Here is a 115,343-nt window from a genome sequence, read left to right as displayed (position 1 = left end):
TGCGACTGGCATCAAGGATGCCGACTTGGCTAAACAATTTCAATTAGCGGCGGCCACGATTCGACATCAAAAATTTACATTTCGTGAAAAAGCCAAACAAGCTAAATTGTACCTGGCCATCTATCAATCCGTCTTTGAGAGTGGTCAGACGCCCAATGATTTGATTGTCCTGCCAGAACAACCTGGAATTATTGATGACCGCTTTGCGATTACTGAAGACGAAGCGGTCCAAACATTGAAGCAGTACTTCAACTTTGATCATGACCCACTACAATTGAAGCGGTGGCCCAAAAAGCAAAAGACGATCGTCACCATTCTAACGCGGATTATTGATGAAATTCCGATGAACCGGCCAATCAATGAAGACGAGCTCAACCACTATTTACAACCGATTTATTTTGATTACACCACGCTGCGCCGTTACCTGATCGACTACGGCTTCTTAAAGCGTACCGTCGATGGCCGGCAATACTGGCGCACAACTACTAAGGAGGACTGAACCATGCAACCAGTCGAAAAACATCGCTTACAACAAAAATACAAACTTGCCCCAACTTATTACGGCGTCATTCAAATTACCAACGAACGCAATCATAAAATTTGGATTGACACAGTGCCCAATTTACACAACCGCTGGGCCTTTTATCAACTAAATCTTAATAAAAACTTTTACCGGTCCAACCCGTTACAGGCTGATTGGAATCAACAAACTGCCGCTGACTTTTCCTATCAAATTCTGTGGCAAAAGGAAACGACCGATGTTACTAATATGCGTGCCACGCTCAAAGCACTCAAAACCAAATGGCTGCACGATTTACAACCATTCGATGACCATGGCTATAATCGGCGCCCTAAAGATTGGAAGGAAAACTAAATGACCACCACTAAACCAAACATGCACGCCGTTGCTATTAATCCTGAAGCCTGGCCGCGCCAAACTTATTTTTACTATTTCACCAAGATAGCCCCCAGCGGTTTTAGTCTCACGGTAAATATGGATATTACCGCCACCCTAGCTTGGACTAAAGCCCACCACGTTAAATTCAACGCGGTATATCTATACCTAGTGAGTCGCTTGTTGACCACACATCCCGAAATGCGCATCGGCTATTTGAACGATCAACTGGTGACCTTTGACGTGTTACATCCGTCTTATACGATCTTACACGCTGACCGGACAATGGCTAATTTATGGACGACTTACGACACCGATTTTGAAACGTTCTATCAACACTATTTAGCAGACCAAGCTGAATTTAGTGCACTTCCAGGGCCCATGCCGAAAACACCACAAACACCTAATCTGGTTAATATCGGCTGTCTTCCAGGAGTCCACTTTAGTAGCTACACGCCCCTCCCATTCAAACCACTAGATAGTTTCTTTCCAATTTTTCAGGCTGGCCAGTTTAAGAAGGACGCTGACAAAACAATCATGCCGCTAAGCATTACGGTCAATCATGCCACCATTGATGGCGATCATCTCAGTCGTTTTTTTAATGAACTCCAGTCATGTTGGGAACAACCAACACAATACTTAGCCTAACCATATAGTCAAGGCCCGTTATGTGCATTTGTTATCCAGCTTAAACACCGCTCGTCAGGTCTTTTTTTGAAGCGAATGAGTCACTAGCTTAATCAGTGTTATTTACCGGTGTTTGTTCGCTCATCAGATTGCGCCTTTCTTCAAGCAACCACACCGTAACCGCTGTCCAAGTAGTGCCGGCCCTCGCCAGTACAATTCTAAGAAATTCTTATGTTAGCCTTATGAAAACGCAGTAGTTGAGTCTGCTTCAAATGGGTAAACTAAAGACATTAATTAAGAAAGGAACTGATGTCTATGCGTCATTCACAAGTCTTAACGATCACGGTGAAACAACCGCGGCCTCGGAGTGCTGATCCAGCTGTCATTTATAGAGTCGATCGCCATCCTTACTGGCATTGGAACCTAATGAACTAATAAAAACGAACCGTGCACTGAATCGTAGTGGGCTCAAATGCGCGGTATTAAAAATAATCCCGTTCGATCAGCCGTGTGGGCCACCTGATTGAACGGGATTATTTTTGGTTGCAAGCTCTGCGGGTATCCGGTACACTGAAGCCATCAATGAATGGAGGAAATGCCAATGGCTGAGCACCTTGACGCTGACCTAGCTGTTTTGACACCATATCTGGAAAAGCTGGGTGCAACACCCCATCGCGCCCAACTGATTACCTTGCTCAACTGGGTACACACGACTTTTCCACAACTCAAGGCACGGGTCGCCTGGAATCAACCGATGTTTACTGACCACGACACATTTATCATTGGGTTCAGTACCGCCAAGGATCATCTGAACATTGCACTTGAATCACATACTTTGGATAGCTATCGGAACGCGATCACGGCTGCTGGTGATAAAACAACCAAGATGTTATGGCAAGTTGCTTTCGATGCGCCAATCAATCACAAGCTACTTGCAGAAATCATTCAATATAATATGACTACTAAACAAACCATGACGACCTTTTGGCGCCCTTGATGCGTCAGCGTTCACGACCCCGCTTTCATGCCTGAATCCGAGTCGTGAGCGCTTTTTAATGCTTAAACTCAGACTGAGTGTCAACGCACTTAAATCTAGTTGACATAATTTTAATTTTTATCAGTTGCAGCCAAATTAATGATTTTTTCAAATGTGAAGCGGCCCGCGTCATACTGGTACTTGATGACTGCACAGTTATGTAACACGATGCCTTGCCGCTCAATTTCGTCCATTGAAAGCCATTGCCGCAAAAACATGAAGCTAGCCCCACCGTGACTGACCGCCAACACCTGATGATGATCCGGACGTGCCATCACCGCCGTCAACGTTTTGACAACGCGGTCTTGTACCTGCAAATCACTTTCGCCACCGTACTGACAGAAAAAGTCACCATGACTGCGGCGCACGGGGTCCGGTTTTGGATTTAACACTTCCGACTCACCTTCGAAAACGCCAAAATTCCACTCTTTGATACCCTTTAAACGCTCATAAGGTTGCTTGGTCACTAATTCTAACGTGTCACTAGCTCGTTCCTGCGTTGAGCTGTACGCATGATCAAACGTAATCCCTTGCGCCTGAAAATACGCACCCACGCGTTGGGCATCCGCAATTCCTTTGGGGGTTAGCGGCGAGTCACACGCCCCCTGAATCTTCTTCAGCCGATTAAAAAGTGTTTCACCATGCCGCATCATATATAGTGTCTTTGCCAATTTAACTAACCTGCCTTTAATTTGTCTTTAGATAAGCATACCATAAATGAAAGCGCTATTTAAATCCGAGCAACTAGGTTTCGTTACGATCTCAACAGCCAAAAAACACGGCCAGATTGGTATCCGGCCGTGCTTTAAACAAATATATTGATTAAGCCACTAAAAATCGACGTGCACGTTTGACAAGCAGTGGCCCAGCCACTAATACACCAACCCATGCGATCAAAGCAAGCTTCGTTCCTAATGTTGTGACGCGACTAGCTTCATATCTTACCGTTAGCACATTCTTACCACGTCGCTGTTTTAGACTCAAGTTACCTATCCAATGATGCTTAATTTGTTCAGAGGTAACCCGGTGACCGTTCAAAGTTAGCACCGTACGTCGATAAGCAACTACAGGCAAGGCACGCATTTTAGTGTGCTTCGCATTCCAAGTCAACTGAATGCCATTATGAATGACTTGATGTTTGAACTTGGACTGTTGCACTGAAAAGTTACGCCGGTATGCACGATAGACATTGCTATGGGTTTCAATTTTCTGCGTCACCGGAATGTAATCCGGCGTCGTGCGATCAACTTGCTCAATTAGCTGATTAATATGTCGTGTATGAAAGGCCGGTTGTAATTGCTTAATATACTTCAAATTAGAATGGACATTATCGTCTGCCGTCTGCAATCCTGCTGCTAACGGAGTTGTATCAATAATCGTATAATGGACATTCTGAGCAACCTTTTGCGTACATAAAAGTAACGACAAAAGGCTTAAAAAAGTTCCAGCAATCACAATTCCCTTATGCAGGGCTGCGCTTTTTTGACTAGCTGCAACATCCTGATAAATCATAACCGTTGCTAGCATCATGAATGGTGTCCCAACCAAAGAAATTCGTCGTGGCATTTGTAAAAACGATTGCAAGTAAGGCATCGACTTTTGAATCGAGTCCCACGGAAATAGCCCGGTTCCAATAAGAATATAAACTAGCGCGACACAAGAAAATAATTTGGTGAACGCACCTAACCGGGTCCAGAAAACAATCAATCCTGTGAGCATCGCATAAGCAATCATTGTTAAGACAATATCACTATTAGAAGCCACCCCATTGTAGATTGGCTGCAAAATCAAACTGGCATTCGGTACTAAATCCATCGCAACTGGTGAAATTAGCGTGTTGCCACGATAGACTTCCAGTAATGGCAACAGCGTATTAAGACTGAGCAACAAGGCTAATAAGACACCGGCAAAAAAGTTTAACAGCCCATTCAAATTAAACTTGGAATGCCATAAACCACGTATAAAAAATGGCACCAATAACGGTAATACTAACGCGACCGTTAAAATCTGAAATTGGGCCAGCAAACCAATGAATACACCCAATTTCAACATAGATAATAGTTGCCAATCACCGGCATATAAATCAAGAATTGGCCCCACCAATAAAGGTAGTAATCCAAAAGCAATTGAGCGCCATGTAACACCAAAAATGAATCCATAAACAACGTTAGAGCTCAAAAAGATGACGCCTAACGCGATTGACACCCGTTTTGAAAAACCTAACCGGCGACCAGCTGCATACATCACATAGCCACTGACAAAATAGACGATAAAAAGAGTTAAGATTTGAAATCTAAACCAGTTGCCGACCAGTAACAACAGCCCACCAGCTACATAGGTAATTAATGGACTATATAAACTATTCACAACTCGACCGGCCTGCTGGAATGAATAAAGATTAATAAAACTAAAATTATGATTTTTCAGTTGCAGGGCAGCTTCATAAATTCGGTTATATTGAAAGTACCCATCTACTCCCAGTAACGCATGATTATTTAATAACAATGGACTACACATTAACAACACGGCAAGTGCAATCACGATAATTGCCGCTTTGTTCTTACGCATAAACGCTTCCTCCCCAATGTCCCTTTTTCATCTCCGAGCAACTCTTATCAAGCGCTCTAAAATAACATTATATCCGTTTTGAAACACTGATACTAGTGACTATCAGTGTTAAAAGCTACTTTCACTTCACCAAGCCACTTGCTTATCAGCTTTAAATACCATATGCAATGGGCCACGTGACTAATAATTTAGCTTGACGACAAAATAAAAACTGGTTTTTCTTGAAATACTATCTCACACCAATCTCAAGAAAAAGCCAGCATCTTTATTATTAATGTTACTCATTATGATTCAACAAACATCAGAGTACGTACTGAATCACGCCTAAAAATCCGTATCTTCATTTCCCTGATTCAACGCTGTCAACGCCGCCTTTAACGTGTCGCCATGTGCAATCACCGTGCCGGTAGCGTGGCCCGGTTCACCGGTGGCTTCCACTTCATCATAAATTTGTAAATGATTGTAGGGAAATGTATTCGCCTGAACATAGACTGGCTTTAGCCGGTTAACATCCGGATAGTCGTACATCACCTTAGTCAGTGCTTCGCCTAATTTCACGTGAAGTAATAGTCGGGTCACGCTCGACCCACTGGCCTTACTGATTAACGCCATCGTAGCAATGCTCATCGGTTCAATCGTAGCAAGTTGCAAAGCTGTATCAGCAATCGCTAACCGAACTGTATAGAGCCCGGGCGCACCCATGGCGAGCACTCGTTGCTTGATTTCAGCGTGTAAAGCTGTAATTGCCTGATTTTCCGCCTTATCACGAATCGGAAATACTTGGACCGCACCACGGACATTGCCACGCAAATTATTTCCCGCAATAATTTCACTTACCCCGAAAATTGTCACATCGGTGCCGTCCGTAATCACCTCGACGGCGGGCGAATCGTTGGTCTTGATCTGCTCGCGCGGCAAGCTATTGTTGATTTGGATCACTTGGTAGCCATCCTGTACTAATTTCTGGCCCAGCCGGTAATCATGATAGGTGGTAAAAACAATCAACGGCTTTTCAATCGCTAAGACGTTTAAAATATCCGAATACTGTTTAGGTTCAACGTAACGTTTTTTGGCCAATCGTGGAGTCATCGCCACACTATTAGGGTTAGCGTTGATCAAAACAGGCTCATAATCAGCCTTTTTCAAGTAGAACAACAGTTGTGAGACCAAATAGTCGTTCCCATGGTTGGTTCCAATCCGGTTAGCACCCGTGCCAATGACAACGACTCGCCGACCAGTAGACGGTTGACTTTCGTTATCAAATTCGTACGTGGAGTAATAAGTACTCGTCTGCTCAGTAAATTCCCCGGCAGTCGGTTCGACCTCCTTAAAAGTCGGTTGAATTTCATTTTCCAACGCAAAGTTGCGAACCTTAGCCACATCCGTTTGCCAGGCAGCGGCCGCATCTTCATCGGTAAAGCCAAAATATTTGGCTCGGCCCAGCGCGTGGACGTCAAACGGCCGTTCACGCAAGGCTCGTTCAATTTCTAAAATATGACTCAGTTTATAAAAGTAAAAAGCATCAATCTTGGTTAGCTCGGCTAATTCATCGATTTGATAACCACGATTCAGGGCTTCAAGTAAAATCAGCATGCGCCCAGCTTGCGGATGAATCAACCGTTGGATCAGTTCACCCTCCGAATAGTTCTGGGGTCGATTAGCAATCACGTGATAGCGAGATTCGTCCGTAGACCGCAACCCCTTCAACAAGGCTTCTTCCGTTGAACGACCAATACCGATCACTGAGCCTGTCGATTCCGTCACGGTGTCTAGTTGATGACTAACTTTCTTCAACACATTAAACGGCCAAACTGGTATCCGGCAAACAATATGATCTAAAACGGGTTCAATTAAAGCTGTTTGTTTACGGTAGGCTCCGGGCAGTTTGACCTCTGCCAAACTTATCCCGACCATTAGATTACCAACAACTTGTGCTAACGGATACTCGGTTGCCCGCGCGGCTAACGCCATCGTCCGATCAAAGTACGGTGTCACTTTAATCACGTAATAGTTTTGCGTGGTCGGATCAAGTGCAAATTGAACGTGACAAGAGCCGGTCAAGTGTAACTTGCGCATGATCTTGAGTGTCGCCGAGCGAAACTGTTGGTATTCTTGATCCGTAATCGTTTGCGTTGGGGCAAAAACGATTGAATCAGCGGAGTGAATCCCAACTGGATCAAAATTTTCCATCCCACTGACTAGTAGCGCGGTGTCCTTCTGATCACGGACGGCTACAAATTCGAGTTCTTTATAGCCGACGATACTCTGTTCGACAATACATTGTTTGGTCCCTGAAACTTTGAATCCCATTGCTAGTGCCCGTTGCAGTTCGTCCTCATCTTCACATAGTTGGCGACTCGCTTCGATTCGGGGTGCGACCGACTTGACGATCACTGGAAAACCGACGTGGCGCACCACGGCCATCGCCTCAGTCGTGCTAGCCACAACTTGTGAGGCAATCACGGGTTCACCCATATCTTTCAACCGGTTGCTCATCAGCGCTGGGTTGACAATCATGTCGACCACGTCTTGATCCCACTGTAGCAACTTCACGTGATTATTTTTTAACACATTGTTGCGAATCAACCCTTGAATTAGGGTGACTGTTTGGACGCCACCAAGTGAAGGAATGAGGCCATCAGGCTGTTCAGTTTCAATAATTTTGGATAGTGCGGCGACGGTCAGTGGTTCTAAATAAACCTTGTCAGCAAACCGATTTTCAGCCGCCACGGAGTAAGCATTGTTATCGACGAGGACAACAGCAATGCCCAGACGCCGAATTGCCGCACCGATTTGGGTCACCGCCGCGTCGTGTTGTCCCTCTCGGCCAATGTCATTATGCCCAGCGCCGATAATCAACACTTTTTGTAAGGCTTGATTGTTCACCAGATTGGCCCCCTTGCTTGTTGCATCGACTCAACAAATTCATCAAAAATATCGCGCGTTTCAGTCGGACCAGGAGCGCCATCTGGGAAAAATTGCACTGAAAACGCTGGAAAGTCCCGTAGACGCAGTCCTTGAATCGTCCCATCGATCAAGTCAACAAATGTCGTGATTAACTTATTACGATCAACAGTATCCGCATCTACCGCGAACCCCTGGCCCTGAGCTGCATAAATAATTTGGTTCGTAATCACTTCGCGGATTGGGTGGTTAGCCCCATGATGTTCAGGTGATAATTTCATAATTTGGGCGCCATTGGCCATCGCAAATAGTTCGTGGCCCAGTCCGATGGCAAACAGTGGCACCCGATTTTGAATGTTCTTGATCATCTCAGTCACACTGGCTGGTAAGTCCTGCGGTTTGCCGGGCCCAGTCGATAGAATGACGCCGTCTGGATCTAAGTTTAAAATTTCCTCAGTCGTTGCCGTATAAGGTAAGACCGTGACGTTACAAGCACGCTTACTAAGTTCGCGCAAAATCCCGTGTTTGAGGCCAAAGTCGATGACCACGACATTGAGCCCCGTCCCCGGATTAGGAAATGGTTTCGGTGTTGCGACCGCTGCCACCTGTTGATTAGTCAGCACGGTCGCACCCAATTGATCAAAGGCATGGGCATCTGCAACGTCTACGATACTGGCTTTCATCGGGCCACTTGCTCGGAGTTGCTTCGCTAAGTGCCGTGTATCAATATGGCTGATGCCAGGAATATTTTGTTGCTTTAAATATTGATCCAGTGACCAGCGCCGCTGCCGGTTGGTCGAAATGCTAGCGACATCCCGAACAACGACCCCCTTAACGGTCGGTAAAATTGATTCGTAGCTATCATGGTTGATCCCATAGCTCCCAATGGTTGGCTGCGTAAAAGCAACGATTTGGTTATGATAAATTTGATTAGTAATAATTTCTTGATAGCCCGTCATACTCGTGTTGACGACGATTTCTCCGGTAGAAACCGCTGGCGAGCCAAAGCCTTCACCTAAATAGGCGCTGCCATCTTCAAGAATCAAATAGCGGTCTGCCATTGCGATCCCTTCTCATCTGTTTGACTTTGTCGTACTAGTTAATAATTTCAATACCATCGTGACCGTCGATTTCATTGACCGTCACTTTGATGCGTTCTTGACGCGCGGTGGGAATGTTGCGACCAATAAAATCAGCGCGAATCGGCAATTCGCGGTGACCACGATCGACTAGCACCGCCAAGGCAATGCTCTGGGGCCGACCGCCACCCATTAATGCGTCTAAAGCCGCGCGAATTGTTCGGCCGGTAAATAGAACATCATCGACTAAAATGACCCGCTTATCCGCCACCGAAAACGTTAACTGATAGTCCGTTGAAAGCCGTGCTTGATCCAGCGGCTGATCATCACGAAATGCCGTGATGTCTAACTCGCCAACTGGAATCGCAGTACCTTCAAGCTGTTGTAATTGGGCTGCAATCCGCTGCGCAATATAGACGCCGCGGGTTTTAACGCCCACTAAGACGACATTTTTAATGCCTTTGTTCTGTTCGATAATTTCATAGGTGATCCGGGTCAATGCCCGTTTCATCGCCATTGAATCAACAACTTCTTTTTGCATAATTGCCTCCCAATTTGTGGTTATCGCTTTTTTGAGCAACCCGTACGACAAAGAAAGACGGCCGGACAAGGTGTCACGGCCGTCGACGAAAAGTTATTGTTAACAGTTTGCCTTTCAGTCTCGCAGGGCCGGATTAAAGGACGCTCATTACTGTTAGATTAATGATTCCCATCGGTTTTGTCAAGCTTAGCCAAGGTTGTCGTAAAGATTGGTGGTAGTGGTGCTTCAAAGGTCAATAAGTCACCCGTTACGGGGTGCTTGAATCCCAATAATTTGGCGTGTAAAAATTGACCGTGCCCCTTAATCGTCTTTTTGGGGCCGTACAGGGGATCGCCCACCAGCGGATGTCCAATAGATTGTAAATGAACGCGGATTTGATGCGTACGGCCAGTCTCCAGCCGGCAACTAATCAAAGTATAGTGCTGATAACGTTTCAGTACTTTAAAATGGGTGACTGCTGGTCGCCCGGTCTTAACGATGGCTTGCTTTTTGCGATCCTTCGGTGACCGACCGAGTGGCGCATTAATTGTCCCCGTATCCTCTTTAATCACTCCGTGAACGAGTGCGACGTATTCTCGTAAGTTAGTTTTCGCCTTCAGCTGGGCCGCTAACGATTGGTGAGCCCGGTCATTCTTTGCGACCATCAATAATCCGGATGTATCTTTATCGATGCGATGAACGATTCCTGGCCGAAATTCACCGTTGATCGTCGACAACGGACTATGATACAGCAAGGCATTCACCAAGGTATGGTTAGGGTGCCCAGGGGCTGGATGCACGACCATCCCCTGAGGTTTATTGACAACCAAGACGTCATCGTCTTCATAAACAATGTCTAATGGAATGTTTTCTGGCTCAATCGTTGTTTGTTGAACCGTCTGTGCGGCAACGACAATTTCGTCACCTGGTTTGACGTGATACTTGCTCGCCTCGAGCTGACCATTGACCGTCACCTGATCCGTTTTGATCAGCTTATCAACTTGCGACCGCGTCCAGACCGACTGTAGTGCCGCTAACACTTTATCCAAGCGCCCTGTTTGGTCAGTAATCGTGAATTGTTGTTCCGTGGTCGCTCCTGCCACGTTATCAGCTCCCTGTAACTTATTTTTCAAAACTATCATCCCGCAGCACGCCGATCAAGATAAAAATGACGCCCACGGTTAAACATGAATCCGCAAAGTTAAAAATTGGAAAATTAATAAAATCAAGTTGGAACATATCGACGACGTACCCAATACGTAACCGGTCAATGAAATTCCCCAAAGTTCCCGCAATCATCAGTGAAATACCAACCTCATATAGCCATTTGCCACGTAAGCGCCACAGCAAGTAGCCCATCACGATCAAGGCAATCACTGAAATCAAGTAGAAGAACCACATCTTGCCTTCTAAGATACTCCAAGCAGCCCCGTTATTATGTAAATTTGTGAGTGATAATAACCCGGTAACAATACTCGTACTGGCACCCAACGCAATATGACTCACAATCGCTGCTTTGATAACTTGGTCAATAATGACCAGCGCTACCATTAAAATTAAATAGATCCACATATTCTGTCCTCACATTTCGCTAAGCTGTGTTTAATTATACCAAAAGACGTCGTCCTTGTACGAAACTCCGGCAGGAAAAGCGCGGTTTTTATTGCAGACTTAATAACTAAGCACCTTTCGAGTATTCCCCCAAAAGCATCGGCATCTGGTTAACCACCCCCCCAGTTGAAGCAACGAGCCTGATGATTGGGTGCACCGCTCAGCTGCTAAGCGAGTTAGTCATCATCGGTAGCTCACAAATTAAACGTGTGTGATTGATTCGCTGTCGCAGTCTTCCAAAAACAACGCAAATAAAAAGCCGACCCCCACTGGCATCGACTTATTGGTCAAGCTTTAGAACAAACCTGAGATTTTTCCATCATCACTAATGTCCATATCGAGTGCGGCCGGATGTTTTGGCAGTCCTGGCATCGTCAACACATTCCCGGTCAAAGCGACAATGAAACCCGCACCTAACTTCGGCACAAATTCACGAACATTAATTGTAAATCCGGTTGGTGCTCCGAGACGTTTGGGATCATCGCTCAATGAATATTGCGTCTTCGCCATGCAGACTGGCAAATGATCCCACCCTTGCTTAGCAAACGTTCTCAATTGGCGCTGAGCTTTCGCTGAATATTCGACATTGGCTCCACCATACGTCTTAGTGACAATATCGTTGATTTTCGTCTTAAGATCCGCATCCGCTGGTGATAACGGTTGAAAATGACTTGGCTGAGCACATAAATCAACCACTGCGGCAGCTAAGTCGGTTGCCCCGTCACCCCCACGACCCCAGACATCAGCCAAGACTGCATCGACTCCAAGATCGGCACAATAGTCTTTGACGGCATGGATTTCGGCGTCAGTATCGGCCGTAAATTCGTTGATGGCCACCACGACTGGCACCCCATAACGTTGCATGGCATGGATATGATGTCCTAAATTAGCCGCACCGGCTTTCAAGGCCGCTACATTTTCGGTTGCCAAATCTTGCAAAGCCACGCCACCATGTAACTTTAAAGCCCGAATCGTCGCCACGATTACCACGGCATTGGGCGCTTGTCCGACCGCTGGCACGTTAATATCCATGAATTTCTGACCACCCAAATCAGCACCGAAGCCCGCCTCGGTTACCGTATAGTCGGCTAGATTCAATCCAGCTTGCGTGGCAAGTACACTGTTACAACCATGCGCGATATTGGCGAACGGACCACCATGAACGAGTGCTGGGGTATGCGCCAGGGTTTGAACTAAATTTGGACGTAACGCGTCTTTCAAAAGTAACGTGATCGCGCCACCGACGTTCAAATCAGCAACTGTCACTGGTTGACGGTCATGTGTGTAGCCAATTACAATTCGATTAACACGTTGTTTCAAGTCCGCAATATTTTCTGAAAGACAGAGAATGGCCATCAGTTCACTCGCGACGGTAATGTCAAACCCATCTTCACGAGGTACACCCGACGTTGCACCACCAAGGCCAATCACCGTATGCCGGAGCGCCCGATCATTAATATCCAACGCGCGCTTCCATTGAATTCGACGCTGATCGATACCCAACTGGTTACCTTGTTGAATATGGTTGTCAATTAAGGCCGCGAGCGTGTTGTTCGCAGCCGTCAGGGCATGCATGTCGCCGGTGAAGTGCAAATTGATATCTTCCATTGGAATCACTTGTGAGTACCCGCCACCAGTGGCGCCACCCTTCATCCCCATAACTGGTCCTAATGAAGGTTCCCGCAATGCAATCATCGTTGACTTACCAATCTTAGTCAACGCGTCACCTAACCCAATAGTCACGGTTGACTTTCCCTCACCAGCAGGCGTCGGGTTAATCGACGTTACTAAAATAAGGTTGCGTTGAGTTTTCTTAACCGGTAACGGTAATTTGAGTTTAGCCTTCGTGCTCCCATATTGGTCGATCTGGTCAACCGTCAAGCCCGCTTTAGCCGCAATCGCCGTAATCGGTTCTGGTGTCACTTGCTGTGCAATTTCAATATCCTTCATCAATTCTCCGCCCTTCTGTTTTTACTTACTCCATTATAACAATCTTCCTGAAATTATGAACATTATTTGTATATTGATTGTTTTTATTCGTATCTATCGACTAGTTGCTAGGTCAATCAACTGATTGCGCGCCTTTTTCAACATCAAAAACCGATATTGATTACCATCGATTTGAACTTTCAACCCACCGCGTATCGGGACGATCAATTCGAGTTGATCACGGGGAATCACAAGCCAAGAATGGTTCAAGACCGTGCTAAAAATAATGAGGTTATGATTGATTGTTACGCGCCGCAAGCTGATTTGAATCGCGACCAAGGCAATAAAGAGCGCCGCAATGACGAGTAACCACCACTTAAACTTCAAGATTTCTAGCCACAAAATAATCCCCGCCATCAATACTAGTGCCGTCCACGACCAGACGATCACACTTGACGCTAGCATTGGTTGGTATTTAAAGGTATGCTTATCGTTATTCACAGTACAAAATTCCTTTCACATTGGAGTGAGTTTGATGCAATTATATACGGATGCCGCGACCACACCCGATAATCAGCGCAGTGCCGCGGGAATCTTAATTATTGATCAGGGCCAACAACACCAATTCAAACAGGTCTTGCCAGACAGTGATAATCATACCGCAGAATTTCTTGCCGCCATTGCTGGCTTTAAAACTTTATTAGATTCTTATGGTCCGCAAGTCAGCGTCTTTTTCTATACGGATAGTCAAATCGTCGCCGAAAGTGTCGCCAAGGGTTACAGCAAAACTTTCAGTGTCGAGCTGGCGACTTTGCTGCACCTGCAAGACCAGTGCCAATTAGTAATCACCCAGTGGATTGCCGAAAGTGATAACCATGGCGCCCATCAATTAGCACAACAAGGCTTACATCTTAGTGACTAATCAGCCGGGGCCAAATAAGTTTCAATTGGTCGTTGATACTGGTCCCAGTCATGAGCACCAGTTTGAACATAATCGGCTAACAACTTACCAATCATGGGTCCTGTTGTTAAACCAGATGAACCTAACCCGCTAGCTACCAAAATATGTGGGTTATCCGGAATTGGACCGAAGAACGGCGCAAAGTCACGCGTGTAGGCACGCGTACCCACTTTTACCTGCGTAATTTGATCCTTAGTCAGGTTGGCATCAAGTTTGAGCCCGCTAGCAAAGAGATCATCTTCAACCAGACTTGAAACCTGCAAATCGTAGCCCTGATCATTTTCGTGCGTCGCCCCGACGACCAATTTGCTGCGCGTAAAGGGAATAAAGTCTCGTTCACCTTCAGGCATGAGCACTGGAACATCGTCAGCCCAAGTCTCAGGCAGCTGCATTTCAATCAACTGCCCTTTTTGTGGCCGAACATCAGCAACAATCTTCATTGGCAACAATAACGGCTTTAGCCACGCCCCGACTGCTAAAATCAACGTGTCATAGCTTTGCTGACCATTAACCGTCAATAGTTGGCCCTGGTCACCTAAACGTACCTTACCTTTATGACGGACCAGGTTCCGCTTTTCAGCGTATTTCAGTAAATTATGTGCAAACTTATCGCCATCGACCCGCGCACCACCACTCACAAACACACCGGGTTGGGGCGCCGTTAGCAGTGGGATCCGTTCTTGAACTTCTTCAGCAGTTAATTTCTCAATCGTTCCCATCTGGGGTGCCGCTTGCCGGCGCTTTAGAGCTAAATCGTATAGCGCCTGCAGATCATCTGGATCGGCACGAGTCACAATCGTTCCTGCTTGTTGATAAACAGAATAGCCCATTTGCGTGTCCGCAACAATTTCCGGATACAAAGCAGCCCCGGCCTTAGCGAGTTGATACCAACGCTGATTACGACGTTTGGATAACCAAGGTGAAATAATCCCTGCTGAATTCTTAGTCGCTTGACCAATACCTTCATCATAAATCGTGACGTTCAGGTCAGGGTTCTGGCTTAAATAGTACGCCGTGACCGCCCCAACAATGCCACTACCAATAATCGTTACTTGTTTTTGCATTTTCCAACGCCTCCACAACCAATCTGCTTTCATTTTAGCATACTCGAATTTGTTGCGGGTGGCTGATTCAGTTGGATTAAAGTCAGACCATTGGTAGATGTTGCTGGTACTAGCTTTGCAGCGATTAATTTAATACCGTGGACTGGCTCTTTGCCCCCTATGACTGGGACAGAGCAATCAATAGTTGTTGCCGGACAAAATTTTCGTTCGTCCAGTGTAAATAATGCTGACCTGGTGCATGAACTAGGTGACCAAGCTGGCACCACGGTGATTGTTGGTACGCCGTCAAGCGTTGGTCAGTGACTAAAACTTGGATTGGCAGCGTCAGTACCCGCTTTTCAGCGGTTCGAAGCGTCGTTACTAATTGTGGTAAGCATTGCGCTTCAGTCAGAATACTCGGGTTCGCGTAAGCTGCTAAATCAATACGGGCATTGGCGACACGTTCTGCCAGTAGGTTTAAAGGATTAACTTCTGCTAAGAGTTGCTGAAGTGTCAAAGTTTGTCGCTGTTGTACTAGTTGCGGATAGTTTTCAATAAAAGATTGGGCGTTTGCAAGAAGTTGTGGTGCCATCGCGGCATAGGGTGGTTCAAGCAAAACTAAGCCACAAACATTATCTAAGTGCTGCTGGGCATATAAGAATGCGTAACTAGCGCCTAAACTGTGGCCCACCAATAATAAGTTGCTCACGTGTTCATGGTGAACCACATCCTCAAGATTGGCTAAAATATGCGGGACAGTGCGCACCATTTGACTATGAATGCTACGGCCCACGCCAATCGTGTCGATGGCAAGTAATCCCACCTGACTTGGCAATCGTGCCATTAAATGCTTAAAATTATAATCAGTGGCGTCCCAGCCAAACGCCGGTAAGCACATCAACGTCGGCTGTTGTGGTCCCGCCGGTCGGTACTGATAGTACACTTGTCCCAATTCCGTCATTAATTGATTCATGATTACTTGCCTCCCACAATGACAGACATCGTAAGTAGTTCCAAATGCTTTTTTATTACAGATAAAACACAGCTTTACAATCAGTCATGCATAGTCTAGTCCACAACTGATCAGTAGAAAATGGTTTTTAACCGCTTCGTTAAATCAACTGACCATTAAAAAAGTTACAAGATTTAAATAATCGTCACATTTTGACCATATTTTCGTTTTACACTTATTAATATGCACGACTATATTGTTTTAAAGGACTTTTGCCATGTTAGTTATTGTTTGGATTCTTTTAGTTTTATTGTTAGGACTCATGGGTTGGTTGGAATACCACAATCTTCAGCATCCGGTCATCCAGCCAGCTAAAACCCTGGCGCCGCGCGCACAGCTCCAATTGCAACATCAAGTGCGGCAACACGTGACCGATCAAGCACCACGATTGAAATGGTTATATTATGGAATGGCAGCTTGCTGGTGGCTCGGTGTTATCAGTTTACTAGTCAGTTGCTACTTGGTCAGCGCAAAATTAACCCTGTTGATTTTTCCGATTCGGAGTGTTGTCACAAGCATCGCCTTAATGATCGTTGGCATTATCTTGCTAATGATTCCCGCCTTAGTGTGGCCGACGCAAAGTTATGATTACTTGATTGGTCACTCAACTCAAGACCATCATTGGCAGCTAGCCGATACCGCCACGTTTGAACACTATCGTCGCTTTCAGATTTGGTTGGTTTTGGCATTAGACGTCTTCATCCTGATTGGTTGGATTAGTTGGGCCTACCGGGTCAGCACCGTTCCCATGGTCACTATTGAGTACCTACTAATGGTGGTGGCAATCGCCGTACCAGTTGTGGCATTGATCACGCTGTTAGCACAACTGCCATACTTACATCAAAACCGATACTTGATTCCGGTCAGCGGGCGCTTTGGCACCCAGCATTATCATGCGAATCAGGCACTCATGCAACAACAACCGGACTTAAAGTCACGGCTAATTATCGTTAATGTTGTTCGGATTATTGGTTACGCGTTGGGGTTGTATGCTTTATGGTTGTTATATGCCAACATTCTTGCACCGGCCTTTACGGTCGATACCAGTATCGTTTACCCCGCAGCGGCGTTTGCCATCATCGGACTGTTACTCGTGTTAACAGCGGGCGGTGTGTGGCTTCCCCGTTTCTATGATTACTTGCAATTATTAGATAACAAGACCTTGACGTTCAAATTGGCCGGTAGCGACCGCTTCCGTCGTTTTCGTTTTCATTTGTATTACTTCAAGTTGGCATTCAGTATTTTATGGATCGTTATCTGGGCATTGATCATCGGTTATATTTATTACTTTGGCTAGGTACGCTCACCAATAATACGCAAAACGGTACTCAAACTAATCTGAGTACCGTTTTTTAGTGTCATTTTATGAGACTTGCCAGCGAGGCCAACTTGAGCGCCAAAGGACTCAAAATAAGTGTCGCCATTGCGGCGCAAGAGCCATTACTGTTATATTACTGCGTTTTGAAGAGCGCAACAAAGTCAGCTTGCGCGCTCGCAGCTTCAAACGTTCGCTTGGACAGTGTCGTCACCTGCCGATCATTGAGCCACAGCACTTGGTAATCTGTAAAAGCATGAAGGTCGCGAACGTCATGTGTAATCATCAAGTAGGTTCGCTCAGGATGGGCTTGCATGACCTGAAACAACAACTGCACGTTTTCCCGATCGACCGCTGCTGTTGGTTCATCCAAAACAATCAATTCGCGATCAACTTGTAAGAACAGCAATAACTGAACTAATTTGCGTTGGCCCCCAGAAAGCTGACCATAATGCTGATCCCACAACGGGGCCAAGAATTGATAAGCTTGGGTATCAATAAGTTGTTGGAGCTGTTCAGTTGTCAATCGTAGTCGTCCGTGCTCGATGCCCAAAACCAGTTGGGCAACGTCCCGCACACGAATTGAAGACAGTAACGGGAGTTGTTGGTTCAAATAAATGGCTGCTTTAGGTAGGTCTAATTCACCTTGTGCTGGCCGCAAACCAGTGATGATATCAGCCAGCGTCGTTTTTCCAGCGCCATTTTGACCAATCAAAAAATTGACACCGGGACTTTTTAATTGAAAACTCACGTCCTTGAAGAACGGTTGCCCATTTCTTGAAAACTGATATGCTAAGTGCTCAACACGCATCATTATAAGCCCTCCGTTGGCAGAATCTTAATGTGCCGATAGCTAAATCCGCCGATAACCAATAATACAATCAGACTCAGAAGATAAGTCATCATAAAGTGGCTGACGTGGCCCACGCTGATCATCGCAAAAACATTGGTAACTAAGTAAATGGGACTAACCAGGTTGAGTAATGGGTTATTGGCAGACACTGCCAGCATGTTACTCAACATAAAGGTACCTACGACGACGATCAGCGCCAGTGCATTTCCAATCATATCGACAGTTTTACGTCGGAGTGCCAAGGCAATCAAGGGTAAGCCAAAACAAGTGACTGGTAGATACGTAAGCAACACAGTCAACCATAAGCGACCTAGCAACGATAAAAAGGCCAACTTGAAAGTAATCGCGCTCAACAGGGCCACCAACAATAAAGTCATCAAAATTATACCCAAGCTGACCAGCGCTTGACTGACAAGAAAAACTGCGGGGCTAACCACCAAGGTTCGATATTGTTTGAGATAACCCTGCTCGCGAAGAATGGCTACATTGCTGGCAGTCGTTAGACAATTGGAAAAAATCATCCAACCAATGTAGGGCACGACTTGAGCCGTATAAGTTGTCAGCGATAAAGGTTTAAAGAAAGCACTACTGACATTCATGATTAAAAAGACAAGTGGCAAACAGATTGTGTAAATTAACACCCCGGGAGTATCCCGAATGACCTTAAAAAAATACTGCGTGTAGACCCCCACTTGAACGCTATATTTGTGCATCACTATCACACCCCTTTTGTTAATCTAATTGTTTTATTATATGTTTATCATTTATCAAAAAGCAAGTATTCTTATACCAGGCATGTAAGTATGGCCGGTTTACAAAGTTTTTGAGCTTGCTAAACGTCTTTAATTGCAAAAGGTAGTCTAAAAATGACTAAACGTCACCGTTCGAGCCTGCGCATCAATCCGGACATCCGCCCCAAATGGCGTACTGAGCATGGGGACTGTATGGCAGCTATCGTAGTCGTAAATAATTGGTAATTGGCGATCCCCCAGCACCTCCTGTAAGATATCGATTGGCAACCGCCCGCTGCCTTGATCATCGTACAACGCGTGTTTTCCCAAAATAATGCCAGAGATTTGATCAAAAACACCAGCCAACGCTAACATTACGAAATTTTTTTCCAGCGTTGCTGCAGTTTTCTCGGCATCTTCAATAAATAAAAGCTCGTTACCAGTTAATTTTGGAAAATAAGGTGAGTTAAAGAACCCATACATGGTGTTCAAGTTCCCACCGATCAAACGGCCAGTCAAAATGGGGGTCGCCGTATAATGCCAAGTATTTGCGTGCATGTGTTTCGGATGTTCAAAGGTCTCCCAATTGACCGCTTCATCCGTCCACTGTGCCGGTGCCTGTTCGGTTACGGCCTGCCCCGGTGCTGCGCGGTAGACTGTCAGAAAATTCTGCCAAGTGGTTGTCACGATCTCTGACTCTAAGGCGCCAAGTGAGGCTACTAAGGCCGGTCCGTAAATCACACGACAATTAGGCGCGTGCGTTTGCACCGCCAATAACACGGCCGTCGCATCGGAGTAACCGACAATTGTTTTGGGATGCTGATTGAGATACTCGTAATCGAGCATTGCTAGCACCGAATTTGCGTTCGTCCCACCAATCGTTGCCATCAAGATGTCCAGCGAATCATCATGAATTAACGCGTTGATTTCGGCCGCCCGTTCTTTGATGGAACCAGCACGGTAACTATCCCGTCGTCCCGTCAAATTACCGGCAACTAAGGTCACTCCTTGGGTTGCCAAGAACCGTCGTGCGCGAGCATAACGGTTTGGCGATAATGCCGTAATCGGCGTTGATGCAGAAAATGTCCCAATTTTCATTGTATTCCCACCCCACAAGATTAAAATATAATTAAAATAAGTGTAGCAATTTTTAATCTTAACGTACTTCCAATCGACGTATTTCCTCAAAAAAACGACTTTCAGCTAATAACTTGCTGAAAGTCGTTTAGTAATCAACTGGCTATGCTCGTTTTGAGCGACTTAATTGACTTATTGTGTGACCACGTTTGAGCGGTTGGCTGAAACGTAATTCCCTTTATTCGTTAAATAATAGCGTGAGCCACCCGACCGTGAGTAAACCTTCGTTACTTTAATTCGATCACCAGCGGCGTGGTAAGCGTGTCGATTAGACTTAACAAAGTTTGAAGATTTATAGGTGTAGAGTCCCACTTTAGCCTTGATCCAGCCACTGGAAGGTACTGATTCATAGTACCAATGATCAGATTTGGAGACCTTCGCCGTGATATAACCACCACTCACCTTAATTCGATAGAAATTCCCACTTTTAACCAATTTACCACTGTAGATGCCACCCTTTTTCAAGGTTTTACCCGTTGAGGTTGTCAAATTAACATCTTTGAACAAAGTGCTCTTTTCACGAAGTTGATATAATCCGTGTTGGCCGACCCAATAGCCGGTGACGTCCTGTGATAAGACCCATTTATTTAGACCACTTAAGTAAACCAGCTGTTTGGAACGACTCTTAGTGACTGACTTGGTTGCTGTGACCTTGTAGTATTTTTTCTTAGCGCTACTGGGCACTTTTGTGCCGTCATAATAGCTCGACGCCCCATTATTGAGGTACACATGTTGCCCTTTCGTATAACTGCTGTAGGCATACGTCGTGCTAGTTGAACTGGTCGACGATGATGCCGAAGTCCCGGAAGTCCACCAGCTTAACGGGTGGTATGTCGTCACGGAAGCACTGTCATACAAACTGTTATCAACATATTGTCCTAGCGAAGATAAATAATAGCTACTGGAATATTGCCACAATGAGAACGAAATCGTCGGCTTCGAGGAGTAATTTGCAATCCACTGGGCATCAAAACTTTGCCGTGCCGTGTTGGCGTATGTGGTTGCAAATGACTGGTACGAATAAAAAATCAACTTCTTGCTCGTTAACGACCGCATCTCAGTATACCAAGCCTTGACAGCCGCGTTGGCCGCCGTGCTACTCATGGAAGTCGTTTCAAAATCCAAGACGTAGAACTTCGTGTTCTTATTTGCGCGTTGATAGAACTTATCTGCCTCGGCTTTGGCAGTCGCGGTACTCGTAAAGGTCGCATAGTCATAGGACCCGAACGGAACACCATATTTCACATAGAGACTCTCATTAGAGGTGTGGTAGAGATCCTCATAACTGCTCCCATATTGCACCCGGTTGATGACAAAATCAGCCTGACTCTTCAAACTTTGAACCTCGGTACTCGTTAACTGACCTTGCCACTCTGAGATATCCGGCACCGCCGCGTGTGCCTGAACGACTCCGATACCACCTAAAAAACAACCCACGAGCAGCAGTATCAACCGCCACTTTTTCTGCATGACCAAATTACTCGCCTTCCCATCATTAGTTTGATATGTACGTTTACTGCACACCTTATCCTACCGATAAAATGTGCAGATAAGTTCTCAAACTGATTGCAGTCACTTTACAATTTGTTTACATTATAAACCAATGCAGGAAAGTGTGATTTACTAGTGAAATGATTCATGTGGAAACTTTTCTAATCGATACAGGCCTTCATCATCCGGGTAGATTCCTCCAGGCTTAGGTCGATACCCGAAGTGTTGGTAAAATAAGTGCGCAGTCACGGACGCTGGAATTTCTACACGGTGGGCATGACTGAAATAGACATCCTGTTCAAGGGTATGCAGAATTTGACGCCCACCACCCATGCCTTGAACCTCCGGATCAACAAAAATCGTGAACAGACTGTACTCACCTGGGCGCCCCCAGTATGACCCAATCGCCCCGGTCGCAACGAGTTGCTGCTGAAAATAACCGACATAAAAGTGCGTCGCAGCAGCTTTTTGGCATAGCCAAGCCGGTGTCATCTGGGTAATGAGCCGATCCAAGTATGCTTTGGGATAGTCACCCTGATTACTCGTCAGTAATGTGCGCGCAATCAGTGCCGCCGCTGCTGGCGCATCCGTAGTTTTAAAACGTCGAATTTGTAATTGCATATGACAACTCCTCTCGTATTGCACTATTCTTTGCTCGTTGCAATGAACAACGAATACCTTTTTGATCGTCTGCCGATACCAATTTAACAATAACCACTTAAGCTTCCACAAACCAAGGTTCTAAAATTTTTAACGTAGCTTGCTCAAAATCGATACACACTTGCGCCCCATATGGAAGTGCCGTTCGCGGAAAAGCGTGACCAAAATTAATATTGTACAGAATTGGCAATTTCAAATCGGCTGTCTCATCGATCAAAATTTGGCGGTATTCCTGATAATAATGCTCATTCTGCGGCTTACCTACAATCACGGCAGCTACGTTTGTCAAAATCTCAGCTTGTCGCATTCGTTGCAGCATCCGCTTGAACAAATCTGGCTGCGGCTGCTCGTCACTCGTTTCGATAAACAGAATTTTTCCGCGCCATTCGGCTGCACATGGAATCAGTCTGAACTGTTCCGCAACTTGCCGTTCGTCTGGATAACGGGTCGTGGTCAATAAATCATAAAAGCTGTCCAGGCAACCACCAAGTAGCGTCCCACTGATTGTCCCGTGACCACGTAACACTTCGTAATGGTGCATTTCGGTGTGGGTCATGCGCCGTGTTCCCTGCGCCGATTCACTGAAATTTGTTCGTTCGTCATACCACACGGGACTGCTAATAATGCTTGTCTGCTGAGGATTTTCAAAGTAACGCTGCCAAGTCTTCGTGGTATACGGCAACATCGTCGGCCCTAATTCGGCCAAGTCGCTTAAAAAATTGGGGCCATAAAAAGTTTGCAGTCCAAGCTGATAAAACATCAAATGATTGATCGTCGTATCTGAAAAGCCTGTAAACAGTTTAGGCGACCGCCGAACCGCCGTCTTAAACTGCTCATCAGCCATCAAAAATGGCACGGTTCGATACGTATCATCACCGCCAATTGCCGCCACAACTCCACGGATACTTGGGTCTAAGAAAGCCGCCTTCAAATCGGCGGCTCTTAATTCAGGGCGTTGCTGTAAAATCAGTCGCCCTTTCAAAGCATTCGGCATCATGACTGGGACGAGCCCTAATTGGCGCATCCGTTTTAGCCCCCGATTCAATTGATGCTGCTGCGTGAGTTCTCCGAGCGTGCCGCTCGAAAGACTGACGACGGCCACGTGGTCACCAACGTGCAATGGTGCTGGTTTTAACATATTTTCACCCTTTCTTAATTTAATCTAAAATTAATTTTATCATCATTATATAATATTTTAAATTGCTATTTAGTTTTTATTCATTTTCAATGTAACCAATGACTAAATAGGTCACTGAGTCCGCTGCTCTGCATGACTCAGTGACCCGTCGCCCTATTGTAGCCAATCTTTTATGTCAACCAAGCGAATCTTATGCGTACCCGCTGACCATCGTTCTGGCTGTGCCTTAACCATTGTCAGCAACTCTGTTAGTGACTCGGAACCAACAATCAACTGTTGCAGTAATTCAGAAATCAGTGGAGAACGTGGTTGCGCACCAACTAATAAACAATGTTCACCTTCAAAGGCTAACACGTCACCTCCCGCCCGTAAACGCCCAAACGGTCGGTGCAACTTGACGGTACCCAAAATCAGCAAGCCACCTTGTTCAAATAACGTTTTCAACAACCAATAATCGAGTTTAAAGTGGTTAGACCGTTGTCGTAAATCGGCCGGCAATGCTTTAGCTACCGGTATAATCGTTTTGAAATTCCGACTATACTGATGCCACGATTGAGCCCAGTCCTCACGCTCACAGATAAATCGCCGGGGTAATGTCAATTGACCTGCATAATCACAAATTTTTTTAATAGCCGGATCACTCATTATTGACGGACTGGCTTCAAAAGTAGGACGCAATTGTCGTATCAGTTCAATAAACTCCGCTAGATAATCGGCAAAGCCTGGCGTTGCTAAATTAATCAAAATTCGCTTAGCGACGCAATAAGTCACCGCATCCTGATACGTCACCTTGGCGTGCTCAATGGCATCTTGATAGGCTGTCATAATATCAAACAGTCGTGGGTTGGTATAATCTAAAGTTGTCGAACCAGCATGTTTATAATAATTATAAAATGGTTGTTGCACATATGCGACTCGCTCACAGCAACTCAACATGTCCAGCAAAATATCTAAATCCTCGTAGACCATCCGCTGGTAACGATATTTCTGCCAACACGAACGTGCATATAATTTATTTCCGGAATAAGCATTATTTAGACCGTATTTAAGATAAGCCGCAATTGCCACGTGCTCAGTCGCATCTGGCAAGCTCAGCAGACTAGTTGTGCGGTGAGTCGCCGCGTAGATTTTACGAACATCACAAACGACGATTTGGGCATGACTACGCTCAGCCGTTGCTACTAAGGTCGCATACATCGTCGGTTCGACCCAATCATCAGCATCGACAAAACCTAAATAGCGACCATGCGCGGCGGTAATCCCCGCATTACGTGCAGGTCCCTGTCCTTGGTTACGTTGATGGATAACCCGAAATAGGTGCGGCCAGCGCTCACAATATTGGTCACAAATTGCAGCCGTGCCGTCCGTACTACCATCATCAACAATAATGACTTCTAAGGCCGCTAATGTCTGTTTTTTTTATGGGGTCAAACAACGCCTTAACCAGTGCTCCTCATTACATGCAGCCACAATAACAGAAACTTGAACTTGCATACTGATTCCCCCAACGCTCAAAATGATTTCGCTTACATTATGACACACATGCTTCGCATATCACAGCACGGATCCATGATAAGGATAATCATGCGCAGTCGTGGTCTGATACTCTCGTAAATCGTCGATACGTCCTGCTAAATTAAAATGAACTGCCGAAAGCCCATCAAACTGAGTCATCCGGTCAGTAACAGCGGTGAAGGACCACTGGGCAAAGATCATGTTGTCAGTTACTGACCACAACCGCTGAATCGACCACGCCGTTACCCGTTGAACTCTTAATTGATGTTCAATCCAGGCTTGAACTTCCGCTAATGATAGATATGCTGGTCCATAGCATTCTTGATAATAACAATCGACCGCAAATATTCTTGGTAACGCTTCAAAATCACGAGTGACCCACATCGCAAAATATTGCTGGACTTTTGCTTTTCGGTCCCGAAGTAGTGCCGTTTCGATTTCGGTCATTTATAACACCTTCCGTTTTAAGATTACTTTTTAGAGGCCGTAATTCTAGTTAATAAACAGGCGATTACCATTATTTTAACATCACTAACAATTAACAAGACCAAATATTGACTAAACAAGTCTATCAGTTGTATTCAGCAGTCATTTCTGGCACAGTTAACTTAATCATAATATTAATAAAGTGAGCCGATAAATATGATCAAAGTTACTAACCGACACTTTCAAGATGTGCCTGCGCTGGAAGTTGTTACTACAACCCATTTAGACCAACCGCTGCCACTAGTGATTTTTTACCACGGTTGGCAGTCCAATAAAGAACTCGTCTTGACCCAAGCACGTAAACTGGCTCGCAAGAATTTACGAGTCGTCTTGCCCGATGCCATGAATCACGGTGAACGACACCAAATCGTTAGCCAGATTCCTTCATTTACTTTTTGGAACAGTATCCAAGGTAATCTTGGCGAATTCGAGCTAATTGTGAATTACTACCGGGAGCGTAAACTCATTTTGAATGAGCAGATTGGTGTTGGCGGTTATTCAATGGGTGGCATGACGACCGGGGCTTTATTGACCCATCATCCTGAAATTAAAGCAGCCACAATCATTATGGGGACCCCTAACCTGAACGCGTACGTCCAACTAGTCCGCAAGCATGCGCAGGCCCATGCTTATTACATTCCCAGTGATTTAGCCCTATTGACGAGTTGGCTAGATCACTATGATCTTAACCTGCAACCGGAAACCATCAATCATTGGCCACTTTTATTTTGGCATGGTACTGAGGATGAACGGATTCCTTATTCACAGTCTCGTAATTTCTTTGACCGCGTGCATACCGCCCCGTATGCTGAACAAGTGGCATTTATCACGGGTTATCAAGCCAAACATCTGGTCAAAGTGCCCCTGATGAACAAAGTTGCTAATTTCTTCGATTATTATTTAAATTAATTATCAAAGGATCAACCATGGTTAACGTTAGCCTTAAAAGAGCGTGCTTAGTCGGTCACCCGATTAAACACGCTCTTTTAAGGCTACTCAAACTATCTGTCACACATTGTAATGATCGTTATTGTCAGCTACAAATTGTCTTTCTTTACCAACAAAGGTCGCTTGCTTATTCCGTCCGTGCTGGCCGAATTCGTTTACCCCAATATTGGAAATAATCTGTCCGTAACGCACCGTTATAGAGTTTCCGGCGTTTCGTGGCTTTTTGTCCATAGAAGTCTTCAAATTCTAAGTCACTGGTCAAGATATACTTGCTCCAACTTGGCAATTTACTGTAAACTTGGCCCATTTGCCGATAGAGAATCCGGACACTATCTCGATCGCTTAGCCGCTCCCCATATGGTGGGTTCGCAATTAGGACCCCGTTGATCTTGTCAGTCGTAAAGTCTTTGACAGCCAGTTGTTTGAAATGAATGTCATGCAACAGCCCGGCTTCCCGCGCATTCAGCTTGGCGATATCAATCATTTTACCGTCAATATCGTACCCACTAATATCCAGCTCAGTGTCGTAATCGGCTAAACTATCAGCTTCGTCTCTCAATTGTTGACTCAGGCCAGCGGGAACCCAGTCCCACTTTTCGCACGCAAATGCGCGGTTGAACCCCGGGGCAATGTTGCGCGCCAGTAAAGCGGCTTCGATTGGAATCGTCCCCGAACCACAAACTGGATCAACAAATGGATTATCCGGATACCACTTAGCTAACATCACTAAGGCAGCGGCCATGTTTTCTTTTAAGGGTGCGCCCCCCTTTTCGACTCGGTAACCCCGTTTGAATAAACTAGAGCCAGTTGTATCCAGCGTTAACAACACGTGATCCTTATTAATAGCCACTTCTAATGGGAACAAAGCGCCTGTCTCCGGAAGGTGCCCGCTCCGATGATAAGTATCGGCTAACTGATTAACGATCGCCTTTTTGACGATAGATTGCACGTCGGGAACACTGTGGAGTTTAGAGTTGCGCGATTTACCTTCAACTGGAAATTCAGCGTCCATCGGCAATAACTGGTCCCATGGCAATGCGAGGGTCTTTTCAAACAACTCATCGAACGTATAAGCATCAAATTCACCAACGATGATCTTGATTCGATCAGCCGTTCGTAACCACAAGTTGGTCCGCAAAATATCTTTGATCGTTCCGTTAAATCGAACCCGGCCATTTTCAGTTTGAACTTGATACCCTAAATCTCGTAATTCACGCCCCACTAATGCTTCAATTCCGCTAGCGGCGGTGGCAATTAATCTAAATTTTTGCATAGTTTCCTCCTGCGACGCCTGTTCTGTAGGCGCATCTTGTTGAGTAAATATTTCCACTAAATTGGTTTCCTCACCTAGTTTAGCATAAGTTGCTAGTTTGCTAACTGATCGAATAAAAAAACTGGGACAAAAGCGAACTTTTGTCCCAGTCTCCTGTCTAAATGTAAATTCCTGTAGGCCATGTTTTGTACCTAGTTAAAGTACAGGGTCTGTTAACTAGGCGGTAATCATCTATCTCGAGATTACTAATCTCCCCCCACATTTAGTTCAGTTCCTTATGTGAAGCGCCCCTACCGTAGTTTGGGTTGCCCGCTCGTGGGGTTTACCGCGTTCCAACTCAACCGTTTCCAATTGAGTATCGTCACTGTGGCACTTTTCAGGAATACTCGGGCATAGCCGAAGCCTTAGCCGTTTTTTCCGCCGTTACCGATAAATCGGTACCCCGGCTTATTTTTTCACCGAGCACGAACACTACAAGCATCGCAGCTTGTGCGAGCATGGACCTTCCTCAGCCGACATAAGCCGACCGCGATTACCCAGAATTTACATCGAATCACAATTATAGACGGTGTGATTCATTTTGATTATTATCTAATTGGGCACCAAAGACATGACGTTCCAAGTTAGACAAACGTTTCAGAATATCCATATTCGTCACCGTACTAGTCGGTTGAGAAGATGGACTGGTTGCACCGACAGCGACTTGCTTGGTAAGCTCGTCAACCTTGGCCCGTAACCGTTCATTTTCATCTGAAAGTTGTTGGTTATCTTTAGTAAATGACTCATAGTCCTTAATGACATTATCTAAGAAGCCGTCCACGTCGGCAGGATCATAACCCCGCATCTTTGGCTTAAACTCTTTTTGAAGGATGTCTTTGGGAGTAAAATTACGTTTAGCCATATTTAAAAACACCTCATTGTTATTCGCGCGATACCCATTCGGCATCCGCATTACTTAAAACATTGTAGCAGACTTTATTCAAAATTAAAACCATTATTCTGTTTTTCTGCATATTCATTGGCACTTTCCTGTAACCAGTCGAAGTCGATCAGGGTCAATGGGTACGGATGAGTGTCACTAAAGTTCCGAATCAAATCATAGTCATACGTGGGTTTCCCGGGGTTATCTGGATCATATACCAGAGTGGCCGCATCCGTATGGGTAACCATAAATTCTTGGTAATTTTTTAATTGTTGCGGATTTTCATACGGTTGTTTACTGACTGGTGCATGAAAATCGACTTGGGCCAGCAAAGTCTGTAATTTAGCTTGGTTATTTTCATTCCAGCGCCCACCAAATTCACCATATGGTAACATCATTGCCACTTTCAATTCTGGATATGTCTTTTTGAGCGTTAACCCTACTTCCGCTGTCCACTGTTCAATACCGAGCTGACCACCCGTTATCAGCCAATCCATACCATCCTCGATCTGCGTCGTTAAGTAATTAGTTAACGCAAACTTAATAACTTTTAGTTTATCATCCTGATCACCAAAGACATTCAACTCGTAACTCCGGTAACCACTAAGCCACAACCGGCTCATAAAAAAGTCTCCTTTCTGTCACTAAATCGGTCTAAATCAGTTAAAAACTCACAGATATTTCACATTCCCTATTAGTTAATGGTAAAATGTAACATTATTAGGAGGTTGATTAATGTGACGATTCGCTATCCAAACGGTCAAGTTTATCGCCAACCCGGCCCAACTAAATCGAAATCTTCCAAATTTGCCAACGTCAATTTTGGCGATCGTGGAATGAGCTTGGAACAAGAAATCAATGATAGTAACGCCTATTATCTTGAAAATAATATCGCAGTTATTCATAAAAAGCCAACGCCCATTCAAATCGTTAAAGTCGATTATCCCAAACGCAGCGCCGCTGTAATCCGCGAAGCTTATTTTAAACAAGCTTCTACTACTGATTATAACGGTGTCTATCGGGGGAAGTATTTAGATTTTGAGGCCAAGGAGACCAAGAACAAAACGGCTTTTCCGCTAAAAAACTTTCATGAGCATCAAATTAAGCACATGCGCCAGTGCTTAGCTCAAAGCGGAATCTGTTTTGTTATCATTCGGTTTGCGAGTTTGGGGCGCCTATTTTTGTTAACAGCCAGCGACTTATTTACTTATTGGGATCATCAAGGAGATGGTGGTCGCAAGTCAATTCCACTGACGGATATTGAACATTTAGCCGCGGAGCTACATTATCAAATCAATCCACGCATTCCCTATTTGGATGCGCTTGATCATATTATTGATGAGACCTCATCAATTCATTAAAGGAGAACATCATGGCAGGTAACAATGAACAGAACTCACGGGTTGCTCGCAGAAAAAGCCAACCTAAACCACCTAAGAAACACTGGTTTCGGCGGATTATTTTATCCTTAGCTGCACTGTTTGTCATCGGGGTACTCGCTGGTCTAGCACTTTTCTTCTACTATGCGCAGACGGCACCAACAGTCAAACAGAGTGACCTTGTCAATACGGGGACCGCTAAGATTTATGACCAGAACGACAAGTATTTGACCTCTTTGGGAACTAACGACCACGAATACGTTAAGTCTAGTAATATCCCATCCACACTTAAGAATGCCGTCGTCTCAATCGAAGATCGCCGTTTTTACAAGCATAAGGGGGTCGATTATTACCGGATTCTTGGGGCTGCAGTCGGCAACTTAAAAGGTAGCTCACTCGGGATGCAAGGTGGGAGTACCTTGACCATGCAACTCGTTAAACTTGCGGTCTTTTCCACCAGTACTTCGGATCGAAATTTGAAAGTCAAAGCGCAGGAAGCCTGGATTGCGCTTAATCTTGAAAAACATTACAGTAAATCTCAGATTCTGGAATTTTACATCAATAAGGTCTATATGGGTAACGGGATTTATGGTATGGGGACTGCCGCCAAGTATTATTACGGTAAGTCATTAAAAGATCTGAGCCTTAGTCAACTCGCACTGCTCGCAGGTATGCCGCAATCACCAACCTACTACGACCCGACGACTTATCCATCATACGCAACTAGCCGCCGTAATCTGGTGCTGGAAGCGATGTACGATAACAAGGTCATCTCCAAGAGTCAGGAAACTGCTGCTGAAAAAGTCAGTGTCAAGACGGGCTTAACTAGTTCGGGACGTTCAAGCCTAGCGAAGCATGAAAAGACAAATAAAATCTTGGATGCTTACCTGAACGAAGTCCGTCAAGACCTCCTCAAAAAAGGTTATAATTTAACCGATGGCGAGAAAGTTTATACGAACATTGACATGGATGCCCAGAAACGGCTTTATGACATTGCCAACACGTCTCAATACGTCAACTATCCTAATAATGGAAAACAGACTTTCCAATTAGGGGTATCGGTTGTTGACTCATACACTGGCAAGGTCTCAGCTATGATTGGTGGTCGGAAAACCGGTAATGTCACGTACGGAACCAACCGAGCTGTCTGGACATCACGCTCAAACGCTTCGACGATGAAACCGATTCTCGATTATGGACCAGCCATTGAATATTTGAATTGGCCAACTTACAAGTCGTTGTCTGATACGAAATACAAATATCCCGGGACTAACATTTCCGTGCATGACTTTGACAATAATTACTTGGGCAATATGACGATGCGTGAAGCACTGGTTCAATCACGGAACATCCCAGCAATTCGGGCCTTACAAGCCGTTGGTAAAAGCCGAGCCAAAACCTTTGCCAATAACCTTGGGATGAACCTCAAAACCGTTAACTATGCCAACGGGATCGGTGCTGGTGTTTCCACCTTACAAGTTGCCGGTGCCTACGCTGCGTTCGCCAACGGTGGTGTTTATCATAAGCCATACTACATCCGTAAAGTGACTACTTCTGATGGCGTTACGACATCGTATACTAGCACTGGTAAGCGCGCCATGAAGAAATCAACGGCATACATGATTACTGATATGCTGAAAGGGGTCATCAATAGTTCTACTGGGACGGCGACAACCGCTAAGATCAGCGGCGTTTACCAAGCTGGTAAGACTGGTACTGACAACTATGCTTCTCAGTATAAAAACAAAGTACCATCCGATGCCGTCGTTGACTCATGGATGGCCGGTTACACGAAGAATTATTCGGTCGCCGTTTGGACTGGCTATGATAAGTCCACCGAAGCTGGTGGTTATCTAGATACCTCCAACGAAAAGATTTCACAACAAATTTATCGCGCCATGATGAATTACCTTCAACAGTATTCACCAAACTCTGATTGGACCAAGCCAAGCTCAGTTGGCACGACTAAGAAGAACGGTATCGAAGAACTTTACGTTGTTGGTCACCTCTTCTCCAGTAGTGAAGCCTCGTCAGGAACCGCTAGTTCAGCTAGCTCTAGTTCAACAACAACGGGTAGTTCAAGCACCAGCACAGAAGCAAGTAGTCGTAGTTCGGAAAGTAGCAGTAGTAGTTCCGAAGCTGCTTCCTCCTCAAGTAGCGCCGAAAGTTCATCTTCTGAATCTAGTTCAGAAAGTAGCAGCAGTTCGGAAGCAAGTTCAAGCTCCGAAGCAAGTTCCGAAGCGACTTCATCGGAAACACCGACCGCTGATACCAATAACACGACTGAAGGACAATAAGAATCACCCAAGACCACTGAATTCGATTCAGTGGTCTTTTTTTATGTGCACTGTTTTACCGAAATAACACACAAAATTTACATAAACTAAACTCAAAATCAACGTTAACACGGCGAATTACCACTACAATACAAAGTAACTTAATAAACTGAGCAAACCAATTAAGACAAAGGAGTTGCATATCGTGGTTGCCATTAAGCTACACGAATTATCCAAAAGTTTTCAAGGTCCGGTAATCAATCAACTCAGTCTGACGATTCCTGATCAACAAATCACGGCATTAATTGGCCCGTCCGGTTCCGGCAAATCAACGCTGTTAAACATGATTGCGGGCCTCACGACACCTGACAGTGGTCAAATTTCATTTGATAATCAGCCCATTTTTGACGCCGCGACCCATTGGAATCAGCCCCCTGCCCAACGGCACTTGGCGATGGTTTTTCAAGACTTTGCCCTGTGGCCGCACATGACGGTCCAAAAAAATGTCGCTTTCGCTTTAGAAAAGCACCTGACCAAGCCAGAATTGACTGCTCAAGTCAACTGGGCCCTCGAACAAGTTAGTCTGATTGACTTCCGACATCGTTATCCACGTGAACTTTCGGGCGGGCAACAGCAACGGGTCGCCCTTGCACGGGCACTAGCGACCCAACCGGATTTGATTTTATTCGACGAAGCTTTAAGTGCGCTTGACCCCGAACTGCGCACACGGCTTCAATTAGAAATTCGCGCCCTGATTCACGACCAGCATCTGACGGCCATCTTTGTAACTCACGACCGTCCAGAAGCCTTGCAAGTTGCCGACCACCTCGTATTACTGAAAGGGGGCAACGTGGTGCAGACGGGCACACCAGCACAGCTGTACCAACAGCCAAAATCGCAATTTGTCGCCAATTTTATGGGCACCCTTAATCAGATCAACGCGTACCAGGCCATTCGCCCGGAATATGTCGCAGTCAGTCAAACGGGTACTCAGCAGCCCACTTACCAAGGCTTGGTGCAGCGTTCAACCTTTATGGGCGATCATTTTGATACTTGCGTTCAAGTCGGCGCCTATGATTGGCACGTCAAGACCCAGCTACCCTATACCACTGCACCGATCACATTAAGCATCGATCCACATCAAATACTAACTTTTTAGGAGTTGACTCACATGTCTAAAGCAGCAATTATCACATTATCCACGCTCGGCGTGCTCGCAATTGGCACGTCGCTTTATGTTAATCAACATCAGAAAAAAACGTTAACCGCCAACGCGCAAACCAGTCAACAAGTTTTAACAGTATACGTTGCTGGACCTAAACCCCTTTCTGATCAAATCATCCACGGTTTTGAAGCCAAAACTGGCATTAAAGTCAAAAGTTTTGACGGCACGACCGGGAAAATTTTAAGTAAGGTCAAGGCCGAGCAAGGCAATCCCCAAGCTGATGTGCTGATTTTAGCTTCAATGGCCGCTGGCGTCGATTTACAAAAGAATGGCCAGCTATTAACCTATCAGCCTTCTCAAGCTAAACACCTGAATAAACAATTTAAAGATACTAGCCACCAGTTGATCAATTACAGTGCTTCGGCAGTCGGCATCACCTACAATACGCGGCACATCAAATCGGCACCGACAGACTGGTCTGACTTGACAACCACTCCGTATCGCAATCAAGTGACCATTCCGGACCCCCGAACCTCTGGTTCTAGCTTGGACTTCATTAACGCTTATCAAATGAAACACGGTACGCAACTACTTAAAGTCCTTCAAGAAAACGGTGCCGATATCGGGGGTGCTAACAAGGAAGTACTCGATGCAGTCATCACTGGCCAAAAAATCGCCGTCTTTGGTGGGGTCGATTACATGAGTCTAACAGCTATTAAAAAAGGCGAAAAAATTGGTTTCGTTTATCCTAAGAGTGGGACTTTGGTCAATCCACGACCGGCGATGATTTTGAAGGCTAGTCGTCATCAAGCCGCTGCCAAACAATTTATTGACTATCTCTTATCAGCTAAAGTTCAAAGACAAATTCAAAAAAGTAACTTAATTCCAGGTACCACGAGCACTTTGACCGATCCACGCAATGGCGAAGCCATCAAAGCCTACACGGTCAATTGGACCAGTGCCAACGCGGCCCTGACTAAAAACGTTGTCGCATTCAATCAGGTCTTTAGCCAATGAGTAATCATCAAATCCGCTTGTCCTTATCAATCATCACCAGTTGCTTGTTGGCAACTCTGATTATCGGCCCGTTAGTCGCCCTGATTGGTCAAACACTAGTCGGGCAATCGCCAAGCCAGCTATGGTCACAACTGACGCAGCCAACCAACCGTGTGAGCATTCAACACAGTCTGTTCCTCAGTGGGGGCACGGTCGTCGGGACAACCCTGCTAGCCACCCCTTTGGCATGGATCATGACGCACACCCGTTTAACAAAGCTCGCCTGGTTGCATTGGCTCTTGTTAGTGCCATTCATGACACCACCATATATTAACGCGATGGGCTGGTTATATTTCTTTCAACCACACGGATTACTGGCTCAGCTTAATCCGAGTTGGCACCACCAATTTCAGTGGCTATTTTCACCGTTCGGGATGGTCATTATCATGAGTCTGCACTTGTATCCCGTGGCATACTTAGGCTTACGCGCAGCCCTCATGCAATTCAACCAGCGCTGGCTTCAAGCGGCCGAAGTTCATGGGGTCAACACCTGGCAACGACTAGTGCGAATCACATTACCAATCATGTTAGTCCCATACTTAGCTGTATGGATTTTAGTCTTCACCAAAACCTTGGCTGAATTTGGGACGCCAGCCACCTTTGGTCGGAGCATCCACTTCGAAGTTCTGACGACTACGATTCAAAAGGACCTCAGCCAGTGGCCCTTAGATTTCCAAAACGGGGTACTCACCGGCACCCTCCTACTGACCATTGCCCTGATTGCCTGGGGTATCCAGCAATGGTTGTTACGCCGGCCAGCTGTTAAGTTCACCGGACAACGGTCAGCGTCACAATATCGGCAGCTTGGAGTGACAACATTAGCAGGCACTTTCGTCACCCTAGTCATCAGTATTGCTATTGTCCTGCCATTCAGTGCCATCGTGCTCCAATCGCTACTCAAACAACGCAGTCTTGGTTGGAGTCCGTCCAATTTGACACTTGTACACTATATAGACCTCTTACGCTTTGATAGTCCTGCCTGGCAGGCCATTGTTACGACCGTCGGATTGGCATTACTGATTAGCAGTCTCAATGTGATCGTTGGTTTATTCTTGAGCGTTGGGAGTTTAACAAAACGTTTTCCCAAGTGGCTGCGACAGTTATGTCATACCTTGGGCGCATTGCCACTCGCAATTCCAAACGTCGTCTTAGCATTGAGCTTAATGATGCTCTTTTCACAGGTGCTGGCGTTCACCAAATTATACGGCACCCTAACCATCCTCCTGATCGCGGATGTCACCTTATTTCTACCAACAACGGTGCAATACTTGACGACCGCCCTCAAGGCCTTTGACTCGGAATTGCTGGCTAGCGCGCGCATCTTCGAACCTAGTTTCAGCCGCATTATCCTAAAAATTGCACTTCCGATTCTATGGCCCGCGCTACTCAACAGCTTTGTGATGGCTTTCATTGCCACGAGTCGTGAATTAGTCGTTGCCCTATTGTTACTGCCTTCCGGTATGACGACCGTTTCAACATTTATCTATCAATCGTTCGAACAAGGTGAAGCGGCCGCCGGTATGGCCCTAGCGGTATTGACGGTAGCATTGACATTCATTGGACTGATTGCAGCTAATCACCTGCAATCAGCTACCAAGCCAGTACGCCAACCAAACTAGCGCCCAAACGGCATCAGTTGGCACTCAAATCGGTAATCGTCAGTAGCGAAAGACGACTTTGTTTTTTCGTCATCGCCTGTCCCAAACTAAAAAGGCTGGTCGCACGAGCGTCAATGTTGACGTCGTGTGACCAGCTTTAATCATCACTGACAAGTTATTTAGAATCATCGGCCGAAACATCACCGGTTTGTTCAACCTCTTCAGCTTCATCATTCGGCATGTTAACAACGGTGACGTTAGCCTCCGTATTACGAACAACATACGCTGTCGTTGAACCTAAGAACAGGCGAGAAATCGCATTAGTTCCAGAGCGACCAATCACGATCAAATCAATATTTTGGGCCTTGGGAACATCGACCGCAATTGTCACTTTGGGTACCCCAGTTTGCCGAATTGTTTCGGCGTGCAACTGGTGGGCTGCAACTTGATCCTGGGCCCGCTCCAACAGTTTCTTACTCTGGGCTTGATCAAAACTCATCATATCTGGCGCCGCACTCGTAAAAACATCTGGGCTGTAGACGCCAAATCGATTAACATCGATGACATTCAATAAAAATAACTGGGAGTCAAAAACCTTCGCTAAGGCAATCGCATGTTCAAGTGCATAATAAGCATTATCGGAACCATCTAATGGGACTAGGATTCGTTTATACATGGTTGAGACCTCCTGATAAGTTCAATGAGTTACAACATTTATTATCATAATCATAACTTATCTATAATCATCCAGCACCCAATATGCTTATTAATTGTCAAAATAAGATAGCGGTTTATTAATGTTAATCTTAGTACCGTAATATTTTTGCTTGATATACTTTTGAATATCCGCCCGATGGTAAAGTTTAACTAGTTTAAGATAGCTAGCACGATGCTCGTTCTTAGCGGCCGTTGCTAAGATATTAACATTATCCCTAGTACTCTTATTCAGACTTTCGTGGAAAATCGAATCCCGTAAAACGTGTAAATGTCCTTCCAAAGCAACCGTATTCGAAATCAAAACTGCATCGACACTTTTAATGATCCGGGGACCAGTAGTATCATCGATCTGTTTGAATTTCAGATGACGGGGATTGCTTGTAATATCCTTCACTGAACCTAAGACACCAAAATTAGCTGCCAGTTTGATCAGGCCCGCTTTTTGGAGCAGTAACAAGCCTCGCGAAGCTTGTGAGGGATTGTCAGCAATTGCAATCGTAGCGCCATCCGGAATTTCATCAACGCTTTGATATTTTTTGGAGTAGATTCCCATTGGTTCCAAATAAGTCGTTCCTAACGCCGCCAACTTGGCCTTGGGATTCTGCTGATTATAAGTTTGGTAATATGACCAGGACTGAAAGGCGTTCACATCAACGTTACCGTCCGCCGTGGCCTTGTTCAGCTGAACACCATCCGTGATTTGTTTAACCTTAATCGTTAAGCCCATCTTTTTGGCATCTTGGCTTTTAGCAATGTGCTTCCAGACTTCATAGTCCGATCCCATTGATCCGACCGTAATCGTGGCACTCTGTTGTGCACGGGCCGAATAACTCGTTATTTCATGTAATCCCACACAAATACCAACAATTGCAGCAATACCAATCAACCACCATGCTAATCGTTTCATCGGCTAATTCCCCCTTTATTAATGATGTGTGACGCTCTTGACGAGCCAATCACCAAACAGCTGTACAGCAAAGACTAAAATCAAAATGATGATCATTGCGACAAACGTCACGTCGTTTTCAAAGCGAGCGTAACCAATACTGATTGCAATATCACCCAAGCCGCCCGCGCCGATCGCACCAGCCATCGTCGTCAGACCAATCAGGCTAATCACCGTCACGATTGAGACGCGAATCAAATCAGGTAGTCCCTCTTTCAAATAAACCCGAAAAATAATTGCAATGGGACTAGATCCCATGGACTGAGCAGCCTCAACGATTCCTTGGTCAACATCGAGTAACGCATTTTGCACTTGCCGGGCATAAAAAGGAAAAATACCAAAAACTAGTGGGACTAACGATGCCGTGGTCCCCACCGTTGTTCCGATTAAATAGCTGGTCAACGGCGAAATTACGGCCAACAGAATAATAAATGGCACCGAACGGAGTAAGTTGGTTAGCTTGTCTAACACTTGATACGAGGGGCCATCAGCTAAAATGCCATGGGGCTGTGTCACCACTAACAGTACCCCTAAACCCAACCCCAGTATTCCTGCAACCAGCGCGGAAACTGCGGTCATATAGAGGGTCTCTAACGTTGCTTGAATAAATTCAGCTTTCATTTGTAAGACATTCGGAATTAATGCTGTCATTAGTCCACCATTCCCTTCACAACTTCTTCATTGATAATGCGAGTGTGGACACCTTGAGCCGACATATTAGTGACCGCCACATTGAAGGCCGTTAAATCCCCCGTAATAATCGCAATCATGTCACCAACATTTTGACCATCGATCTGGTCGATATTGGCAAACAAAATGTTAACGTCGACCCTCAGCGTCTGCGATAACTGCGAGACAATTCCCTGCTTTGTTGATTGACCAACGAATTTGAACGCAATCAGCTCTTGGTCCGCTGCTAATTCACTCAATTTAATCGTTTTAGTGATTCGCTGAATGGCGGCCCGAACATTGGTAGATGTTTCCACAAAATCAACGGTCAGAGGTGCTTTGGGGGCTGTAAAAACCTCAGCAACGGGGCCCCGCTCAATAATCCGCCCATCAGCCATAACGGCGACATGATGACAAATACTCTTGATGACTTGCATTTCATGCGTAATGAGGACAATGGTAATCCCTAGCTCGCGATTGACCCGTTGTAGCAACTCAAGAATTGCCGTCGTGGTCTTTGGATCAAGCGCACTAGTCGCTTCATCAGAAATCAAGATTTGCGGGTCAGTCACTAGTGCCCGTGCGATTGCCACCCGTTGTTTCTGCCCACCGGATAATTTATCTGGGTAGGTCTGCGCATAGTCCGTTAACCCAACGAGCTTCAGTAGCCGTAATGCTTTGGCGCGTCGGTTCTGTTTACTAATTTTTTGACCCAATAATGGATAAATAACGTTGCCCATCACGGTCCGTGATTGCATCAAGTTGAAGTGTTGAAAAATCATCCCAACGTGTTTCCGGGCTTGACGTAATGCAGCTGGCGATAGCGTTTGTAAGGCCTGGCCATTGACGACTACCTGGCCCGTTGTCGGTGACTGCAATAAATTGATCACCCGCACCAAGGTACTTTTGCCAGCGCCGGAATATCCAATAATGCCATAAATATCACCCGTCTGGATCTGTAGATTGACATCTTGAACCGCGTGAACGACTTGGTGCCCGTCGTCAAACGTCACTGCGATGTCTTTTAAATCAATGATTGCCTCTGTCATAGTCTGCTTCCTCCCATTAAAAAACGTCCATCGTCTCTAATCTGATTATCAGATTAAGGACGAATGGACGTTTTTCCGTGTTACCACCTTACTTCAAATGACCCTCACAGGCCACCGCACTTCAAGTACCGCCACTGAAAATTCTTGGCGAGACTCTAACCGCATAACGGGCGTAACCGTCAACGCTTAACCCCGTCAGCTCAGCGTTGAAACTTGCATTATAAGACCATCTTCAACGTTGCGAAATGGCTACCTCGCACCAACCGGCAGTTCTCTAAGGCATTCCAACAACGGCTACTCATCTTAGACGTATTTATTAATATATTTACTTGGTTGTTTACAGTATTGCGCTATTTTAATGAGAAGTCAACATTTAATTATAACCATTTTCTAATTTATAGTGGTGCCCACTGATTTTGGTCCAATGATGTGCATCCCACCGGCTTACCAGGACAGGAAATCCTGGTGGTCCTGTTTTAACCTCAGTACGCTGCGCCAATGACGTGGGCAAACGCCATTGATATGAAACAACGACTAACCCATCCCGAAAAAAAGTGGTAGCGACGCCTCGCACAGGCAATCGCCACCACTTTATTTAAAATCAGTTTTCCCCGATAAGCTTTTCAGCACAGTGTTTAAGACTGGTCTTCACCTAATTTGAATAACGGAATCTTCGGACCAGCATTTGCGCCCGTCTGACGTTGTGGTTGCGGAGCGGAATTCAAGCGTTGCTCAATACTGCGTTGGCGCTCTGCTTCCACCTGGGCAGCCGTTTTTAAGTTACGCTTCTGCCAGTTCAACAGAATTCGGTCCATATACGTCAAGTTATAGACTTGACGCAGAACTGCTTCCCGCAATGCCAATTCGATAACTTCCGGTTCATAATGGTCTTCGTCGAACCACTTACTAATACTTTCCATTTCGATCGGTGATAAGTCACGGCCAAATTCCGTCTGAATTGCCCGAAAAACCTTTTGCCGACTGTTTTCACTCGTGGCTTGTTCCGAAGCTTGAGTGCTAACTGGCTGCTTTTTGAGCGCAACTGCTAACTTATCATACAGGCCGTCAAAATTATAACGGTCATGAATTTTTTGGTCATCAGCCGTGATCGATTCAATCGTCAGCAATTTTTTGGCTAACATTTCATGTAGCCGCTGAAAAACGGCATTTGTCGATTCACCTAAACTCTTGGCAATTACCGCAGCATCTGGGAATTGATTACCCTGATCAATTAACCGTTTGAACTGCAAATAAACCAATAATTCATCGTTTGTGACCCCAATTTCACGATAGTGGGCCAATAATGCGTTCGCAATGGTCGTTTGACCATCATTCACTAACGCGGCAGCTAAGGACTCCATCTCGTTATCATCCTTTCACTATTAAGAGCGTGAGACTAGGTCCCACGCTCTTAATAAAACTAACCTTCAATTAAAGTTTACGGGTAAATCCGGTTCAACAACCGTGGGAACGGAATTGTCTCCCGCACGTGATCTTCGGCCGTAATCCAAGTCAAGAATCGCTCGAGTCCCAAACCAAAACCAGCATGAGGAACACTACCATACTTACGTAAATCTAAGTACCAAGCATAGTCGTCTGGATTTAAGCCGGCTTGTTTGATCTGGTCAAGTAAGTAATTGTAATCAGTTGCTCGTTCTGACCCGCCAATAATCTCACCATAGCCTTCTGGGGCTAATAAATCCGCACAAATCACCACGTCGTCCCGGGTTGGATGCGGCTTCATATAAAATGGCTTGATGGCTTTCGGGTAATTCAAAACGAAGACGGGTTGATCGAAGTGATCAGCCAAGAAGGTTTCTTCTGGTGAACCAAAATCAACACCCCAATCCACGTCAAAGTCATTTTCTTTTAACAATTCAATGGCTTCATCGTAACTGATTCGTGGATAAGGTAACTTGGTGTACTTCTTCAACGTTTCAACATCACGACCTAAAATGTCGAGTGCGTATTGACAATGATCAATCACACCTTGAACGAGAAAGGCAATATAACGTTCTTGAACTTCCAAACTTTGTTCTTGATGCATGAAAGCCATTTCTGGTTCAATCATCCAGAACTCAATTAAATGCCGCCGAGTCTTGGACTTTTCAGCCCGGAATGTTGGGCCAAAAGTAAAGACCTTTCCGTAGGCCAAAGCTCCGGCTTCGGCGTATAACTGACCACTCTGTGATAAGTAGGCATCCCGATCAAAATATTCAGTATGGAACAATTCAGTTGTCCCTTCAGGTGCACTCCCAGTCAAAATTGGTGAGTCCATCTTAATGAAACCTTCTTGATTAAAAAATTCATACGTTCCGCGAATGACTTCATTACGAATGTTCATGATTGCCCATGGCCGCTTAGAACGTAACCATAGATGCCGGTGATCTAGTAAGAAGTCCACCCCATGTTCCTTAGGCGTAATTGGGTATTCTTCACTTTCACCAACGACTACAATGTCTTCAACTTCGATTTCATAACCGAACTTTGAACGACTGTCTTCATGAATCACACCCGTAATCCACATGCTGGCTTCTTGCTTAACTTCCTTAGCGAGTTCAAAAACTTCTTCGCTAACTTGGCTCTTAACAACGACACCTTGGAAAAAGGCGGAGCCATCACGTAATTGTAGGAAGGCAATCTTACCACTTGAACGTTTATTAGTGAGCCAAGCCCCAATCTTTACTTTTTCGTCGACATGGTCCTTAGCATCGATAATGTTGATCTGTTGCACCATTTACTTACATCCTCCAATTACTTTGCTTGTTCAGCAATTTTTTCCGTCATAAATTTTTGTAACCGTCGATGGGCCTCTCGCAAGGAATCGATATCAGTTGCATAGCTTAACCGTAAACAACCGGGCATGCCAAACGCCTCTCCAGGCACTAAACCGACATGGGCTTCTAATAACACTGCCGTCACAAAGGCCGGTGCATCTGCATAGCCTGTTAAACGCAATGCTTCCGTAATATCTGGGAACAAGTAAAAGGCTCCCGCTGGTTTGCCAGCAGGCATCTTAAACCCAGGTAAACGCTCGATCAGTGGGTATAGTTCGTTTAACCGCGCTTCAAAGCCCTGACGCATCGTTTCAACAGATGATTGGTCACCACTAAAAGCTTCAATCGCAGCATATTGTGATACGGCGGCTGGGTTGCTAGCAGCGTGACCTAACACGACCCCCATCTTAGCCATGATGGTTTGTGGCCCGGCAGCATATCCGATACGCCAACCAGTCATGGAATAGGCTTTTGAAACCCCATTGATCAAAACCACGTGATCCATATTAGCATCATCTAATTCTAACACGGATGTAAATTCATTACCGTTATATAATAACTTTTCATAAATTTCATCCGCAATTACCAAAACGTCGTGTTCAACGGCCCAATTCACGATCGCCGTCAATTCTGCACGGCTGAAAACCAGACCGGATGGATTCTGTGGCGAATTCAAGACTAAGGCCTTCGTCTTAGGCGTCCGCTGCGCTTCCAAATCAGCAGTGGTAAACCGCAACTGTTCATCGGTGCTAACTTCGACTGGCACACCACCAGCTAATTTAACTTGCTCCGAATAGCTGACCCAGTATGGGACTGGTAATAACACTTCATCGTCGGGATTCAGAATAACTTGGAATAACGTAAACAACGCCATTTTTGCGCCATCCGTTACGACAATCTGATTAGGATCAAAATGGTAGTGATGGTCAGCTTCAATTCGCTGACTGATGGCTTGTTTTAAAGCTGGTAATCCAGTTGCCGGTGTGTAGAAACTCGCTTGACCATTTTGAATACTATCAATGGCTGCTTGCTTAATGTTATCCGGGGTCTGAAAATCTGGTTCACCGATTCCTAAATTGATAACGTCAACGCCGTCCGCCATCATTTGCTTGGCAGTCGCACTGATCTTCAATGTCGCTGACGGTTGAACCTGCATTACTTTACGCGATAATTCCATGTACATCCGCACTCCTTTAACCTTAAATGTTAATAATTGATTTCAGCTGGTTTCCATTAGAATACTGCAAAATTTCATAACATAAATTCTTTTTCTGGTTCAAGTACGTAATTTCCCACACGACCGTCCCATCATACTTTCCAAGCGTCGCTTTGATAACCTTGCTAGGATTGCGTTTGGACCAGACCTTTTTCAAGGCTTTCGTACGTGAAATCCCAGCGGACTGTTTGATAACGGTCGTTTTATGATGTTTATTCGCGTTAATTAACGCGTATACCGGAACATTTTTACTCGACGTTCCCGTAACGACGTAATAACTACTGGTGCCATTGTACTGTGAAAAGGCCGTCGTGGTCTTTAGCTTGCCCTTGCTGACGGCCAGACTATACGCCGTCTTCTGGGCTTGGTGCATTGGCCGTTGTGCGGCCCATAACGTACCATAGACCGCCACGATAATAGCTAAAATGACGACCAGGATAATCATAATGAGTCGCTCAGGGCGCCTTCTACGTTGAACTCGCATATGCTCTTCCTTTCAAAAACAGATAAATTAATTATAGCAAATTTAACTGATTGCGGAATGGTTTCTTACTTAGTTTTGAAAAAACTTTGAAGTTCCTGCGTAATCATCGTCAATGAACCGGTTGCGGGCGGCAACGTTTTCGGTAAAGCTTTAAGAATCGTCTGCCCGTATCGTTTCGTCATCAAACGATCATCGAGGATCACCGCTGCCCCTCGGTCTTCATCCGTCCGAATCAACCGGCCGATTCCCTGACGTAACTTCAATGCCGCTTTCGGTAACGCTTCGTTATAAAACGGATTGAGTTGTGCTTGCCTTAGTTGTTGATAACGGGCCTTGGTTGTCGTCTGGTCGGGCGATTCAAACGGTAATTGCGTGACGATCAACAATTCCAACTGTTCCTGTGGCAAGTCGATCCCCTCCCAGAAACTACCGGCACCCAGGAGAATGGCATCGTCCCCCTGCATAAAGCGCCGAAGCAGCTTTTCACGACTACCATTGACGCCTTGAGCCAAAATTTCGCGATCACCAGGTAGATCCGTTTGATGCAAACTGTAAAAGACTGCTTCAATCATATTCAGTGAATTAAACAAGACCAACGTTTGCTTAGGCGCTGCCATCACGATGTCGTGAATCGCATGCGTCAAGTATGCCACGCGCTGCTTGCCACTGGGTGCTTCCGCTGCAGTAGCATCCGTAGCGACGAATAGCCGTGCCTGGTGTTCTAAATCAAACGGTGTTGATAATCGGTGATGCTTAGCCGTTGCTTGGTCAATATCCAATTGCGAATAAACATACTGAGATTTCCCAGTGGCAAATAGCGTGGCACCAGTTAATAGTGGCGCACTGAAGTAAGGATATAGTTGCGTCTTAAAATACCCTTGCGTATCGATCAAGCTACCCGCGAGCGTGAGGCTGCCGCGATCATGCCATTGATTAAGGCTCACCCAGAAGACCCGTTGTTCCCGTGAAGCTGGCACTAACCACGTTTGTAATAACTCATAGCCCTGACGGAGATGTTGAAGACGATTGTCAAAGTCGTCGAGGACGTATTGTTCACTAGGCAAGATTTGCGATTGATCATGTTGATACTGCTCATTTAATTGTTGAAACTGTAAAAAACAGTTTTCGATGGCCGTTTGTAATTGTTTGATCAGCGGATTGTGGGCCGCAAAGAAATCAGTCAACTGATCCGTGGTGATTCCTAATTCAGCAGGCTGATTGCCGCCCTTTTGTGCTGGTACAAACGTTCTGGCTAGCGCCGCCTGCAGTTGTTGCAGGTGTAGGTCAGTATCATTCAATGAATTATCTAATAATTTCAGACGATAATCGGCCTGTGGTTGTTCCGCGAACAGTGCCCGTAAATTTAGACTATGTTCCGTGTCAATGCGACTGATCAAGCTGTGGCAGGTCGCCATGTAGCCATTGAAATCAAACGTCTGCCGTGAGTCACGAACGACGCCATCTGCCAGATGCTGGGCCTCATCAAGAACCAGCAGTGGCCGCTCTTGACGGCTACCCAGTTGGGCCACGTGGCGCATCAGGTAGGCATGATTGGTAATGATAAAAGTCGCTTGCGCGGTCAATTGATCCCGAAAGCGTAAGAAATCTTCTTTAAAAAACGGGTCATCAGCTTTCAACGAGGCCACGCCATGATGGGCGATTTCGCTAAAGTATGGCGCTTGATACGTGCTCAAGTGCAATTCATCCAGATCACCAGTCGTTGTCATCGTCAACCACACTAGCACGCGCAACTTCAATAATTGCGTTTGCTTCGAATGTTCATGCAACGCCAAGCCACGGGCAAACCGGTTTAAATCAACGTAATGCTGATTACCCTTAATCACAACCGCCGTCACAGGATTAGGCAACAACTGATTCAACAACGCCACGCCCTGATCACGTAACTGCGTCTGTAAGACCGTCGTCGCCGTGCTAACGACCACCTGTTGACCATCCTGTGCCAAGTAGGCAAGTGGCAGCAAATACCCGAGTGTTTTACCCGTTCCGGTCGGTGCTTCAATCAACAATGGTACTTGTTCAGCAGACTGTTTTGAGTAGTGCCGATAAATCTGGTTCATCATCCGGGCCTGTTGTGGCCGATAAGTCAAGCGATCACCAAAGATATGCTGCTTTTGTGCTTTTGTCAACGGATAGCGTGCCGCTTTACGACCCGCGGCTTGCTGTGGCAATCGCTGTTTACGCAGAGCGAGCCCGTTTTTGATCACTAAGTCAGTTGGTAACTGCTGTGGATGTTGTTTGCCCTGTTGAAAGGCGTATGCAAACAAGTCAGCCGTTTCACGTGGTAACTCCGGTGCTAATTGCACCATTTGTTGTAACGTGATCAATGGTAAGTGTGCGAGCCGCTGTTGTAACGTGATAAACAAGTGGGCCGTAGCAATTGCATCACTATCCGCAGAATGCGGATGATTATGGTCAATCGCAAGCAAGTGACTCAAGTCCCGCAACCGAAAACTCGAAGCAGTCGGTAACAGAATTTGGCTAAGAGACACAGTGTCAACGGCCTGAATTGGTAGTTCTGGATAACCGACACGCTGCAATTCTGAATTGATAAATGGCAGGTCAAAGTTCACGTTGTGGGCGACAAAAACAGTCCCTTGTAATAAGCTGTATACCGTACCAGCCAGATCATCAAAGGGTGGTGCTTTGCGCACCCGTGCATTGCTGATCCCCGTTAAATTCTCGATAACGGCCGGAACCGTTGTTAACGGATTAACGTCCGTGGCAAATGTATTAATTATTTTATTATTCTTAACAAACGCGCAACCGATTTGAATAATCCGGTCGCCGTCCTTCACACTAGTTCCAGTAGTTTCAATATCAACTACCGCATAAGTTGTGTTTGGTTTCATGGTCATTTCCCCAAGTTATGGATTGTAAAGATGTTCATTAGATTGGTTACCGCTTGAATCCGTCATCAACACTAACGCTGATGTTCGACCAACTAATCGATCTTTATGGCATATCACGTGCGATGTGTTTGTAATCAGACTGAAGGCTGGTCCAAGTAGCGCTACACTTGGTCTCGACCACTAACTTTAACGGTTCGTCGGTCAGCCCAACTTAGCTGAGTTCAACCTACTAAACTGTGCCAGTGACACAAGTCGTCCTGATGACGCAAGCCGCTTGGCTCATCCTCCACACCGATCGTCACACATACGTCACGTCGATCATTGTAAATTATAGCATATTCGGCGTAGGGAACTCAGCCCGACCAACTCTTAAGCCAAATTCGTCAGTCTGAGGACAACGGGCAGAGACTGGTCAAGAGTATGATTGAGCAACGATAAAGTTCATGAAAGTGTCTCGGCGTACATCTGCCATAACACAGTCAGCTGAGTACGCGCGCTTGAATAGCCGGCACTGCTACCCAAAATTTACTTTCCTAATTAGTGAATTCTGGGCCACGTAGTCCGTCACAAGCAGCTCAACTTCTTTTTCATCATTATCGGACTGATTTCTAATCATTTACTAATTTTAACATAGTAATCGATCTTCGTCTGCCGTTGATAACCAGTCTGTCCATACGCCCCTCACGTGAATGATTTAATTTAATTAAATTGTTACTTTCCAAACCAGTTTAACTTACATTTCAACTGAATTCAGCGCGTTCGCCGGGGTTAGCATGGCAAAAGAAGTGCTAATAAGGTATTATGAAGCTATTATTAATCTACTTACAGAAAGGCAGCGACACGATTGAAAGATCTAGCTACCGGTACTAGTCATGCCAAAATTATTTTAATTGGCGAGCATGGTGTGGTTTACGGACAACCCGCCATTGCCTTACCGATTTCGACCATCCAAATGCAGGCCATTATTCACCGCCGTGATGCAGCGCAGACGGTCAAAAGCCGTTACTTCAACGGCGACTTTAAGATGATGTCTGCCAACTTAGGCGGTATTCAGACGCTCATTAGAACCTTGCTTGCACGTTTTGATGCCCCCGAGCAGGGCTTCGATATTCACATCACGAGCGATATTCCCTCTGAACGCGGAATGGGGTCCTCAGCCGCAGCGGCCGTGGCCGTAACGCGGGCTTTTTATGATTTCTTCGACCGACCACTCTCCCACCAAGAATTATTGGCCACTGCCAATGTGGCGGAAAGTTACACGCATGGTCAACCCAGCGGCCTAGACGTTGCGACGGCCAGTGCCAAAAGTCCCGTCTGGTTTGTCAAGGGTCGTGAGAACTTTCCGATTCCGGTAAAGCTTCCCGGCTATTTAGTCATCGCGGACACGGGTATTAAAAGTCAGACCAAAGTTGCAGTGGCGACCGTTCGCAACTTACTAATGGTTGAGGGCGCGACGATTCAAGCACGCATTGATGACTTGGGCCGATTGACTCGTCAGACCCGAACCGCGCTTGAAGATGGTGACATGGGGGCCCTGGCAACAGCCCTGAATGGTGCGCAAGATGACTTACGTTCCATGGGTGTCAGTCATCCTGCCCTTGAACAACTACTCGCAGTGGCTCGCCAAAATGGTGCACTCGCTGCCAAATTAACCGGTAGTGGTCAGGGCGGTTGCTTGATCGCGCTCGCTCCGGAAGCCAGCATCGCCAACCAATTATCACAAAAATTGGCCGCAGCCGGTGCGACTGCGACTTGGGTCGAACCACTTTTGTGCGATGACTAATTTTAATTTTGGAGGAAAAGACATAGTGAAAACCGTTACGGCAAAGGCCCATACTAACATTGCGTTAGTTAAATATTGGGGAAAAAAAGATGCGGCGCTGATGCTACCACAAAATGGGAGTATTTCGCTGACCCTTGATCACTTCTATACCCAGACCAGTGTGACCTTCGATGAGCATCTCGATACTGACCAAATTTACTTTAACCATCAACACTTACCCACGGGCAAATCAGCACGAATCAGCCAGTTCCTCGACCTTATTCGCCAGCGCAGTGGTCAAACCAACTATGCAACGGTCAAAACTGAAAATCATGTGCCGACCTCAGCTGGCTTAGCCTCTTCCGCCTCCGGATTCGCGGCCTTAGCAGGGGCTGCTAGTCGTGCGGCTGGCTTACAACTAGATGCGGCTGATCTATCACGACTAGCACGCCGTGGCTCAGGTTCTGCGACCCGCTCAATTTTTGGCGGTTTTGTCGAATGGCATGCCGGCCATGATGATCAGAGTTCTTACGCGGAAGTCTTACAAGACCCGGTCGATTGGGACATTCAAATGATCGCCGTTGTTTTGAAGGCCACCAAAAAGCCAATCAGCTCAACGGACGGCATGGCACGGGTCGTCGCGACATCCCCCTACTATCCAGCTTGGATCACCACGGCTGAGACGGACTTGAAGCGAATGCGCCAAGCCATTGCCGATCGTGATCTCACTACTGTTGGCCAAATTGCTGAAACGAACGCAATGCGAATGCACGCGCTTAATTTGAGCGCTGAACCCGCCTTTAACTACTTCACCGCGGATACACTGACGGCTATTCAAGCAGTCAACGACTTGCGTTCACACGGGATAAACTGTTATTATACTTTGGACGCTGGCCCAAACGTCAAAATCATTTGTGCGGGTCAAGATACCGACACCATTATGACCGGGTTACAACAACATTTTGACGCTGATCAATTAATCGTCGCTAAACCAGGTCCAGGTATCACGATAACGGAAAAATAATTCAGTTTAATTTAAAATGATCAGCGATGGTCATGAAAGGATATGATGGCATGATAACGGTGAAAGCCCCTGGAAAACTCTACATTGCCGGTGAATACGCCGTAGTGGAAAGTGGTTATCCAGCAATTATTGTTGCACTAGATCAATTTGTAACGGCAACGATTTCACCTAGCGAAACGATTGGGAGCATCGTTTCTGAGCAGTATCAAGAAAACTCAATCGTCTGGCGACGTCAGGGAGACGCGATGGTTTTTGATAATCGTGACAATCCCTTCCATTATATTTTAGCAGCGATCAATCTCACTGAAAGTTATGCCCATGAATTAGGGCGTGAACTTGGTGTTTATCATCTCGGTATCAATAGCGAACTCGATAGTGCTGATGGTAAAAAATACGGTCTCGGCTCTTCAGCAGCAGTGACCGTGGCAACCGTCAAAGCACTATGTCAGTTTTACCATTTACCGATGGATAAAAATAAACTGTTCAAATTAGCCGCGATTGCCCATCTATCCGTGCAAGGCAATGGTTCGCTTGGTGACATTGCTGCCAGCGTCTATGGTGGCTGGATCGCCTACCATTCATTCGATCGGCAATGGTTACACCTACAACAAGCTCAGTCAAGCTTAAGTGATTTGTTGACAATGCCGTGGCCCGACCTAAAAATCGAGTTACTGACCCCTCCAGCAGCCTTACGTTTGATGATTGGTTGGACGGGTTCACCGGCCTCCACATCACACTTAGTCGATAAAGTGGCTTTAGTCAAGGCGAAGCAACGCAGCGAATACCAGACCTTTCTAAAAGCCAGCAAAGCTTGTCTAAAACGTATGATCACTGGTTTTCATCACAGTGACTTGCACGTGATTCAAACCGAGTTGCGAACGAATCGTCAACTACTTCAGAAATTGGGCGATTTCAGTCACGTGACGATTGAAACACCCCTGCTGCAGCGTATGATTCAACTCGCCGAAAGTGCTGGCGCGGCCGCAAAGACTTCGGGCGCTGGTGGTGGTGACTGTGGGATCGTTTTGATTGATCAAACCATCGACCCACGACCATTATTAACTGCGTGGGCTCACGATGGTATCGAACAACTTAACTTAAACGTGCATACGGTTCAGGATACCGTTTTACCAAATTCTTAAGCAGTTTATTGACGAGCCTGGCAGCCTTGCCGGACTCGTTTTCAGATTCTAAATTAATTGGAGGTGGCACCGTGCCACAAAGTCAACAATCTCATCGGAAAGATGAACATGTTTCGTTAGCTGAAAAGTATTTTCATGGCGAACAAGCCAATGCCTTTGACCAGGTCCGGATTCGCCACGACGCGTTGCCGGAAACTGCCGTGGCCGACGTCGATTTAGCCACCACCGTTGGCCAGTGGCATTGGGACAGCCCCCTCTACATTGAAGCGATGACTGGGGGCTCACAGCGAACGGGCGAAATCAACGCTCGTTTAGGCCGCATCGCTGCAGCTTGTGGCTTACCGATTGCGACCGGCTCTCAAAGTGTCGCCATCAAACATCCCCAAGTAGCCCCCACTTTTGCCACGATGCGTGACCACAATCCGAACGGGCTGATCTTTGGCAATCTTGGTGCCGGCCACCCGTTATCTGCGGCCCAAACAGCGATTGCAATGCTCCAGGCCGATGCGCTCGAGCTCCATCTCAATGTCGTTCAAGAAATCGTCATGCCAGAAGGCGATCGTGACTTTCATTGGCTAACTAACATTTCGGACTTAGTCCAAGCCTTAACGGTACCAGTGATCGTCAAAGAAGTGGGCTTTGGTATTTCCCGCCCCACGATGCAACAGCTCTACGCTGCCGGCGTACGCTACCTAGATTTAGGCGGTCACGGTGGGACTAACTTTGTCGACATTGAGAATCGCCGACGTGCTAACCGCGATATGGCCTACCTTCACGACTTTGGCCTCACCACGGTTGAGTCCTTGCTAGGCGTTCAGAACCGACCGGATGATCTCACGGTCTTAGCTGCTGGTGGCGTTCGACAGCCACTCGACATCTTAAAAGCGTTGATGTTAGGCGCTGACGCGGTCGGCATGGCTGGCACCGTGCTACACGCTTTACTCCATCATACGGACGACGAAGTCATTGCGATGCTGACGGATTGGCAGTCGCAATTAAAACGCCTATTTGCACTCGTCGGCGTAACGCGTGTTGATCAATTCAAAAGTAGCCGTATTCAGGACAAGATTCTGTTATCACCTGAACTTGTTAACTACAAGCAATCGATTAAAGATTAAAACAAAGCGTGTCATCACAAACTACGGAATGTCATTCTATACTTGTGATGACGCGTTTTTGTTATAACCAAGTACACCAAAAAAGCAGTGTGCCCCTATGGCAAGCACTGCTTTTTGATCGTGGTAAAGAAAATAATTTCCATCATCTATTGATTGCTATTTTGACACGTATTGGTAGCGGTTCACGTACGTCCGTGGCTGACCAGCCCGTAGAACAACATCGCCAAAGCCATGATGATTAATAGCATCCGGCAAGGTTTGCAATTCCACGGCCAGCGCATGGTAGTCCCCTAAACGATACGACTGCGTTCGTTCGGGATTAGCGGTAAAGACAACTAAACCATTGCGATCCGTGTTGATGAGCAGTCGCCCGTGAGTCGTTGCCAACACGCCAGCGGGTTCATCCTGGTGGTCAAGCACATAGCAATCATCGTATTCCGTCCTGCCAGTTTCTTGGATCAATCGATCGAGCTGCGATTGAATCGTTGGCTGCTCACGAAAGTCATACGCTGGTGACAGGACGTAGAAGACGCCGGTCGGAACCTTCTCGTGATTCGTATGAACTAGCTTGGTCGAGTTGATACGTAATTGCTGGGGATTAATCAGTGCGGCCTGACCATCAAGATTAAAGTAAACGTGACAGGTCGGATTGAATAACGTATCAGCAGTGGTCACCCCGTGATAGCTGATTTGAACCTCATCATCGGCCGTTAACGTATAGCTTACAGTTACCGTCAAGTCGCCTGGAAAACCATCGTCAGCGCTCGCTAGCGTTGTCGTCAATGTGACAGTGTCGCCATCAGGATCAAAACGAGCTCGAAAATTATGCGTTTGTAAGCCATGATTGCCACCGTGTAGCAAATGCCGGCCGTTATTTGGTTGTAAGTGATACGTCTGCCCATTCAAGGAAAACGTCGCGTTACCGATTCGGCCAGCAACTCGACCCACTGTTTTGCCGACTTGATAAGGCGTCTCGATATAATCCGCCAAGTTATCAAAGTGAAGCACTAATGAGTGTGGCTGGCGGTCGACCTGCACTTCGAAGTCATACCACGTTGCCGCATAACTCAACACTTTTAGTTTGCTATGATGGATATTTTCAATCGTGTATAAATAGACTGACTCGCCTTGATACACACCAAATGGTACTGCAGAAATCGTACGCCTCATTCCCTTCGATCAGTGCGGATTGAACTAGTTCTGTGTCAATGTTTGCGTGGTACCATCCACTTGAACATCAATCGGTTCCCCAGCAATCAACTTCAAAGTCGTCCCATCGTGATCAACCGTGACTTCAATAATCCGATCACGGAAGACCTGACGGAAAGAATACTTCGTCCATTGTTTTGGTAAGAACGGCCGGTAACTCAGTTGTCCATCATGAACACGCATGCCAGCAAATCCTTGGACCATCGCAATCCAACCACCAGTCATTGAGGTGATGTGAAGACCGTCGACCGTATCATTATTGTAATTGTCAAGATCAAGCCGTGCCGTCCGGTTATAGAAAGCCACAGCCTTGTCTTCATAGTGTAAGTCAGCAGCTAACACGGCATGGATGGCTGGTGACAAGCTTGATTCGTGAACCGTCATCGGTTCGTAGAAATCAAAATTGTGTTTCAATTGTGTCTTTGAGAAATCATCAATAAAGTCATACATCACTTGTAACACATCACCTTGCTTGATATAAGGTGACCGTAAGATGTGGTCCCATGACCAATGCTGATTAATTGGTAACTGGTCAGCTGGAATTGCGGAAACGGGCGCTAAATCCTTATCCAGATAACCATCATGTTGAACAAAGATATCCAGATCCTTGTCATATGGTAAATACATCCGATCAACGATATCTTGCCAGTGGGCACGTTCTTCAGCAGTCACGTTTAAGGCCGCTGCTTGGTCGTCACTAACCTGATCTAAAATTTCAAGCGTGTACTTCAACGTCCATTGCGCCAAATAATTGGTATTAAAGTTATTATCAACGTTGTTTTCATATTCATCTGGGCCAGTGACCCCATGAATCATGTACTGCTGATTACGTTTGCTGAAGTGCACCCGGTCTGCCCAGAAACGAGAAATCTCCGTCAACACTTTACTGCCTTCATGTAAGACGTATGATGTATCACCGGTATAACGCGTGTAGTTATAAATAGCAAAGGCAATGTCGCCGTTACGATGGATTTCCTCGAAAGTGATTTCCCACTCGTTGTGGCATTCAATCCCATTGAAGGTCACCATTGGGAACAATGCCCCATCAAGCCCTTGTTGACGAGCATTATGATAGGCACCATCCAACTGCTTATAACGATACATCAGTAAGTTGCGGGTAACTTCTGGTTTGGTAATCCCCAGGTAAACTGGAACGGCAAATGCTTCCGTATCCCAATAAGTCGCACCACCATACTTTTCACCAGTAAAGCCCTTTGGTCCAATATTCAACCGTGGATCATCACCATAATAAGTACTAAAGAGTTCAAACAAATTGAAACGCATGCCTTGTTGGGCCTCGGTATCGCCTTCAATTTGAATATCTGATTGTTGCCACCGATCGGCCCAGCCCGCTTCATGGGCCGCCAATAAATCATCGAAAGATTGGGCGCTGACCGTATCTGTCAGACGTTGAAGTGCAGTCATAATGGCATCATCAGTCGGATAATCCCGCGACGTAACCACGACGACCCGCTTTTCAAAACTAACGCTGGCCCCAGCTTCTAACGTACCGAAGTAGCGATCAACCGTGGCTGTATCAGTCACTTCGGCCGCTTTATGGGTTAAACTCGTTACATAACTAACTTGCATCCCAGAGGTAAACTGTGGGGTCCCAAAATCATTTGGTACCGTCTGAGCAATTAACCGATCATCCGTAACTTCGTGGACGTTCCAGAAATGTTCATCGTAGTTCGCATCTTCGTTCTTAACGTCAGCATCCAGTGCGGAAGCAACTTTTAATTCCACCGCTTGATCGCTCAAGTTTTCAAACGTCACCTTCTGAACAGAAAGTTCTTTTTGCGCAACACTCAAGAAACGCTCAAAGGTCACGCGAACCCGTTGACCATCTTGATCAACGATAAATGATCGTGTCAAAGTCCCGTGTTGCATATCCAAATCAAGTTTAAAATCGCTGAAGTTGGCAGTTGCCAAGTCGATCTTAGTCCCATTGAGTTTGAAATTGATTTTGATGAAATTGACGGCGTTGATAACCTTGCCAAAGTATTCTGGATAGCCATTCTTCCACCAGCCAACCCGGGTCTTGTCTGGATACCAGACACCGCCAAGATAAATACCGGGAAGCGTATCCCCAGTATAATCTTCTTCAAAGAAGCCGCGCATGCCCATGTAACCATTTCCTAGACTAGTCATTGATTCTTGCAGCCGTTTGTTTTCTGGTTTGAAATCAGTCGTCAAGACATGCCATGGATTAACATCAAAAATTCGTTTCATAAGTTAATTCCTCCTAGTTTTTGTACGTTTCTTTGATCAAACCAACTGTGCCCGCACCTACTGCAAGGACGATCCCAGCAAAGATGAACATGTTGGCTTGTGAATTGCCAAATAATGGATATAATGCAAAGCTCAATAAGGACGCAACAATTTGTGGCAGGCAGATTGAGCCGTTAAAGAGACCCAAGTAAGTCCCCATGTGTTCGCCAGATAAGGCGTTGGTTACCATCGTCAATGGATACGTATTCATTGCGGCCCAGGCCATCCCAACCAGAATAAATGAGACGACAAGTGCTGATTGACTGTGAATGAAGAAAATTGAGAAGAAGCCAATTGCACCAAGTAATAAACTCAAAGCATAACCAAGTTTATGCCGATTATTCGGAACCTTGGCTAAAACATATGACCAAACAACCGCGGCAACGGACTGAACAGCAGATAAGATCCCGTACCAGTTACCAGCGGCTTGGTAGCCTGCAGAACTGGCATTAGTGGTGTGCCAAACGTTGGCAGCCATTGCACCGGTTGAGTATGTCCATAAGTATTGAAATGCCATCCAGCAGAAGAATTGAACTAAGGCTACTAACCAGAAAACCTTTGGTGCTTTCTTCAAGAGTGCCAACCAGTTACCACCAGATTTATTAGCGCTTTCATCAATGCCGTGATACTTCGCGTAAGTTACGGGATCATATTCCCGCACCCGGGCAATCGTGATAATCGTTGAAACCACTAAGATTGCTGCTCCAATATAAAATGACCAGATCACTGAATTGGGAATAACACCTTTACTAGCCGTATTGGCGACCCCGAACAAGGTCAACAGGAATGGGAAGATTGCCGCAATGACGGCACCAGTATTCAACAAGAAGCTTTGAATCCCATAGGCGTAACTCTTTTGGTCATCGTTGACCATATCCCCGACCATCATCTTGAATGGTTGCATTGCGACGTTAGACGATAAATCAAGAAATGCCACGGTAATCGCACCAAAAACTAAGGCCGCCATGGAAGCGTAACCAAATCCAAACGAGCCAGAATTGGGTAGTAGTAACATCACGATTGCCGCAACGACTGTTCCCAGAATCAAGTAAGGTAACCGTCGCCCGCCTAAACGTGGAGCCCATGTTCGGTCGGATAAACTCCCAATGATCGGTTGAACGATCAAACCAGCAAGGGGTGGCAAGATGAAAAACCAGCCAAGGTTATTTGGATCCGCGCCTAAAGTTTGGAAGATCCGGCTCATCTGTGAGCTCTGAAGTGTAAATGCCATTTGAACACCGAGAAAACCTAGACTCATCATCCAAATCTTATTGGATGACAGTTTCGGTAATCCGGCCGTTGTTTTAGATGTTTCTTTCACAATAAAGCCTCCCAAAAATAATATCAATCGCTTGAGTACAAGTTAGATTATAAAACCGCTTTCAAAATTATGCAAGCGTTTGCGTGAAATTGCATGAAGGCGTTTTACTTATTGACATCCGTTCCTATTTGGCATGAAATCGGCTAACATCAAGGGCTCAGATAGTATTAGCGGATACATTGATTCATATAAAGTTCACATATAATTCATAAAAAAGTCATTATATTGCATGCTGTTGCATAAACAAATAGATGCAGTCGCTGAAACGTTGCGTGCCGTTGCACTAATAAACCGCTTCAGCCGACGGATATCATTTTGTAAATAAATAATAATTTTCAATAATCGATTGTAAATCAGTATCGCTTTCCATTACCCGACACTAATTATTCAGTTTTAAAGCGCCAATACGCCATTTTCTGGTCGAATATTGGCGCAAAAAAATCGTGTGTTCAGGCCGACTTAGCATAAACACACGATTTCGAATAATTCAGTTATTAATCCGCATTGGCAATCTTTGCAAAGCCATCTTGTAAATCCGTATTTTGTGAACTAGTGAAGTTAAACGTTGTGGCAGTGGCACTGTCTTGCGAGACCAGAACGTCTGGCGAACCATTATGGAAAACATACAGATACGTAATCACGCCACTAGACGCGTTCGGATCAGTGGCCGCGGCAACGACCTGGTACTTCGCATCGGTATCAGCAGCCGTCGTCCACTTGAGCTTGACTGTGTCACCATTGACCGTAATCTTATCTTGGTACTGATTGTTTTTGATGTCTGAAGGTAAATTCAACTCACCAATAGTTACCGACTGACCATCATAAGTCCCCTCGTACGATTGGTTCATGGTATCTTGCCATGACGACATAAACGAGGCTAACTCGCTCGACTTGGTTGTCGACCACAATGCCGTCTGAGTTGCCGTACTAGCAGATGCCTTGGACGATGATGACGACTCGGCTTTTTCCGATGTAGCAGTGCGCGACGAAGATTTGGCCGTCGTTGTTGCCGTCGAATTACTCTGACGCTGATGTTCCAGCCAGTAATAGCCACCACCAAGTGCCACGGCTAATACCACGATCAAAATAACCCAAGACAGTTTTGACGTTGAACGTGGTTGCGCATTTTGACGCGCATGTTGCGCTGAACGGGTGCCAGGTTCAGGTGCAGTCGGTGCAGCCGAAATCGATGTACTGGCGCTCGGTGCTTCTGAAGCAGCCGTTGACGACGTGGATTGAGCAGCAGAACTTACAGCTGACGCCGGTGTTGGTTGCGCTGAACTGGCTGGGATAATCAGCCGCGCACCACAATTTTCACAAAATAACGCGTCAATATCATTCTTTTTCCCACAATTTGGGCAATACATAAACTCTTCCTCCAATATTACGATTGATTGGGTCCATTTGACCATCAACTTGCGTAGATCGTTCCCCCGATTTTACCACGGATCGAATGATTCATGACGGCCGCTGCTCATCACCTGTTCAGCGTCAATCGCACGCGGACGTTATGACTTAGTCAATATCATGTCAGGTTAGAGCGTCGCGTTTTCAGAGGTCGCCAAGAACCGTAAGCCCTTAGGAAAGAAATTTTTAACCGTCTTGGCGACGATTTTTCCAAACCCAACTGGCAACCCATCACAAGTTAAGACCCGAAAACCAGCTACAGGCGCACTTGTCAATTCAAATGTCTCACCATGGACATACAATGCCCACTGTTCACGCGTTATTTCAGTTTTGGGTAAGGACAAATCATCACTCGCTAAGGCTAACGCGTAACTTGGTTCAAACCGTTTCTTCTTAAACGTTCCCAATAAAATCCCGGGGCGAAAGACCTTGAGCTTTCGCGTAACGGGCATCATCGCTGGCACGCCGTATAACTGATCACCATGTGCCTGTAACACGAGCTGTGGTAAACCGGCCATTGCTTGTTTTTTTAAAAAGTCCGTCCATAGCTGCCGTTGCGTGGCGTTTAACTGTTCGCGAACCACTTTTTTGTCCTTGCCCACCGTCGTGCCATGATAGACCAATTTGGCAATAAAGTGACCCTCACCGCGCATCAAGTGCGGAAATAACCGGGCCGCTTTAGCCAGTTCAGGATTGCCATCCGCCCATTCCGGCTTTGCATCGACCATCCCAGCCGTCTTGGCCAGTGGCTCCAGCTCAAACTCAGGATAAGTTTTTAACAGCCAGGCCATCATCTGTTCGTCCTCTTCCGGTGCAAAGGTACAGGTCGAATAAATCAAATGTCCACCCGGACGCAACATCTTGACCGCTTCCGTCAAAATCTCCCGTTGGCGTTCAGCACACGCCGCTGGATAGTCGGGCGTCCAATACTGAACTGCGTCATGATCCTTACGAAACATCCCTTCACCCGAACACGGCGCATCCACCAAGATCCGGTCAAAAAAGCCTGGCAATTCCTTGGCAAGGGCGGCGGGTGTATCGTTGGTAATCACTGTATTGCGGGCGCCGTAGCGTTCCACATTATCGCCAAGGGCGGTCACCCGTTGCCGATTGATCTCATTTGTCACGAGTAGACCGGTCTGATGCAAGTAGCTTAACAGATGCGTCGTTTTGCCACCCGGTGCCGCACATAAGTCTAACACTCGTTCACCAGGTTCTGGTTTTGCAAACTCGCCAACGGTCATGGCACTTGGTTCTTGACTGTAGACGGCACCAGCCAAGTGTTCCAGCGCATTGCCGTTCACCTTGCCATAATACCCAATTGGGCTATACGGAACGGGTGCTGTCATCTTGGCGCGCATCGTGGCCGTCACAGTCTTGTTCGGATTAATCCGAAACCCTTTTTCAACAGGGCCATCGAAAGCTGCCAAAAAAGCGGGCGCTTGATCGCCTAGTAGTCGTTGATATTTTTGAATAAATTCTGCTGGTAATTGCACCCAAATTTCCTCCTCAATTAAAAAGCATCCTCAATTAGATTACCACATTTTGCCCCGACTGTAAGGTAGCAAAGATTCGCAATTAGGTGAGATTTATGCTAAATTAAATTAATTAACTGCCGGAAATATGGGAGATGTTTGTTGAATATGGAAAGAAAACTAATTGCGTTAGACTTAGACGGAACCACTTTGAATGCTGAATCCAAACTCAATTCAGCGACGATCCAAACGATGCAACGACTACAAGCAGCGGGTCACATTGTTAGCATTATTACTGGTCGCTCATATCAGGGTTCACAAGCGATCTATGACCAGCTGCGTCTCAAAAGCCCAATGATCAACTTTAACGGTTCTCTGGGCCATTTACCTCACCAAACATGGGCCTCAGAATATCAGTTCACGATCAACAAAGCGATTGTCTTAGCACTCGTTAAATATCGCGAACAATTGGGGATCAATGAAATTATTGCAGAAAATAAAAACAGTACCATGACAGCGGGTCAAGATTTGATTGCTGGTCAATTCTTCCCAGAGATTGCTGACAGCCCCCGACTTACACCAGATACGTTGACTCGTAATCCGAATTCCCTCGTCTTGCTAGTCCAGCTTGATCGGCGGGCTGCCATCATTGACTGGATCACTGAACGCTTTGGCGATCAAGTTGACGTTGGTGTTTGGGGCGGCCCGAATGCCATCCTCGAGATTACCTCCAAAGGCGTCCACAAAGCCAAGGGTGTCGCCTACTTAGCGGATTACTTTCAAATTTCACGGCGCAATATCATCGCCTTTGGTGACGAACATAACGACCTCGAGATGTTAGCATACGCGGGTCTCGGTGTGGCAATGGCCAATGGTACTGACAAGATCAAAGCAACGGCTGACGATGTAACGGCCTATAATAATGATCAAAACGGTGTTGCTCGTTACTTGAACGATTATTTTGCAATTGCGGAATAAGTTCGGATGCAAGTAGTCGTCAGTTGTATCTTAAGTTGCTGACTGCGCATCACTATTAATTTTCGGACTTTACACTAGCTCGTAATCACCACTCAAAAATGGCACTTCCAGATAAAATTCAATTCTGGAAGTGCCATTTTAGTTGTTGTTCAACTATCAAGGGCTTGCGTTAGCTAAGTTCAGTCACGCTCTTCAACGGTCGAATCAGCCACCTTCGAAGCTGATTTAGCCGCAGTATCAGTCTTAGACAGACGTTTTTCAGCCAAATATGAGTGACGCATACCATAGCTAAAGTAGATCACTAAGCCGACGATGAACCACACGCCCGCGTATAATTTTGCCTGGATATCTAAGCCCATAAAAACGAACAGTGCGCCTAGAAAGGCAATAGCTGGTAAAACTGGATAGAACGGCATCTTAAAGGCTGGTACCGCAATATCAACACCTTCACGACGCCGCAAAGCATAGATTCCCAGCGAGACAAACATGAAGGCAATCAGGGTTCCCGCTGAAATCAATTGGGCCAGAAAAGCAAACGGGCAAAACGCCCCAATGATAATAGCAACGATTGTTAACACAAGTAGCGCGTTATTAGGTTGATTATGATGTAACTTGCCAAGCCACTTAGGTAACATACCATCACGCCCAAAGGAATAAATTAGCCGTGACCCTGCTAAAGTCATCCCAATCAGCGCAGTAAACATTCCCAGCACGGCAATGGCCTGAATAACACTGGCAACAATCGGATGGCCAGCTTGTCGTAATGCCCAGCCGACTGGTTCGGCGTTATTAGCATATGATGAATATTTGAACATACCGACTAAGACCAAAGCAACAGCCACAAAGAGCACCACCGCAATGACGAGTGAACCAAGAATTCCTCGTGGCATTGTTTTGCCAGGATTCTTAGCTTCTGCTGAATTAGCGGCAATCGAATCAAACCCAATATAAGCTAAGAAAATCATCGATACCCCGGCATAAATTCCTTGCCAGCCCCCAAAAGCACTACCATCAGCGTTTAAATGGTACTTGGGGATAAACGGGACGTAGTTTTGCACGTGGATCGCCGTCGCACCCACGACGATAAACGTGAGTACGGCTAACACTTTCAACACCACTAACACGTTTTCGACCCGGGAGGCCTTACTGATTCCACGTGAGAGCAGTAACGAGACCAGCGCAATCACCAAGACGGCAATCAGGTCGACCACGCCACCATCAGTCCCAAACGTATTTGACAAAGCCTTCGGTAGAGTTAGTCCTAATGGTGACAAGAGCCCCCGCAGATTGGCGGACAGTCCTGAACCGACGAATGCCAACGCAATAAAGTACTCCGCAAGCAACGCCCAACCAGCGATCCAACCAAAGAATTCACCGAACATTACGTTGATCCACGAATAAGCGGAACCGGCAAACGGCATCGCCGCCGCCATTTCAGCATAAGCAAATGCAACCAGGCCGGCAACGATGGCTGCGACGATGAATGAGAAGACTACCGCAGGGCCCGCATGGTTCGCAGCCACCACTCCGGGTAATGTAAAAATTGACGTTGAAACAATCGTCCCCACCCCTAAAGCCAAGAAGTCCTTGACCGTCAATACTCGAGCTAGGTGAGAATCTTTGTCTTCATATATGCTTGGATCTTCCTTTAAAGTTAACCGTTTTAATAACCGTTGCATCAAAATCCTCCTTATTTTACCAACCAATCTTGCCTCGGGGCCGTTTAACCAGACCCTGTTCAGCAGCAGCCATTGCCTCATCTAATACGGTTAACGCAGTATCTAATTGCGTCTTCGTGATGACTAGTGGTGGTTGGAACCGCAAAATATTTCCTTTGAGCGTTATCATGACGACACCCCGTTCAAAAGCGGCATAAATGACGTCACTGGCAAAATCAGGATCAGGTTGCTGACTCTGCCGGTCTGTCACCAATTCAATGCCCCCGTTCAGCCCGTACATCCGTACCTGCCCAATTTTAGGATGGCGTTGTTGAAGCGCTAAAAACTGTTCCTTGGCATAGCGGCCATAATTGGCGGAACGGGCAACCAACTGTTCATCTGCTAGAACGTCGATTGTCGCCAGCGCCGCCGCACAACAAACCGGATTGGCCGCCGTCGTAAAGGTGTGCGCCGGCGCTGCTAGACTCTCCATCACTTCACGGCGACCGATCACTGCACTAAGTGGTAATCCCGAAGCCAGTGATTTGCCAACGGACATTAAGTCCGGTCGGATTCCCGGGAAGTTTTGAATGCTCCACATCTTCCCGGTTCGTCCCATCCCTTGATTGACCTCGTCGACGGCAAATAAGATACCGTGCTGGTGACAAAAGTCATAGACTAATTGGACATACTCTGCTGGTGCCTTGCGGATACCGCCATCACCTTGAATCGGTTCAATAATGACGCACGCGGTTTCCTCCGCTGGTAAGTATGAGTCAAATGGTGCCTTGAACGCTTCAAAATAGCGTAATGCAAGTTCATGTTCCGTCTCATGCGGCAACGTACGATAACAATCAGGATACGGGACGTGCACGATCCCAGGTAGCAACGGTCCCATCTTACGGACCATATTCAGGCTAACTCCTGAGAGTGACATTGAGCCATACGTTGAACCATGATAGGCATCCGTATAGGCGACTATGTATTGTCGGTTAGTATAGGCCCGTGCAAATTTAATAATGGCATCATTGGCATCCGAACCAGAGTTACCAAAAACCACCTCATTATCAGTGCCGGGAGCTGATTTTGCCAGTCGCTCAGCCAATCGTTGTTCCGGTTGATGATGAAAATATGCTGGCGTGTAATGAATCAACTTGGCTGCCTGTTCCTGAATGGCCTTAACAACGCGAGGGTGCGTATGGCCCACGTTAATGGCCGAAGCACTGGCTAACAAATCGATGTATTGGTTGCCATCAACATCGGTAAGCAGGGCCCCGTGAGCATGGTCAATAACTAAATCATAGTAATTGATTCGTGCCGCCGTCGCCATATAATGGTCTTCACGTTCAATAAGTTGCTGATCCAAACGATGGTTTTGACTAATCATTCGCAAGCCTCCATTAATTTAATAAGACTTATTTTAATCATATTTTAATTTCTATGCAAGTCCTTGCGCCCATATTTTTGTTTACAACTACCCGTCTTTACCAGCATAGCCCTAGCTTTAGCGCTAATCAATTTTTTAATTAATAAGATGTAAATTAAAAAAATCACCGGTTCATTCAACCAATTGCTAACAGCGAATCAACAAGCTGGGATCATTTTAAATTGTGAACGCGACCACCAAACTTGCCTTGCTGGTCGCCATCATTTTCCTCAGCTCACCTGCTGCGCGCGAGGTCCGTGGCGTGCTAGTGCACGTTGGGAATGGATACGCGCTCCCACATTGAACGACACCGCTCAGTGCCACATAAGTGGTACGAAAAAAAGATTATCATCCGCCCCCTATCAAGGGTCAGACAACAATCGTTTGTTTACTCAGTCTCACTGGCCTTAGGTTTTAAGTAAGCGGCTAGGCCCCAACAGACTAGCCCTAAGACGGTCGTTGCCACCAGCAAACGCAAGCTTTCTAGATTCAGCCCCCGTACGGACCAAGGATGGTAAGTTTGCATCATAGTCGGCACCGTGGCGGCCTGCGCTAACTCGCACCCGGTCAGCCAACCCGTAAAACTCGCAATGATGATTGCCAACACGCGGCAACGTGTTAACGATCTGATTCCGTCGTACTTGACTTGTAACTGATAGCGTGTTTTCATCGAAAAATCACTTCCTCGTGAATTCGCGACCTCGCGGCAATTTGATTAGCCTGAATATAACACGTGAGCATCGTGCCCCCCAACCGTCAAGTACCATTCACAAAGTATCTTTACAGTAAGTAACTGTCATCACGCCGCTTTACATTGTGAATGTAATCGTCGTCCCCCGGGTCATCACGGGCTGCTCGGGTGCTGGTAACATTCCCGCTTGACCAGCTTTAAGCCGCTGAGCTGCTAAGTGCGTAACGGCCGCATACTGAGTCGTTGTGATTGGCACCGAGCAGATTAGCTTTGTTCGTGACTGCTCAAATTGATACCACTGTGCGGCACGTAATGGCACTGGATGCCGCTGTAAATCCCCCACATGAATTTTAAACGTTGATTGACGGGTCACAATTGGGGCTGGTAGCCAGACCCACCGTGTTATTGCTTGTCCCATCTCACCACCACCGTTTCGAATTTGTTACCGTTATTATAGCATAGCAAAACGGACCGCTACGCCCCATTAAGGGCATCCAACGGTCCGAAAATTCAATGTTGTTTTTTGTAGCCTGATTTTTCTAAACGTTTAACTTGATTTTGTAAATGATCGACCTTCGTCGTCAACGTGTCAATTTTAATCAGTAGTTGTCGCAGCTCGTCATCATGCTGTGGTTCCTCGATCGTGACATTCTGACTGGCTTGCGTTGTGAAGAAGTCAGTAATCGTACTCGTTAACAAACCAATAAAACCAATCCCACCGAACATCAGCCCGACCGCGATCACTTTGCCAACGGCAGTATGGGGCGTATCGTCACCATAACCCACGGTAGTCGCCGTTGTGATGGCCCACCACAGTGAATCTGACAGGCTTTGATGCTCGAAAACGGAAAAGAGCAACGCACTAAGAACAATAATCGCAATACTAATTGAAAACAGGTAGATAAACCCGGTGCTATAGATAAAGCGGTGAAAATCGTGCGTCCACTTACCATCCAGTCCGAGCTTCCAGAACAAATGGTGATATTGGACCATCCGTGCCAAACGCCCAAGTCGAAAGAGTGCAAACACCGGGTGCATGGGAATAATCCCCATCAAATCGAACGCTGAATGAATGAGAAAAGTCTTCCGATCTCGAGAACGAATTAGGCGCACAAAGTAGTCCACCGCAAACATGACTAATAAGCCGTTACTGATGCGGGTTTCAACGTGCCAATCACCGATATGAAACGATAATAGGATCACGTTAACTGCTGACCAGAGTGTCAAAAGTGTGACAATTAAGTGATACACCGCAATTCTTCGTTGCTGTCGCTGTTCTGTTTCCATCCTGCTTACCCCTATTTTATAAACTGGTAATAATATAGTCCACTTTCATAAAAATAACCACGATAAGTGCGAAAAATTAAGTGAGCTTTACTAATTCGTTACAACCAAGTCCCTAAAACAAATAGCACTGGGTATAGAATGAAGAACAGCGAGGCACTCTTGACCGTCGTAATAAACGTCTTCTTTTTATCTTGCACCTCAAAGAACGGGCGCATACCTTGCCACATAATTGGTAGTAAGAGTACGACCCAAATCGTAACAATGGGTGCTAGTCCCAGTAAGACGTTCACGAGCGGCCAAATGCCACCAATAACTAAAAACGCTTGAATCAGCCGTACCGAACCTGGTTTACCAAGGTAGTAGGCCAAGGTGTAGCGATGATTCAAAATATCTTCATCACGGTCCGCTGTGTTATTAGCCAGTTGTAGGCAAAAGAAAATCAGGGTCAGTGGTAAACATAGTAAGAAAGTCGTTCCAACGATCGACCAAGTCAACGGATGCTGTCCATACGTCGATACGACCACACAGGTCAATTCAATTAAAAATGCAATTGCTAACGCCACGACCGTCTCACACAGCGGGGTCGCGTTGATTGGATAGGGCCCAGCTGTGTAAAAAATACCAATCACATAGCCAACTAATCCAAGGACGAGCACTAACCACCCAGTCCGCATGACAAGCCAGATTCCGGGAATCAATGAAATCAGGTACAATCCCAATGCTAAGCGGCCGACACCCGCTACGGGTAACTGCAAGCGACCAATCGGATTCGTCTTCTGCGCATAGCCTTCCCGATCACGAGCATGCCGATAATCATAATAATTATCAGAAACATTGACGGCTAAATCAAAAATAAATACGCTAACTAAACACAGCGTCACGTTAAGCCAATTCACCGTACCTAAGTGATACTGCGCAATGGCGCTTCCGAGAACAAACCACATGATATTAAGTGGTGCCGTATAAATTTCTGTCAGCTCATAGAATACTGGCCAAGTTAGCCATTTTTTAAACATTTTAACAACTCCCCCACCGGTTATTTAAATCGTTAATTATCTATTGGGACCTTATTGACCATCGTCACCGTCGAAGACTTTAACTATCAAATTTTAACAAACTTCACGCCTAACGCAAGCAAAGCGGATAGATTTAACAAAAAAATTAGGGCCAGTATGCAACCGGTCACTTGGAAATCCCACGCCACATGCTGGCACCCCTGCTAGCCATCTTCAGACCAGCGTAATGACTTCATAGCAGCCATTAACATCCTTCAATGATAAGTATACCGTAACTAATAAATTCATACTGCCCATTTTAGCACTGATCCTAGTCAAACGTTGCCACAAGCCCTTCGACGACAGCAGCAGACCTAAAAAAGCATTTCAAGAGCCTAACTCTTGAAATGCTTTTGGGTGACTAATCTACTTGGTTTTCTCCGGCACTGAGAGTGGGAGGTCCAGCCGTGTTAAGTCAGCATAGCTTTCACGCTGCACAACAAGTTGACTATGTCCCTGTTCACAAAAAACAACGGCAGGTCGTGGATTCCGATTGTAGTTGCTAGCCATCGAATAACCGTATGCACCGGTATCTAGGACCGCTAACACGTCGCCTGGTGCAGTGGCCGGTAATTGCTGATTCCAGATCAACATATCACCTGACTCACAGTATTTACCAGCAATCGAGGCTACCTGTTCAGCTGGTAAGGCCGGATTCTTGGCTAATACCGCTTCATACTTGGCCTGATATAAAGCTGGCCGAATATTATCACCCATACCTCCGTCAACAGACAAATACTTCCGAATGCCCGGAATATCCTTCTCATCGCCAATCGTATACAGGGTCATCCCAGCGGTAGCGACTAACGAGCGTCCAGGCTCGATCCAGATTTCTAACATTGGAACTTGTTGGGCTGCAGTTTGCGCGCGCGTTTCCTTAATAATTGCATCGACAAAATCGGTTGGCTGCAGCGGATGATCTTCGGCAGTGTACTTCACGCCAAAACCACCCCCCACATTCATGATCTGTGGGTAAAAATCAAGTTCGCGTTGCCAGCGAGCAAACTCACTAACGAGCTTATCAACAATCATCTCAAAACCATTCACTTCAAAAATCTGTGACCCAATGTGACAATGAATCCCAACCAGTTTCAAATATGGTGCGGCTTGCGCGGCTTTGATAGCCTGGTCTGCTTGCCCACTGTCCAAATCAAATCCAAACTTAGAATCGGCCTGACCAGTTGAAATGTAATCATGCGTATGCGCTGAGATCCCTGGGGCAATCCGCAACATAATCGTGGTCGGCTGTTGCCGTTGCGTCGTCAACGTCGTCAGTTGTCGTAGTTCACCGAAATTATCGACCACGATGGTACCAACACCGGCATCTAAGGCCATGGTTAGCTCGGCCAGTGACTTGTTATTACCGTGAAACGAGACGGCGGCCATTGGGAAATCTGCTTGTTGGGCGGTATACAATTCACCACCAGAAACCACATCACAATGAATGTGTTCTTGGGCGATCAATTGATACATCGCGACCGTTGCAAACGCCTTACTAGCATAACTGATTTGATAGTCCACGTGGTTTTCTTCAAAAACTTGCTTGAATGCTGCGATTTCGGCACGAATTGCACCGGTATCATAGACATACAGCGGTGTTTGATATTTTTTTGCAAGGGTCAATGTATCGACGCCCCCGACCATTAAATGGTGCGCCGAATTTAATGCATCCGTCTTAATTTGTTCGTTCACAGTTTAACCTACCTTCTAAACTTTTAAAAAAAGCCGGCCACGTCATATTCGACCGGTCCGGCAATGAACAACCTATTCTGCTTCTTCGTCGCTCTTTAAGACACCACCAACACTATAGCGATTTTTCTGCATCTCACTTAAAATCACGTGAATGTGTTCTGCTGGTGCACCGGTATTCTTGCTGACCACGTCAGTAACATCTTTCACCAAGTTTTTAAGTTGTTCTTGTGAACGACCAGCAATTAGATCAATGTGTACGATTGGCATGAGGCCACGCTCCTATCTTAATTCACTATTTTCGAATGTTTTAATCTTACTTTAATCTTTTCTATTTTGCAAGCCACGACGTTGTTGATTTAACGGTTCTTTTCTAATGCCCAGCACGCTGACCAATTAAGGCTACCTTGCAAAACTAATCAGAAGCACAAACCGAAAACCCCCATTGATGACTAAACATGCTAAAATTAATTTAACAAAAATGATTATGCCACGATACCGCCATTGACTGCTCGTACCGTGGAGAAAGAAGGCCCCATATGTTGACTCATCAGTTTAATCCTTATTCCGCCTGCACTAGTATCCTAGTGGGTAAAAATGCCAGCGCGGATGGTTCGACCATGATTGGCCGTAATGAAGATTCACGCGCCGCTTGGGCGAAAAAAATGATTATCCACGCGCACCGCGAATTCGAAGAACCACAGACCTTCAAGTCTCAGGATCAAACTCATCCCTTTACCATGACCCTGCCAAAGATTCGTGCGAAATACACAGCCACCCCTGAATGGACTGCCGAATATGGCCTGTTCGAGGAGGATGGCATTAACGAGTACGGCGTGGCAATGAGTGCTACTGAAAGTGCTTACTGTAATACACGCGTACTGGCTGCTGACCCGTATGTTAAGGACGGCATCGGTGAAGAAGCAATGGTCACTGTCACCTTACCGTACATTCATTCTGCTCGTGAAGGCGTTGAACGTCTCGGGCATATTATTGAAGAACACGGCACCTACGAAACTAACGGGATTCTCTTTAGTGATGTCAACGAAGTTTGGTACATGGAAACTGGTGCTGGTCATTACTGGGTCGCACAACGAATCCCGGATGATGCCTATGCAGTCGTTGCTAACCAGCTTGCAATCCAAGAAATCGACTTTAGTGACCATGACAATTATCTTTATGCTAAAGACATTCGTAATTTTGTATTAGACAATCAGTTAGCTTCAATGGACAATGGACTGAATTTCCGGGAAGTCTTCGGTACGGCCGACCTTTCTGATCGATATTACAACACGCCTCGCGTTTGGTATGGTCAAAGATGCTTTACACCAAGTGTCACCCAGACGCCTGAGTCGTTTGACTTACCGTTCATTCAACGGGCGGATGGCTTAATTCATATTGACCAAGTCCAAGGCTACTTAGCGTCCCATTATCAAGGCACACCGTTTGATCCCGTCGGCCAGGGCACTGCTACGGAGAAACATCAGTATCGGCCCATCAGTCTCGCCAAGACGCAAGAATCACACGTCTTACAATTGCGACCGGACCTTCCCGTCACGCTGAGTGGGATTCACTGGCTGGCGATGGGTGTAGCCGCTGAAAGTGTCTACGTTCCATTCTATGCCGGTGCTACGACCACTCCAGCAGCTTATCAAGTTGCTACAGAAAAATACGATGCTACCTCAGCATACTGGATTTTCAAGCACGTCGGTATCCTAGTCGACGCCCACTACCATGAACTACACGGGGAATTACAAACAGTACAAAAGGAATTGGCGATTCAACTTGGTCACCACATTATTGTCACGGATCAGCAAGTTGCCGCTTTGACTGGCGACGAACTCGCTATGGCACTGACCAAAGCCAATCAAAAAGCCGCTGACCAGGCCTTGAACACAATGCAAGCTCTCGCCGCTGACCTGATAACTAAAAGCACCGATATGTCACCGTTGAATTACGATACTGATTTAAACCTATAAATCACACCCCCTATCCGTTTTTGAGGGTAACCATTATTAATGTGCCACGGCTTTCGGACTGGTCAAAATGCGCTTAGTTCCGTTACTATCCAAATAAAACTCGGTGCACGCCGTTAGCCTGGCAATGGTGTATTTTTTCTTAGAAACCATCAGCATGATTATTTCTAAGGGAGGTTACCATTGATGACCACGTTAAAGTATCTACGCCATAGTATCTTAATTGCGTGTTTTTTAAACTTGATTTTTGCCCTGACTCATTGGGCCGGCATTGCCAGCGACCATCTGTTGATCGCTACAAATTACGGGCTCAGCGCCCTGATTATTTTAATGGTTTTGTTGAACACGATCGTTTTGACACATCATCCGACAATCATGCTCCCCCAGCGACAACAAATTTGGCTGATCAACTTTGCTGCCCTACTGATTGCCTTTCTGACCGAGTGGTTATGAGCATTGTGCATATTGGTTGCGTTTTGTCATCACTTATCGCAAACTAAGGTTAATTCTTATATTAGGAGGCGCTTTTTATGAGTGATGTTAACAAGAAGTTCGATAGCAAGAAGGACCAGTTGAGCGGCAAGGCCAAAGAAGTCGAAGGTAAAGTAACCGGGGACCGTGCACGTGAAGCCCAGGGCAAAACACAATCCTTAATGGGCAAAGCTAAGGACAAATTAGCTGACGCAGAAGAAACTGTTAAGGGCGTCGTGGATGAAGCTAAGGATAAAATGAAGAAGAAATCTGACGATTAAAATTTGTCGTGGGCACGGCGCAAACGGATGGTGATCAAAATCACCATCCGTTTTTTTATGATTACGCCACTTCAAATGAGAGCCCCCATCGGCGCACACAAAAACAACTTCGAGTAAGCTAGTACCTCGAAGTCACCTGTGGGGCTTGTTTAGGGTGATGTTTAACATTTTTTGATGCCGAGCGTAACAGCCAGGCTGTCAATTGGCACTGTTCAATTGTGTTTTGACCGTCGAACCCGTGCCCACTGAACCACGAACATCATTATCAGAACGACGGCAATTGCACCGATTGCGGCTGGTATCACAGTCATTCCGGCTAACTCAGGCCCCATCGGCCCCAGCACACCTTCACCAATGAGTGCCCCAAGAACGCCAGCAATAATGTGACCGATCCAACCCCGCGATTGACTGGGGCTCATGATAGCACCTGCAAAAGCACCAACCGCCGCGCCAACAATCATTACCCATAACCAATGCATGCTGTCATCCCCTTTTTAGCGGCGGTGTTTGAACTGCCGCACTTCTCGAAACACAGTCAATCCTAATTGCCCAATTGCAATCAATAGTGACAATTTACCCCAAAAACCAGGGGTCTGTCGTTTAATTTTAGCCATTACGGACACCTCCATCTTTTGATAACGCTAACAAGTGCTACTTCAACAAATCCTTTTATGCCTAATCACAATTACTGCGGCTGAAGCGCCTGGGCAGCAACGGTTCCGATCACAATAAGTATCATCGCCCCGCTCACGACTGGCAACAACGTCATTCCAGCAACTGTTGGCCCGAACCATCCAAAAGACAGCTGGCCACCAAGTGCACCGAATAAGCCTGCGATTAAATTAATTGTCGTTTGACGCCGACCATGTGCGCCTACCGCATTTGCAACGATACCTATTGTTAGTCCTAATATCGCAACACCTATCCATCCCATTGTGAACACGCTCCATCCCGATATTGTGTGATTAAAATTATCATAACTATAATATTTATATTGAGCAATCAAAATGCTCATTGACCCGACTAATTCAGTAATGATGCATATCATTTCCAGTCAAACTAGTGTTCAAGCTATACTGAGACTATCAAAAGCTTACTAAATAAGCGATGAATAAACTTAATTTTTTAATCAAGAGGTGATTGTCATGGCAACAACTTACGGCATTTTCTATAACGGACAAGCGGGTAATGGGCAAGCGGCAACCGTCGCCCATCAAACCGCGCAAGCGCTATCGAACCACGGCATTGAGTCTCAATTACTGACAACACCAGGAATCCCCCGGGCAATTGCGTTAATTAAGCAAACGCTTCCTCAACTGTCAGCACTAATTGTTATTGGTGGAGATGGCACACTGAACGTTGCAATGACAGCCCTAATCCAAGCTGAAGCACATATTCGTATCGGCGTTATTCCCATGGGAACGGTTAATAATTTTGCCACCCGCTACCAGTTACCAACTGACCCCCAAGCGGCCATCGAACTAATTTGTACTCAGCCGGCGACCCAAGCAGTCGGCATGCTAGTTTGTAATCAACGCCGGGCAGTCGTGAGTTCACTGACATTCGGTAATTTGGCTGACATTTCCAATGAAGTTCGACAATCTGAGAAGCAGCGATTCGGTAAATTAAGCTATCTTTACCGTGCTATTCGCCATATTGGTCACAATAAGTCACTGCCAATTCGATATCAATTCAAACACGAAGGAAGCCACACCTTAAAAACATGGTTCTGTTTGATTACAACGACCAAATCAGTCGGTGGACACGTCTATAGCGCGTCTGCTCCAGGAAAAATGCATATTAGTCTACTTAACAACATTGGCTGGCGGCAAGTAATTCCATATTTTTGGTTCGCACTAACGGGGAACTTGCAAAACTCCAAGGCCATTACACAGCTAACGGCAACCAGTGCACGAATTACGAGTGCAACTGGTCAAGCCGTGACGACACGTATTGACGGCGACCCAGCGGTTAAACTACCAATTGAATTGACCTATTTGACGGACCGCTTCGAATTGATCGTACCAGCAGTCATCGAATAACGACGTATTTTTTATTAATATAATCAACATATTGATTGCGTACTATTAACTTTTTGATTATAGTTAAACATAGTTATTAATTAATCCCAATTAACACAGGGAAAAAATAATAATGTTCACATCATAACTTTATTGGGGGGATTACGATGGCATCTGCTTATCGCAAATTTTGGGACAATCTTTTAAACTTTTCGGGTACAGCAACACGCTCTGAGTACTGGTGGCCCGTTATCATTAACTACATTCTTGGTGGTATTATCATTGCAATTATTCAGATGATTATGGGACACCCCATCGAGGATATTTACAATTGGAGCGATCTGAGTGTTAATACGATGAGTAAACTCATCGCATTAATCGTTTGGTTAGGAACACTCTCGTTGAAGTTTCGGCGATTGCATGACAGTGATCACACTGCATGGTGGATTTTAATTGACTTAGTTCCAATAATTGGGACCATTTGGTTCTTCATCTTAATGGTGTTGCCGTCACGCTCAAATCGTTGGCAATAATTTAACTAGGCGCAACTTTTATTGGCTAAGCGGCCCATAATGGTTGCGCCTTTTGTGACTGAGCGCTGGCAGTTAATCATATTAATAGACGCACTAATTATGTGAATGTTATCATTAATATAATAAATAACATCATTTCATTTAGGAGGTCCTGAGGATGTATCAAAATATTCTAGTCCCGCTTGATGGCTCTGATAATGCCTACATGGCTTTAAAACACGCGGTCAAACTAGCCCAGACGTTTAAATCTAAATTATTTCTGGTCAATGTTATTGATATTACACGCCTGAATGCGTATAGTCCTGCAGCTTACGGGGGAACGCTATATACAAACCTTCTAAAAGTCGCAAAAGATAATAGTCAGGACATTCTGGATCGTGGTCAGCAAATGGCTTCGGCAGCACAAGTCGAATCCCTACCAATTCAAGTTAATAGTTCACCAAAAGCTAGCATTGCAACTGATATTCCCCAAAAATATGCAATTGATCTAATCGTCATGGGCAAATCCGGCACCAACGCGGTTTCTCGAATTTTGCTAGGCTCAACAACCGCGTACGTCGTACAAAAAGCGGAAGTCAACGTGACAGTCATTAACACAATTGACGACCCTGATTAGACGACTAATAGAAGGAAGGAAAAATCAATGATCAAAGAACGCCCTAAATTCAATTGGCTTCATCTGCTCATTTTCATTGTGGTCGTCGAAGCAATCGGTGGTCTGTCGGCATGGCTCGCGGGAGACATTAAGGCCGTTTACAATGGGCTCAACTTGCCAGTACTATCACCACCAGATGGCCTCTTTGGCATCGTTTGGCCGATCCTATATGCGCTGATTGCGATTGCTGGTTACTTAGTTTTCCAGCAGGCTACGACACACCGTGACCGCCTCATGGATGCCACCCTGTTTGGTATCCAGCTGTTACTAAACTTTATTTGGAGCATCATCTTTTTCAACCAGTCGGCTTATTGGTGGGGCTTAGTCATTATCATTGTGCTTGATTTAGTCGTCTTACTTTGCATATTACAGTTCTATCGCAGTAGTCGGCTAGCCGCAATTTTGATGGTCCCCTACTTGGTCTGGATCTGTTTTGCAACTTATTTGACATTAGGCGTCGCATTATTAAATTAAATATAATCGCAAATCAAATAACGGTCCCATCAGTCATTGTTACTGATGGGACCGTTATCTTATTGTATTAAAGTTTTAACGCGGCTTAACTGGTGTTGTCACCGCCAGGGCCCCGTGTATCGGCACTGATTACCAATCAACTATTTAAAGCGTTCTACGTTGCCGTTTTCTTGAACGATACGGCACAGCGTAATCTTGTGGCGCATCTTCCGGACTGGCACTCGTCCAATGGCCACTACCCTTTTTAGCTGGGCGGGCATCATCTTTGAGACACGTAAACCGTGAGCCGTGTTTATCCTGGATAATAAAAATTCGACTAAATTCGTTGATGGTATCGACTACCGTACAATCCGTATGCTTGATGTTGAACACATCCGTATAAACTTTACTCATTATTGTCCACCCCCTAGGAATTAGTATTTAACATTGTTAATATACCGCGTCTTGAATGACAAATCCATAAATATACATCTGCTGGTTATTATTACTAAAAAATGATAATCGTACAGGTCACTGATACCCCGATATACCGCCTAATTCGTTTAAATTTTCGCCCGCATCAATCGGCCTTGATAAATGAGTAATTAATCAGATGCAGTTGCATAATTGATACCTGTTTTCATTGTAAAATCCTGGTCTCGTACGATATAATCAGAATATTCTTTTTGTAAGATTATTACAGTAAGATGGTGACGACTAGTCGCTTCAATGCTTTGGCGGCTTTATCGGCATCACCGAGTAGGTTATCAGTCCGCAAGCACGAACAACAGGGGGAGTATTCAATGAAAGTCATTAATGTCGCACTACACGTCAAGCCTGAGTTAACCACTCAGTATGAAGCCTTTATTCATGAGCTAGTGGTCAATTCATCACAAGAACCCGGCAACGGTTTCTACGGCCACTTCAAACAACTAGGTCATGACCATGACTACGAGATTATTGAGCACTGGCAAGACCAAGCCGCCGTGGATTTCCATAATAAAACACCGCACTTCCAGAACTTTCTCGCTCATATCAACGAGTATCTAATAACTGAGCCTGAAATTACCCGGATGGATCACTAACGACTTGGTACTGTAGTCACATGAGCGCAACTGACAGTCACCTATTGAATCACAAATTTGAGCCACCTTGGTTCAACTAACTTGCATTGAGGGGATGCTCCTGCGCGTACTCCTTAATGCTAAAATGCCAGCTGCCAAGCTGTAATCGCAAATCTGATTCCCGGCATCCGCTTAATTATTACCACTAATTTACAATAGCAACCTGTTCTTCACTAATCAGTAAAGACCGGTCATCGCCATTCGCTTCTATGAATCCTTAAAGCACATTTAAAAAGGTCTTACTAGCCAATAAACGCCAGTAAGACCTTTACGATATCTCAAAGACAACTTTTATAGTCTAAAATCACCTCAAAGTAAATTTAGGCCTCATCTAATTACTGTACGTCAATATCTGAGACTTGATAGAACGCATTACCAGTATCCGCTATATTCCAAACACTGAGTAACACTTGATAGCCTTTTTCATTAGCAGAAATATTGACTTGATGGGTTACAAATTCACTAGGGATGGCACCATTGTCATTATAACTAGCTATCTTCTTGAAATCACTAAACTTAAGTGGTGCGTTTGGATTCCAGCCAGGCTTGGTAATATAGTAATCCCAAGTACTAGTTTTATGACGAGCAGTTAACTGCCAAGTCACACTAAGATTGCCGGCCTTCACAGGTGTCTTATACCACCGTTTGGCATTTTGCTCGTCCAGTGGTGCAAAGTTAGCAATACCGGCACTGGCAATTTTGCCATCAATAAATGTATTTTGGGGCGCTTCAATACTCTGTGGTTCATACATAACCGAACCAATATTGGTATTCAAAGGCCCACCTGGATACCAAGTACTCCCCAGATAAGCTCTGCCACCCGGGTTCGTCACAAAGCCATGTGCTGAAACTTGAATCACGCCACAACCTAAAAACGCGATCATCATACCAACTATAATAAATAAGTACCGTAATACATGATTCTTCTTGGTGCTCAACATAAGATCCCCTCCTCAATTGTCACTATAACGCCCTGACAACATGATAGCCACCAAGATGCACAGAGGCCCGAAATCTTTTCTATGCCTATCGATTCCAGCCTAATACTGAACAAGTCTGGAATGGTTGCCCTTGTCTATCATTCCAGATCCATAATAAAAAATCCCTCATGTTTTTATGAGGGATCAATGAAACTACATGTTTATTGTGGAGCTATATTTCGATACGACTACCGCAGAACCGACAAGATCAATCATAAATATAATGGCGAGTCATCGGAAGGCCAGTTCCACTCGGCGCTTTCACTAATAGATATTGAATAACATCGATATTTCCGGCCTCAAAAGCAGCTGCACATGCCTGTAAATATAATTGCCACATGCGGTCAAATCGTTCCCCATAATTCTTGACGACCTGTTGTTCGACCTGCTGATAATTGTGATACCAGATTTCTAACGTCTTTTGGTAATGGCGCCGCAAGGGTTCAATGTCTGAAAATTGTAACTTAGCAGCCATAATATGTTTGAGATTCTCAGCAACATTTGGGATATAGCCCCCTGGGAAAATATATTGGTTAATAAATGGATCAACGCCGGCACCTTCATGTTGACCTGTAATGCCATGAATTAAAGCTCGACCTCCTGGAACTAAGAACGCTTGAATTTTATTAAAGTACAACCCTAGATTTTCTTTACCAACATGTTCAAACATACCTACCGAGGTGACATAATCAAATTGGCCAGTGACTTCTCGATAGTCCTTTAACTGCACATGCACTTTTTCCTCCAAATGACGTTGCTTGATTTGCGCTTGTGTATAATCATACTGTTCTTGACTTAAAGTAATACCCGTTGCATCTAACCCAAACTCATCCGCGGCCATAAATAATAATGTTCCCCAACCACTCCCAACATCCAATAATCTTTTACCAGGCTGGGTTGCCAGCTTATTTAAAATATGTCTCACTTTATTGAGTTGTGCCTGTTTTAAAGTATCATCGTCATGTTCAAAGTACGCACAAGAGTAGGTCATGGTATCATCTAACCATAGTTTATAAAAATCATTGCCGATATCATAATGACTTTGAATATCTTTTGTACTGCTTTTTTCGGAATGTGATATTTTTGGCAAGTGTTTCAAAAATGAATTATGTGTCAAAAAACTGTCTTTTTGGCGGTAAGCAGAGGCAATTAATTCCTGAATGCTCCCGTCTACTTCAATATCCCCATTCATGTATGCTTCACCTAAAACCAATGTTGGCTGATTAGTTAATAGCTTAATTGGGATTTCTTTATTTAATCGAACTTTAACAGCTGGCATGCCGGTACCATACCGTTCAATTTGCCCATCCCAATAAGTGACTTCAATAGTAATATCGAACGCTTTACTAAATAAGTTTTTATAAATGATTTTGTCTAGCATAACAGTCTCCTATATAATGTTTTGTGTATGAAACATTATATACCTGAATTTGATTTTCTGGAAGATTGATTGTCTTTATTTCACTGAACCTGTATTGAACCGCAAACGGTATTTCTAATAATAGCAATGATTGTCAGTTTTATTTATACTGAAAATTATGCTGTTCATAATATTTATATTGATAATCTTAAACTACTAATGTTAAATTCAGAATGACCTATTTTTTAAATACCAAGAACTAAGGTCTGTTGCCAAACATCGAGATTGTTCAGCATCAATATTTACTGCAGTCATTACATCTAAATTGCTTAAACTAAATGGAGGGATTACAAATGGATTTCATTATCGCAATTGGCGGCCTCGTCACTGGCATTGGCCTCATCATCAATGTCTTTAACACCCGGATCAAGTATGGCTGGTTCACTCACTATCAGAGCAAAAGTCGGCCACTTAATTATGTTAGTTTATTATTAATCATAATAGGGTTAATTATTATTATTGGCAAAGCCTATCTAAACGGACAACTAAATTAACATAAAAACTAAATTGCTGATGCAGTACAGTATTCATTTGTATGTTAGCCTATATAGTAGTAACGTGAAGTCTATATCATTTATAACTAATTCATTTATTCAAACTAAACACTACACTGGGGGATTCAATGATGAAACAGCAACAGAAATTAGCGCGTTTAACAACTGTTAATCAGCTTTTAGAACAGCTAAACACTTCAGTTCCAATTGAAAAAGTTGAAATCAGAAAATTAATTAGCCAAGCCTACGCAACTATCAACCAACCAGATTCAGTTACTAAGCGTTATCAACAAATACCCGACGCAATCAATGAATTAATCGGTCAACTTCAAGTGATGGCTGTCGCTAAAAAATACCATTTCTCATCTGAACAAGATCAGTTAATTGCCAACTTAACAACTTCTACAAATAAAATGTTTGCCCACGGTTGGTATGGCCTAATTGCCATGAGCGGTGTTGGAAAGTAACCCTAGCAATTCATAAAGAGTGTTCCAGCTACGATTTGACCCATTGAAGGCATCCCCAAAAGGAGCATCTTTTTAAAAGATTAGCGGGTCATGATGTCAATTTTTGTTACTGTTTGAACTTAACTGTAGTATAAAAGGCGCTCATTTGCTGAGCGCCTTTTATGTTACTGCTACAACTTTGATTGTTGTTGTATCAACGTTCCTACTTGACTTCCGAAGTATTCACAATTGGCTGAGTACCTGCCCAGAAATAATGGTGACCATCTAGCCTTTTTCTATTACTAGGTTTTACTGCCTTTACAAGGCACCCTAAACAGGCTCTTTTTACAATTTTGGATTGATTGTTTTTCTATTTCAACATGATTTCTTCACCACAAAATAAAAATGAAATACGAGTCAACTTGCATAACTGATAGATGTCGGACCTCACCCGGCAGAAATTTCTCTTTTTTCTTGATTTTCTACTACCCGAGAACTATCCGTCTATGCCCACATCTAAACCGCGTGGATATTTTGAAATTATTCATCGACTTTACACGTCATAACGTGTAAAGTGATTGATGTACTAAAGAGGAGGTGATTAAATTTCCCCGTCATATGAAAAAGAAGCCCATTCATATCAAGTTAGAATTTGCGGTTCACTTGATAATCATAGACTTCAAAATTTCGATTGATTGGTAATTCTTTCACGGAGGGCGCTCGCCCGCCCTCTTTATTACACTTTTATTATAGCAAAGGAGTGAGCAAAATGAAACTCATCAACATCCATCGCAAACATATTAATGTGGAACTTGAACTGAATTTGCGTGACTGGAAAGATGCAATACTTTGGGGATTGTTGGCTGTAATCGTGATTGTTACTATCTATTGGGTGGTGAAATTATAATGGGTGAAAAACTAAGTGAGGCACGCATTAAGGCTAATAAAAAATGGGACGAGAAAAATAAGGAAAGAAAAAAATACATTGTCAAACGTTCTACGGCTAAAGGCTTCATTCGAGACTATGCTACTGATGATGATCTGACAGAATTACTTACGCTTATCTCGGATAGACATAATTTTTTACATAAAAAAATTAAAGATAACAACAAATAGCTACACATTGATTAAATGGAGAAATTAATGGTTCTTGATTAATAGGTTCAAGTGCTGCTATGATCTCATTAATTGTTACCTAGTTAAAGTTGGCCTCTTTGAGAAAACCAACATAACCATCAATTAAAAGAGTCATTAGCAACCTACATACATAAATGGCATGATACCATGTCATTTATACATGTAGGCAGTTATCGTGGCCGAATACAATAAACACCACGTTGGCTTAACTGTTAAGGTTTCAGCGTCTAAAATCAGCGATAGTATATCTCTAACACTCATGATAAGTCACTATCAGAGATGAGATAAGAGTAGCTCTTTAAGGAGGGAGAAATTTGCCATTATTGGGATTGGCAGTGTTAGTTGAGTTTATCTTACTCACATATGTCATTAAGATTCAAAAAAGAATTATGAACTATACCAGATCGGACGAGCTATATTTTTGGGGACTTTTTCTAAGAAAGAACGACTCCCGTCGCAAAATTAGGCAGCTCAAGAAAAAAGTTCTTCAAACGTATCGTAGAAGTTCCCTAAAAAACGAACTACTCTTCTGGTTAGAATTTACAGTTGCTAAATGTTGTTTTTATGGTTCACTTATATGGAGCTTTTACGTAATTGCTTTCGGAAATAGCAGAACCCCATTCTGGCCAGCCATTATAGGCTTTATAATGGCAATTCCACCTGCAATAGCACTTCCCCAACAACTGTATGATTTTTGGAGACAACAACCTATTTGGCATGAGCATCCCATTGAAAAACAAGCTTTTCTACTACCAAACGAACAGGACCACAAAGATTTAGTTAGGTACCATTTGAAATCCTATTCCGCATTGTTCGTAATGGCAATTATAGGATTTCTAGTATAGGAATCTGAGCGTTAAAAAAGACAAGGTGAGAAACTAATTTTGGTTTCTCATCTTGTTCATTTTTCATCTAAATTTTTCTTTAACCTATACTTTATTATTTGTTAAGAAATTTGTAGCAAGCGCTAAAAATGTTGCGGCAACACCCGTAACAGGCGATGAACTAGCAACTACAACTCCGATTGAAATAACTGCGGCCATCACAAACATAGCTCTTACTGTTTTCTCAAGTGATTCTGCAGGATCATAGGTAGGCCAGTTTTCAAAGTCGCTTTTATTGAAAGTAACATTAATTTCAATTGTTATGGTCTCACTTAATGAGCCTTTTTCGACTTGATAGACATAATATTTCAACTTAAAGTTAAACTCACCGTTCTTGATATCACCAATTTCTAACTCAAAATTTTCTTTTTTTCAGTGAAGTTGAAAGCAAAATAAATAGTTTGTCAAAAAAGGCGACAGCATGAAATGTTGAAAACTGAAGAAGCCTCCAAAAATGCGATAGTAATGCCATTCTTTGCCGCTCTAAATTACAATGTCTTTGATCCTATTTAATTCGTTCCTGAATACACAACAGATTTTGGTAGTAAAAAGCGTTGGCAATTTATGGCTTATCAAGGCATGGATACTGGAACCGGTAAGCAAAAACCAGTACACCGGCAAGGATTTAAACCAAGCGAGCAGCCCAAGATGCTGCTAAGCTAATTGAGGCCGAAGCTGTGGCTAACAACCGATTATCGAATAGCAAGGCCAACATGACACTGGGCGAGTATCTGATGTACTGGATCGATAACTTAAAAGTAAATGTAAAGGTGGATACCATTCAAATCCATCGTCGGAATATCAGATTCTACATCAATCCCCGAATTGGTGATTACCAGCTTAAAGATTATTCGTTTAATGTTCATCAGAAATTTATCAATAACCTTTTCATGGAAGAAGGAGCTGGACGTTCTAAACATGGATATGGTTGGAACACAGTCCAGTCCATCAATCAGACGCTCTCAAACGCCCTAGAGAAAGCTGTACGCTTAGATTACATCAAAGTTAACCCTACTCGACATGTAGAATTCAATCGCAAGTATCGTCACGAGGTTAGAAAAATGCGCTATTTCACTAAGGAACAAACCGATAAATTTTTATAGGCCGCTCAGTTGGAACATCTATCATTGTGGTACCCCTTTTTCCTACTCATGTTCGACTGTGGCTTACGAGTTGGAGAAGATCTGGCTCTTAGATGGTCACGAGTAGACTTCAAGCATTGCATAATCAGTATCGACACCATTCGCATTTATAACTCTGAAGTTAAGGTAAATGACATTGGATTAAAAGATATGATGCTAGACACGCCCAAAACGACAAAAAGTATTCGGAAGATTCCTTTAACAGATTGCGCCTATGATGCACTACCGGATCTATTTAAACAAACTCATCCAAATGAAATAATTAAGCTCAATCGGTCTGATATTGACTTGAATGACTTCATCTTTATCAAGCCCACGGGAAAGTTTCACGGTTACCCTCTGGCCATTACTTCTGCACAAGTTGCCATGCCCAGAATCTGTGATCGTGCGGGTATTCCTCGTTTAAACGTTCATGGGTGTCGTCACACTTATGGTGTACGATTACGCGAAGCTGGCGTAGATATTAACGACATTCAAGACTTAATGGGACACGTTGATTCAGAGACCACCAAATTGTACGCGGAAATCACGCCAAAAATTAAGGAAGACGCAGTAAAAAAACTGAATACATTTTTAAACTAAATTTACTGAAATTCATCGTTTTTAACAAAAAGATTGCCAAAACATTACGGCACTCGTTACGGAAAAAAAGGCAAGCCTTAAAAAATAAGGCTCGCCTTGATTGTTATTATCTTATAGATGTTGTTATATCAACGTTCCTACTTAACTTCCGAAGTATTCACAATCGGCTGCGTACCCCGCTCCGAAATAATGGTGACCATCATGTTATTGATCAGTTGCAGTTTCTTATCGTCTGATAGCTGCATCCCCGTATCTTTCTCTAAACGGGCGATCGTGTCTTCCGTGATTGAAACGGCCCCTTCCACGATGACCTTGCGAGCAGATAGAATTGCCGAAGATTGTTGGCGTTGTAACATCGCACTGGCGATTTCAGTCGCGTATGCGAGATGCGTTAAGCGCGTCTCAACGATCTCGACCCCCGCAACATTTAGCCGTTCTTGAAGTTCTTCCATTAACCGGTCAGAAACTTCGGTTGGATTGCTCCGCAGCGTAATCTTCTTGTCGTCATCAAACGTATCATATGGATATTCAGAGGCCACGTGCCGCACCGCTGATTCACTTTGAATCTCAACAAATTGTTCATAATCATCCACTGCAAAGAGTGCCATACTGGTATCAACAACTTTAAACACGATAACGGCCGCAATTTCCACGGGATTTCCCCGGAGGTCATTAACTTTTAAAATGGCACTGTTAAAGTTGCGGACCCGCAGTGAAATGGAAAACTTACTGGTTAACGGAACGGTCATAAACAGCCCTGAATCACGAATTGTCCCGATATACTTACCAAAAAATGTTAACACGCGCGCCTCGTTGGGGCCCACAATTGTTAGCGAACTAGCCCCAAAGGCCGCAATAATAATTAGCAATGCGCCCAAAAAGATACTCGCAAAATGATCGCCAGTCGCACCGGCCCAAACCAGCCAACCGCCAACTAACACAAATGCGATCGCTAACACTAGACCAATATAGCCATTGATATGAAACACTTGTTTTTCTTTCATCAAGACTACCCCCTTTGGCCCTTATTATAGCATAAGCGCCTCACATGCTCGCAAATCTAAGTTCGATGGCAAGTTCCAAAGTCAGTGGTGGCAATCACCTTCGCGGCCCTCCCGGCTCAGCTATTCAAACGTGCCTGAAGTCCATCCCCATCAACGTGACTTAACTCGGCTTGCCACTTTTCCGCTCCCGTCCCGCAAAACACCAGGTCGTCATCACTAGCAATAGTGTGAATGGCCAAGCGACTTGGTAGGGGCGCATAAACGCAGCAGTTAACTCAATTTTGGTTTTGGCCTTAATCGCTGATGCAGCAGTCCTTATTCGCTGATTAGTGTGTTTAACTTGACTGTGAACCTTTTGGGCCACCTGCTGATGAATTTGAGCTTTGATACGCACTGGAGCGGACTGCAATGACCGTGCTTTTAACACTTGCATATAATTGGCAGCAACCAACCGGCGGGCCTTAGCCGCCGTGATTGGCTCGTGGACCGTTTGCGCGGTTTGCTCAGTTGCTAATTGGTGGTCAACCACGCGTAACGTATCACGTTTGGCTTGCTTAGGAATTGATAAAGTAGTGACCGTCGTCGTTGCATACGTTCGTATCTGTGTCTTAGCCGTTGTCAAATTAGCGGCTAAAGCTGACACAAAAATGGCTACGGCCAACGATGTGCCAATTTGCCGAAACACGCCAATCACACTTTGTGACGCTGTCAGTAACTCACCGGTAAAATCACCGGCCGCTAATACCGTAATTGGCCCAATAATCGTGCCGTAGCCCGCACCAACCAGTAACGCCGCCAATGCAAACTGCCAGTACTGACTAGGACTCATCAAGCTAAGTACCCCATAACCCGTAGCTATTGCGAGACTACCACTAAAGATCACGCGCCGCGCACCAAGCTTTGCTAACAAGAAACCACTGATTGGTGAAAAAATAAAAATCATCATTGAAGCGGGCGTAATCATAATCGCCGCCATCAATTCCGTCTTACTTTGAACTTTCGTGAAGAAACTCGGCATCAAGACTAATAGTCCCACCATAAAGACCCCTGATAACACGGTCGCTAACGCCGCACCGTTAAACTGTCGGTCTTTAAATAGGGCTAATGGGACCATCGGCGCTGAGACGTGGGCCTCCATCCAGACAAAGGCAATCAATGTTAGCGCACTAGTGACGCCCAGGCTCAGGACTACGCGACTCGTCCATCCCCAGTCATTACCTTTAACCAGGACCAACGTCAATGCCAATAAGGTCGTCATCACTAAGGCACTCCCACCGAGGTCTAGTTTTACTTGACCATGACTAGGGTGCCGCCATGATAGCCAGGCGATGCAACCACACAACGCGACGGCAACTAAAGGCACGTTAATCAGGAAAATTCCCCGCCACCCCCAAAATTGAGTGACCGCACCACCAATGGTTGGTCCTAACGCTGCGGCTAGCCCTTGCATCACGCCCAAGCTTGCAATGACCCCCGTACGCCTGCTGAGTGCAACACTCTGAATACCAATCGTCATACTAGCCGGGAAGACGATGGCCGCACCAATACTTTGAATCGCTCGGCCAGTAATCAGCAGCCCGACACTGAGACTCAATCCAGAAGTTAGTGAACCAATACCAAAGAGCCCGAGTCCAATCAAGTACATCCGCCCACGTCCCCAGACATCCGCTAACCGACCGAGTGGAATCGCCAGACTAGCAAACAGGACGGTGTAAATATTCAGTGCCCACGACAGGTGCGTCAAATCAGTATTTAGTCCCGTCTGAATTGCTGGCAACGCAATATTCATAACCGTCGTATCAAGCATACATAGAAAAATGCCAATCATCATCATTGCAATTACTTTCGTCGATTTTTTCATCATAATCGCCTCCCGTTAAGTTAATGGGAGTATATCTGGTAAAATGGTCATAAATAAATACTTACGTTACAAAAAAGGAGATGTTGTAACCAATGGACCCACAAACACGAAAACGCCAAAATTTAACTGCGGTTTATGCGGCCTTACTACAGCTTATGTCGCAAAAACCACTCAGTCGTATTTCAATCACAGAACTTTGTCAGCACGCTCAGGTTTCTCGCACCTATTTTTACCGTAATTTCGCCAACTTCGATCAGATTATTTTGGCCTATCAAAAACAGACTATCCTTCAATATCTGCGCCAATTACCGCGACAATCAAAGGTTAAATTGCAGGTATTGATGACTCAATATTTCACTCTCATGCAACAAATGGCAGCGACAAATGCGTTATTGATCAAAAACGAAAAAGCCCAGATTTTTATTCAAAGTTTCGAAGCCGTCTTTGCATTACTCATTAAACAAGACCGTATTATCGGTTCAAGCAATACCGCGCTTCGCCAACCGTACTACACGGCTTATTTTTCTGGTGCGGTCATCAATATGCTCGTTCATTGGCAACAGAATGGGATGGTTGAAACACCGGCCTATCTCGCTCAACAGGTCACTCGGTTCACTCTACGCGATAACGAAAGTAGGTCCTAAATAAAACGGGGTGCCGTTGCCGACATCCCGTTTAGTAGCTTCTTTAATTTACTTATCAACTCAGTCGCGATGGTAACGTTGTTTAACACGCTTCATCGCTTGTTTGCCACCGAACATCCGCTGAATTTTAGCCTGCTCCAACTGGCGTGAATTGAGTCCTTGATAGCTCATTTCACGTTGTAATTTTTGATAGCTTTGTAACCGTTCAGACGTTACCGTGCCCACCTCAACTGCTGCCCGTACCGCACAACCAGGCTCGCTAGTATGGGTACAATCATTAAACTTACACTGTGTCGCCAATGCGGCAATTTCCGCGAAAGTTTGATTTAAATCACCCATGAAGATTTGTAACTCACGCATTCCTGGTGTATCAATGACACAGGCGCCCGTTGGTAGCGGTATTAATTGCCGACTCGTCGTTGTGTGCCGCCCTTTGTCATCATCTGTACGAATCGATTTCGTCGCCAAGATATCCTGGCCCAACAATCGGTTAATCAAAGTCGACTTACCGACACCCGAAGAGCCCACGAAGGCCACCGTTTGACCAGTCGTTAGGTATGGTTGCAATTCATCCAAACCCTGACCCGTTTCGACCGAACAAGTGATCGTTGGTACGCCGACACTGACATCCGCCACAGCCCGTAACTTAGTGGCTAGATCCGTGCAGAGATCCGCCTTGGTTAAGACAATGACCGGAAGTGCACCGCTATCCCACGCAATCGTCAGGTAACGTTCTAACCGCCGCACATTAAAATCCGCGTTCAATGACATGCAGATAAAGATGGTATTAATATTTGTCGCAATGATTTGGCCGTCTTGGCGGTTCACGGCACCGCGCGCCAAGACACTCTGCCGTGGCGCGATTGCTTCAATCTGCGCCTGATTATCAGCGGATGAAGATAGGCACACCCAATCCCCAACCGCCGGAAATGCCGCGGGACTGGCCGCTTCATAAGCCAGTTTTCCCGTAACTTGTGCTGAACGTTCCCCAGCCGTCGTGATGACTTGGTACCAATCACGATGTTGGCCGATAATCCGGCCAAGTATTTGACCGTTTTCCTTAGTCAAGTCGGCTTGAACCGCCGTCGTCAATCCATATTTAATTAAATTAATTGTCAATTTTTATAATCCTTTCGCAAAGTGACTTACCCTAACGCTCTGCGAATTAAAAATGCGCACAGTCTTATCCCAACTGTGCGCAAAAACCGTCCGGCATGTCTATCTGCCAGGCCATTCGTCACATTAGGGTACACGAAACTAAGCGGGTCCAACCCACTTTTTTCGCTCAACAACACCCTAACGAATGCCCGACATAAAACACCCCTCCTATATTTGATAATTACAATTTAACAAGTCTCACCAAAATTGTCAATTTAAATCGATTCACCACGGCAATTCAACGCTAATGTGCGCATTAAAGTCTTGCTGGCGCTTTAGTTTGGCTAACCGGGCGGCCTGCCGCTCTTGATAGCCCTGAGCAACAAACGTGTATTCTGGTTTATCAGCGACTAACAGTGGTAATTCAATATTACGGTCCGTCACCACGAACGTTGAAAAGCAAGTCAATCCCAAAAACCGTTCGCCGGTCTTCAAGTGTTCACCAATGATTTTAGTAAATACCTCGATTGAGCGGTGACCAACGCCCGAAACGTAAGATTCCGCACACATTGAGTCTTGTAACCGAAACGGCAATAAAAAATTGACCTGATCGACTGACACGGTCACCGTCTCAATTCGAGCCACTCGCGATGCGGCAATCGATGAATTATCATCGATAGTCGCCAAGATTTTTCCGCCAAAAACCGTGTCGTGCTCATTCAAATCAGCTGAAAACACACGGTGATTGGTAATTGATAAAGTCTGTGAAATATGAATTGGTTCCATGTCTGCACCCCGTCATCTTTAATTATTTTTATTTATATCACTGCAAACGACCTACAATGTGATTAAAACAGACTAACTAGCTCGGTTGTTGTTCGGACACGTCCTTCCTGCTACGACCACCGAAACCGACTGCTTTTATCCTTATGTCATCGTCGGCTTTGATTCCGATTCAAGACACATCGTTAGAATGTGATCAGCCGCCACAATTAATCTGAAAGTGATTGGCTATACTTCGTCGCAAACGCCCAAAATTTAGCAACCACGGCAGCGTGATTATCTGGACGTTTCATGAAAGCCATCTGACTGCGAATAGTAGGCGTCAGTGGAATTGCTTTAATGTTGTCAAAACCAGTGAGATCAAATGACCGCGCCATGACAACCGAGACACCATCACCCTGATTCAGCATTTCTAAAATGAGATCAATTCGTTGACCATCATAGACCATCTGTGGCGTATGCATTTTTTGAAATGCCGAAAACAACGGGTTATCTTCACCGATGGTATCTTTCAATAATAAAATTGATTCATGTGCCAGCATCGACAGACTAATCTCAGCTTGTTGCGCCAACGGATCGTCTTTCGGAACAAGGACCACAAACTGATCGGTCTCATTCAATAAAACGTCATAATTATTGGGTTGATCCCCGAAAATCCGTGTAAATACAATGTCGACATTCGTATGATCCAGTGCATGCGCTAACTGATCGACACTCGCCTCACTAAATTGTAATTTCACTTCCGGATACCGCTTCGTAAATGCCGTGATAATATGAAAAGCCTGGTATTGTGCTAAAGATGGTAGTCCCTGAACAACCAGCGACTGCGCATTATGAGCGGTATTAGCGGCCAGAACTTGTTGTAACTGACGCTCTTCGCGCAGAATTGCTTGGGCCCGTGGCAATAATTGTTGCCCAATCCGTGTTAACGTGACTTGCCGATGCGCACGTTCAAATAATTGGACCTGCCAATCGCGCTCTAAAGCCATAATGTACTTTGAAATGGTCGACTGTGACAAAAACATGCGTTCAGCACTGCGACTATAGTTCTGGGTCGTGGCAAGGTCAACAAACACTGCCAATTTCCGTGTTTCCATAATTAACCCTCTTCTAACTATTCCCATTTAGAATAGTTTACCACATATTCAGAATTGTTCTTATCCGAAACAAGCTCTAAACTAATAGCTGTTGTTTTTATCAATTAAATATTGAGGAGGGCTTGCGTGCCAATTGGAATTATTACTAACGTGTGTGCAATCTTTTTCGGGGGTATTGTCGGCGCATTGACCGGCAAACGAATGTCACAACGTTTAAAAGATGGGCTGAATATGTCCTTTGGGATCTGTTCCATGTGTATGGGGATTTACGCGATTGCACCACTAAAAAATCTAGCGGCGGTCATCTTTGCCGTTATTATCGGAACAGGTATTGGATTACTTTGTCATTTGGGAACTGCAATCAATCACGGCGCTGCCGCGATGCAACGTTTCATTTCACGGTTTGTCAAAGCACCAGCAACTTTTGAGAAACAGGCTTTTGAACAGACAATGGTCACGGTAATCGTACTATTTTGTGCCAGTGGAACTGGTATTTACGGGACTTTAACTGAAGGGATGAACGGCGACGCCACAATTTTGATTTCCAAATCGATTCTGGACTTCTTTGCTGCGGTAATTTTCGGTGCTAACTTAGGGTTAGTTGTTTCCTTAATTGCTGTTCCCCAACTAATCATCCTGACTGCTTTATTCTTAATCGCTCACCTAGTCTTTCCCTTGACCACTCCTGACATGATTCTAGATTTCAAAGCGGTCGGTGGTATTTTAATGGTTGCCAGCGGCTTTCGCATTATTGCCGTCAAGATGTTTCCGACCGCCGATATGATTCCGATGATGGTCGTTATCATGCCGATTTCATGGTTATGGATGAATTTTGTATTGCCATTATTATAGATAAATTATTGAAGGACAAATTAAAAAGCAGTTCTGAGCCCACAATTATGGCTTGCTCAGAACTGCTTTTAGTCAGCACGTAGAAGGCTTGCAATAGCAGGTCAACCCAGTCGGCCGATAATAAAATCCAGTGGCCATTGTTCACTAAACTTAAAAAAGAACGCACTAAAGTTAATACCAACAACACGCTCCAATCAGCCAACCGACAAGGGACGAGCCAAAAATCCCTCGTGAGTCGCAGGCAATTCTAACGGCGTCAACTGGTATAACTGTGTTTGATAGCACGCTAGTCCACGTTCTAAATCAAGAACCTCAACACGGCTGGGCGCATGGGTCAAACCACAGCCCACTAACTTTAATACCGCTTCTTTAGCCGTCCAAAGTTGCCACCCTAACCGATAACGATCTTGCACCGATAAAGCCTGTAATAGCTGCCATTCCGCCGATGTAAAGGCTCGCCGAATGGCAGTCACATCATATGGACGGACCTGTTCAACATCAATCCCCAGAGGTCCCGGACCAACCGCTACCATCACTAACTGGTGCGTGTGACTAACACTAACACCTAATCGAGGATGACTTGGAAAATAGGGCTGGCCCAATCGATGATAAGCTAATGGTACCGATAACACTTGCTGAATTAATTGGCGACTCACGGTTCGCTGAGTGACCCGTCGCATTTTTTTAGAAACATCGACCGGCATCTGAAGCCACTGCCGTTTAAAGACAACTTGAGTGATTGGCATTAACTTAAGTGGACCCCTTTATCCACGTATACCACGTCCCCGGTCATTCCAGTCGAGAGATCGCTTAATAAAAAGGCAGCCACGTTGCCGATCTCACGCGTTTTTACCGGTTCTCCATCAACTGTCATACTGCGAGATAATTTTAATAATTGCTGATGCTCATGAATACCCGTTACCGCCAACGTTTTGACTGCTCCGGCTGAAATTGCATTCACGCGGACTTGTTGTGGTCCAAGGTCACGTGCCAAGTAACGCACATTTGCTTCCAACGCGGCCTTAGCAACCCCCATCATATTGTAATTTGGTACGGCTCGCTCTGATCCAAAATACGTCAACGTTACGAGACTGGCTCCTGGTTTCAGCATTGGCCGAGCTGCTCGGGCAACTGCAATCAGCGAATACGCACTAATATTTTGTGCCAAATCATATCCAGCTTTCGTGGTATTCACAAAATCACCTTCTAACGTTGCTTTATCCGCATAAGCAATCGCATGGATAATCCCATCGATGGCACCATACTGTTGTTTAATGCTTGCAAATGCCCGATCAACATTGTCATCATCAGCAACATCACAGGCAATTAACGGCACATCTGGCGCAACAAACCGCTGTAAACTTTGCTTCAAACGGTCATTTTGGTAAGTCAAGATAACCTGGGCCCCCTGTGCAATTAATGCCTCGGTACACCCCCAGGCAATACTGCGCTGATTGGCCACACCCATGACCACAATAGTCTTACCCGATAAAATTCCATCCATACTTATCATTCCTCACTTATTTAAAATTGCCGATAACGGGCTTGGCGTTGCGTAACCAGTTCCGTCACCGACTTTGCTGTTAAAGCAGTTAATGTCTCGTCAATGGCCGTTTTCAGCGGTTGACAATCTGCTGCGGTTGCTACTTCAGGAATAATCCGATCAATAATTCCATCTGCCAATAATTCTGTCGGCGTCAAGCGCATTTTTTCCGCAGCTTCAGCAGCACGTTGCGATTCTTTCCATAAAATAGTGGCATAGCCTTCAGGCGATAACACCGAGTAAGTACTATTCGCCAACATCCAGACTTGATCACCACATGCTAAGGCTAATGCACCACCACTGCCACCTTCACCAACAATCAAACTCAAAAATGGTACTCGCAATTGTAATCCTGCTAACAAACAGTCAGCAATTGCTCGTCCTTGTCCCTCATATTCCGCATCGACACCCGGATAGGCACCCGGCGTGTTGATTAAGGTCACGACCGGCTGCCGTAATTGTTCTGCTTGCCGCATTAACCGCAATGCTTTTCGATAACCGCTAGGCGTCGCACAGCCAAAATGCCGAGCTTGATTCTCGGCCAAATTTTGACCCTTCTGAATACCAATAATGGTGACGGGCCGTTGAGCAATTGTTGCTAAGCCGGCGATTACAGCTGGATCATCCGCCCGTTGACGATCACCATGACAATCAAAAAAATCCTCTGTCAAGCCATCAATCAACGTTTGAATGCTAATCTTACTAGCATCCCGGGCTGCTTGAACTTGTTCGTAGGCCGTTACTTTAGACATCCTGATGACCTCCCTGAGTGATTGTTAATAATCGTTGTAGTGTTTTCCGTAAGGCTGGTCGGGGCACAATTTGATCTAACCATCCATTGGCCAATAAGGTTTCCGCCCGTTGGAAATCCGCAGGTGGTGTCTGTTGAATGGTTTGTTCAATGACTCGCCGACCCGCGAATCCAATGAGCGCTCGTGGCTCGCTCAACATAATGTCACCCTGCATCGCAAAACTAGCCGTGACACCACCAGTGGTTGGATCAGTTAAAATTGTAATATACAATAGTCCAGCTTTTCGGTGATTTGCAACCGCCGTGGACACCTTAGCCATTTGCATCAATGCACGAGCGCCTTCTTGCATACGCGCCCCGCCAGAAGCAGTAACCATCACAACGGGAAGTTTTTGGGTCGTACAAGTTTCAAATAATCGCGTAATTTTCTCACCGGTTGCCGCCCCCAAACTCCCCATCATAAATTTAGTTTCCATGACACCTAACCCAAATTGATAAGTCGCTAACGTCCCAATACCAGTCAATACGCTCTCATTCAAGTGTGAGGCTGCTTTGGCACGCTGCAACTTTTTTAAATATGCAGGGTCATCAAAACTGACGGGCGCACTTAGGTCCGCATCCCGCTCTTCAAAACTCGCCGTCAATTGTTGAACACGTTGCCAAGCAGGCAAGCGAAACCCATAATCACAATGGGGACATACCTTGAATTCACCGAGATCTTGGGTATAACAATCTTCATGACAAACTGGACAGCGCGTCAATAACGCGTCTGGAATATTATCCCGTCGAACAGCTAACTGCCGTTCAGTGGGTGCTTGAAACTTGCGCTTGGGCATCACTTAACCATCCTTTCAAAAAGTCTTGTTCGATATAAGCTGTGGTATAGGTACCACGGCCAACAGTCGAATCTGCAACTAATCCTGCTAAGAAGATCCGGTTCGTTTGAACCCCATCGATGGTCAATTCCAATAAACAACGATGCATCTTGCGACTGACCATCTTCCGATTAATACCGTGAACAATGATTTTGGCAATCATCGAGTCGTAAAACGGTGCAATCATGCTACCAGTCACCACACCAGCATCAATCCGGACTCCCAGTGTCCCCATTGGGTAGATCAACCGGGTGATTTTTCCAGGTTGCGGTCGAAAATCGTGGTATGGATCCTCCGCATTCAAGCGACACTCCATGGCAACACCATGAATTTTCACATCCGCTTGTTTAATTTTTAAAGGCATACCAGCTGCAATTTGTACTTGCGCTTTAATCAATTCAATACCCGTTACCATTTCAGTAACCGTATGTTCAACTTGCAACCGCGTATTCATTTCCAAAAAATAAAAATGATGCTGCTGATCCATTAAAAACTCATAGGTACCCGTATTTGTATAACCCAACTTTTTGGTTGCGTCAGCCACTAATTGTCCCAATTCGGTCCGTTCAGCAGTCGTGATGACCGCACATGGACTTTCCTCTAACACTTTTTGATGATTCCGTTGTAGCGAACAATCGCGCTCTGGTAGATAAATAACATGCCCCTGTTGATCGGCTAAGACCTGCACTTCGATATGCTTCGCCGGGGCAATGATTTTTTCTAAGTACAACCGATGATCATCGTATGAAGCTTGAGCTTCCTGCTGAGCGGTTCGAAAAGCCTTCGCTAAATCTTGATCATTACTAACCGCGCGAATCCCCTTACCGCCACCCCCAGCAGCGGCTTTGATCATAACTGGGTAACCTAAGGTATGGGCAGCTTGCATAGCCGCCTCAACATCCTTAAGCACCGATGGACTGCCGGGAATCACGGGTACGCCTAATCGTTGCATGGTCTGCCGGGCATTTTCTTTGTCACCCATCTGGTCAATCACCTCAGGACGCGGTCCAATAAACGTTAACTGACAATCCGCACACATTTTGGCAAATTCCGCATTCTCAGATAAAAAGCCGTAGCCTGGATGAATCGCCTGACACCCGGTCAAATTAGCAGCGCTAATAATTGCTTGCATATTCAAATATGACTGGTTGACGGGACTCGCCCCAATACAGACCGCCTCATCAGCCAGATGTACAAATAAGCTCTCCTGATCAGCCACTGAATAGACAGCGACCGCTTTAATCCCCATCTCATGAAGCGCGCGAATAACTTGGACCGCAATTTCACCACGGTTCGCGACTAAGACTTTTTTAAACAATCGCCATACCTCCTTCAGGCTTGCATTACAAAGGTTAAATCAGCACTAACAACCTCACGACCAGCACAGGTAATCACGCCATGGCCTGTTCCGATTTGACGACGCAACTTAGTTAACGTTACCATCGCTTCTAACCGGTCACCTGGGCGCACATCCGTCTTAAAATCAGCCTGCCGAATTCCGCCAAAAAAGACGTTATTACCATGATGTTCTGGCATCGATAGTAAAGCCACAACTCCCGTTTGAGCCAAAATTTCTAATAATACTGGCCGAATCATCGTTCTTCCGGTCAGTGTCTGACTCTGAAAAAACCATTCATTAATCGTGACTAATTTTTCCGCTGTTGCGCTGACACCTGGTTGGACCGCTACGATACGGTCTAATAATTGCAGCGGAAACCGTTGGGGAATTAAATCCGTAACTTCCATTAAACGGTCGTCTCCTCAATTGCAAACAATGGTTCATCAAATTCAACCATAGTTGCATTCTTAATTAAAACTTCTTTAACGATCCCACTAACTGGGCTAGGGACTTCGTTGATCATTTTCATCGCTTCGATTACACACAAGGTTTCCCCTGACTTGACACGATCACCCACCTGAACAAACGGCGCCTGTTTCGGGTCGGCAGCTAAGTAAGCCACCCCAACTAGGGGCGCCGTGACCATCGTTGTTCCCGATTGAGTCGCCACTTCAGTCGTCGGTTTGACCACTGGTACCGCGGAGTCGGTCACTGCCGGCTGTGAACGCGCTGAATTTGTCTCAGCAGTTTCAGCTTGTTTATTCAAATGCAGTTCAAAGGTTGTCGTCTTGACGTCCATGACTTGAGCGCTGGATTGATTAAACTGATTGATCAGGGCGGTCATCGCTTCCGTATCCGTCATACTCATACATTCACCCACTTCTTAAAGGCAACCACGGCATTATGGCCCCCAAAACCAAATGAATTACTCAAAGCATAGGTTGCGGCTTGATGTTGAGTTGCTGGCGTTACTAAATTGACTGGACACTCAGGATCTTGGTCCGTACAACCAATATTCGCAGGTAACTGACCCGCTTGCAGAGCACCAATCGTTGCAACAGCTTCAATTGCACCCGCAGCGCCTAATAAGTGCCCCGTCATTCCTTTAGTACTGCTGACTTGTACATCTTGACCAAACAACGCGCTAATTGCTTGAGCTTCGGCACTATCATTCGCATGTGTGGCTGTTCCATGAGCATTGATGTAATCCACATCACGCGGTTGAATGCCGGCTTCCGCAACGGCTTGTTGCATTGCACGTTTGGCACCAGCACCATCCGGTCGGGGGGCTGTCATATGATAAGCATCGCTAGTCGTTCCGTAACCCACGACTTCACCAAGAATCTGGGCGCCTCGGGCTTGGGCATGGGCCAACGTTTCTAAAACTAACGTCGCACCCCCTTCACCCATCACAAACCCATTGCGTTGACGATCAAACGGTAACGAAGCCAACGTTGGGTCAGTGGCTTTCGACAACGCAGTCAGGGACGCAAACCCTGCAATACCGATTTCGTTGACGGAAGCTTCTGAACCACCCGTGATGATCACATCTGCCTTTCCTTGACGCAAATATTCAAACGCATCGCCGATGGCATTCGTCGCCGACGCACACGCGGTCACAATCGCTTGACTGGTATTCTGTGCGTTAAATTGCATCGCGATATTACCAACAACCATGTTAATGATTGAATTAGGGACGAATAACGGTGAAACTCGTTTGGGACTCTTGTCGTGCATCTTGATCACTTGCGCTTCAATCGTCGTTAAACCACCGATACCCGAACCATAAATAACGCCTAATCGTTCTGGGTCAATATTTGCTTCATTTAGTCCGGCTTGCGCCATCGCTTCACTTGCACTGTATAGACCATAAACGGAAAATAAATCCAATCTTTTCGCTAATTTCTTTTCAATTCGTTCTTCTGGCTGAAAATCCTTAACCTCACCGGCAACTGTAATCCCAGTGGGCGTCGCGTCAAACTTCGTGATGGGCTTAATCCCAACTTGTCCCGCGAATAACCCCGTTAAAAATTCATCAACACTATTACCGAGGGGCGTCACCGCACCCATTCCAGTCACAACTACTCGTTCTGTCATTGGATAACCTCCCATATCTTATATCGTCATGCCACCGTCAACTGTTAGCACTTGTCCCGTTAAGTACGGTTGGTGCAATAAAAAGTCAATTGCTTGGGCAATTTCGTCGGGCGTCCCAAAGCGTTTGAGTGGAATATCACTTAAGGCAGCCGCCGTTACACGGTCATTCAATTGTGCCGTCATGGCCGTCGTAATCATTCCTGGGGCCACCGCATTACACCGCACTTGGCGCCGAGCCGCTTCCTTTGCCGTCGTTTTAGTTAAACCAATAATTCCAGCCTTACTAGCCGCATAGTTCGCCTGGCCGATATTGCCATGTAACCCGACCACACTAGCAACATTAACGATGGCGCCTTGTCGCTGTCGCTGCATGACTTTTAAAGCGTATTTGGTCATATTAAATGTGCCCAATAAATTTGTTTGAATCACACTCATGAAATCTTCCGCGTGTAGCCGCGTTAATAACTGATCATGGGTCACACCAGCGTTATTCACGAGTCCATCTAAGCGACCAAAATTTGTCATCACGGTCTCAATTAAATCAGCCGCCGTTTGATCATCGCTCACATCACCAACTAATTGCGTCAACCGTGGATATTCAGCCGTTAATGCTTGCCAATCGGCCGCTTCAATTTCATGATGAACGTTTAAAATAACGCTGGCCCCCTGAGCTGCCAGCCGTTTGACTGTTGCCAAACCAATACCCTTAGCAGCTCCAGTGACTAAAATCACTTCATCCACGCTCACGTACCTCCTCAGTATCCTGACAATAATTCTGCCAATCTGTCACATCTTCAATTGACCAAACCCTTACCCCCGGCAATGTTTGTTTGGCAAAAGTTGCTAAACTATGCCCCGGTCCAACTTGAATAATCTCATCGACCTCATATGTCGCAATTCGTTGTAAGCAGGCCGCAAAGTGCGTTGGCGATACTAACTGTTTTACCAACGTTTCCTTGACAGTTGCCTGGCTAAAGGGGGTCACGGTCGTATTACTGATGACCGGAATTTGGGGTGCTGCAATATTAACAAATCGTAATCGTTGCGCCAACGCCTCACTCGCTGCTGCCATTAACGGCGTGTGTGAAGCCACCGCAACGTCTAATGGGACCACCCGTTTAACGCCGTGTGTTTTTAAATAGGTTCGCGCAGCTTGAATACCAGCTGCATCGCCACCAATAACAATTTGATCAGCTAGATTGTAATTAGCGGGATACGCAACCCCCACTGCTTGGGCACTTTGACAAGCGGCTGCAACCAGTGCCGGCGTTACCTTCAACGCCGCGACCATCTCCCCGGGATGCTGTAATCCCGCTCGTTGCATATATCTAGCCCGATCGGCAACTAACTTCAAGCCATCAGCAAATGGCAGGACGCCAGCTGCAATCAATGCGGCATACTCGCCAAGGCTCAATCCTGCTAACACGGTCGGACACTCATTAAGCAACGCTGTTAAAGCACGATATAACCCCATATTCATCGCTGTAATTGCAACCGGCATCCGTTGAGCATCATCGATCCAATCAGCAGTTACCCGCAGATCCCAGTCCAACACTTGATTAGCTTCGTCAATCGTGGCTTGGTACGCTGGTAACGTTTGATAAAGATCGGCCCCCATATCGGCAAACTGTTGTCCTTGACCACTGAATAAGATTGCCGTTTTCATAACTTAGTCCTCGCTATTTTCCTGATGAGTCGCCACATAATCAACTAAATCACCAACCGTGGCTAAAGCGTCATCCGTTTCGATTTCGATATCATATTCGTCTTCGATCTTATCGATCACTTCAAAAACGTCCAGACTATCAAGTGCTAAGTCTTCGGTAAAGTTCGTTGTCATCGTAATCTTGTCAGCATCCACGTCTAATTGTTCCACGATCATCTTTTTAATTTGGTCAAAAATTTCAGTTTTAGTCATTGTTGATTCCTCCAGAATTTTTAAATTAATTTTAAATGCTTGATTTCAGTTATCAATTAATACTCAATTACGACACTACCGACGGATAACCCGCCGCCAAAACCGGTAAACACCAGCTTGTCACCACGTTGAACTTGCTTTTGGGCAACCATTTCGGCAAATAGAATCGGTTCACTGGCTGCCGCAGTATTGCCATACTGTGCAATGTTCATCGGTAATTGTTCCGTAGCTAAGTTTAATTTTTGACCAACGCTCTTAACAATACGTGCGTTGGCCTGATGAAGCACAAATGCTTTAATATCACTCGACTCGAGCCGTGCCTGCATCAACGCCTGCTCAATTGAGTGCGGCACTTGCTTAGTGGCAAAGTCATAAACCCGCCGACCATTCATCTGAAAGGCCCAGCGGTTAGAATCTGCACCATCAGTCCGTGTCGACCACGGATTCACCTGAGGTTGCTGTCCCGCCGTTAAATAATGCCCGTCAGCGCCAAACGTCGCGTAATGACCGCCCAGCCAGTGCCCAGTGGTCGTATTAGGCTTAGCAGTAATCAATAGACCACCCGCACCATCACCAAATAAAACGGCAGTGCTACGATCATGCCAGTCTACTAACCGACTCAAGGTCTCGCTACCGATTAACAAAGCGGTCTGGCCCGGTTGTAAGTATTGGTGAACCAACTGCATCCCATAAACAAAGCCCGCACAGGCAACATTGATGTCAAAGGCAATTGCTTTTTCAGCCCCAATTGCTGCCTGTACTTGAGGAGCCGTCGCCGGTGTCAAATAATCCGGTGACATGGTTGCCACGATGATCAAATCAATCGCCGTCGCCGCTAGCCGACTTTGCTGCAACAACTGCTGGGCAACTGAAACAGCTAAACTCGTCGTTGTCTCATCGGTCGCGACGTGGCGAGAACGAATTCCCGTTCGCTGCTTGATCCAATCATCAGAAGTCGCCATCAGTTGCGTTAGTTCTTGATTCGTGACTTTGGTCGTCGGCAGTGCCTTAGCACTCGCTAAAATCGAAAAATTAGTTGTCATGGTTGGTTACAATTCGGCAATGCTTTTAAAAAACTTTCCCAAACGACAATCGCCGAATTGCCATTACCACCTTTCTATTTTGAATCAGTTGCACCAACGATAAAGGTTAAATCAGTTGTGCAGGCTGCCTTGTCACCGACCATCGCCTGACAACTCACCGTTCCCATGTTGGACCGTTGCTTGACCATTTGGACATGCAACTTCAAGACATCACCGGGACGGACAATTTTGCGGAACTTGGCATCCTTAATGGCGCCAAGATAAGCCGTCTTACCAGCAAACTTTTCAGATTTCAAAATCAGAATCGACGCGGCTTGCGCCAAAGCTTCAATAATCAACACGCCCGGCATGACCGGGTTACCGGGAAAGTGCCCTTGGAAAAATGACTCATTAATCGTGACATTTTTCGTCACCACGATCGATTCACCCGGATTTAATTCATCCACCCGGTCCATGAATAAAATTGGGTACCGGTTGGGGATTAATTGCATAATTTCACTTGCTTCTAACACACTCATAGTTAGTCGCTCCTTTCACGGCGTTTGGGAATGGCATTAAGTTAATCGTCCGGCCAAATCTTGTCAATTGATTTCAGCAGATTAATTTACAGTATGTTACATTTTTTAGTAGCCAAATCCCGGTAAGCTGGGCTCTAATCGAGCTTTATTTTTTTGCGAAAATTTCTTGACGAGCCATTTTTTGCGGTCATAATCCGTCAACGAACTGGCACAGTTTAGCAATTTGACTATAAAGTTTATAATCAAATTGCTAACAAGTTTTGACTTCAGCAAGCAATGATACAATCTGTTCAACTGTCACTAGCTTAGATGCACGCAAAAAAAATTGCATCTAAGAACTAGCATTCTTAAACACAATTGTTGTGACGATCTATTAATTTAAAGGATTACTCATCAGTCTAAAGCCATCACATCCATAAGATTTTAACGCCCATAACTTTTAACCTAAACGGCAACGCTTGTTAATTTTTGAACATCCCCAGAGATTGTTGGCGGTAAACGGATGGACTCTGATGAAACCATTTTTTAAAAGCTCTCGAAAAAGACTCTGGGTCTGAATACCCTAACAAATAGCTGATTTCAATCAAGTTTAGCGATTGATCTTTCATCAAGGGTACCACTAGGGTTCGACGCGCAATTTGGACTTCATCATTAAATGTGGTGCTTAAAGTACTAAGATGACGCTGCAAGGTTCGTTTACTGAGATTCAAACTTGTTGCAATCTCGTCAATTGAGAAGGAACCACTAGGAATTTTCTTCAACAATAGTGCTTGAACAGTCGCGAGCAATGATTGGTTGTGTTCAATAGCCAGTTTTTGTTGGTCTAACCCTGGTTGCAAAAATGCCCACATTGAATTATTGGCCGAAATAAACGCCCGCTGTAAGTCCGTGACTTGAAACTGAATGCAATTATCAGCCAATTGTTGAGGTCGAATGCCCATCACGGCATCAATCTGATCACCATACGGATACTTACTACCAACTGAAATTGGCTTGATGAGTTTTCCCGTACCTACTCGTAACAAGCTGATTAACAACAATTGTTCCGTCATAATCGTGAAACGCGGCAACTCGACGCCAAGACTATTTCCCAAAATATGAATATTGACAATATCTGGCTTGGTCACTATCTCTAAATGAACCGGACCTGCCAATGATTTATAGGTTGCCATGCGTGCAATCGCTTGTTCACCATTTTTAGCAGCTAATGCTGCAAAAAAGGACGGCATAAACGTATTAATGTTAGTAATATTCCCTAAACTAAGAATCATTTCATCCGTCAATTGGTTGTCGAATTCGTTCATTAACTGCCAATACTCCACATCAGAAAGCATTAATTGTTCTTGCCAAACCACTTTATTAATACCGGCAGCTTCAAGCAGGCTATTTAAATCAACGCCAAGGCTTGCCATAAAACACTGAAACTGTTCAGAAACCATAATCTTCACACTAATCACTCCTACTAACTGGCATGCATCATGATAAAATCAAAAACACGAGTCGGTAAAATCGCCTTAGCAAGTACCAGCGGTTTAGCCCCAAATCCAATTAAATAACGCACCCGTGGTCGTTTCTGATTGACCGCCTTCGAAATAGCTTTAGAAATAATTTTTGGATCAGACATCATTCGCGACGAGTATTGTCGGCGCATACCCGCGGCAGCCTTGGTCGCTTGTGTTTGATATGCACTGTGACGTGCTGAGGCTTCTAAATGATCCGCAGCAATGAATCCCCAGTTGGTTTTAATCCCACCAGGTTCAATAATTGCAACTTTAATGCCAAAGTCTTTAGTCTCCATTCGTAATGCGTCACTAAACGCTTCGACAGCGTACTTGGTTGCGTGATACCATGCGCCCATATAACTCACCAACCGTCCACCCATGGAAGAGGTATTGATAATGCGTCCTTCACGTTGCGCGCGCATATACGGTAAAACTAATTGTGTCAGCCGAGCCATCCCAAATAAATTAACCTCGAACTGTTGCCTGGCTTCATCAATGGAAACATCCTCCACAGCGCCATATGAGCCATACCCCGCATTGTTGATCAAAACATCAATGCGTCCTTCACTGGCAATTAAAGTTGCTACGGCCTGACTAAGCGACTGCTCATTGGTTATATCTAGTGACAAGGGCTTAACGCCGTATGGGGCTAGTGCTTCAAGTTTATTCAACCGCCGCGCCGCACCGTAAACAACGTGACCTTGCTGTGCTAAGTCTTTCGCTGTCTGAAACCCAATACCGCTGCTTGCACCCGTAATTAAAATAACTGCCATCTCAATGACCTCCTATGTTTTTCAATAACAATAGTTTACATAGAAAATCGCAACGGCTTAATGATTTATCACGTCATCATCATAACATAATATGCCATTTTTTGGCGCAGGCCATTAACAGCTGATATTAATCAACTCAAACAACTGCAAAATCACACTCATTACGCCTGGCGCTGTTGATTAAGCCATGATGGTCTAAGTATTTAAAATAGCTACACCACCCAAAATTCGCTTGAAATTAATTTCAGGCGAATTCATAAACATCCTGCTGCCAATTTCTCATCCTAATCACCATCCGCCAATGCCCCCGCTAACTAGCCGGCCCTGCACTTCCGATTGCAATATAACCCACAACAGGACGCTGAAACCCACCATGACACCTAAACACTGCCCTTCAAAGCCTGTTAGCGTCGGCAGTTGCAAGAGTCCGAGCTTGCGCCGTTTTTGACGGGCTAACTTAATCATGACTTCACCCGTGACCACAACTAATAGTGGTAACATCACTAGCCAGCAACGGCTGCCGAATGAATCAGCCAAGCCGGCACTATTAAAATGTGTAACAACTGTTTGCGGTGCCAAACCAATCATAATGACACACATCAAAACGGCACCAGCCACAATTGTTCGCACGATCCAAGTAAAGACTCGCATTACGCTCACCTCATTTTTGACCCAGTATAGCAAGCGGGCGACAGCACGGACAGCAAAATGCGTTCTTTTAAACGGTTAATTATCGAAGCCAACTACAATCGTGCGACCAGCTAGCTTTAATGACACGGTTCAACTGGTTGCATGTCTTTTTTCTAATACCAACGCAAAGACTAGTCTAAATCAACTAAGCTTGATTGATTTTTACCATTAAATTATCGCCATCGAAAAAGTCGTTTCAGCACGATGAATCAGTACTGAAACGACTTTTAATCGATTGCTTTTAAGCGACTAGTTACCTAGTCGAGATTAATCAATGGTAATCATAGCCTTAATTGTCTTTCGATTTTGCATGTCTTGATAAGCCTGATTAATGTCGGCTAATGGATACGTTTGCGTAAATACCCGGCCCGGATTAATATTACCGTCCAAAACTGCTTTGAGTAAGAACTGTTTGTCATAAGTCGTAACGGAGGCGGAACCACCAGCAACCACAATATTTTGAGCAAAGGTTGACCCAAGTGGCCGGTTATTATAATGTGGTACACCCACATAGCCTACGCGACCCCCATTATGCAAAACACCTAAAGCTTGGTCAATGGCCGCTTCGGTGCCGACACATTCCAACGCCGCATCCGCGCCGCCACCAAGGATTTCACGTACCTTCGCAATGCCTTCGTCACCACGTTCAGCGACAACCGCGGTCGCGCCAGATGCCAGTGCCATTTGCTGCCGATCTTCGTGGCGACTCATCAAGACGATTTGCGCGGCACCCCGCAACTTAGCTGCAATCACAGCACATTGCCCAACGGCACCGTCACCAATAACCACGACTTTATCGCCCTTTTGAACGTTTGCACACCGTGCCGCATGATAACCAGTCGGCATCACGTCTGCCAGCGTCAACAATGACTTGAGCATCCCTTCCGTATAGTCACTAGGTTGACCAGGAATCTTAACTAACGCCCAATTACCATAAGTGAAGCGAATGTATTCTGCTTGAAAGCCATTAGACCAATTTGTGTGGCCCAGATGCCGATCACAAGTACCATCGAAACCAGCCAAACAAGCCGCGCACTCACCACAGCCATGGGTAAATGGGGTGATGACAAAGTCGCCTGGCTTGACCGTCGTAATGGCCGAGCCAATTGCCTCAACGATTCCGATAGCTTCATGTCCTTCGTTGATCGAATGGGCAGCCTTGTCATCACCATGCGCATATGACCACAAATCGGAACCACAAACACAAGTCCGCACGATACGCACAATGACATCATCATCAGATTGTAATGTTGGTTTGTCAACTTCCTGAACAGATACTAGTCCAGCTTTTTCGAAAATTGTTGATTTCATCCTAATCACCTTTGGCCGCCTCAACCAAAATTCAATCAGCGGTCGTTCCCTTCATCATTAAAATAATAATATTAAAACTAATACACATATATTATAACAATAATCTGCACGCACCAGTTACTGATTGCACCAAGTCGGGTATCAACAAATACTTTAGTTACTCAGATAATTGTGACCAAACTCGCTTGTTACTTATCATTCAGAAGCTTTCCATAAAAAATGCGCCCGACCATGTTAGTTTCCTAGCAAGGTCGGGCGTCTTCCCTTTGTCGATTGACCACTTTCAATTCAAGCTCGAACCCACTTTAATAGTGCCGTAGCTGCCAATTCATGGAAGCGAGCGCCATAGGTTAGGCCTGCGTCATCACAGCGGTAATTTGATTGATGTAAGGTCCCATTGCCGCCTGAACCTAAGAATCCATAGAATCCTGGAATACATTCTTGATATAACGCAAAATCATCGTCGGCATTGCATAGCTGGGCAGGCACAATATCAAAATCATCTTTCAGAACACGTGATAGTACAGCGGTAAGTGCCGCGTTATTGTTGACACAGCTTGGTCCTCGGTCCCAATCAATTGTAGCGGTTTGCTGATTCATCTTGGCAGTTGCACGCACAATATCGTAAAAACGTACTTTAGCTAGATCCCGGTTAGCCGTGTTGAAGGTCCGAATCGTGCCTCGTAAATTCGCCGTATTTGGAATCACGTTAAAAGTCGTTCCCGCTTGGACGGCAGCAATCGTTAGCACCAGTGCTGCGTCTGGCGCAATATTTCGGCTACGAATGGTCTGTAAATTACTGATCAATTCACCAAGCGTCACGATGGGATCATGACTTGCTTCGGGCATCGCTGCATGGGCGCCCTGGCCCAAAATTGTGACGTCAAAATTATCATTACTAGCCATGAGTGGTCCAGACTTCATCGCTAAAGTGCCGACTGGTAAATTCGGCATATTATGGAATCCCGCAATCGCACGAACACCTGCTAGAACACCATTATCAATCATCATTTTGGCACCGCGGTGTCCTTCCTCCGCAGGCTGAAAGATCAGTCGCACCGTACCATTGAGATCTACCTCATGCACTTTCAATAATCGCGCTCCCCCTAATAAGGCGGCCGTGTGAAAATCATGCCCACAAGCATGCATCCGACCAGGAATCGTTGATCTAAAGGATAACTCATTGTCTTCTTGGATTGGGAGTGCATCAATATCCGCGCGCAACGCGATGATTGGCGCACCATGCCCAATCTCGGCCACCACCCCAGTTTCTCCCGGATAGTCTACCAACCGAATGTTCAACTCAGTCAATGTTTGCTTAATTAAAGCGGTCGTCGCGACTTCCTGCAGTGCTAACTCTGGGTGTGCGTGTAATTGATGGCGCAAGGTTGTCATCCAAGCTGCTAAAGTTGTTGTCATCATCTGAAAAGCCCCCTATAAAATTTTCAAGAAGATCGACGCAATAATCACTGACGCCACTGAGACGGTTGCAAAACCGCCCACTAACATTTTAGGTAACATCTGGTCTAGTAAATATTGCTTTTCCTCCGCAGTCGATCCCATAATTTCGGTCACTTCATGGGTGACGATATAGTCCGCGGGGAAACCAAATAAGGCAGTCAATGCACTTGCAAAAGCCATTTCGCGGCTAAATCCCAACGGTCGCGCCAATAAGCTAGATGCAATCCACATCCCTAAAACACCAAGAACGATCAACGTTACAATCGGGATCAAAATACCACTTAACATGCTGATTTTAACAATGTTTAGATTGGCAAAAATATAAGCTAGCAGACCATACATCAGCCAGTGAAAGACGCCCGCTTTCTCCAACACCGCATCTTCTAAAAAGCCCAACTGATGCGCGATAACACCAAACACTAAACAAATGATGTACTGATTAACCGTGCCATGGGCTAACTGGGCAGTCCATTCAGCCAACCCAGTCACAGCAGCGACTTTAAATAACATAAAAGCTGAAGTATCATAAGCGGCCGGTAGTTGCCAATGCCGTAATTGAGGTTGAACTGATTTCACCTTCGCTGGTACGGTTGGTAGCGGGCACACTGGTAATTGCGCCGTTGTTTGAACTGTCGCACTGGTGGCAGAATCAGCGGTCGCGACCGTGACGTCTACATGTCGGACTTGCAATAGTCGGCGACTCTCCCGTTTTAGCATCCACGCGGTTAGCGGATAACCGAGCATGCTGTGCATGACAAACATTGCCACCGGAAACGCCACAAGTGCGGTAATATGTTGGGCCTTGAGTCCAGCTGTCATCAGAAAGGCAGCCACTAACCCACCCGTCAACGGGGGCACACTGGCAACGATCGTGTGCCAATCAAATAAAAGACGGCCAATTCCCATCGTGAGCACCACTGTCCCAACCACGCCACTCAGGGCAATCACAACTGCGCGCCACTGTTTTAACAACAATTTCAGATCCATCAACGTCCCCATATGAACCAATAAAACGGCTTGGGTAATTTGAATAAAGGCAGTGCCAAATGAAGCAGCAGGGACAATGTTTTTGGGAACAATTGTCCAAAAACCCACTAGAAATAAGAGTGCCGTAATAAATACGGATGGAACATAGGCCCGACTGCGCGTGGAAACCCACTCGCCAAGCATCATAAAACCCATGACAACCATTAGAGAAAGAATTGCTACCATTACCATCACTTCCATTAGCTTAATTTACGATCGGCTTTTTCTAATCGTATTATCATAATCTAACAGAAAGCCAATCGTAAAACGAGCCGTTCAATCAGATTTCGTTTAAATCTAATCTCATTCGCAACGACACAAACGATTCTAAAGTATCGCACCTAGTTCCGATAAGATTCCAAATACTAGATTGACTGAACTAACTAAGCAAATTTCAATCAAAATTTAAATCCATGGGACAATGGACTGGGCGTTCATAAATAAATTGACGCCCCAATCGACCATCTATGCGGCGATGCGTATCAGTGAAACCATGGGTCAGGTATAAATGTTGCGCCACATGATTGGCATGATTGACCGCTAATAATATTGTTTGAATCATCGGATAATGACTGGCAAGATAACGTGGTAATTCGGCAAGCGCGTCAGACGCAACCCGCTGATGCTTAAAGCGATCATCAACAGATAAAGCTCGCAACAAAATCGTATTCACTTCCGTTTCACCGTAACTGAGCGGTCCTTGACCAACATGCAAACAGAAAAAGCCCACTAATTGGTTGCCATTCATAATCATAACGGCCGTTCGTTCTAAATCAGATTTGCAAGCACGAATAACTTGTTGTGGCGTCGCCGTGTACATCACATTAACCAGTTGATACTGTTGTATTTGCTTCAGTGCTCCCCGTGTCGTCGAATAACGTACTAATTGAATCATGACCATCACACTTCCATTTGACCGATTTAGCACTTAGTGTAACAGTCCGTGGTCATGACTGGGAATTTTAATAATTCAATTGTTGAATTGACTAACTGGCGCTCGATTCAGCCTGCACTACTAATCCACCACAAAAACGGCATCGGAAAAACTGCCCGATGCCGTTTGGTGATATTCGATTAAACCAGTTAATTTCAAATACGATTCAAGTACTTCATGGGCGCAATAAAATCTTGCCAGCAACTTGCCCGGTCTCAAGGGCCCGGTGCGCAGCGGCTCCTTCTGCTAATGAATAGACTGTCGCTGGTCGTATCGTCACGCGATGCGTGAGCACATCATCAAACAATTGATTGGCACGGCACTGACGAGCAGCCGCGCTGTCCAAATAATCCCATAAATCACCAGTCATCAAACTCTTGGATTCGGACATTAGCTTGACTGGATCAATTACTGGTGGATTGCCAGCTGCCATGCCATAAAAAATGACCCGCCCACGGTGCTTGGTAGTCGCCAGACTAACTGGTAGTGTCTTACCGACCCCATCAAATACCGTATCAAAAAAATTATGATGGGTCGTGTCCCAAGGATCATGGCGCATAAAAACGGTGGTTGCGCCAGCTTGATAGGCCAATTCAGCTTTCGCCGGTGTTGACGCCACACCATAAACAGCCACCTCATTGGCCACGAGCAGTTGCGTTAATAGCTGCCCAACACCACCGCTGATGCCATGAATCAAGACTCGATCGTGCGGTTGGTTTTGTGCCAAGTCATGGACTAAGAACTCCGCAGTCATGCCCTGCAATCCAATGCTAGCGACCTGCTGATCATTGATTGCCCGTGGTACTTTAATCGCCTGATCAGCTGGAACCGCGACAAGGCTAGCGTTGGCAAACGGCACGTCAACGAATAACACCCGATCACCGCGTTTAAAATTCGCCACTTGCTTACCAACTGCCACAACCGTTCCCACGCCTTCATAACCATCAATGTACGGTTGATGCTTTTCCAAATGATAGGTACCACGACGACGATAAATGTCGGCAAAGTTGAGCCCGATATACGTTGTTTTAACCAATACAGTATTTGCAGTAACGATTGGGTCCGCCACCTCACCGTACTGTAGGACCGACGCATCGCCAAAATCATTAAAAAATAATGCTTTCAACTAATCACCCGTCTTTTCTAACAAATCGTCAATACGGCCCGATGCTGTTACCAACGTCAAGAAACGGTGGTTCCAAATCCGATCTTGATAAAAATCAATCGTTTGTTGCGCACTCATCATGGAATTGGCCGTCGTTGTCGTCAGCCCCCGAACCATTTCGAGGTGGTAGCCTAACCCATGAGCCATTTTAACCGTCGTATCCACACAAAACTCGACTTGCGCACCACAGATTTCAAGTGTTTGACATCCAATCACCGTCAATTGGGCTTGTAAATCCGTGTGATAAAAAGCGTTGGCGTGCGTTTTCTGGACCACAATATCGGTTGCTTCAATTGGCAACTCTGGTATCATCTGCCAATCGGCAGAACCAGTGACTAAGTCAGCATCGTGATGTTGCACAAACACGATTGGCTTATTTTGAGCCCGATAACTCGTAATGCGTTGTTGAATACCCGCAATCACGGTTGCCAAATTGGTAACCGGTTGGGACCCGCGACAGACACCAACTTGCATATCAATAATAATCAGTACATCCGCCATGTTGACCCCTCCGTAAATTAATTTAACTGGCTTGGTTAGCGTCAACTATTATTAACGACGCCCACAAAGCAGTAAGCTGTTTTTAGACTAGCACATTATCCGAGCGTTTCCCAGCATTTAATCGAAGTAGCCCGGCACAACAACATCGTAACAAATAAGATCAGTCAACTGTATCAGCCGTGCGACCATCCAATGCGCGCCGCATCCGTCGCGTATAGTCCCTTAAGACTGCTGTCGCTGGTTGGTGCGTCGCAATCAAATGCACGACTGCACTACCAACGATGACCCCGTCCGCAATTTGTGCCATGGCCTGGGCCTGAGCTGGCTCATGGATACCAAAACCAATTGCGACAGGTAACGTAGTCGCATGGCGAATCTTCGCCACCAGTGTTGCTAAATCAGTCGTGATGTGTCGCCGGGTCCCCGTGACACCTAGTGATGATACGACATAAATGAAGCCCCGCGCCTGCTGGGCAATCGCTGCGATGCGTGCATCATCACTCGTTGGCGCAATCAATGGAATCAAAGCAATACCATAGTGGTCTAAGGTTGGTCGAAGTTCACCAGAGGCTTCTAGTGGCATGTCGGGAATAATCAAGCCTGCGACATTCAAACTTTGACACTGCTGGGCAAAGGCAGCATAACCAAACTGATAAACAATGTTCGCATAGGTTAAAAACACGAGTGGAATAGTTGTCTTCTCTCGAATTGCCACCACCAATTCAAAAACGCGTTGGGGTGTGATGTGTTGGTCAAACGCACGGAGATCAGCGGCCTGAATTTCGGGACCATCAGCCACAGGGTCTGAGAACGGAATGCCAATCTCAACGAGATCACAACCCGCTTCTGCTAACGCAACAACTTGGTCAACTGTCGCTTCAAAATTAGGATCACCGGCCACTACAAAAGCAATAAACGCCTTATGATTTTTAAAAATTGTTGTTAAATCAGTCATCAATTGTCACCCCTCGATACTTTGCAATTGCCGCCACATCTTTATCTCCACGACCGGATAACGTACAAATAATAGTTTGGTCACGTCGCATCGTTGGTGCTAATTGTTGTACGTAGGCGACTGCATGGGCACTCTCAATCGCACAGATCACCCCTTCGACCTTAGCAATCAGTTCAAATGCTTGTACTGCTTGGTCATCGGTGATCCCCACATATTGCGCCCGGCCACTCGCAGCCAGGTAGGCATGTTCCGGTCCGACGCCCGGGTAATCCAGCCCAGCCGAGATTGAATAGACCGGGGCAATTTGTCCGGCTTTATCTTGTAAAAAGAGTGACTTCATGCCATGGAAGATACCAGTCCGACCACGTTCAATCGTCGCAGCCGTCAACGGCGTTTGAACACCCTTACCCGCTGCCTCACAGCCAATCAGCTCAACTGACGTATCATCAAGAAAAGCCGCAAAACTTCCAATGGCGTTACTGCCGCCCCCAACACAAGCCACGACGGCATCCGGCAAATGACCTGTTTGGTCCAGGATCTGCTGTCGGGCTTCTACACTGATGACACTTTGAAATTCATGTACCATCATTGGAAATGGGTGTGGTCCCGTTGCAGAGCCCATGATATAAGCTGTATCATCACAGCGCCGCGTCCACTCTTGTAAGGCCGCATTGATCGCATCCTTTAGCACCATTGAACCAGTCGTGACCGGGTGGACCTTGGCCCCTAATAGTTGCATCCGGTAAACATTCAATGCTTGACGATCCGTGTCTTTCTTACCCATAAAGACGTCGCATTCCATCCCGAACAAAGCAGCAATAGTTGCAGTTGCGACCCCGTGCTGTCCAGCCCCAGTTTCAGCAATCAATCGCTTTTTGCCCATCTTCTTTGCCAACAGTGCCTGCCCCAAGACATTGTTAATCTTGTGCGCACCCGTATGGTTCAAGTCCTCACGTTTAAAATAAATCTGAGCACCACCTAATTGATCTGATAATCGTTGTGCATGGTACAACAACGATGGCCGGTTCGCATAGTTATTCAACAAGTCAGTCAACTCTTCTTGAAACTGCGCGTCCTGTCGGTAATGTTGAAAGGCGCGATCCAACCGCTGTAGCTCGGTCATTAATGTTTCTGGAACGTACTGACCACCAAAGTCGCCGTAACGCCCCGCCTGTGATTGATTTTTAATCATACTAATTCCTCCTAATTTCTGTTAATAATGGTGTTGACACGCCCGTTTGGTGCGCCCGTTGGACCATCAGATTGATTTTTTCACGGTCTTTATTGCCCGCCGTCTCGACGCCACTAGCCACATCGACCATTGCCGGGCACACCTTGTTGATTGCCGTTACGATATTCGTCGGTGTTAAACCACCAGCCAAGATAAACGGCCGGACGGGACGCTGTGATTGTAATTGATTCCAATCCAACACCTGTCCACTACCTGGACGGGCATTATCCAATAATAAGTAATCCGCTTGACATTGCGTAGCATTCGCTGGCGTCATCGCTTGAATCACCGGCACATGGGCGGCCATTAAGGACGCAATCCGAGGATCATCGACGGTAGCGTGTAGCTGGACCACCTGAATAATGTGCTGTTGCACGAGAGCTAAAATTTCCGATAATTGATTAGTTGTAAACACGCCAACACGCCGGATACGCGGATCTAATTGCTGTGACAGTTGGCGCGCGGTCGCCATCGTAATCCGTCGTCGTCGACCGGGGGCAAATACCATCCCAATTGCGTCTGGGAGCGCTTGATTAACCATCACGACATCCGCTGGTTGCATCAAACCGCAAATTTTAATTTGTGTCATCCACGCACCCCCGCCCGCAGTTGTCTGACAGCTTGCTGCTTATCTGGCGCACGCATCAACGTTTCGCCGACTAAAATAGCGTCAAAGTCGGCGGCCGCCAACGTTTGTACTTGCGTCGACGTTTGAATGCCAGACTCGGCAATCACATAACACTCAGCCGGAACCGCTTGCCGCAACTGGCGACTCGTTGCAAAATTGACACTGAAATCTTTCAAATTCCGATTATTAATGCCAATAATCCGGGCCCCAGCCGCCACCGCTTGCTTAATCTCAGCCGTTGTATGGACTTCAACTAGCGCACTTAAATTCAGCTCATGAGCCAACGTAATGAAAGCCTGCAGTTGAACCGGTGTTAAAATAGCAACAATCAATAAAACCGCACTAGCACCAGCAATACGAGCACTCGCAATCTGACTAGCAGCTACAATAAAATCTTTACGTAATGTGGGTACCGAGACCGTTTGCGCAATGGCTTGTAAGTAAGACAACTGTCCTTTAAAATACCGGGGTTCGGTCAACACTGAGATGGCATCGATCCCAGCAGCAACATAGTCTTGCGCAATCTGTAAATAGTCAAACTCAGCCGCAATCAGCCCCTTAGAAGGTGACGCCCGCTTAACTTCACCAATAAGCTGTAAGCCCGGCTGGGCCAGCATTGCTTCAAATGATAAAACGGGGGTGGTCATTTTTCGAGCTTGTTGAATGCGCTTCACACGCTCCCTAACTGGTACCTTCTGAACCCGTTGCTGACTCGCCTGGACGAGTTGATCTAAAATCATGAGGCCATCACCGCCTGACTACTCTGAATTAATTGGGCCAACTTAGCCGCGGCCGCTCCTTGATCGATTGTTTGCTGGGCCAACTCAAAAGCGGCCGCTAGATCCAACTGTGGCTTGGCAATATGCAACGCCGCGGCGGCATTCATCAACACCACGTCACGAGGGGCCCCCGGTTCTCCAGCGAGTACTGCTCGCGTGATGGCGGCATTAACTTGGGCACTACCACCAATAAGAGCCGCATGGTCACAACGCGTCAGTCCAAACTGTTCAGGCGTCAGGGTTCGCGTTACTTGCTGCCCATGATTAATTACGATCACATCCGTAGGGGCTGCCGCTGAAATTTCATCTAAGCCGTCCCGGCTATGCACGACCATGGCATGTTTAACACCTAAACGCGTCAACACTTCGGCTAATGGGGCCATCAAAGCTTGCCGATATACCCCTAGTAGTTGCATCTCAGCATGAGCTGGATTGGCTAAGGGACCCAGTATATTAAAAATGGTTGGAATCTTGATTTGTTGCCGGGCCGGGGCGACGAATCGCATCGCCTGATGATATTCGCGCGCATACATAAAGGCAAAATTGGTCCGCTCTAGCAATGCTAGACTCTGAGCAGGTGTTAGATCGATTTTGATACCGAGTGCTTCTAAAACATCCGCCGCACCACTCTTGGACGACGCCGCACGATTGCCGTGCTTGGTCACTGGTACACCCGCAGCGGCGACCACTAGCGCAGTGGTCGTCGAAATATTAAACGAATTCGACCGGTCACCGCCCGTCCCAACGATTTCTAGCGTGGGCCGTTTAACTTTAAAAGGTAACGCCTGGGAACGCATCGCAGTTGCTGCACCAGCAATTTCATCGATAGTTGCCTTTTTGATGGCTAAGGCGGTCAAAAAGCTCCCAATCTGTGTGTCGGTGGCCTGACCTTTCATAATTTCCGTAATGACTTGTTGGCTCATTGTAAAGTCTAGATTTTCTTGGTTAGTGAGTTGTGCAATCGCTGTTTCAATCATAAGTATTCCTCCACTCTCGTCTGCTTAATGTTTAAGTGCTAAAAAATTACGGATCAGTTGCTCACCAACGGCGGCTGGCGTCATGATTGATTCTGGATGAAATTGAACGCCGTACAGCTGACGGCCCACATCTTCCACTGCCATGATTTCCTGATCATCGCTTGTCCCAATGATTCGAAAGTTAACGGGCAAACGGCCCGCATCAGCTACCAACGAGTGGTAGCGCGCTGCCATGAACTGCATCGGACAATCTTTAAATAGTGATGACGGCTGCACGTGCATTAACGTGGCTTGCCCGTGAACTAAATGCTGGGCGCCTTGCAGCGAACCGCCAAAAGCGGTGACCATCACTTCTAATCCCATACAAATCCCCAATATGGGGACCTGACCAGCTAATTGTTGCACGACTTGTGGACTAACTCCCGTGTGGGCTGGCGTCCCCGGCCCTGGTGATAAAATGATATGGTCAGGTTGTAATGCCTTGATTGCAGCAACCGTCAAATCGTCATTTTTAATGACCCGTACATCGGGCGTCAGACGACCAATTAGTTGATACAAGTTATAAGTAAAACTGTCATAGTTATCAATTAATAATTCCATCTTTAACTCGTCCTTTCGCGTCTTGTACTGCATTAACGATCACTCGTTGTTTATTCTGGCACTCCTTAAATTCTTGAGCGCCGATACTGTCAGCAACAATGCCCGCACCCGCTGGAATCACTAACCGTTCATTCATCCGGTAGGCCAGCCGGATGCCAATCGCCATGTCCAAATTACCGTTACAATCCAAGTAACCAAAACAACCACCATAAACACCCCGCGGCACCTGCTCATAATGATTAATCAGGGTCATTGCTTCAATCTTAGGCGCGCCAGCTAACGTCCCAGCTGGAAAAGTAGCGGCAAGCACTTGGAGTGCTGTAGTAGTCGGCGCCACTTCTGCGGCCACCCGAGACCCTAAGTGCATGACTTGCGAATAACGAATTAATCGCCGTAAATTAGTCACCCGGACACTTTTA

118 protein-coding genes and 1 other RNA gene (2 of these 119 running past the window's edge) are annotated in these 115,343 nt (G+C 45.6%); 34 read left to right on the top strand and 85 right to left on the bottom strand.

All coding sequences use genetic code 11. The features are described from left to right. The 4 genes from MZO41_RS02290 to MZO41_RS02275 form a co-directional block, all read left to right on the top strand. Positions 1-499, top strand: partial view of a DUF2087 domain-containing protein gene (locus MZO41_RS02290; protein ID WP_003644395.1) — the 3' portion only. It extends 227 nt beyond the left edge of the window; only the last 499 of its 726 coding nucleotides appear in the window; its start codon lies beyond the left edge, outside the window; the stop codon is at positions 497-499. Positions 500-502: 3 nt separating this feature from the next. Continuing rightward, positions 503-874, top strand: coding sequence for a GIY-YIG nuclease family protein (locus tag MZO41_RS02285; protein WP_003645057.1), 372 nt, complete (start codon positions 503-505; stop codon positions 872-874). Beyond that, positions 875-1,543 carry a chloramphenicol acetyltransferase gene (locus MZO41_RS02280; RefSeq protein ID WP_011101551.1) on the top strand — a complete coding sequence of 223 codons (669 nt, stop codon included), beginning with the start codon at positions 875-877 and terminating at the stop codon, positions 1,541-1,543. It abuts the gene before it with no gap. Positions 1,544-2,108: 565 nt separating this feature from the next. Then, positions 2,109-2,519: an iron chaperone gene (locus tag MZO41_RS02275; protein WP_011101550.1), complete on the top strand. Its 411-nt coding sequence runs from the start codon at positions 2,109-2,111 to the stop codon at positions 2,517-2,519. A 110-nt stretch (positions 2,520-2,629) separates the two neighbouring features. Here the strand turns inward: MZO41_RS02275 and MZO41_RS02270 are convergent, their stop codons facing one another. From MZO41_RS02270 to MZO41_RS02230, 9 genes are all read right to left on the bottom strand, one after another. Then, entirely contained in the window at positions 2,630-3,229 is a 600-nt protein-coding gene (locus tag MZO41_RS02270) for a histidine phosphatase family protein (protein ID WP_003644391.1), read from the bottom strand. Positions 3,230-3,380: 151 nt separating this feature from the next. Then, positions 3,381-5,126, bottom strand: a complete 1,746-nt coding sequence (locus tag MZO41_RS02265) for a putative glycosyltransferase family protein (protein WP_003640513.1) — start codon at positions 5,124-5,126, stop codon at positions 3,381-3,383. A gap of 324 nt (positions 5,127-5,450) precedes the next feature. Further along, a complete protein-coding gene (locus tag MZO41_RS02260) occupies positions 5,451-8,012 on the bottom strand; it encodes an ATP-binding protein (RefSeq protein WP_003640512.1) in 2,562 nt (853 codons plus the stop codon). Further along, positions 8,009-9,091: a carbamoyl phosphate synthase small subunit gene (locus MZO41_RS02255; protein WP_003640511.1), complete on the bottom strand. Its 1,083-nt coding sequence runs from the start codon at positions 9,089-9,091 to the stop codon at positions 8,009-8,011. The genes MZO41_RS02260 and MZO41_RS02255 overlap by 4 nt, the downstream gene beginning before the upstream one ends. Positions 9,092-9,125: 34 nt before the next feature. Further along, complete coding sequence (pyrR, locus tag MZO41_RS02250; RefSeq protein ID WP_003644388.1) at positions 9,126-9,650, bottom strand: bifunctional pyr operon transcriptional regulator/uracil phosphoribosyltransferase PyrR; 525 nt, start codon at positions 9,648-9,650, stop codon at positions 9,126-9,128. 158 nt (positions 9,651-9,808) lie between these two features. After that, positions 9,809-10,771 (bottom strand): RluA family pseudouridine synthase, encoded by a 963-nt coding sequence (locus MZO41_RS02245; RefSeq protein WP_015640389.1) that lies wholly within the window; start codon positions 10,769-10,771, stop codon positions 9,809-9,811. Beyond that, positions 10,752-11,201 carry a signal peptidase II gene (lspA, locus tag MZO41_RS02240; RefSeq protein WP_003640508.1) on the bottom strand — a complete coding sequence of 150 codons (450 nt, stop codon included), beginning with the start codon at positions 11,199-11,201 and terminating at the stop codon, positions 10,752-10,754. The genes MZO41_RS02245 and lspA overlap by 20 nt, the downstream gene beginning before the upstream one ends. 333 nt (positions 11,202-11,534) lie before the next feature. Further along, entirely contained in the window at positions 11,535-13,190 is a 1,656-nt protein-coding gene (locus MZO41_RS02235; RefSeq protein ID WP_011101546.1) for a formate--tetrahydrofolate ligase, read from the bottom strand. Positions 13,191-13,283: 93 nt separating this feature from the next. Beyond that, a complete protein-coding gene (locus MZO41_RS02230; protein WP_003644385.1) occupies positions 13,284-13,670 on the bottom strand; it encodes an EbsA family protein in 387 nt (128 codons plus the stop codon). Positions 13,671-13,704: 34 nt separating this feature from the next. Here MZO41_RS02230 and MZO41_RS02225 point away from each other — a divergent pair, with 34 nt between their 5' ends. Next, positions 13,705-14,091: a ribonuclease HI family protein gene (locus MZO41_RS02225; RefSeq protein WP_003640505.1), complete on the top strand. Its 387-nt coding sequence runs from the start codon at positions 13,705-13,707 to the stop codon at positions 14,089-14,091. Here the strand turns inward: MZO41_RS02225 and MZO41_RS02220 are convergent. Together MZO41_RS02220 and MZO41_RS02215 are read right to left on the bottom strand one after the other, a co-directional pair. Then, complete coding sequence (locus tag MZO41_RS02220; RefSeq protein WP_003644384.1) at positions 14,088-15,194, bottom strand: NAD(P)/FAD-dependent oxidoreductase; 1,107 nt, start codon at positions 15,192-15,194, stop codon at positions 14,088-14,090. The two genes, MZO41_RS02225 and MZO41_RS02220, sit on opposite strands and share 4 nt — an antisense overlap. A 157-nt stretch (positions 15,195-15,351) precedes the next feature. Further along, positions 15,352-16,146, bottom strand: coding sequence for an alpha/beta fold hydrolase (locus tag MZO41_RS02215; RefSeq protein ID WP_013355531.1), 795 nt, complete (start codon positions 16,144-16,146; stop codon positions 15,352-15,354). 256 nt (positions 16,147-16,402) lie between these two features. Between MZO41_RS02215 and MZO41_RS02210 the strand changes: the two genes are divergently transcribed. Then, entirely contained in the window at positions 16,403-17,482 is a 1,080-nt protein-coding gene (locus MZO41_RS02210) for a hypothetical protein (RefSeq protein WP_022637991.1), read from the top strand. 154 nt (positions 17,483-17,636) lie between these two features. On the opposite strand, the gene MZO41_RS02205 is transcribed toward MZO41_RS02210, so the two are convergent. The 8 genes from MZO41_RS02205 to MZO41_RS02170 all read right to left on the bottom strand — a co-directional run bounded on the left by MZO41_RS02205 (position 17,637) and on the right by MZO41_RS02170 (position 25,472). After that, complete coding sequence (locus tag MZO41_RS02205) at positions 17,637-18,314, bottom strand: ATP-binding cassette domain-containing protein (protein WP_003644383.1); 678 nt, start codon at positions 18,312-18,314, stop codon at positions 17,637-17,639. Continuing rightward, positions 18,314-19,066, bottom strand: a complete 753-nt coding sequence (locus tag MZO41_RS02200; RefSeq protein ID WP_022637993.1) for a hypothetical protein — start codon at positions 19,064-19,066, stop codon at positions 18,314-18,316. The genes MZO41_RS02205 and MZO41_RS02200 overlap by 1 nt, the downstream gene beginning before the upstream one ends. 147 nt (positions 19,067-19,213) lie before the next feature. Further along, positions 19,214-20,272 (bottom strand): S66 family peptidase, encoded by a 1,059-nt coding sequence (locus MZO41_RS02195; protein WP_128650871.1) that lies wholly within the window; start codon positions 20,270-20,272, stop codon positions 19,214-19,216. A gap of 81 nt (positions 20,273-20,353) precedes the next feature. Continuing rightward, on the bottom strand, positions 20,354-21,697 hold the full coding sequence (locus tag MZO41_RS02190) for a GH25 family lysozyme (RefSeq protein WP_011101542.1): 1,344 nt from the start codon (positions 21,695-21,697) through the stop codon (positions 20,354-20,356). Positions 21,698-21,844: 147 nt separating this feature from the next. Next, the gene (locus tag MZO41_RS02185) at positions 21,845-22,333 is read right to left on the bottom strand and encodes a GNAT family N-acetyltransferase (RefSeq protein ID WP_003644380.1); all 489 of its coding nucleotides are present in this window, start codon (positions 22,331-22,333) and stop codon (positions 21,845-21,847) included. A 97-nt stretch (positions 22,334-22,430) separates the two neighbouring features. Further along, entirely contained in the window at positions 22,431-23,510 is a 1,080-nt protein-coding gene (locus MZO41_RS02180; protein WP_013355525.1) for a S66 family peptidase, read from the bottom strand. A 153-nt stretch (positions 23,511-23,663) separates the two neighbouring features. Further along, positions 23,664-24,896, bottom strand: a complete 1,233-nt coding sequence (locus MZO41_RS02175) for a glycosyltransferase family 2 protein (protein WP_235717145.1) — start codon at positions 24,894-24,896, stop codon at positions 23,664-23,666. A 168-nt stretch (positions 24,897-25,064) separates the two neighbouring features. Continuing rightward, positions 25,065-25,472, bottom strand: coding sequence for a nuclear transport factor 2 family protein (locus tag MZO41_RS02170; RefSeq protein WP_003640492.1), 408 nt, complete (start codon positions 25,470-25,472; stop codon positions 25,065-25,067). A 195-nt stretch (positions 25,473-25,667) separates the two neighbouring features. Between MZO41_RS02170 and MZO41_RS02165 the strand changes: the two genes are divergently transcribed. Then, positions 25,668-26,420: an alpha/beta fold hydrolase gene (locus MZO41_RS02165; protein ID WP_252129637.1), complete on the top strand. Its 753-nt coding sequence runs from the start codon at positions 25,668-25,670 to the stop codon at positions 26,418-26,420. A 166-nt stretch (positions 26,421-26,586) separates the two neighbouring features. Here MZO41_RS02165 and MZO41_RS02160 read toward each other — a convergent pair whose 3' ends face one another. The 4 genes from MZO41_RS02160 to MZO41_RS02145 all read right to left on the bottom strand — a co-directional run bounded on the left by MZO41_RS02160 (position 26,587) and on the right by MZO41_RS02145 (position 29,277). Next, the gene (locus tag MZO41_RS02160) at positions 26,587-27,732 is read right to left on the bottom strand and encodes a THUMP domain-containing class I SAM-dependent RNA methyltransferase (RefSeq protein WP_013355522.1); all 1,146 of its coding nucleotides are present in this window, start codon (positions 27,730-27,732) and stop codon (positions 26,587-26,589) included. Positions 27,733-27,901: 169 nt separating this feature from the next. Continuing rightward, an RNA gene (gene rnpB / locus MZO41_RS02155) (RNase P RNA component class B) lies at positions 27,902-28,276 on the bottom strand. Positions 28,277-28,291: 15 nt separating this feature from the next. After that, positions 28,292-28,633 carry a cell division regulator GpsB gene (gene gpsB, locus MZO41_RS02150; RefSeq protein WP_003638751.1) on the bottom strand — a complete coding sequence of 114 codons (342 nt, stop codon included), beginning with the start codon at positions 28,631-28,633 and terminating at the stop codon, positions 28,292-28,294. Positions 28,634-28,707: 74 nt separating this feature from the next. Next, the gene (locus MZO41_RS02145; RefSeq protein WP_003640485.1) at positions 28,708-29,277 is read right to left on the bottom strand and encodes an SLOG family protein; all 570 of its coding nucleotides are present in this window, start codon (positions 29,275-29,277) and stop codon (positions 28,708-28,710) included. Positions 29,278-29,391: 114 nt separating this feature from the next. Here MZO41_RS02145 and recU point away from each other — a divergent pair, with 114 nt between their 5' ends. From recU to MZO41_RS02120, 5 genes are all read left to right on the top strand, one after another. Continuing rightward, on the top strand, positions 29,392-30,015 hold the full coding sequence (recU, locus tag MZO41_RS02140) for a Holliday junction resolvase RecU (protein WP_003644374.1): 624 nt from the start codon (positions 29,392-29,394) through the stop codon (positions 30,013-30,015). Positions 30,016-30,026: 11 nt separating this feature from the next. Then, complete coding sequence (locus tag MZO41_RS02135) at positions 30,027-32,330, top strand: transglycosylase domain-containing protein (RefSeq protein ID WP_003640483.1); 2,304 nt, start codon at positions 30,027-30,029, stop codon at positions 32,328-32,330. Between the two features lie 184 nt (positions 32,331-32,514). Next, positions 32,515-33,468 carry an ABC transporter ATP-binding protein gene (locus MZO41_RS02130; RefSeq protein WP_252129636.1) on the top strand — a complete coding sequence of 318 codons (954 nt, stop codon included), beginning with the start codon at positions 32,515-32,517 and terminating at the stop codon, positions 33,466-33,468. A gap of 12 nt (positions 33,469-33,480) precedes the next feature. Further along, complete coding sequence (locus tag MZO41_RS02125; RefSeq protein WP_013355520.1) at positions 33,481-34,491, top strand: extracellular solute-binding protein; 1,011 nt, start codon at positions 33,481-33,483, stop codon at positions 34,489-34,491. Then, positions 34,488-36,149: an ABC transporter permease gene (locus tag MZO41_RS02120; protein WP_013355519.1), complete on the top strand. Its 1,662-nt coding sequence runs from the start codon at positions 34,488-34,490 to the stop codon at positions 36,147-36,149. Before MZO41_RS02125 ends, MZO41_RS02120 begins: the two co-directional genes overlap by 4 nt. A 154-nt stretch (positions 36,150-36,303) precedes the next feature. Here the strand turns inward: MZO41_RS02120 and MZO41_RS02115 are convergent, their stop codons facing one another. The 9 genes from MZO41_RS02115 to MZO41_RS02075 form a co-directional block, all read right to left on the bottom strand. Then, positions 36,304-36,804, bottom strand: a complete 501-nt coding sequence (locus MZO41_RS02115; RefSeq protein ID WP_003645081.1) for a universal stress protein — start codon at positions 36,802-36,804, stop codon at positions 36,304-36,306. 90 nt (positions 36,805-36,894) lie between these two features. After that, positions 36,895-37,752, bottom strand: coding sequence for a MetQ/NlpA family ABC transporter substrate-binding protein (locus MZO41_RS02110; protein ID WP_013355518.1), 858 nt, complete (start codon positions 37,750-37,752; stop codon positions 36,895-36,897). A gap of 18 nt (positions 37,753-37,770) precedes the next feature. After that, the gene (locus MZO41_RS02105) at positions 37,771-38,442 is read right to left on the bottom strand and encodes a methionine ABC transporter permease (RefSeq protein ID WP_003640477.1); all 672 of its coding nucleotides are present in this window, start codon (positions 38,440-38,442) and stop codon (positions 37,771-37,773) included. After that, the gene (locus MZO41_RS02100; RefSeq protein ID WP_013355517.1) at positions 38,442-39,509 is read right to left on the bottom strand and encodes a methionine ABC transporter ATP-binding protein; all 1,068 of its coding nucleotides are present in this window, start codon (positions 39,507-39,509) and stop codon (positions 38,442-38,444) included. Before MZO41_RS02100 ends, MZO41_RS02105 begins: the two co-directional genes overlap by 1 nt. Before the next feature lie 635 nt (positions 39,510-40,144). After that, a complete protein-coding gene (locus tag MZO41_RS02095) occupies positions 40,145-40,870 on the bottom strand; it encodes a DnaD domain-containing protein (protein ID WP_003644365.1) in 726 nt (241 codons plus the stop codon). A 77-nt stretch (positions 40,871-40,947) separates the two neighbouring features. Next, positions 40,948-42,243: an asparagine--tRNA ligase gene (gene asnS, locus MZO41_RS02090; protein ID WP_015640374.1), complete on the bottom strand. Its 1,296-nt coding sequence runs from the start codon at positions 42,241-42,243 to the stop codon at positions 40,948-40,950. Between the two features lie 20 nt (positions 42,244-42,263). Then, positions 42,264-43,463: a pyridoxal phosphate-dependent aminotransferase gene (locus tag MZO41_RS02085; RefSeq protein WP_016511714.1), complete on the bottom strand. Its 1,200-nt coding sequence runs from the start codon at positions 43,461-43,463 to the stop codon at positions 42,264-42,266. A gap of 22 nt (positions 43,464-43,485) precedes the next feature. Further along, positions 43,486-43,986: a cell wall elongation regulator TseB-like domain-containing protein gene (locus MZO41_RS02080; protein WP_003644363.1), complete on the bottom strand. Its 501-nt coding sequence runs from the start codon at positions 43,984-43,986 to the stop codon at positions 43,486-43,488. Positions 43,987-44,051: 65 nt separating this feature from the next. Then, positions 44,052-46,856 (bottom strand): helicase C-terminal domain-containing protein, encoded by a 2,805-nt coding sequence (locus tag MZO41_RS02075; protein WP_058906882.1) that lies wholly within the window; start codon positions 46,854-46,856, stop codon positions 44,052-44,054. A gap of 844 nt (positions 46,857-47,700) precedes the next feature. On the opposite strand from MZO41_RS02075, the gene mvk reads away from it, so the two are divergent. From mvk to fni, 4 genes are all read left to right on the top strand, one after another. Continuing rightward, positions 47,701-48,639, top strand: a complete 939-nt coding sequence (mvk, locus tag MZO41_RS02070) for a mevalonate kinase (protein WP_003640469.1) — start codon at positions 47,701-47,703, stop codon at positions 48,637-48,639. Between the two features lie 25 nt (positions 48,640-48,664). After that, entirely contained in the window at positions 48,665-49,642 is a 978-nt protein-coding gene (gene mvaD / locus MZO41_RS02065; protein WP_003644361.1) for a diphosphomevalonate decarboxylase, read from the top strand. A 50-nt stretch (positions 49,643-49,692) separates the two neighbouring features. Beyond that, a complete protein-coding gene (locus MZO41_RS02060; protein WP_003644360.1) occupies positions 49,693-50,784 on the top strand; it encodes a phosphomevalonate kinase in 1,092 nt (363 codons plus the stop codon). A 71-nt stretch (positions 50,785-50,855) separates the two neighbouring features. Further along, complete coding sequence (gene fni / locus MZO41_RS02055; protein ID WP_013355515.1) at positions 50,856-51,902, top strand: type 2 isopentenyl-diphosphate Delta-isomerase; 1,047 nt, start codon at positions 50,856-50,858, stop codon at positions 51,900-51,902. A gap of 156 nt (positions 51,903-52,058) precedes the next feature. Here the strand turns inward: fni and MZO41_RS02050 are convergent, their stop codons facing one another. The 5 genes from MZO41_RS02050 to MZO41_RS02030 form a co-directional block, all read right to left on the bottom strand. After that, positions 52,059-53,072, bottom strand: coding sequence for an aldose epimerase family protein (locus tag MZO41_RS02050; RefSeq protein ID WP_003640465.1), 1,014 nt, complete (start codon positions 53,070-53,072; stop codon positions 52,059-52,061). A gap of 24 nt (positions 53,073-53,096) precedes the next feature. Next, a complete protein-coding gene (locus MZO41_RS02045; protein WP_003640464.1) occupies positions 53,097-55,343 on the bottom strand; it encodes a glycoside hydrolase family 65 protein in 2,247 nt (748 codons plus the stop codon). Between the two features lie 13 nt (positions 55,344-55,356). Continuing rightward, positions 55,357-56,703, bottom strand: coding sequence for an SLC45 family MFS transporter (locus MZO41_RS02040; RefSeq protein WP_003644357.1), 1,347 nt, complete (start codon positions 56,701-56,703; stop codon positions 55,357-55,359). A 494-nt stretch (positions 56,704-57,197) separates the two neighbouring features. Beyond that, entirely contained in the window at positions 57,198-58,070 is an 873-nt protein-coding gene (locus MZO41_RS02035; protein ID WP_011101524.1) for a zinc ribbon domain-containing protein, read from the bottom strand. Positions 58,071-58,238: 168 nt separating this feature from the next. After that, positions 58,239-59,606 carry an RsmB/NOP family class I SAM-dependent RNA methyltransferase gene (locus MZO41_RS02030; RefSeq protein WP_003640460.1) on the bottom strand — a complete coding sequence of 456 codons (1,368 nt, stop codon included), beginning with the start codon at positions 59,604-59,606 and terminating at the stop codon, positions 58,239-58,241. A 147-nt stretch (positions 59,607-59,753) separates the two neighbouring features. Between MZO41_RS02030 and MZO41_RS02025 the strand changes: the two genes are divergently transcribed. After that, complete coding sequence (locus MZO41_RS02025; protein WP_003644354.1) at positions 59,754-60,563, top strand: Cof-type HAD-IIB family hydrolase; 810 nt, start codon at positions 59,754-59,756, stop codon at positions 60,561-60,563. Between the two features lie 179 nt (positions 60,564-60,742). On the opposite strand, the gene MZO41_RS02020 is transcribed toward MZO41_RS02025, so the two are convergent. The 8 genes from MZO41_RS02020 to thmT form a co-directional block, all read right to left on the bottom strand. Then, entirely contained in the window at positions 60,743-62,242 is a 1,500-nt protein-coding gene (locus MZO41_RS02020; protein ID WP_003640458.1) for an APC family permease, read from the bottom strand. Between the two features lie 16 nt (positions 62,243-62,258). Next, positions 62,259-63,608 carry an aspartate aminotransferase family protein gene (locus tag MZO41_RS02015; protein WP_003640457.1) on the bottom strand — a complete coding sequence of 450 codons (1,350 nt, stop codon included), beginning with the start codon at positions 63,606-63,608 and terminating at the stop codon, positions 62,259-62,261. Positions 63,609-64,035: 427 nt separating this feature from the next. Next, positions 64,036-64,317: a hypothetical protein gene (locus MZO41_RS02010; RefSeq protein WP_003640455.1), complete on the bottom strand. Its 282-nt coding sequence runs from the start codon at positions 64,315-64,317 to the stop codon at positions 64,036-64,038. Between the two features lie 139 nt (positions 64,318-64,456). After that, positions 64,457-64,756, bottom strand: coding sequence for a hypothetical protein (locus tag MZO41_RS02005; protein ID WP_003640454.1), 300 nt, complete (start codon positions 64,754-64,756; stop codon positions 64,457-64,459). Between the two features lie 92 nt (positions 64,757-64,848). Further along, on the bottom strand, positions 64,849-65,625 hold the full coding sequence (locus MZO41_RS02000; RefSeq protein ID WP_003640453.1) for a potassium channel family protein: 777 nt from the start codon (positions 65,623-65,625) through the stop codon (positions 64,849-64,851). A gap of 98 nt (positions 65,626-65,723) precedes the next feature. Beyond that, positions 65,724-66,641: a prenyltransferase gene (locus tag MZO41_RS01995; RefSeq protein WP_003640452.1), complete on the bottom strand. Its 918-nt coding sequence runs from the start codon at positions 66,639-66,641 to the stop codon at positions 65,724-65,726. Between the two features lie 405 nt (positions 66,642-67,046). After that, entirely contained in the window at positions 67,047-68,372 is a 1,326-nt protein-coding gene (lysA, locus tag MZO41_RS01990; protein WP_003640451.1) for a diaminopimelate decarboxylase, read from the bottom strand. Between the two features lie 72 nt (positions 68,373-68,444). Continuing rightward, positions 68,445-68,639 carry a 2-hydroxymuconate tautomerase gene (gene thmT, locus MZO41_RS01985; RefSeq protein ID WP_003640450.1) on the bottom strand — a complete coding sequence of 65 codons (195 nt, stop codon included), beginning with the start codon at positions 68,637-68,639 and terminating at the stop codon, positions 68,445-68,447. 269 nt (positions 68,640-68,908) lie between these two features. On the opposite strand from thmT, the gene MZO41_RS01980 reads away from it, so the two are divergent. The 3 genes from MZO41_RS01980 (at position 68,909) to MZO41_RS01970 (ending at position 71,097) form a co-directional block, all read left to right on the top strand. Further along, positions 68,909-70,348 (top strand): C69 family dipeptidase, encoded by a 1,440-nt coding sequence (locus tag MZO41_RS01980; RefSeq protein WP_003640449.1) that lies wholly within the window; start codon positions 68,909-68,911, stop codon positions 70,346-70,348. A 183-nt stretch (positions 70,349-70,531) separates the two neighbouring features. After that, entirely contained in the window at positions 70,532-70,798 is a 267-nt protein-coding gene (locus MZO41_RS01975) for a hypothetical protein (protein WP_003640448.1), read from the top strand. 77 nt (positions 70,799-70,875) lie between these two features. Continuing rightward, on the top strand, positions 70,876-71,097 hold the full coding sequence (locus MZO41_RS01970; protein WP_003640447.1) for a CsbD family protein: 222 nt from the start codon (positions 70,876-70,878) through the stop codon (positions 71,095-71,097). A gap of 212 nt (positions 71,098-71,309) precedes the next feature. Here the strand turns inward: MZO41_RS01970 and MZO41_RS01965 are convergent, their stop codons facing one another. Next, entirely contained in the window at positions 71,310-71,576 is a 267-nt protein-coding gene (locus MZO41_RS01965) for a GlsB/YeaQ/YmgE family stress response membrane protein (protein ID WP_003640446.1), read from the bottom strand. A 206-nt stretch (positions 71,577-71,782) separates the two neighbouring features. Next, positions 71,783-72,031: a hypothetical protein gene (locus MZO41_RS01960; protein WP_003644348.1), complete on the bottom strand. Its 249-nt coding sequence runs from the start codon at positions 72,029-72,031 to the stop codon at positions 71,783-71,785. 211 nt (positions 72,032-72,242) lie between these two features. On the opposite strand from MZO41_RS01960, the gene MZO41_RS01955 reads away from it, so the two are divergent. From MZO41_RS01955 to MZO41_RS01940, 4 genes are all read left to right on the top strand, one after another. Further along, complete coding sequence (locus MZO41_RS01955) at positions 72,243-73,139, top strand: diacylglycerol/lipid kinase family protein (protein ID WP_003640443.1); 897 nt, start codon at positions 72,243-72,245, stop codon at positions 73,137-73,139. A 146-nt stretch (positions 73,140-73,285) separates the two neighbouring features. Continuing rightward, positions 73,286-73,651 carry a DUF805 domain-containing protein gene (locus MZO41_RS01950; protein ID WP_003640442.1) on the top strand — a complete coding sequence of 122 codons (366 nt, stop codon included), beginning with the start codon at positions 73,286-73,288 and terminating at the stop codon, positions 73,649-73,651. Between the two features lie 157 nt (positions 73,652-73,808). Next, on the top strand, positions 73,809-74,267 hold the full coding sequence (locus MZO41_RS01945; RefSeq protein WP_003640441.1) for a universal stress protein: 459 nt from the start codon (positions 73,809-73,811) through the stop codon (positions 74,265-74,267). A 27-nt stretch (positions 74,268-74,294) separates the two neighbouring features. Then, positions 74,295-74,780 carry a TspO/MBR family protein gene (locus tag MZO41_RS01940; protein WP_003640440.1) on the top strand — a complete coding sequence of 162 codons (486 nt, stop codon included), beginning with the start codon at positions 74,295-74,297 and terminating at the stop codon, positions 74,778-74,780. Positions 74,781-74,924: 144 nt separating this feature from the next. Here the strand turns inward: MZO41_RS01940 and MZO41_RS01935 are convergent, their stop codons facing one another. Next, positions 74,925-75,173, bottom strand: coding sequence for a hypothetical protein (locus MZO41_RS01935; RefSeq protein ID WP_003640439.1), 249 nt, complete (start codon positions 75,171-75,173; stop codon positions 74,925-74,927). Between the two features lie 389 nt (positions 75,174-75,562). On the opposite strand from MZO41_RS01935, the gene MZO41_RS01930 reads away from it, so the two are divergent. Further along, the gene (locus MZO41_RS01930) at positions 75,563-75,844 is read left to right on the top strand and encodes a putative quinol monooxygenase (protein ID WP_003644343.1); all 282 of its coding nucleotides are present in this window, start codon (positions 75,563-75,565) and stop codon (positions 75,842-75,844) included. Positions 75,845-76,218: 374 nt separating this feature from the next. Here MZO41_RS01930 and MZO41_RS01925 read toward each other — a convergent pair whose 3' ends face one another. Then, positions 76,219-76,824 (bottom strand): lytic polysaccharide monooxygenase, encoded by a 606-nt coding sequence (locus MZO41_RS01925; RefSeq protein ID WP_003640437.1) that lies wholly within the window; start codon positions 76,822-76,824, stop codon positions 76,219-76,221. 247 nt (positions 76,825-77,071) lie between these two features. Next, positions 77,072-78,244 (bottom strand): SAM-dependent methyltransferase, encoded by a 1,173-nt coding sequence (locus MZO41_RS01920; protein ID WP_003640436.1) that lies wholly within the window; start codon positions 78,242-78,244, stop codon positions 77,072-77,074. 332 nt (positions 78,245-78,576) lie between these two features. Between MZO41_RS01920 and MZO41_RS01915 the strand changes: the two genes are divergently transcribed. The 5 genes from MZO41_RS01915 (at position 78,577) to MZO41_RS01895 (ending at position 81,205) form a co-directional block, all read left to right on the top strand. After that, positions 78,577-78,777 carry a hypothetical protein gene (locus tag MZO41_RS01915; RefSeq protein WP_022638002.1) on the top strand — a complete coding sequence of 67 codons (201 nt, stop codon included), beginning with the start codon at positions 78,577-78,579 and terminating at the stop codon, positions 78,775-78,777. Between the two features lie 128 nt (positions 78,778-78,905). Then, the gene (locus MZO41_RS01910) at positions 78,906-79,244 is read left to right on the top strand and encodes a hypothetical protein (protein WP_003644342.1); all 339 of its coding nucleotides are present in this window, start codon (positions 78,906-78,908) and stop codon (positions 79,242-79,244) included. 748 nt (positions 79,245-79,992) lie between these two features. Continuing rightward, positions 79,993-80,130 (top strand): hypothetical protein, encoded by a 138-nt coding sequence (locus MZO41_RS01905; protein WP_003640433.1) that lies wholly within the window; start codon positions 79,993-79,995, stop codon positions 80,128-80,130. Next, the gene (locus MZO41_RS01900) at positions 80,130-80,339 is read left to right on the top strand and encodes a hypothetical protein (protein WP_003640432.1); all 210 of its coding nucleotides are present in this window, start codon (positions 80,130-80,132) and stop codon (positions 80,337-80,339) included. Before MZO41_RS01905 ends, MZO41_RS01900 begins: the two co-directional genes overlap by 1 nt. A 335-nt stretch (positions 80,340-80,674) precedes the next feature. Further along, positions 80,675-81,205, top strand: coding sequence for a hypothetical protein (locus MZO41_RS01895; protein WP_119724043.1), 531 nt, complete (start codon positions 80,675-80,677; stop codon positions 81,203-81,205). A gap of 84 nt (positions 81,206-81,289) precedes the next feature. Here MZO41_RS01895 and MZO41_RS01890 read toward each other — a convergent pair whose 3' ends face one another. Continuing rightward, positions 81,290-81,556: a hypothetical protein gene (locus tag MZO41_RS01890; protein ID WP_003640430.1), complete on the bottom strand. Its 267-nt coding sequence runs from the start codon at positions 81,554-81,556 to the stop codon at positions 81,290-81,292. Positions 81,557-81,921: 365 nt separating this feature from the next. On the opposite strand from MZO41_RS01890, the gene MZO41_RS01885 reads away from it, so the two are divergent. Beyond that, positions 81,922-82,347, top strand: a complete 426-nt coding sequence (locus MZO41_RS01885; protein WP_022638004.1) for a tyrosine-type recombinase/integrase — start codon at positions 81,922-81,924, stop codon at positions 82,345-82,347. Positions 82,348-82,395: 48 nt separating this feature from the next. Further along, the gene (locus tag MZO41_RS01880) at positions 82,396-82,968 is read left to right on the top strand and encodes a tyrosine-type recombinase/integrase (protein WP_129318281.1); all 573 of its coding nucleotides are present in this window, start codon (positions 82,396-82,398) and stop codon (positions 82,966-82,968) included. 137 nt (positions 82,969-83,105) lie between these two features. Here MZO41_RS01880 and MZO41_RS01875 read toward each other — a convergent pair whose 3' ends face one another. After that, positions 83,106-83,972: an SPFH domain-containing protein gene (locus MZO41_RS01875; protein WP_003640427.1), complete on the bottom strand. Its 867-nt coding sequence runs from the start codon at positions 83,970-83,972 to the stop codon at positions 83,106-83,108. Between the two features lie 160 nt (positions 83,973-84,132). Further along, on the bottom strand, positions 84,133-85,836 hold the full coding sequence (locus tag MZO41_RS01870) for an MFS transporter (RefSeq protein ID WP_003640426.1): 1,704 nt from the start codon (positions 85,834-85,836) through the stop codon (positions 84,133-84,135). Positions 85,837-85,925: 89 nt separating this feature from the next. Between MZO41_RS01870 and MZO41_RS01865 the strand changes: the two genes are divergently transcribed. Beyond that, positions 85,926-86,477 (top strand): TetR/AcrR family transcriptional regulator, encoded by a 552-nt coding sequence (locus tag MZO41_RS01865; protein ID WP_003640425.1) that lies wholly within the window; start codon positions 85,926-85,928, stop codon positions 86,475-86,477. 60 nt (positions 86,478-86,537) lie between these two features. On the opposite strand, the gene rsgA is transcribed toward MZO41_RS01865, so the two are convergent. The 3 genes from rsgA to MZO41_RS01850 form a co-directional block, all read right to left on the bottom strand. Continuing rightward, a complete protein-coding gene (rsgA, locus tag MZO41_RS01860) occupies positions 86,538-87,596 on the bottom strand; it encodes a ribosome small subunit-dependent GTPase A (RefSeq protein WP_003640424.1) in 1,059 nt (352 codons plus the stop codon). 264 nt (positions 87,597-87,860) lie between these two features. Then, positions 87,861-88,361: an acyl-CoA thioesterase gene (locus MZO41_RS01855; protein ID WP_003640423.1), complete on the bottom strand. Its 501-nt coding sequence runs from the start codon at positions 88,359-88,361 to the stop codon at positions 87,861-87,863. Between the two features lie 206 nt (positions 88,362-88,567). Further along, complete coding sequence (locus MZO41_RS01850) at positions 88,568-89,455, bottom strand: LysR family transcriptional regulator (protein ID WP_003644339.1); 888 nt, start codon at positions 89,453-89,455, stop codon at positions 88,568-88,570. 126 nt (positions 89,456-89,581) lie between these two features. On the opposite strand from MZO41_RS01850, the gene MZO41_RS01845 reads away from it, so the two are divergent. Further along, a complete protein-coding gene (locus MZO41_RS01845) occupies positions 89,582-90,307 on the top strand; it encodes a DUF554 domain-containing protein (protein WP_003640421.1) in 726 nt (241 codons plus the stop codon). Between the two features lie 194 nt (positions 90,308-90,501). Here the strand turns inward: MZO41_RS01845 and MZO41_RS01840 are convergent, their stop codons facing one another. From MZO41_RS01840 to MZO41_RS01700, 29 genes are all read right to left on the bottom strand, one after another. Further along, positions 90,502-91,053 carry a 4'-phosphopantetheinyl transferase family protein gene (locus MZO41_RS01840; RefSeq protein WP_003640420.1) on the bottom strand — a complete coding sequence of 184 codons (552 nt, stop codon included), beginning with the start codon at positions 91,051-91,053 and terminating at the stop codon, positions 90,502-90,504. Beyond that, positions 91,053-91,811, bottom strand: a complete 759-nt coding sequence (gene fabI / locus MZO41_RS01835; RefSeq protein WP_003644338.1) for an enoyl-ACP reductase FabI — start codon at positions 91,809-91,811, stop codon at positions 91,053-91,055. The genes MZO41_RS01840 and fabI overlap by 1 nt, the downstream gene beginning before the upstream one ends. Positions 91,812-91,831: 20 nt before the next feature. Further along, positions 91,832-92,602 carry an acetyl-CoA carboxylase carboxyltransferase subunit alpha gene (gene accA / locus MZO41_RS01830; protein WP_003640418.1) on the bottom strand — a complete coding sequence of 257 codons (771 nt, stop codon included), beginning with the start codon at positions 92,600-92,602 and terminating at the stop codon, positions 91,832-91,834. Next, positions 92,595-93,437: an acetyl-CoA carboxylase carboxyltransferase subunit beta gene (locus tag MZO41_RS01825; protein WP_003640417.1), complete on the bottom strand. Its 843-nt coding sequence runs from the start codon at positions 93,435-93,437 to the stop codon at positions 92,595-92,597. The genes accA and MZO41_RS01825 overlap by 8 nt, the downstream gene beginning before the upstream one ends. Further along, complete coding sequence (locus MZO41_RS01820) at positions 93,406-94,794, bottom strand: acetyl-CoA carboxylase biotin carboxylase subunit (protein WP_003640416.1); 1,389 nt, start codon at positions 94,792-94,794, stop codon at positions 93,406-93,408. Before MZO41_RS01820 ends, MZO41_RS01825 begins: the two co-directional genes overlap by 32 nt. Positions 94,795-94,808: 14 nt before the next feature. Continuing rightward, positions 94,809-95,222, bottom strand: a complete 414-nt coding sequence (locus MZO41_RS01815) for a 3-hydroxyacyl-ACP dehydratase FabZ family protein (protein WP_003640415.1) — start codon at positions 95,220-95,222, stop codon at positions 94,809-94,811. After that, entirely contained in the window at positions 95,222-95,683 is a 462-nt protein-coding gene (locus MZO41_RS01810; RefSeq protein WP_003640414.1) for an acetyl-CoA carboxylase biotin carboxyl carrier protein, read from the bottom strand. The genes MZO41_RS01815 and MZO41_RS01810 overlap by 1 nt, the downstream gene beginning before the upstream one ends. Continuing rightward, the gene (fabF, locus tag MZO41_RS01805) at positions 95,680-96,912 is read right to left on the bottom strand and encodes a beta-ketoacyl-ACP synthase II (protein WP_003644335.1); all 1,233 of its coding nucleotides are present in this window, start codon (positions 96,910-96,912) and stop codon (positions 95,680-95,682) included. Before fabF ends, MZO41_RS01810 begins: the two co-directional genes overlap by 4 nt. 18 nt (positions 96,913-96,930) lie before the next feature. Continuing rightward, positions 96,931-97,659, bottom strand: a complete 729-nt coding sequence (fabG, locus tag MZO41_RS01800; protein ID WP_003644334.1) for a 3-oxoacyl-ACP reductase FabG — start codon at positions 97,657-97,659, stop codon at positions 96,931-96,933. Further along, positions 97,646-98,578 carry an ACP S-malonyltransferase gene (locus MZO41_RS01795; protein WP_003640411.1) on the bottom strand — a complete coding sequence of 311 codons (933 nt, stop codon included), beginning with the start codon at positions 98,576-98,578 and terminating at the stop codon, positions 97,646-97,648. Before MZO41_RS01795 ends, fabG begins: the two co-directional genes overlap by 14 nt. 3 nt (positions 98,579-98,581) lie before the next feature. After that, complete coding sequence (acpP, locus tag MZO41_RS01790) at positions 98,582-98,830, bottom strand: acyl carrier protein (protein ID WP_003640410.1); 249 nt, start codon at positions 98,828-98,830, stop codon at positions 98,582-98,584. A 56-nt stretch (positions 98,831-98,886) separates the two neighbouring features. After that, positions 98,887-99,873, bottom strand: coding sequence for a beta-ketoacyl-ACP synthase III (locus MZO41_RS01785; protein ID WP_003640409.1), 987 nt, complete (start codon positions 99,871-99,873; stop codon positions 98,887-98,889). 74 nt (positions 99,874-99,947) lie between these two features. After that, positions 99,948-100,391 carry a 3-hydroxyacyl-ACP dehydratase FabZ gene (gene fabZ, locus MZO41_RS01780; RefSeq protein ID WP_003640408.1) on the bottom strand — a complete coding sequence of 148 codons (444 nt, stop codon included), beginning with the start codon at positions 100,389-100,391 and terminating at the stop codon, positions 99,948-99,950. Positions 100,392-100,852: 461 nt separating this feature from the next. Further along, positions 100,853-101,839, bottom strand: a complete 987-nt coding sequence (locus MZO41_RS01775) for a helix-turn-helix domain-containing protein (RefSeq protein WP_003640407.1) — start codon at positions 101,837-101,839, stop codon at positions 100,853-100,855. 14 nt (positions 101,840-101,853) lie between these two features. Further along, positions 101,854-102,666 (bottom strand): oxidoreductase, encoded by an 813-nt coding sequence (locus MZO41_RS01770; RefSeq protein WP_003644332.1) that lies wholly within the window; start codon positions 102,664-102,666, stop codon positions 101,854-101,856. Positions 102,667-102,954: 288 nt separating this feature from the next. After that, complete coding sequence (locus MZO41_RS01765; RefSeq protein WP_003640405.1) at positions 102,955-103,317, bottom strand: DUF1648 domain-containing protein; 363 nt, start codon at positions 103,315-103,317, stop codon at positions 102,955-102,957. A 306-nt stretch (positions 103,318-103,623) separates the two neighbouring features. Beyond that, positions 103,624-104,667 carry a zinc-binding dehydrogenase gene (locus tag MZO41_RS01760; protein ID WP_003644331.1) on the bottom strand — a complete coding sequence of 348 codons (1,044 nt, stop codon included), beginning with the start codon at positions 104,665-104,667 and terminating at the stop codon, positions 103,624-103,626. A 288-nt stretch (positions 104,668-104,955) separates the two neighbouring features. Then, the gene (locus MZO41_RS01755) at positions 104,956-106,089 is read right to left on the bottom strand and encodes an amidohydrolase (RefSeq protein ID WP_003640403.1); all 1,134 of its coding nucleotides are present in this window, start codon (positions 106,087-106,089) and stop codon (positions 104,956-104,958) included. Between the two features lie 12 nt (positions 106,090-106,101). Continuing rightward, positions 106,102-107,340, bottom strand: a complete 1,239-nt coding sequence (locus MZO41_RS01750) for a hypothetical protein (RefSeq protein ID WP_003644330.1) — start codon at positions 107,338-107,340, stop codon at positions 106,102-106,104. A 208-nt stretch (positions 107,341-107,548) separates the two neighbouring features. Further along, positions 107,549-108,049 (bottom strand): GNAT family N-acetyltransferase, encoded by a 501-nt coding sequence (locus tag MZO41_RS01745; protein WP_003644329.1) that lies wholly within the window; start codon positions 108,047-108,049, stop codon positions 107,549-107,551. A 214-nt stretch (positions 108,050-108,263) separates the two neighbouring features. Beyond that, entirely contained in the window at positions 108,264-109,214 is a 951-nt protein-coding gene (locus tag MZO41_RS01740; RefSeq protein ID WP_003640400.1) for an alcohol dehydrogenase catalytic domain-containing protein, read from the bottom strand. Beyond that, positions 109,215-109,754, bottom strand: coding sequence for a cysteine hydrolase family protein (locus MZO41_RS01735; RefSeq protein WP_003640399.1), 540 nt, complete (start codon positions 109,752-109,754; stop codon positions 109,215-109,217). 160 nt (positions 109,755-109,914) lie between these two features. After that, positions 109,915-110,709 (bottom strand): tryptophan synthase subunit alpha, encoded by a 795-nt coding sequence (gene trpA / locus MZO41_RS01730; RefSeq protein ID WP_003640398.1) that lies wholly within the window; start codon positions 110,707-110,709, stop codon positions 109,915-109,917. Beyond that, a complete protein-coding gene (gene trpB, locus MZO41_RS01725) occupies positions 110,702-111,901 on the bottom strand; it encodes a tryptophan synthase subunit beta (protein ID WP_003640397.1) in 1,200 nt (399 codons plus the stop codon). Before trpB ends, trpA begins: the two co-directional genes overlap by 8 nt. Before the next feature lies 1 nt (position 111,902). Next, a complete protein-coding gene (locus MZO41_RS01720) occupies positions 111,903-112,529 on the bottom strand; it encodes a phosphoribosylanthranilate isomerase (protein ID WP_003640396.1) in 627 nt (208 codons plus the stop codon). Next, entirely contained in the window at positions 112,526-113,308 is a 783-nt protein-coding gene (gene trpC, locus MZO41_RS01715) for an indole-3-glycerol phosphate synthase TrpC (protein ID WP_003640395.1), read from the bottom strand. The genes MZO41_RS01720 and trpC overlap by 4 nt, the downstream gene beginning before the upstream one ends. Next, entirely contained in the window at positions 113,305-114,324 is a 1,020-nt protein-coding gene (gene trpD / locus MZO41_RS01710) for an anthranilate phosphoribosyltransferase (RefSeq protein WP_252129635.1), read from the bottom strand. The genes trpC and trpD overlap by 4 nt, the downstream gene beginning before the upstream one ends. 24 nt (positions 114,325-114,348) lie before the next feature. Beyond that, on the bottom strand, positions 114,349-114,924 hold the full coding sequence (locus MZO41_RS01705) for an anthranilate synthase component II (RefSeq protein ID WP_003640393.1): 576 nt from the start codon (positions 114,922-114,924) through the stop codon (positions 114,349-114,351). Continuing rightward, a protein-coding gene (locus MZO41_RS01700; RefSeq protein ID WP_238326298.1) for an anthranilate synthase component I family protein crosses the window boundary here: on the bottom strand, positions 114,908-115,343 show its final stretch. It continues 545 nt past the right edge of the window; 436 of the gene's 981 nt are visible here — the last part of the coding sequence; the start codon falls outside the window, past its right edge; its stop codon occupies positions 114,908-114,910. The genes MZO41_RS01705 and MZO41_RS01700 overlap by 17 nt, the downstream gene beginning before the upstream one ends.

The organism is Lactiplantibacillus sp. C232 (assembly GCF_023806725.1).
Taxonomy (GTDB): Bacteria; Bacillota; Bacilli; order Lactobacillales; family Lactobacillaceae; genus Lactiplantibacillus; species Lactiplantibacillus plantarum.
This window is presented reverse-complemented; position numbering and strand designations above follow the sequence as displayed.

Excerpts from the sequence above, each read along its gene's own strand:
- MZO41_RS02285 (WP_003645057.1), top strand. The coding sequence starts at position 503 with ATGCAACCAGTCGAAAAACATCGCTTACAACAAAAATACAAACTTGCC.
- MZO41_RS02280 (WP_011101551.1), top strand. The coding sequence starts at position 875 with ATGACCACCACTAAACCAAACATGCACGCCGTTGCTATTAATCCTGAA.
- MZO41_RS02275 (WP_011101550.1), top strand. The coding sequence starts at position 2,109 with ATGGAGGAAATGCCAATGGCTGAGCACCTTGACGCTGACCTAGCTGTT.
- MZO41_RS02265 (WP_003640513.1), bottom strand. The coding sequence starts at position 5,126 with ATGCGTAAGAACAAAGCGGCAATTATCGTGATTGCACTTGCCGTGTTG.
- MZO41_RS02255 (WP_003640511.1), bottom strand. The coding sequence starts at position 9,091 with ATGGCAGACCGCTATTTGATTCTTGAAGATGGCAGCGCCTATTTAGGT.
- pyrR (WP_003644388.1), bottom strand. The coding sequence starts at position 9,650 with ATGCAAAAAGAAGTTGTTGATTCAATGGCGATGAAACGGGCATTGACC.
- MZO41_RS02245 (WP_015640389.1), bottom strand. The coding sequence starts at position 10,771 with ATGATAGTTTTGAAAAATAAGTTACAGGGAGCTGATAACGTGGCAGGA.
- lspA (WP_003640508.1), bottom strand. The coding sequence starts at position 11,201 with ATGTGGATCTATTTAATTTTAATGGTAGCGCTGGTCATTATTGACCAA.
- MZO41_RS02235 (WP_011101546.1), bottom strand. The coding sequence starts at position 13,190 with ATGAAGGATATTGAAATTGCACAGCAAGTGACACCAGAACCGATTACG.
- MZO41_RS02225 (WP_003640505.1), top strand. The coding sequence starts at position 13,705 with ATGCAATTATATACGGATGCCGCGACCACACCCGATAATCAGCGCAGT.
- MZO41_RS02220 (WP_003644384.1), bottom strand. The coding sequence starts at position 15,194 with ATGCAAAAACAAGTAACGATTATTGGTAGTGGCATTGTTGGGGCGGTC.
- MZO41_RS02215 (WP_013355531.1), bottom strand. The coding sequence starts at position 16,146 with ATGAATCAATTAATGACGGAATTGGGACAAGTGTACTATCAGTACCGA.
- MZO41_RS02210 (WP_022637991.1), top strand. The coding sequence starts at position 16,403 with ATGTTAGTTATTGTTTGGATTCTTTTAGTTTTATTGTTAGGACTCATG.
- MZO41_RS02205 (WP_003644383.1), bottom strand. The coding sequence starts at position 18,314 with ATGATGCGTGTTGAGCACTTAGCATATCAGTTTTCAAGAAATGGGCAA.
- MZO41_RS02200 (WP_022637993.1), bottom strand. The coding sequence starts at position 19,066 with ATGCACAAATATAGCGTTCAAGTGGGGGTCTACACGCAGTATTTTTTT.
- MZO41_RS02185 (WP_003644380.1), bottom strand. The coding sequence starts at position 22,333 with ATGCAATTACAAATTCGACGTTTTAAAACTACGGATGCGCCAGCAGCG.
- MZO41_RS02180 (WP_013355525.1), bottom strand. The coding sequence starts at position 23,510 with ATGTTAAAACCAGCACCATTGCACGTTGGTGACCACGTGGCCGTCGTC.
- MZO41_RS02170 (WP_003640492.1), bottom strand. The coding sequence starts at position 25,472 with ATGACCGAAATCGAAACGGCACTACTTCGGGACCGAAAAGCAAAAGTC.
- MZO41_RS02165 (WP_252129637.1), top strand. The coding sequence starts at position 25,668 with ATGATCAAAGTTACTAACCGACACTTTCAAGATGTGCCTGCGCTGGAA.
- MZO41_RS02160 (WP_013355522.1), bottom strand. The coding sequence starts at position 27,732 with ATGCAAAAATTTAGATTAATTGCCACCGCCGCTAGCGGAATTGAAGCA.
- gpsB (WP_003638751.1), bottom strand. The coding sequence starts at position 28,633 with ATGGCTAAACGTAATTTTACTCCCAAAGACATCCTTCAAAAAGAGTTT.
- MZO41_RS02145 (WP_003640485.1), bottom strand. The coding sequence starts at position 29,277 with ATGAGCCGGTTGTGGCTTAGTGGTTACCGGAGTTACGAGTTGAATGTC.
- MZO41_RS02135 (WP_003640483.1), top strand. The coding sequence starts at position 30,027 with ATGGCAGGTAACAATGAACAGAACTCACGGGTTGCTCGCAGAAAAAGC.
- MZO41_RS02125 (WP_013355520.1), top strand. The coding sequence starts at position 33,481 with ATGTCTAAAGCAGCAATTATCACATTATCCACGCTCGGCGTGCTCGCA.
- MZO41_RS02120 (WP_013355519.1), top strand. The coding sequence starts at position 34,488 with ATGAGTAATCATCAAATCCGCTTGTCCTTATCAATCATCACCAGTTGC.
- MZO41_RS02115 (WP_003645081.1), bottom strand. The coding sequence starts at position 36,804 with ATGTATAAACGAATCCTAGTCCCATTAGATGGTTCCGATAATGCTTAT.
- MZO41_RS02110 (WP_013355518.1), bottom strand. The coding sequence starts at position 37,752 with ATGAAACGATTAGCATGGTGGTTGATTGGTATTGCTGCAATTGTTGGT.
- MZO41_RS02105 (WP_003640477.1), bottom strand. The coding sequence starts at position 38,442 with ATGACAGCATTAATTCCGAATGTCTTACAAATGAAAGCTGAATTTATT.
- MZO41_RS02100 (WP_013355517.1), bottom strand. The coding sequence starts at position 39,509 with ATGACAGAGGCAATCATTGATTTAAAAGACATCGCAGTGACGTTTGAC.
- MZO41_RS02095 (WP_003644365.1), bottom strand. The coding sequence starts at position 40,870 with ATGGAGTCCTTAGCTGCCGCGTTAGTGAATGATGGTCAAACGACCATT.
- MZO41_RS02085 (WP_016511714.1), bottom strand. The coding sequence starts at position 43,463 with ATGGAATTATCGCGTAAAGTAATGCAGGTTCAACCGTCAGCGACATTG.
- MZO41_RS02080 (WP_003644363.1), bottom strand. The coding sequence starts at position 43,986 with ATGCGAGTTCAACGTAGAAGGCGCCCTGAGCGACTCATTATGATTATC.
- MZO41_RS02075 (WP_058906882.1), bottom strand. The coding sequence starts at position 46,856 with ATGAAACCAAACACAACTTATGCGGTAGTTGATATTGAAACTACTGGA.
- MZO41_RS02060 (WP_003644360.1), top strand. The coding sequence starts at position 49,693 with ATGATAACGGTGAAAGCCCCTGGAAAACTCTACATTGCCGGTGAATAC.
- MZO41_RS02050 (WP_003640465.1), bottom strand. The coding sequence starts at position 53,072 with ATGAGGCGTACGATTTCTGCAGTACCATTTGGTGTGTATCAAGGCGAG.
- MZO41_RS02045 (WP_003640464.1), bottom strand. The coding sequence starts at position 55,343 with ATGAAACGAATTTTTGATGTTAATCCATGGCATGTCTTGACGACTGAT.
- MZO41_RS02035 (WP_011101524.1), bottom strand. The coding sequence starts at position 58,070 with ATGTATTGCCCAAATTGTGGGAAAAAGAATGATATTGACGCGTTATTT.
- MZO41_RS02025 (WP_003644354.1), top strand. The coding sequence starts at position 59,754 with ATGGAAAGAAAACTAATTGCGTTAGACTTAGACGGAACCACTTTGAAT.
- MZO41_RS02020 (WP_003640458.1), bottom strand. The coding sequence starts at position 62,242 with ATGCAACGGTTATTAAAACGGTTAACTTTAAAGGAAGATCCAAGCATA.
- MZO41_RS02015 (WP_003640457.1), bottom strand. The coding sequence starts at position 63,608 with ATGATTAGTCAAAACCATCGTTTGGATCAGCAACTTATTGAACGTGAA.
- MZO41_RS02010 (WP_003640455.1), bottom strand. The coding sequence starts at position 64,317 with ATGAAAACACGCTATCAGTTACAAGTCAAGTACGACGGAATCAGATCG.
- MZO41_RS02005 (WP_003640454.1), bottom strand. The coding sequence starts at position 64,756 with ATGGGACAAGCAATAACACGGTGGGTCTGGCTACCAGCCCCAATTGTG.
- MZO41_RS02000 (WP_003640453.1), bottom strand. The coding sequence starts at position 65,625 with ATGGAAACAGAACAGCGACAGCAACGAAGAATTGCGGTGTATCACTTA.
- MZO41_RS01995 (WP_003640452.1), bottom strand. The coding sequence starts at position 66,641 with ATGTTTAAAAAATGGCTAACTTGGCCAGTATTCTATGAGCTGACAGAA.
- thmT (WP_003640450.1), bottom strand. The coding sequence starts at position 68,639 with ATGCCAATCGTACACATTGATCTAATTGCTGGTCGTTCACAAGAACAA.
- MZO41_RS01980 (WP_003640449.1), top strand. The coding sequence starts at position 68,909 with ATGTTGACTCATCAGTTTAATCCTTATTCCGCCTGCACTAGTATCCTA.
- MZO41_RS01975 (WP_003640448.1), top strand. The coding sequence starts at position 70,532 with ATGACCACGTTAAAGTATCTACGCCATAGTATCTTAATTGCGTGTTTT.
- MZO41_RS01970 (WP_003640447.1), top strand. The coding sequence starts at position 70,876 with ATGAGTGATGTTAACAAGAAGTTCGATAGCAAGAAGGACCAGTTGAGC.
- MZO41_RS01965 (WP_003640446.1), bottom strand. The coding sequence starts at position 71,576 with ATGCATTGGTTATGGGTAATGATTGTTGGCGCGGCGGTTGGTGCTTTT.
- MZO41_RS01960 (WP_003644348.1), bottom strand. The coding sequence starts at position 72,031 with ATGGGATGGATAGGTGTTGCGATATTAGGACTAACAATAGGTATCGTT.
- MZO41_RS01955 (WP_003640443.1), top strand. The coding sequence starts at position 72,243 with ATGGCAACAACTTACGGCATTTTCTATAACGGACAAGCGGGTAATGGG.
- MZO41_RS01950 (WP_003640442.1), top strand. The coding sequence starts at position 73,286 with ATGGCATCTGCTTATCGCAAATTTTGGGACAATCTTTTAAACTTTTCG.
- MZO41_RS01945 (WP_003640441.1), top strand. The coding sequence starts at position 73,809 with ATGTATCAAAATATTCTAGTCCCGCTTGATGGCTCTGATAATGCCTAC.
- MZO41_RS01940 (WP_003640440.1), top strand. The coding sequence starts at position 74,295 with ATGATCAAAGAACGCCCTAAATTCAATTGGCTTCATCTGCTCATTTTC.
- MZO41_RS01935 (WP_003640439.1), bottom strand. The coding sequence starts at position 75,173 with ATGAGTAAAGTTTATACGGATGTGTTCAACATCAAGCATACGGATTGT.
- MZO41_RS01930 (WP_003644343.1), top strand. The coding sequence starts at position 75,563 with ATGAAAGTCATTAATGTCGCACTACACGTCAAGCCTGAGTTAACCACT.
- MZO41_RS01925 (WP_003640437.1), bottom strand. The coding sequence starts at position 76,824 with ATGTTGAGCACCAAGAAGAATCATGTATTACGGTACTTATTTATTATA.
- MZO41_RS01920 (WP_003640436.1), bottom strand. The coding sequence starts at position 78,244 with ATGCTAGACAAAATCATTTATAAAAACTTATTTAGTAAAGCGTTCGAT.
- MZO41_RS01915 (WP_022638002.1), top strand. The coding sequence starts at position 78,577 with ATGGATTTCATTATCGCAATTGGCGGCCTCGTCACTGGCATTGGCCTC.
- MZO41_RS01910 (WP_003644342.1), top strand. The coding sequence starts at position 78,906 with ATGATGAAACAGCAACAGAAATTAGCGCGTTTAACAACTGTTAATCAG.
- MZO41_RS01905 (WP_003640433.1), top strand. The coding sequence starts at position 79,993 with ATGAAACTCATCAACATCCATCGCAAACATATTAATGTGGAACTTGAA.
- MZO41_RS01900 (WP_003640432.1), top strand. The coding sequence starts at position 80,130 with ATGGGTGAAAAACTAAGTGAGGCACGCATTAAGGCTAATAAAAAATGG.
- MZO41_RS01880 (WP_129318281.1), top strand. The coding sequence starts at position 82,396 with ATGTTCGACTGTGGCTTACGAGTTGGAGAAGATCTGGCTCTTAGATGG.
- MZO41_RS01875 (WP_003640427.1), bottom strand. The coding sequence starts at position 83,972 with ATGAAAGAAAAACAAGTGTTTCATATCAATGGCTATATTGGTCTAGTG.
- MZO41_RS01870 (WP_003640426.1), bottom strand. The coding sequence starts at position 85,836 with ATGATGAAAAAATCGACGAAAGTAATTGCAATGATGATGATTGGCATT.
- MZO41_RS01865 (WP_003640425.1), top strand. The coding sequence starts at position 85,926 with ATGGACCCACAAACACGAAAACGCCAAAATTTAACTGCGGTTTATGCG.
- MZO41_RS01855 (WP_003640423.1), bottom strand. The coding sequence starts at position 88,361 with ATGGAACCAATTCATATTTCACAGACTTTATCAATTACCAATCACCGT.
- MZO41_RS01850 (WP_003644339.1), bottom strand. The coding sequence starts at position 89,455 with ATGGAAACACGGAAATTGGCAGTGTTTGTTGACCTTGCCACGACCCAG.
- MZO41_RS01840 (WP_003640420.1), bottom strand. The coding sequence starts at position 91,053 with ATGCCAATCACTCAAGTTGTCTTTAAACGGCAGTGGCTTCAGATGCCG.
- fabI (WP_003644338.1), bottom strand. The coding sequence starts at position 91,811 with ATGGATGGAATTTTATCGGGTAAGACTATTGTGGTCATGGGTGTGGCC.
- accA (WP_003640418.1), bottom strand. The coding sequence starts at position 92,602 with ATGTCTAAAGTAACGGCCTACGAACAAGTTCAAGCAGCCCGGGATGCT.
- MZO41_RS01825 (WP_003640417.1), bottom strand. The coding sequence starts at position 93,437 with ATGCCCAAGCGCAAGTTTCAAGCACCCACTGAACGGCAGTTAGCTGTT.
- MZO41_RS01815 (WP_003640415.1), bottom strand. The coding sequence starts at position 95,222 with ATGGAAGTTACGGATTTAATTCCCCAACGGTTTCCGCTGCAATTATTA.
- MZO41_RS01810 (WP_003640414.1), bottom strand. The coding sequence starts at position 95,683 with ATGAGTATGACGGATACGGAAGCGATGACCGCCCTGATCAATCAGTTT.
- fabF (WP_003644335.1), bottom strand. The coding sequence starts at position 96,912 with ATGACAGAACGAGTAGTTGTGACTGGAATGGGTGCGGTGACGCCCCTC.
- MZO41_RS01795 (WP_003640411.1), bottom strand. The coding sequence starts at position 98,578 with ATGAAAACGGCAATCTTATTCAGTGGTCAAGGACAACAGTTTGCCGAT.
- acpP (WP_003640410.1), bottom strand. The coding sequence starts at position 98,830 with ATGACTAAAACTGAAATTTTTGACCAAATTAAAAAGATGATCGTGGAA.
- MZO41_RS01785 (WP_003640409.1), bottom strand. The coding sequence starts at position 99,873 with ATGACAACTAATTTTTCGATTTTAGCGAGTGCTAAGGCACTGCCGACG.
- fabZ (WP_003640408.1), bottom strand. The coding sequence starts at position 100,391 with ATGAGTGTGTTAGAAGCAAGTGAAATTATGCAATTAATCCCCAACCGG.
- MZO41_RS01770 (WP_003644332.1), bottom strand. The coding sequence starts at position 102,666 with ATGGCAGTTATTTTAATTACGGGTGCAAGCAGCGGTATTGGGTTTCAG.
- MZO41_RS01765 (WP_003640405.1), bottom strand. The coding sequence starts at position 103,317 with ATGCGAGTCTTTACTTGGATCGTGCGAACAATTGTGGCTGGTGCCGTT.
- MZO41_RS01760 (WP_003644331.1), bottom strand. The coding sequence starts at position 104,667 with ATGAAATCAACAATTTTCGAAAAAGCTGGACTAGTATCTGTTCAGGAA.
- MZO41_RS01755 (WP_003640403.1), bottom strand. The coding sequence starts at position 106,089 with ATGATGACAACAACTTTAGCAGCTTGGATGACAACCTTGCGCCATCAA.
- MZO41_RS01750 (WP_003644330.1), bottom strand. The coding sequence starts at position 107,340 with ATGGTAGCAATTCTTTCTCTAATGGTTGTCATGGGTTTTATGATGCTT.
- MZO41_RS01745 (WP_003644329.1), bottom strand. The coding sequence starts at position 108,049 with ATGATTCAATTAGTACGTTATTCGACGACACGGGGAGCACTGAAGCAA.
- MZO41_RS01735 (WP_003640399.1), bottom strand. The coding sequence starts at position 109,754 with ATGGCGGATGTACTGATTATTATTGATATGCAAGTTGGTGTCTGTCGC.
- trpA (WP_003640398.1), bottom strand. The coding sequence starts at position 110,709 with ATGACTGATTTAACAACAATTTTTAAAAATCATAAGGCGTTTATTGCT.
- trpB (WP_003640397.1), bottom strand. The coding sequence starts at position 111,901 with ATGATTAAAAATCAATCACAGGCGGGGCGTTACGGCGACTTTGGTGGT.
- MZO41_RS01720 (WP_003640396.1), bottom strand. The coding sequence starts at position 112,529 with ATGACACAAATTAAAATTTGCGGTTTGATGCAACCAGCGGATGTCGTG.
- trpC (WP_003640395.1), bottom strand. The coding sequence starts at position 113,308 with ATGATTTTAGATCAACTCGTCCAGGCGAGTCAGCAACGGGTTCAGAAG.
- trpD (WP_252129635.1), bottom strand. The coding sequence starts at position 114,324 with ATGATTGAAACAGCGATTGCACAACTCACTAACCAAGAAAATCTAGAC.
- MZO41_RS01705 (WP_003640393.1), bottom strand. The coding sequence starts at position 114,924 with ATGGAATTATTAATTGATAACTATGACAGTTTTACTTATAACTTGTAT.